The sequence below is a fragment of the Ottowia oryzae genome, from assembly GCF_003008535.1.
GTDB lineage: Bacteria > Pseudomonadota > Gammaproteobacteria > Burkholderiales > Burkholderiaceae_C > Ottowia > Ottowia oryzae.
This window is the reverse complement of record NZ_CP027666.1, coordinates 1,696,536-1,782,500: the sequence shown is the minus strand read 5'-3', so window position 1 is coordinate 1,782,500 and position 85,965 is coordinate 1,696,536. Positions and strand designations below refer to the sequence as shown.

71 protein-coding genes, 1 tRNA gene and 1 other RNA gene (2 of these 73 running past the window's edge) are annotated in these 85,965 nt (G+C 67.2%); 31 read left to right on the top strand and 42 right to left on the bottom strand.

Annotation, left to right across the window (positions count from 1 at the left end):
* Both C6570_RS08280 and C6570_RS08275 read left to right on the top strand, forming a co-directional pair.
* Window positions 1-816, top strand: partial view of a glycerate kinase type-2 family protein gene (locus C6570_RS08280; RefSeq protein WP_425437912.1) — the 3' portion only. It extends 504 nt beyond the left edge of the window; 816 of the gene's 1,320 nt are visible here — the last part of the coding sequence; its start codon lies off the left edge, out of view; it ends in the stop codon at window positions 814-816.
* 121 nt (window positions 817-937) lie between these two features.
* Entirely contained in the window at window positions 938-1,522 is a 585-nt protein-coding gene (locus C6570_RS08275) for a Crp/Fnr family transcriptional regulator (protein WP_245896367.1), read from the top strand.
* A 33-nt stretch (window positions 1,523-1,555) separates the two neighbouring features.
* Here the strand turns inward: C6570_RS08275 and C6570_RS08270 are convergent, their stop codons facing one another.
* The gene (locus C6570_RS08270) at window positions 1,556-2,890 is read right to left on the bottom strand and encodes an aspartate aminotransferase family protein (protein ID WP_245896365.1); all 1,335 of its coding nucleotides are present in this window, start codon (window positions 2,888-2,890) and stop codon (window positions 1,556-1,558) included.
* Window positions 2,891-3,276: 386 nt separating this feature from the next.
* Between C6570_RS08270 and C6570_RS08265 the strand changes: the two genes are divergently transcribed.
* Both C6570_RS08265 and sugE read left to right on the top strand, forming a co-directional pair.
* On the top strand, window positions 3,277-4,494 hold the full coding sequence (locus C6570_RS08265) for a multidrug effflux MFS transporter (RefSeq protein ID WP_106702782.1): 1,218 nt from the start codon (window positions 3,277-3,279) through the stop codon (window positions 4,492-4,494).
* A gap of 239 nt (window positions 4,495-4,733) precedes the next feature.
* Window positions 4,734-5,048, top strand: a complete 315-nt coding sequence (gene sugE / locus C6570_RS08260) for a quaternary ammonium compound efflux SMR transporter SugE (RefSeq protein ID WP_106702781.1) — start codon at window positions 4,734-4,736, stop codon at window positions 5,046-5,048.
* Window positions 5,049-5,252: 204 nt separating this feature from the next.
* On the opposite strand, the gene coaD is transcribed toward sugE, so the two are convergent.
* The 4 genes from coaD to C6570_RS08240 all read right to left on the bottom strand — a co-directional run bounded on the left by coaD (window position 5,253) and on the right by C6570_RS08240 (window position 10,000).
* On the bottom strand, window positions 5,253-5,753 hold the full coding sequence (coaD, locus tag C6570_RS08255; protein WP_106702780.1) for a pantetheine-phosphate adenylyltransferase: 501 nt from the start codon (window positions 5,751-5,753) through the stop codon (window positions 5,253-5,255).
* Window positions 5,754-6,033: 280 nt separating this feature from the next.
* Window positions 6,034-6,717, bottom strand: coding sequence for a 16S rRNA (guanine(966)-N(2))-methyltransferase RsmD (gene rsmD, locus C6570_RS08250; RefSeq protein WP_106702779.1), 684 nt, complete (start codon window positions 6,715-6,717; stop codon window positions 6,034-6,036).
* 329 nt (window positions 6,718-7,046) lie between these two features.
* Window positions 7,047-8,408, bottom strand: a complete 1,362-nt coding sequence (locus C6570_RS08245) for a M16 family metallopeptidase (RefSeq protein WP_106702778.1) — start codon at window positions 8,406-8,408, stop codon at window positions 7,047-7,049.
* 86 nt (window positions 8,409-8,494) lie between these two features.
* Window positions 8,495-10,000, bottom strand: coding sequence for a M16 family metallopeptidase (locus C6570_RS08240; RefSeq protein WP_106702777.1), 1,506 nt, complete (start codon window positions 9,998-10,000; stop codon window positions 8,495-8,497).
* Between the two features lie 284 nt (window positions 10,001-10,284).
* On the opposite strand from C6570_RS08240, the gene selD reads away from it, so the two are divergent.
* Window positions 10,285-11,394, top strand: a complete 1,110-nt coding sequence (selD, locus tag C6570_RS08235; RefSeq protein WP_106704594.1) for a selenide, water dikinase SelD — start codon at window positions 10,285-10,287, stop codon at window positions 11,392-11,394.
* A 28-nt stretch (window positions 11,395-11,422) separates the two neighbouring features.
* Here the strand turns inward: selD and C6570_RS18280 are convergent, their stop codons facing one another.
* The 3 genes from C6570_RS18280 to hsdR all read right to left on the bottom strand — a co-directional run bounded on the left by C6570_RS18280 (window position 11,423) and on the right by hsdR (window position 17,103).
* Window positions 11,423-13,060 (bottom strand): restriction endonuclease subunit S, encoded by a 1,638-nt coding sequence (locus C6570_RS18280; protein WP_211297664.1) that lies wholly within the window; start codon window positions 13,058-13,060, stop codon window positions 11,423-11,425.
* Window positions 13,061-13,071: 11 nt separating this feature from the next.
* Window positions 13,072-14,550 carry a type I restriction-modification system subunit M gene (locus C6570_RS08225; RefSeq protein ID WP_106702776.1) on the bottom strand — a complete coding sequence of 493 codons (1,479 nt, stop codon included), beginning with the start codon at window positions 14,548-14,550 and terminating at the stop codon, window positions 13,072-13,074.
* A 99-nt stretch (window positions 14,551-14,649) separates the two neighbouring features.
* Window positions 14,650-17,103 (bottom strand): EcoAI/FtnUII family type I restriction enzme subunit R, encoded by a 2,454-nt coding sequence (gene hsdR / locus C6570_RS08220; RefSeq protein ID WP_106702775.1) that lies wholly within the window; start codon window positions 17,101-17,103, stop codon window positions 14,650-14,652.
* A gap of 452 nt (window positions 17,104-17,555) precedes the next feature.
* Here hsdR and ftsY point away from each other — a divergent pair, with 452 nt between their 5' ends.
* Complete coding sequence (gene ftsY, locus C6570_RS08215) at window positions 17,556-18,629, top strand: signal recognition particle-docking protein FtsY (protein WP_245896363.1); 1,074 nt, start codon at window positions 17,556-17,558, stop codon at window positions 18,627-18,629.
* Window positions 18,630-18,882: 253 nt separating this feature from the next.
* Window positions 18,883-19,974, top strand: a complete 1,092-nt coding sequence (locus C6570_RS08210) for an NAD(P)/FAD-dependent oxidoreductase (protein ID WP_106702774.1) — start codon at window positions 18,883-18,885, stop codon at window positions 19,972-19,974.
* A 168-nt stretch (window positions 19,975-20,142) separates the two neighbouring features.
* On the opposite strand, the gene C6570_RS08205 is transcribed toward C6570_RS08210, so the two are convergent.
* Together C6570_RS08205 and C6570_RS08200 are read right to left on the bottom strand one after the other, a co-directional pair.
* Window positions 20,143-20,904, bottom strand: coding sequence for a M48 family metallopeptidase (locus tag C6570_RS08205; protein ID WP_245896362.1), 762 nt, complete (start codon window positions 20,902-20,904; stop codon window positions 20,143-20,145).
* 214 nt (window positions 20,905-21,118) lie between these two features.
* Window positions 21,119-21,895 (bottom strand): IclR family transcriptional regulator domain-containing protein, encoded by a 777-nt coding sequence (locus C6570_RS08200; RefSeq protein ID WP_106702772.1) that lies wholly within the window; start codon window positions 21,893-21,895, stop codon window positions 21,119-21,121.
* Between the two features lie 148 nt (window positions 21,896-22,043).
* Here C6570_RS08200 and pobA point away from each other — a divergent pair, with 148 nt between their 5' ends.
* The 5 genes from pobA to C6570_RS08175 all read left to right on the top strand — a co-directional run bounded on the left by pobA (window position 22,044) and on the right by C6570_RS08175 (window position 27,637).
* Window positions 22,044-23,243: a 4-hydroxybenzoate 3-monooxygenase gene (gene pobA / locus C6570_RS08195; protein WP_106702771.1), complete on the top strand. Its 1,200-nt coding sequence runs from the start codon at window positions 22,044-22,046 to the stop codon at window positions 23,241-23,243.
* Window positions 23,244-23,516: 273 nt separating this feature from the next.
* Window positions 23,517-24,221 (top strand): SDR family oxidoreductase, encoded by a 705-nt coding sequence (locus tag C6570_RS08190; RefSeq protein WP_106702770.1) that lies wholly within the window; start codon window positions 23,517-23,519, stop codon window positions 24,219-24,221.
* Between the two features lie 134 nt (window positions 24,222-24,355).
* Entirely contained in the window at window positions 24,356-25,267 is a 912-nt protein-coding gene (locus tag C6570_RS08185; RefSeq protein WP_106704592.1) for a CoA transferase, read from the top strand.
* A 36-nt stretch (window positions 25,268-25,303) separates the two neighbouring features.
* On the top strand, window positions 25,304-26,116 hold the full coding sequence (locus C6570_RS08180) for a DUF1294 domain-containing protein (RefSeq protein WP_164675513.1): 813 nt from the start codon (window positions 25,304-25,306) through the stop codon (window positions 26,114-26,116).
* 45 nt (window positions 26,117-26,161) lie between these two features.
* Window positions 26,162-27,637: an RNB domain-containing ribonuclease gene (locus C6570_RS08175; protein WP_106702769.1), complete on the top strand. Its 1,476-nt coding sequence runs from the start codon at window positions 26,162-26,164 to the stop codon at window positions 27,635-27,637.
* 123 nt (window positions 27,638-27,760) lie between these two features.
* On the opposite strand, the gene C6570_RS08170 is transcribed toward C6570_RS08175, so the two are convergent.
* From C6570_RS08170 to C6570_RS08135, 8 genes are all read right to left on the bottom strand, one after another.
* Entirely contained in the window at window positions 27,761-28,390 is a 630-nt protein-coding gene (locus C6570_RS08170) for a DUF924 family protein (protein ID WP_106702768.1), read from the bottom strand.
* A gap of 159 nt (window positions 28,391-28,549) precedes the next feature.
* Complete coding sequence (locus C6570_RS08165; protein ID WP_106702767.1) at window positions 28,550-31,195, bottom strand: YgiQ family radical SAM protein; 2,646 nt, start codon at window positions 31,193-31,195, stop codon at window positions 28,550-28,552.
* A 190-nt stretch (window positions 31,196-31,385) separates the two neighbouring features.
* A complete protein-coding gene (locus tag C6570_RS08160) occupies window positions 31,386-31,946 on the bottom strand; it encodes a CHRD domain-containing protein (protein ID WP_164675512.1) in 561 nt (186 codons plus the stop codon).
* Between the two features lie 342 nt (window positions 31,947-32,288).
* Window positions 32,289-32,378 (bottom strand) — tRNA-Ser (locus C6570_RS08155).
* Window positions 32,379-32,504: 126 nt separating this feature from the next.
* Window positions 32,505-33,125 carry a nucleotidyltransferase family protein gene (locus C6570_RS08150; RefSeq protein WP_245896360.1) on the bottom strand — a complete coding sequence of 207 codons (621 nt, stop codon included), beginning with the start codon at window positions 33,123-33,125 and terminating at the stop codon, window positions 32,505-32,507.
* A complete protein-coding gene (gene serS / locus C6570_RS08145; RefSeq protein ID WP_106702765.1) occupies window positions 33,122-34,435 on the bottom strand; it encodes a serine--tRNA ligase in 1,314 nt (437 codons plus the stop codon). The genes C6570_RS08150 and serS overlap by 4 nt, the downstream gene beginning before the upstream one ends.
* A 220-nt stretch (window positions 34,436-34,655) precedes the next feature.
* On the bottom strand, window positions 34,656-35,627 hold the full coding sequence (gene ispH / locus C6570_RS08140; protein WP_106702764.1) for a 4-hydroxy-3-methylbut-2-enyl diphosphate reductase: 972 nt from the start codon (window positions 35,625-35,627) through the stop codon (window positions 34,656-34,658).
* Window positions 35,628-35,772: 145 nt separating this feature from the next.
* Complete coding sequence (locus tag C6570_RS08135; protein ID WP_106702763.1) at window positions 35,773-36,216, bottom strand: FKBP-type peptidyl-prolyl cis-trans isomerase; 444 nt, start codon at window positions 36,214-36,216, stop codon at window positions 35,773-35,775.
* Window positions 36,217-36,272: 56 nt separating this feature from the next.
* Here C6570_RS08135 and radC point away from each other — a divergent pair, with 56 nt between their 5' ends.
* Window positions 36,273-36,950: a RadC family protein gene (gene radC, locus C6570_RS08130; protein WP_106702762.1), complete on the top strand. Its 678-nt coding sequence runs from the start codon at window positions 36,273-36,275 to the stop codon at window positions 36,948-36,950.
* 41 nt (window positions 36,951-36,991) lie between these two features.
* A complete protein-coding gene (locus C6570_RS08125; protein ID WP_106704589.1) occupies window positions 36,992-37,579 on the top strand; it encodes a Smr/MutS family protein in 588 nt (195 codons plus the stop codon).
* A 104-nt stretch (window positions 37,580-37,683) separates the two neighbouring features.
* Here the strand turns inward: C6570_RS08125 and C6570_RS08120 are convergent, their stop codons facing one another.
* The 3 genes from C6570_RS08120 to C6570_RS08110 all read right to left on the bottom strand — a co-directional run bounded on the left by C6570_RS08120 (window position 37,684) and on the right by C6570_RS08110 (window position 43,497).
* On the bottom strand, window positions 37,684-39,810 hold the full coding sequence (locus C6570_RS08120) for a TonB-dependent receptor family protein (protein ID WP_164675511.1): 2,127 nt from the start codon (window positions 39,808-39,810) through the stop codon (window positions 37,684-37,686).
* Between the two features lie 52 nt (window positions 39,811-39,862).
* Window positions 39,863-41,311 carry an aldehyde dehydrogenase family protein gene (locus C6570_RS08115; RefSeq protein WP_106704588.1) on the bottom strand — a complete coding sequence of 483 codons (1,449 nt, stop codon included), beginning with the start codon at window positions 41,309-41,311 and terminating at the stop codon, window positions 39,863-39,865.
* Window positions 41,312-41,394: 83 nt separating this feature from the next.
* Window positions 41,395-43,497, bottom strand: coding sequence for a PQQ-dependent dehydrogenase, methanol/ethanol family (locus C6570_RS08110; RefSeq protein ID WP_106702760.1), 2,103 nt, complete (start codon window positions 43,495-43,497; stop codon window positions 41,395-41,397).
* Window positions 43,498-43,666: 169 nt separating this feature from the next.
* Here C6570_RS08110 and C6570_RS08105 point away from each other — a divergent pair, with 169 nt between their 5' ends.
* Window positions 43,667-45,055 (top strand): helix-turn-helix domain-containing protein, encoded by a 1,389-nt coding sequence (locus C6570_RS08105; RefSeq protein WP_106704587.1) that lies wholly within the window; start codon window positions 43,667-43,669, stop codon window positions 45,053-45,055.
* Window positions 45,056-45,537: 482 nt separating this feature from the next.
* Window positions 45,538-47,361, top strand: a complete 1,824-nt coding sequence (locus C6570_RS08100; protein ID WP_106702759.1) for a C13 family peptidase — start codon at window positions 45,538-45,540, stop codon at window positions 47,359-47,361.
* A 176-nt stretch (window positions 47,362-47,537) separates the two neighbouring features.
* Here the strand turns inward: C6570_RS08100 and C6570_RS08095 are convergent, their stop codons facing one another.
* From C6570_RS08095 to C6570_RS08070, 6 genes are all read right to left on the bottom strand, one after another.
* The gene (locus tag C6570_RS08095; protein ID WP_106702758.1) at window positions 47,538-48,332 is read right to left on the bottom strand and encodes an SIR2 family protein; all 795 of its coding nucleotides are present in this window, start codon (window positions 48,330-48,332) and stop codon (window positions 47,538-47,540) included.
* Window positions 48,329-48,889, bottom strand: coding sequence for a non-canonical purine NTP pyrophosphatase (locus C6570_RS08090; RefSeq protein WP_106702757.1), 561 nt, complete (start codon window positions 48,887-48,889; stop codon window positions 48,329-48,331). Before C6570_RS08090 ends, C6570_RS08095 begins: the two co-directional genes overlap by 4 nt.
* A gap of 320 nt (window positions 48,890-49,209) precedes the next feature.
* The gene (locus C6570_RS08085; protein ID WP_245896358.1) at window positions 49,210-49,626 is read right to left on the bottom strand and encodes a group II truncated hemoglobin; all 417 of its coding nucleotides are present in this window, start codon (window positions 49,624-49,626) and stop codon (window positions 49,210-49,212) included.
* A 72-nt stretch (window positions 49,627-49,698) separates the two neighbouring features.
* Window positions 49,699-50,946, bottom strand: a complete 1,248-nt coding sequence (locus tag C6570_RS08080) for a patatin-like phospholipase family protein (protein WP_211297662.1) — start codon at window positions 50,944-50,946, stop codon at window positions 49,699-49,701.
* Window positions 50,947-51,190: 244 nt separating this feature from the next.
* On the bottom strand, window positions 51,191-53,290 hold the full coding sequence (locus C6570_RS08075; protein WP_483870162.1) for a bifunctional 2',3'-cyclic-nucleotide 2'-phosphodiesterase/3'-nucleotidase: 2,100 nt from the start codon (window positions 53,288-53,290) through the stop codon (window positions 51,191-51,193).
* Between the two features lie 416 nt (window positions 53,291-53,706).
* Window positions 53,707-56,313 carry an ABC transporter permease gene (locus tag C6570_RS08070; RefSeq protein WP_106702755.1) on the bottom strand — a complete coding sequence of 869 codons (2,607 nt, stop codon included), beginning with the start codon at window positions 56,311-56,313 and terminating at the stop codon, window positions 53,707-53,709.
* Between the two features lie 83 nt (window positions 56,314-56,396).
* Here C6570_RS08070 and C6570_RS08065 point away from each other — a divergent pair, with 83 nt between their 5' ends.
* A complete protein-coding gene (locus C6570_RS08065) occupies window positions 56,397-57,299 on the top strand; it encodes a crotonase/enoyl-CoA hydratase family protein (RefSeq protein WP_106704585.1) in 903 nt (300 codons plus the stop codon).
* Between the two features lie 195 nt (window positions 57,300-57,494).
* On the top strand, window positions 57,495-58,706 hold the full coding sequence (gene ubiM / locus C6570_RS08060) for a 5-demethoxyubiquinol-8 5-hydroxylase UbiM (protein WP_106702754.1): 1,212 nt from the start codon (window positions 57,495-57,497) through the stop codon (window positions 58,704-58,706).
* A 76-nt stretch (window positions 58,707-58,782) separates the two neighbouring features.
* Here the strand turns inward: ubiM and C6570_RS08055 are convergent, their stop codons facing one another.
* Window positions 58,783-59,640 carry a hypothetical protein gene (locus tag C6570_RS08055; RefSeq protein ID WP_106702753.1) on the bottom strand — a complete coding sequence of 286 codons (858 nt, stop codon included), beginning with the start codon at window positions 59,638-59,640 and terminating at the stop codon, window positions 58,783-58,785.
* Between the two features lie 178 nt (window positions 59,641-59,818).
* Between C6570_RS08055 and C6570_RS08050 the strand changes: the two genes are divergently transcribed.
* The 3 genes from C6570_RS08050 to C6570_RS08040 all read left to right on the top strand — a co-directional run bounded on the left by C6570_RS08050 (window position 59,819) and on the right by C6570_RS08040 (window position 61,868).
* Complete coding sequence (locus C6570_RS08050) at window positions 59,819-60,247, top strand: MerR family transcriptional regulator (RefSeq protein ID WP_164675510.1); 429 nt, start codon at window positions 59,819-59,821, stop codon at window positions 60,245-60,247.
* Window positions 60,244-60,696: a PaaI family thioesterase gene (locus C6570_RS08045; protein WP_106702751.1), complete on the top strand. Its 453-nt coding sequence runs from the start codon at window positions 60,244-60,246 to the stop codon at window positions 60,694-60,696. The genes C6570_RS08050 and C6570_RS08045 overlap by 4 nt, the downstream gene beginning before the upstream one ends.
* A 251-nt stretch (window positions 60,697-60,947) precedes the next feature.
* Window positions 60,948-61,868 (top strand): amino acid ABC transporter substrate-binding protein, encoded by a 921-nt coding sequence (locus C6570_RS08040; protein ID WP_106702750.1) that lies wholly within the window; start codon window positions 60,948-60,950, stop codon window positions 61,866-61,868.
* Between the two features lie 34 nt (window positions 61,869-61,902).
* Here C6570_RS08040 and ureG read toward each other — a convergent pair whose 3' ends face one another.
* From ureG to C6570_RS08000, 8 genes are all read right to left on the bottom strand, one after another.
* On the bottom strand, window positions 61,903-62,565 hold the full coding sequence (gene ureG, locus C6570_RS08035) for an urease accessory protein UreG (RefSeq protein ID WP_106702749.1): 663 nt from the start codon (window positions 62,563-62,565) through the stop codon (window positions 61,903-61,905).
* A gap of 44 nt (window positions 62,566-62,609) precedes the next feature.
* Entirely contained in the window at window positions 62,610-63,278 is a 669-nt protein-coding gene (locus C6570_RS08030) for an urease accessory protein UreF (RefSeq protein ID WP_106704584.1), read from the bottom strand.
* Window positions 63,279-63,318: 40 nt separating this feature from the next.
* Window positions 63,319-63,903 carry an urease accessory protein UreE gene (gene ureE / locus C6570_RS08025; RefSeq protein WP_106702748.1) on the bottom strand — a complete coding sequence of 195 codons (585 nt, stop codon included), beginning with the start codon at window positions 63,901-63,903 and terminating at the stop codon, window positions 63,319-63,321.
* Between the two features lie 54 nt (window positions 63,904-63,957).
* Window positions 63,958-64,464 (bottom strand): GNAT family N-acetyltransferase, encoded by a 507-nt coding sequence (locus C6570_RS08020; RefSeq protein WP_106702747.1) that lies wholly within the window; start codon window positions 64,462-64,464, stop codon window positions 63,958-63,960.
* Window positions 64,465-66,210: an urease subunit alpha gene (gene ureC / locus C6570_RS08015; RefSeq protein ID WP_106702746.1), complete on the bottom strand. Its 1,746-nt coding sequence runs from the start codon at window positions 66,208-66,210 to the stop codon at window positions 64,465-64,467.
* A 100-nt stretch (window positions 66,211-66,310) separates the two neighbouring features.
* A complete protein-coding gene (locus C6570_RS08010; protein WP_106702745.1) occupies window positions 66,311-66,616 on the bottom strand; it encodes an urease subunit beta in 306 nt (101 codons plus the stop codon).
* Window positions 66,617-66,632: 16 nt separating this feature from the next.
* A complete protein-coding gene (locus tag C6570_RS08005; RefSeq protein ID WP_106702744.1) occupies window positions 66,633-67,223 on the bottom strand; it encodes a HupE/UreJ family protein in 591 nt (196 codons plus the stop codon).
* A 56-nt stretch (window positions 67,224-67,279) separates the two neighbouring features.
* Window positions 67,280-67,582, bottom strand: a complete 303-nt coding sequence (locus C6570_RS08000; protein WP_106702743.1) for an urease subunit gamma — start codon at window positions 67,580-67,582, stop codon at window positions 67,280-67,282.
* A gap of 747 nt (window positions 67,583-68,329) precedes the next feature.
* Between C6570_RS08000 and urtA the strand changes: the two genes are divergently transcribed.
* The 9 genes from urtA to C6570_RS07955 all read left to right on the top strand — a co-directional run bounded on the left by urtA (window position 68,330) and on the right by C6570_RS07955 (window position 79,357).
* Entirely contained in the window at window positions 68,330-69,598 is a 1,269-nt protein-coding gene (gene urtA / locus C6570_RS07995) for an urea ABC transporter substrate-binding protein (protein ID WP_106702742.1), read from the top strand.
* Window positions 69,599-69,919: 321 nt separating this feature from the next.
* Entirely contained in the window at window positions 69,920-71,410 is a 1,491-nt protein-coding gene (gene urtB, locus C6570_RS07990) for an urea ABC transporter permease subunit UrtB (RefSeq protein ID WP_245896445.1), read from the top strand.
* Window positions 71,407-72,543 (top strand): urea ABC transporter permease subunit UrtC, encoded by a 1,137-nt coding sequence (gene urtC / locus C6570_RS07985; protein ID WP_211297661.1) that lies wholly within the window; start codon window positions 71,407-71,409, stop codon window positions 72,541-72,543. Before urtB ends, urtC begins: the two co-directional genes overlap by 4 nt.
* Window positions 72,540-73,424, top strand: coding sequence for an urea ABC transporter ATP-binding protein UrtD (urtD, locus tag C6570_RS07980; protein WP_106702740.1), 885 nt, complete (start codon window positions 72,540-72,542; stop codon window positions 73,422-73,424). Before urtC ends, urtD begins: the two co-directional genes overlap by 4 nt.
* 60 nt (window positions 73,425-73,484) lie before the next feature.
* A complete protein-coding gene (urtE, locus tag C6570_RS07975) occupies window positions 73,485-74,177 on the top strand; it encodes an urea ABC transporter ATP-binding subunit UrtE (protein ID WP_106702739.1) in 693 nt (230 codons plus the stop codon).
* Between the two features lie 130 nt (window positions 74,178-74,307).
* Window positions 74,308-74,787: a bacterioferritin gene (bfr, locus tag C6570_RS07970; RefSeq protein ID WP_106702738.1), complete on the top strand. Its 480-nt coding sequence runs from the start codon at window positions 74,308-74,310 to the stop codon at window positions 74,785-74,787.
* A gap of 280 nt (window positions 74,788-75,067) precedes the next feature.
* On the top strand, window positions 75,068-77,392 hold the full coding sequence (locus tag C6570_RS07965; protein WP_164675509.1) for a TonB-dependent receptor: 2,325 nt from the start codon (window positions 75,068-75,070) through the stop codon (window positions 77,390-77,392).
* 86 nt (window positions 77,393-77,478) lie between these two features.
* Window positions 77,479-78,168: a Fe2+-dependent dioxygenase gene (locus tag C6570_RS07960; protein WP_106702736.1), complete on the top strand. Its 690-nt coding sequence runs from the start codon at window positions 77,479-77,481 to the stop codon at window positions 78,166-78,168.
* Between the two features lie 91 nt (window positions 78,169-78,259).
* On the top strand, window positions 78,260-79,357 hold the full coding sequence (locus C6570_RS07955; RefSeq protein WP_106702735.1) for an alpha-hydroxy acid oxidase: 1,098 nt from the start codon (window positions 78,260-78,262) through the stop codon (window positions 79,355-79,357).
* 472 nt (window positions 79,358-79,829) lie between these two features.
* Here C6570_RS07955 and ssrA read toward each other — a convergent pair.
* From ssrA to ompA, 6 genes are all read right to left on the bottom strand, one after another.
* Window positions 79,830-80,205, bottom strand: a transfer-messenger RNA (tmRNA) gene (gene ssrA, locus C6570_RS07950).
* 14 nt (window positions 80,206-80,219) lie between these two features.
* Window positions 80,220-80,900 carry an HAD family hydrolase gene (locus C6570_RS07945; protein WP_106702734.1) on the bottom strand — a complete coding sequence of 227 codons (681 nt, stop codon included), beginning with the start codon at window positions 80,898-80,900 and terminating at the stop codon, window positions 80,220-80,222.
* 1 nt (window position 80,901) lies between these two features.
* The gene (ubiG, locus tag C6570_RS07940) at window positions 80,902-81,609 is read right to left on the bottom strand and encodes a bifunctional 2-polyprenyl-6-hydroxyphenol methylase/3-demethylubiquinol 3-O-methyltransferase UbiG (protein WP_106702733.1); all 708 of its coding nucleotides are present in this window, start codon (window positions 81,607-81,609) and stop codon (window positions 80,902-80,904) included.
* Between the two features lie 61 nt (window positions 81,610-81,670).
* The gene (locus C6570_RS07935) at window positions 81,671-82,882 is read right to left on the bottom strand and encodes a hypothetical protein (protein ID WP_106702732.1); all 1,212 of its coding nucleotides are present in this window, start codon (window positions 82,880-82,882) and stop codon (window positions 81,671-81,673) included.
* Complete coding sequence (locus tag C6570_RS07930) at window positions 82,879-83,349, bottom strand: hypothetical protein (protein WP_106702731.1); 471 nt, start codon at window positions 83,347-83,349, stop codon at window positions 82,879-82,881. The genes C6570_RS07935 and C6570_RS07930 overlap by 4 nt, the downstream gene beginning before the upstream one ends.
* Window positions 83,350-83,476: 127 nt before the next feature.
* A complete protein-coding gene (ompA, locus tag C6570_RS07925) occupies window positions 83,477-84,112 on the bottom strand; it encodes an outer membrane protein OmpA (protein WP_106702730.1) in 636 nt (211 codons plus the stop codon).
* A gap of 235 nt (window positions 84,113-84,347) precedes the next feature.
* Between ompA and gyrA the strand changes: the two genes are divergently transcribed.
* Window positions 84,348-85,965, top strand: the 5' portion of a protein-coding gene (gene gyrA, locus C6570_RS07920; protein WP_106702729.1) for a DNA gyrase subunit A. The gene runs 1,037 nt beyond the window's last position; 1,618 of the gene's 2,655 nt are visible here — the first part of the coding sequence; it begins with the start codon at window positions 84,348-84,350; its stop codon lies off the right edge, out of view.

Sequence of the window (85,965 nt, the reverse complement as noted above, 5' to 3'; positions counted from 1 at the left end):
ACGCTGCGCAAGCACCTTTCGCGCATCAAGGGCGGCAGGCTGGCTGCGGCGTGCCATCCCGCGCGGGTGGTCACGTTGGCCATCAGCGACGTACCGGGCGACGACTTGGCCGTGATTGCCAGCGGCCCTACCGTGCCCGATGCGTCCACCTGCGCCGATGCCCTTGAGGTGATCCACCGGTATCGCATTGACGTTCCAAGCTCCGTGATGAGAGACCTCGAGCGCGGCACCCTCGAAACGCCCAAGCCTGGAAGCGCGCTGTTCGCGGGTCACAGCACGCACATGATCGCCACGCCGCGCCAGTCCTTGGAAGCCGCCGCAGATGCAGCGCGTGCGGCGGGTTTGAACGCGTGTGTCTTGAGTGACGAGATCGAAGGCGAGTCGCGCGACATCGGCCGAATGCACGCCGCACTGGCGCGCGCCGTGGCCAACGATCAAGGCGCTTTCCAGCGGCCATGCGTGTTACTCAGTGGCGGAGAGACAGCCGTCACGCTGACCAGATTGCCCGAAGGCGCGAAGCCGGGGCGGGGCGGCAGGGCTGGCGAGTTCTGCCTGGGCCTGGCCGAAGGGCTTCAAGCGCAAGCCGGGGTCTGGGGCCTGGCCGCAGATACCGACGGTATTGACGGGGTCGAGGACAACGCGGGCGCCCTGGTCACCCCCGACACCGTGGCGCGCGGCAAGGCGGCAGGCTTGTCGCTGGCAGATCACATTGCGCGGCACGATGCCTACGCGTATTTCCAGGCCATCGGCGATCTGGTCGTTACAGGCCCAACGCACACAAACGTGAACGATTTTCGCGCCGTGCTCATTCTTTGACGCGGGGCGAAGCCGCTGGCGACAACGGTTGACTTGTATCAATGCCGCCTGCGCGCGGTACCGGCACAGTCCGGCCATGATGCCGCTCGAGTCGAATCACTGGCGAGGTGAACCCTGCGTCATGCCGCGCGGCGCTACGCTGATGCGCCGCGCCATCCCTTTGGACTACGTCTATCACGTGGACGTCGGTCGCGTGTCCCTGCAGTTGAACGACGGCGGGCTGGGGCCGCGGCAGGTGGGCACATTGATGGGGCCGTGCTGGCTGAACGCCACCTGCGCGGTGCTGGGCGAAAACCCGCTGGTCGACGCCGTGGCAGACACCGACCTGCGCGTTCAGCGCGTGACGCTGCCCGTCTTCATGGCCGAGATGGAATCCCTGCCCGGCACGGCACGCTCCGTGTTGGCGGGCGTCGCGCTGGCGCACCGCCAGCAGACCGAGTTGGCCGTCAGCCGCCTGACCAAGGACGCCGAGGCGCGCTGCGCCGAATGGCTGCTTCGCCACGCCGAGACACCCCCTGACCGTCCGGGCACGCTGCAAGTGGCTCTGCGCGAGCGCAAACGCATGGTCGCGGCGCAACTGGGCATTGCGCCCGAGACCTTTTCGCGCGTGCTTCGGCAGCTGCGTGAACGCGAGTTGATCAGCGGCACCGGCCGCGTGCTGGGCCTGATCGACCCGAACGGCCTGCGGCAGCTGGCCCGCACCTGAGGCGCTGGCGCCTCACACGCGGCACTTTCGCGCCTAGGCTCCCGCCGGTCTTTGCAGCGCCGGGGCCGGCGCGGCGGGTGGCCACAGGCCGCGCCGGGCGTTGACCGCCTCACCCATCGCGTGCTCCAGGCGCATGCACTCAGCGTCGCCAAACGGCAACGACAGGGCGATGAAGCCCCGGCGCGCCATATAAACGCTGCGGCCGAGCAGCTCAAAGAACATTAACGCCTTGACGCGGTCGTCCGCCGCAACCAGGTCGTCGGCGCTGCGCAACGGGCCGGCCAGCGGGTGCAACTGCATCAGCGAGCCCAAGCCTGTCAGCTGCAGCGGCACGCCTTGCGCCTCCAGCATCTTGTTCAGCTTGGTCCGCAAGGCATCGCCGCGGCGGTTCAGCGCGTCCAGCCGCTCTGCCGTCAGCAAGTGCTTGAGGCCCGCCAAGCCCGCCGCCATCGTCAGCACGTTGTTGTTGAAGGTGCCAGCGTGCTGCCAGGCTTGAGGGCGGCGCGGGTCGTAGCGCGCCATCAGGTCTGCCCGGCCACCGAAGGCGCCAAAAGACAGGCCGCCGCCAAAGTACTTGCCCAGCGTGGTCAGGTCGGGGCGGATGCCCAACTGGCTTTGGCGGCCGCCGAACGACAGGCGCGAGGTCATCACCTCATCCAGAATCAGCAGCGCGCCCTTCTCGTCGGCCAGCGCTCGCAAGCCTTGCAGAAAGTGCGGCTCACCGGGAATGCAGCCGCCAGAGCCCAGCATTGGCTCCACCAGGATCGCCGCCAGATCCTTGCCGTGCGCTGCCACCTGGGCGCGCACGTCTTCCAGATCGTTGTAGCGCGCCACGACCCATTCGTAGGGCACGTTGACGGGGCTGCCGCCCTGCCCAAAGGCCAGCACCCCACCGTGGTAAGCGCCCTTGAAGACCAGCACCTTGCGCCGCTCGGTCACCGCCGTGGCGGTGGCCAGGGCCATCAGGTTGGCTTCGGTGCCCGAATTGGTGAAGCGCAGCAACTCCATCGACGGAAAGCGGCGCTGAAGCTCGCGCGCCAGCAGGCCTTCGCGCTCGGTGTGGGACGACAGGCTCAGCCCGCTGTGCAGCGCCTCGCTGACGGCCGCGCGGATCGCCGGGTCTGAATGGCCGTACAGCCCGGCCGTGTACTCGCCCAGCGCGTCCAGGTAGCGGTGTCCGTCCGCATCCCACAAATGGCAGCCCTCGCCACGCACCATGTAGGGCGGAAACGGGTCGAAAAACAACACACTGCGTGTATTGCCGCCGGGCAGCACGCCCAGCGCCTGCTGATGAAGGCGTTCGCTGGCGGGGTGCGAACGGCGGTATTGCTCGATGGCCTGGTTCAGTGCCTGGTCAAGGTCGCTCATGCGCGCCATTGTGCGGGGAACGCTGGCGCGCCGGCACAACGCGCGGCGCATTCCCCTCAAACCGAGGCTGGGGCGCCACGTTGGCAGCCTGGCAGCCAACCCCGACCGACCGCCCCAGCGGCCCAAACGCCCGCGCATTGCCCGCGGATCACCGGCGGAACGCCTGCGCATCGCCCATGCGGCGCCCCAACGACACCCAAACGACGCGTGCGGCGGCGCACAGCCCGTATAGTGGGCGGCCGCGCGCCAAGGCGCGCCGTGGGCGGGCGCCCTGCCCGCGCCGGGCCATCGCTCCAGCTGCTTGGGGCGACCAGTGCCCCGCCCTTCCCCATCGCTTCCCGTCGTTTTCCCTGCCCGTCCCCTCAACCGCCACGCGCCTTCACCCGATGAACCCCAACGCCGATCAGCTCTGGAAAGCCCCCCGCTGGGCCATGGCCATACTGCTGGCCGTGCTGGGCATGCTGGGGCCGTTTTCGATCGACACCTACATCCCCGCCTTCAGCGCGATCGCCCATTCGCTGAACGCCACGCCGGTGCAGATGCAGCAGACGCTGTCGGCCTACCTGTTCGGCTTTGCCTTCATGAACCTGTTTCATGGCGCACTGTCCGACAGCCTGGGCCGCCGCCCGGTCATTCTGGGCGGGCTGGTGCTGTTCACGCTGGCTTCGCTGGGCTGCGCGCTGTCTCAAACCGTGGGGCAGCTGATCTTCTTTCGGGCGCTGCAAGGCTTGTCTACCGGCGCGGGCGTGGTGGTGTCGCGCGCCGTGGTGCGCGACATGTTTCCGCCGTCCGAGGCCCAGCGGGTGATGAGCCAGATCACCATCTTCTTCGGCATTGCGCCGGCGCTGGCGCCCGTCATCGGCGGGCTGCTGTCCGAGGCGCTGGGCTGGCACGCCGTGTTCTGGTTTCTGGTGGCCGTGGGCGTGGTGCTGACGCTGGTCAACCTGCGTTTTCTGCCGGAAACGCTGCACGTGCAGGCGCGTCAGCCCTTCCAGGTGGGCAACCTGATGCGCGGCTACGGGCAACTGCTTTCAGACCCGCGCTTTTTGCTGCTGGCGCTGGCCTCGGGCGTGCCGTTCAACGGCATGTTCCTGTACGTGCTGTCGGCGCCGGCGTTTCTGGGCGGCATCCTGACGCTGCGGCCCACGCAGTTCTTCTGGTTCTTCGTGCTGACCATCAGCGGGATCATGCTGGGCTCGTGGCAATCGGGCCGCATGGCGGGCAAGGTGCGGCCCAAGAACCAGATCATGCGCGGCTTTCGCATCATGCTGGCCGTGTCGTTGCTGAACGTGGTGGCCAACCTGCTGTTCACGCCCAGCGTGTGGTGGTCTTTGTGGCCCATCGCCATCTTCTCGTACGGCTGGGCGCTGATGGTGCCCGTGGTCACGCTGATGGTGCTGGACTTGCACCCCGCGCGGCGCGGCATGGCCTCGTCGCTGCAGGCGGTGGTGGCCAGCACCGCCAACGGCATCGTCGCCGGCGTGGTGGCGCCGCTGGTGATGCATTCGGCCATCGGCATGGCGCTGACCTCGCTGGCCTTGATGGCCATCGGCCTGGTGGCCTGGGGCTGGCTGCGCATGCGCTGGCGGGACATGGGCTACTGACGCCCCTACGCGGCTTGGGTGGTTGGCACGCCACAGTCGACGCCCGCCCCGTTCAACCATAAAATCAGGCCCCAGCGCACTACACACCAGCGCCAGCAGCTATATTTTGAATAGCTAACCCTTGCCTGTCGGGACGACCCGGCAGCGCCTCTACCCCCCGGGGACGACCCCACCACCGCGCCGCCCTTGCGCAGCTGCCCAGCTTGCAGCTTGCGGCGCCCTGTTACGAGGTTTTCACCATGCCCTGGATCATTCTGGTCATCGCCGGTCTGTTTGAAATCGGCTGGGCCATCGGCCTGAAATACACCGAAGGCTTCACCCGCCTGTGGCCCACCGTGGGCACGGTCGCGTCGATGGTCATCAGCGTCGGCCTGCTCGGCGTGGCGATGCGCGATCTGCCCGTGGGCACGGCCTACGCGGTGTGGACCGGCATCGGCGCGGTGGGCACCGTCATCCTCGGCATCGTGCTGATGGGCGACCCAGCCAACGCGCCACGCCTGGCCTGCGTGGGCCTGATCCTGGCCGGCATCATCGGGTTGAAGCTGACGAGCTGACGAGCTGACGAGCTGACGAGCTGACGAGCTGACGAGCTGACGAGGGCGCGTGCGCGCCGCGCGCGCCAGTTCACTCTCAAATAGATAGCTGCCCGCGCAGGCTGCACCTGCGCCAGGGGGCAAAACCCTCATGCTGGTCGATCAGCCGGTGCTCTGTGGTGCGTGCGTCCGACGCGCGCCAGCCAGCACCCGGTCGGCAGCGCCTCAGGGCTTGGTGCCCGCGTCCTTGCGCGCCATCAGCCGCTGCCACACGTGGGGCGACACGAACTGCTTCACGTCGCCGCCCAGCAGCGCGATTTCACGCACGAAGGTGCTGCTGACAAACTGGTACTGCCCGCTGGGGGTGAGGAAGACCGATTCCACCTCCGGCGCCAGCTTGCTGTTCATGCCCGCCAGTTGAAATTCGTAGTCGAAATCGGTCACCGCGCGCAGCCCGCGCACCATGGCGCGGCCGCCCTTGTCGCGCACGAAATGGCTGACCAGCCCGTCGAACGGCTCCACGCGCACGCCCGGCCACTGTTTGGCCGATTCGGTGACCATCGCCAGCCGCTCATCCAGCGTGAACAGCGTCTTCTTGTGGTGCGCGATGGCCACCGCGATGATGACCTCGTCGAACAGCTCGCGCGCACGGCGCACGATGTCTTCGTGCCCAAGGGTGATGGGGTCGAACGTGCCGGGATAGACGGCGATCACGTGGCGGCTCATGGGTTCGGTCTCCTGGGTGGCGGTCGCCGCGCGGGTGGGTGCGCTGGCTTTGCGGGATTATGCCGAGGGGGTGCCGGGGGTGCGTTGTGGGTGAGGTGGTTGTAGAGCGTTTGGGGCTGTGGCGCTGGTGCTGTGTGCCTTGGCAGCTATCTTTTTTTGCTTTTTAGGGGTTCGCTAGGGCCGAGCTCGGGTCTCGGCCTCCGCCCTCAGCAGCGCCAACGAAACATCAAAAAATATAGCTGCCAGCGCAGGCAGGACCAGCGCCAAAGCCCAATTTCAATCACCCCGCCGCCGAAGGCCGCAACCAATGCGCATGCACTGCCCCGGCCTTCAAATGCCGCTTCACCACCAGGCCGAGCGCCGCCAATTCCGCATCCGCCCAAGCGCGCGGCGCCTCCAGGTACACGTGCCCGTTCGCGCCCACCGCACGCGCGGCCGCTTGCAGCGCGCGCTCAAACACGTCGCTGTCGAAAGGCGGGTCGAGCAGGACCAGGTCAACGCTGCCCGCAGGCAAAGCGGCCAGCGCAGCCACGCCGTCGCCGCGCTGCACATGCACGGCTTCGGCGCCGAGCTGGGTGCGCACGGCTTTCAAAGCGGTGACCAGGGCCGGGTCGCGCTCGACCATCTGCACATCCACCGCGCCGCGCGAGGCGGCCTCGAACCCCAGCGCGCCGCTGCCGGCGAAGGCGTCCACGCAACGCCAGCCGCCCAGGTCCTGGCCCAGCCAGTTGAACAGCGTCTCGCGCACGCGGTCGGGCGTAGGCCGCAGGCCGGGCGCGTCGGCCACCGGCAACAGCCGGCTGCGCCACTGGCCGCCGACGATGCGCACCTGGTGACGCCCCGTGCTCTGCGCGCCTGACGCTTTGGCGCCAAGCGACTTGCCCGCCGCCGCCCCGCCGCGCTGGGGCGTGTTGCGGGCTGCGGTGCCGGGTTTGGAGGGGCTGGATTTCGGGGGTCTGGGCATGGGCGCTATTGTGGCGGGGCGCTGATGACCAGCGCCCTCGGGCGGCAGGCGCCGTCACACCCGCGCAAGCAACCGGGCGGGCATGCGGCCCGCCTTTATGCGGAAGATCCGCATGGTCTGCGCCGCGGGCGCGAAGCAACGATGGAGCGACAAAAAAGGCCGCGTGGCGGCCATTTTTTGCGGGGCGACTGACCGACAAGCGGCCAGAACTTGGGGGACGACTCGCTGGTCGTCCGTTACCGAATCACTACGGTTTCGATAGCTGCCAGCGCCGGTGGCAAGCGCGCCAGCGGCCGATCTATATCCAACCTCGGCGCACCAAGCCCTCATCACTTGGCGGGAGCCGCCGGCTTGCCGCCCAGCACCACCGTCACCATGCGCTCGGGCTGCAGCACGCGCGCAAACGCCTTGCGCACGTCGTCGGCGGTCACGGCCTGGACCTTTTCTGTCCAGTGCTCCAGGTAGTCCAGCGGCAGGCCGTTCCAGGCGATGTTGGCCACGTTGTCCAGCAGCTTGCCGTTGCTGTCCAGGCGCAGGGGAAAGCCGCCGATCAGGTTGTCTTTGGCGGCTTTCAGTTCGGCCTCGGTCGGGCCCTTGGCCACGAAGTCGGCCACGATCTGGCGCGTGAGGCCCAGCGCCGCGTCGGCCTGGTCGGGCCGCGTTTGCAGGCCCACGGTGAAGGCGCCGGCGTGCAGGCCGGGCGAGAACGAGCTGCCCACGCCGTAGGTCAGCCCACGCTGCTCGCGCACCTGGTGCATGAGGCGCGAGGTGAAGCCCCCGCCGCCCAGGATGTGGTTGCCCACCAGCAGCGCGAAGAAGTCGGGGTCGGTGCGCTTGTAGCCCGGCTGGCCCACCAGCACCTGCGCCTGCGCGGCATCAAACGGGATGCGCTCTTCCTTGGCCGCCGTGAGCGGCGCCACCTCGGGCACGGGCGGCAGCGGCGCGCAGCTGGCGCCTTGCGGCAGGCGCGCCAGCAACTGGGCGACCAGCTGGTCGGCTTGCGCGCGGTTGACGGCGCCCACCAGGCTGACCTTGGCGCGGCAGGGCAGGATGAAGTCGCGGTAGCGCGCGCGCATGTCGGCCACGCCTATGTGCTGCAGCGACGCGGGCGTGGTGTCGTACCCGTAAGGGTGGTTGCCGTACACCGCCTGGCTGAAGGCACGGCCGGCGATGGTGCCGGGGCGCGTGTCGGCTTCGCGCAGGGCGGCGGACAGGCGCTCGCGTTCGCGCCGCCACACGGCTTCAGGGAAGGACGGATCGCCCAGCTGGCGCGAGGCCAGCGCGACGGACTTGGCCAGCAGATCGGGCTCGGTCAGCGTGCGCAGGCGAAAGCTCATGCGGTCGGCACCCGCGCTGGCGCCAAACGAGGCGCCCAGGTCGGCCCAGGCCTGGCCCAGCTGGTTTTCGTCCAGCGCGGGCTGGCCGCCCTTGGCCGCCACGCCCAGCCCGGCCATCAGCGCGGTGGCGTCGGCCAGGCCGGCCTGCTTGGCGGGGTCGCGCCGGCTGCCGGCGTCAAAGTCCAGCTCGACATCCAGCATGGGAATGGAGGGGCTTTCCACCAGGTACACCTGCGCGCCGCTGGGCTGCGTCCAGTGCTGGATGGGGATGGCGGCCAGGGCCGATGACAAGCCAAACACGGCGCCAGCGCAGTACAGACCAGCGCTGGCAGCTATGGTTTTAAGAGTATTCATGGCAAAACTGGAACTGGATGAACGAAGGCGGCAGGCGGCAGCACGCGCTGCCCCGGCGGCTGCAACCACACGGGTGGCGGCGGGCATCAGCGCATGTCCCCTGCGGCGGCAGCGGGCGCGGGGCGCGGCTTGGCGGCCGGGTCGCGCGGCTGCGGCACCAGGGTGGCCACGGTGAGCTGGTCGTCACCAAAATACTTCTTGGCCGCAGCCTGCACCTGGGCAGCGGTGATGCCGCGCAGGCGCTGCACCAGGCGCACGTCAGCGTCCAGCGGCATGCCTTGCACCCACAGCGCGCCGATTTCCTGCGCCTGGCCCATGACGGAGTCGCGCTTGTACACCTGTGAGGCGACCCACTGCGTCTTGACGCGGGCCAGCTCTGCCTCGCTCACGCCGTCTTTGGCAACGCGGGCGACTTCGGCGCGCAACGCGGCTTCGACCTGCTGGGGCGTTTTGCCCGCGGCGGGCACGCCGGTCAGCATGAACAGCTGCGGGCCGCGGCCAAACAGGCCGTTGCCGGCGCTGGCCGAATCGGCCACGCGGTGCGGGCCCTGCGTCAGCGCGCGGTCCAGCCGGGCGCCGCTGTAGCCGTCGAGCACGGCGGCCAGCACGGTGAGGGCCAGCGCATCGTCGTTGCTGGGCGATGCGTCCAGCGAATCCATCTGCGGCACCTTGAAGGCAAGCGACACCACGGCCTGCTCGGCCGGGGCTTTCACGGCGATGCGGCGCACGCCTTTTTGCAGCGGCTCGGGCTGCGGCTTGCGCACGGGCAGCGCGCGCGCAGGAATGCCGCCGTAGGCTTTTTGCGCCATGGCCAGCACCTGCTGCGGATCGACGTCGCCCACCACCACCACGGCGGCGTTGGCGGGCGTGTACCAGCGCTTGTAGAAATCGCGTGCGTCTTGCGGCTGGATGGCATCCAGGTCGCCCATCCAGCCGATCACCGGCACGCGGTAGGGCGAGGCGACGAAGGTGGCGGCCATCTGCTGCTCATACATCAGCGCGCGCGGGTTGTCGTCGGTGCGCATGCGCCGCTCTTCCTTGATGACGGCCAGCTCTTTGCCGAATTCCTCGTCGCTCCAGCGGTTGTGGGCAAAGCGGTCGGCCTCCAGCGCCATGACGTCGGCCAGGCGGTTGGCGGGCACCTGCTGGTAGTAGCCGGTGTAGTCGCGGTTGGTGAAGGCGTTTTCACGCCCGCCCAGCTCGGCCACGCGGCGCGAAAACTCGCCCGGCGGCAGGGTGTCGGTGCCCTTGAACATCATGTGTTCCAGCACGTGGGCCACGCCGGTGGTGCCGCTGACTTCGTCGACCGACCCCACGCGCACCCACAGCATGTGCACGGCGGTGGGGGCGCGCCGGTCGGGCTTGACGATCAGCGTCATGCCGTTGGCCAGGGTGAATTGCTGCGCAGCATCGGCGCTGGCGGGGCGTTGCGCGGTGGTGGCAGTGGCGGCTGGGCTGCTGGCGGCGGGGGCCTGCGCAGCCGGGGGTGGGGCGGCGCAGGCGGTCAGCGCCAGGGCCAGCGCGGCCAGGGCGAAGGGGGCCGCCGCACGGCGACAGGCGGCAAGGGTGAAGGGGGTGGAATCGCGTTGCATGGGCGAATGGAGTCGGCGGGCGGGAGTTTCGTTCCCACACCAGGATGGGCGGTGGGGCCGGGGCGGCGTGCGGACAAGGCAGACCGCCACCGGCCCGCGGCGATTGTGCGCCCGCCAGCGGCGCTGCCCGTGTCGGCCAACAGCGCGTTGCTTGCTTGATGCGCATCAATATGATTTTGATAGCTGCCAGCGCTGGTGGTGCCTGCGCTGGCGCCCGATTCGCCTTGAATACCAGCAAAACCCGCGCGCTGCGCCGCCCACCCCGCTTGCACGACAATGTGCGGATGAGCAACGCACCCGTCACCGCCAACCCCGCCGCCAACCTCACCAAACACGCCGCCGCCCCAGCGGCCGAACCCCGCCTGACCAGCCTGTCGCACGGCGGCGGCTGCGGCTGCAAGATCGCGCCGGGCGTGCTGTCCAGCATCCTGCGCGGCACCCAAGGCATGCCCATCCCGCCCGAGCTGCTGGTGGGCATAGAAACGTCGGACGACGCGGCTGTCTACAAGTTGAACGACAGCCAGGCGCTGGTGGCCACCACCGATTTCTTCATGCCCATCGTCGACAACCCGTTCGACTTTGGCCGCATCGCCGCCACCAACGCGCTGAGCGACGTATACGCCATGGGCGGCACGCCCATCATGGCGCTGGCGCTGGTGGGCATGCCGATCAGCGTGCTGTCGGTGGACACCATCGGCCAGATCCTGGAAGGCGGCGCCAGCGTGTGCCGCGCCGCGGGCATTCCGATTGCGGGCGGGCACACCATCGATTCGGTCGAACCCATCTACGGCCTGGTGGCCCTGGGCCTGGTGCACCCCGACCGCGTCAGCAAGAACAGCGGCGCCCAGGTGGGCGACGTGCTGGTGCTGGGCAAGCCCATCGGCGTGGGCGTGCTGTCGGCCGCGCTGAAAAAGAACGAACTGCCCGCCGACGGCTACGCGCAGATGATCGCCACCACCACGCAGCTGAACACCGCCGGGCCGGCGCTGGCCGCCCTGCCCGGCGTGCACGCCATCACCGACGTGACCGGCTTCGCCCTGGCCGGCCACGCGCTGGAGCTGGCGCGCGGCGCCGGCGTCACGGTGCAGATCGACTGGCCCAGCGTGCCCCTGCTGCCCGGCGTGCGCGACTTGGCGGCGCGCGGCATCGTCACCGGCGCCAGCGGCCGCAACTGGACAGCCTACGGCGCCGAAGTGGCCCTGCCCGAAGGCTTTGCCGACACCGAACGCGCCCTGCTGACCGACCCGCAAACCAGCGGCGGGCTGCTGGTGTCTTGCGCGCCGGGCGCGGTGGATGAGGTGCTGGCCACGTTCCAGAAAAACGGCTTTGCGCAGGCAACGGTGATCGGGCAGGTGCTACCGCGCGGCGAGCGCGCGCTGACCATCAGCGCCTGACGCGGCGGCCGCCGCACACCGCGCCGATTCAGGCGCCGGCCGCTTCGTCCACCAGCGCCTGGGCCAGCCGGGCCTGCAAGGACTGGCGATCGGCCAGGCGCTGGCGCAGGTCGGCGCACAGGCGGCGCAGTGCGGTGACGCGGGTGACGATGCGGGATTGTTCTGTCTTGCTACAGATTGGAATCCAGAAGCCTCGAAGATCAGACTGCGAGATATTGACTTGGCTTGCTGCCATCCCTGATTTTGCGGCTTCGATTTGGTCCTTCGTGTAGCCGGCATTCAATGCGAGCACGATAAAGGCAGGCAACATTTCGTCAGCCGCGGGATGAAATCGGACTATTTTGTCGGAAAGCATCAATCGCGGCGGCGCCAGGTCTACCCAGCAGGAAATGCCAACGCGATTCATAGGTCCCGCGCGTGTAATGAGGATGTCTCCATCCTGCACCTCAATTTCAGGCCGTGGGCTCAACTTACTTGGCAGGACTTTGTGCTCGCGTGGTCGAAATTCATTAATCTGAACTGCCGTCGTTCGCAAAACCCCCCAACGCGTTGGATCGGATCGCTCGCCCTCATCGCAAGCAGGACTCCACCCTGAACCCATATTTTCTACGAGGTCCCCTAGCTGCGCCCAGGTCCATCGGTCTGGCAACTCATAGGGAAAAAAAGGCACCTTGTCGTCGGCTGATTTGCGGCTTTTCCCAGCGTTTACAGCCTTTCGCTGCGTCACCCGGTCGAGCAGTTCGCTGGCGGGTTCGTCGGTGGGGTCTTGGGGCACGAGCAGGCCGCGCACGGCCAGTTGCAGCAGGGTTTGCTCCAGGGCGTCGATGGCTTCGGGGCGGTCCAGCAGCAGGTCGAAGTGTTGGGCCACGCGCTGCCAGTGGGCGGCCAGTTCCTCGGGCGTGGTGCTGGCGGTGAGCGTGCCCAGCAGGGTGCTGACCACTTGCGCGTGATGCGCGGCCTCCAACTGGCCCTTGGCCTCCAGCGCATCGCACAGGCGCATGAGGGCCTCGACGCGGGTGACGATGCGGGATTGTTCGGCGAGGGGTGGGAGCGCAAACAACTGCGCGTTTAGCACCTTGAAGTGACGTGCATATCCCCGATCCTCCAAATCGAAACCCCTGAGCTGGAAAGCAAAGAACTTCTCGTCTTGCAAAACTGGCCGCAATATCTTGGTCCCGTCCGCCCCGGCTACGAAATCAAAGTCAATGTGCTTGATTGCCTTTGTGTGATCGCCGAAAACAATTACAGGTCCAGGAATCTCAATCAACAGAGCCCGATCATTGGTATATCCGGCAATCGGCCTCTGCCCCTGGTCAACAACTGGAAAACGCCCCTCAATCTCTACGGCAGAAGATAGCAATTTGTTGCTGCTCGGAGATATCGAGTAGTAAATCTCAGGCAGCCGCACCCACTCCCACCCCACCGGCAACTCAAACGGCTTTTCCTCCTCCGCAATCTCCGCCAGCGGCTTGTCCCGCTTGATCTTGCCCTCGGCCATCAGCCGATCTTTCTCCGCCCGAATCTTCTGCAGCAGCACGCTCGCCGGTTCATCGGCCGGGTCTTGTGGCACCAGCTTGCCTTGCACGGCCAGGGTGAGGATGAGTTCGCGCAGCTTGGCGACGCCACCGGGGGCGGTGGCGAGTAGCTCTATATTTGATAGCAGCATGCGCTTATTCCTCAAGCGCTAGCGGCTGTTTTGGCCAAAGACTGGGCGAGGATGCCCTTGAGCTCGTCGCGCAGGGCCTGGGCTTCGGACTGCAGGCGGGCGTAGTCGGCCAGCAGCACCTCGGGGTCGTGGCTGGTTTGCTCGCCCACATGCGGGTTCTTTTGGTCGAGGTTCCAGTTGGCGGCCTTGATCTGCTCGATGCTGACCTTCCAAGCGCGTTCGTTTTCCACGCGGGCGGCAAAGCCATCGGCCTCGGTGCCCCACCAGGCTTTCTCGGCGTCGAATTCTTCGATACGGATTGGCTTGGTTTTGTTGTAGTTTTTGACGCCCTGGGGGTAGGGGTGCTCGTAGTACCAGATGTGCTGGGTGGGCTGGCCTTTGGTGAAGAACAGCAGGTTGGTTTTGATGCCGGTGTAGGGCGCAAACACGCCATTGGGCAGGCGCACGATGGTGTGCAGGTTGCAGTGCTGCAGCAGTTGTTCTTTGATGCGGGCCTTGACGCCTTCGCCAAACAAAAAGCCATCGGGCAGCACCACGGCGGCGCGGCCACCGGGTTTGAGCAGGTGCTGGATGAGCACGAGGAAGAGGTCGGCGGTTTCCTTGGTGCGCACGTCGGCCGGAAAGCCCGCCTCGATGCCCGGCTCTTCAATGCCGCCAAAGGGCGGGTTGGTGAGGATGACGTTGACGCGGTCTGCAGCGGCGTAGTCGCGCAGCGGGCGGGCCAGGGTGTTGTCATGCACGATCTGGCTGGGCACTTCGATGCCGTGCAGCAGCAGGTTGGTGACGCACAGCATGTGCGGCATCTGCTTTTTCTCGAAGCCGCGGATGCTGTTTTGCAGCACGGCCTCTTGTTCTGCGTTGTGCACTTGTTTGCGCAGGTGTTCGATGGCGCAGACGAGGAAGCCGCCGGTGCCGGTGGCCGGGTCCATGACGCTTTCACCCAGCTGGGGATTGGTCATGTCCACCATAAACTGGGTGACGGCGCGGGGGGTGTAGAACTCGCCCGCGTTGCCTGCGCTTTGCAGGTCGCGCAGGATTTTTTCGTACAGGTCGTTGAACTGGTGGCGCTCGGCTTGGCGGTTGAAGTCGATGGCGTTCAGCTTGTTGACCACCTGGCGCAGCAGGTGGCCGCTTTTCATGTAGTTGTAGGCGTCTTCAAACACGCCGCGCACCACGTAGCCGCGCGGGTTGCGGGCGGGGTCGGCACTGAGGCTTTTGAGGGTGGCAAAGAGCTGGTTGTCCACAAAGTCGAGCAGCGCCTCGCCAGTCATGCCCTCGGGGTTGGCCGCCCAGTTGCGCCAGCGCATGGCTTCGGGGATGGGGCTTTGGTAGTGGTCGCGCGTGAGCTCAAGCTCTTCTTCGAGCGCATCAAACACCTTGAGGAACAGCAGCCAGGTGAGCTGGCTGATGCGCTGCGCGTCGCCATCCACGCCAGAGTCTTGGCGCATGATGTCTTGGATGGATTTGATCACGGGGGTGAGGTTGGACATGGAACGCGGGCTCTAAGCAAAAACAGGCTCTAGCGCTTATCTATCAAGCGCCAGCAGCTATCAAATCAGGAGTATTTGGCGGTACTCAGCGGCACACCGCTAGTGGGCCGGGTGCGTAGCGTACAGCGCTTGCTCCAGCGCCTGCAGTGCGCTGAGGTATTGGGGGCGGCCACCAAAGCTGCGCACCAGCTCCACCGGGCTGCCCAGGTCGGTGAAGGGCTGGAGCTTGAAGACTTCGTTGCTCTCAATGGTGGCGATGCCTTCGTCGGCGTATTTGTCGAGCAGGGCGTCGAGCACCTTGCGGGCCACGGGGCCGTACTGGGTGAACGCATTGCGCTTTTTGACGCGCTGGGCGCGCTCGCGGCGGGTGAGCGGGGGCTGGTCGTAGGCGACGTGCAGCAGCAGGTCGAACGGATCGAGGTCCTTGCCCACTTCATCGGCCAGAGCTTCGAGCAGCACGCCCTGCCCTTCGAGTTCTTGCAGCAAGGCGGCCTTGCGGTCGGCCTGCTGCCAGGTTTGCAGGAACCGGTCGAGCGAGTCGTATTTTTTCAGCAGGTTGATGCGGGTGTAGTCGCGCAGGCTCTCCGTCACCAGCTTGCCCTGGGCGTTGAGGTACTGCACACGCTCGCGGGCCACGGCCACGGTGACCTGGCCGCCGACGATGTATTTCTTGGGCTCGTCACCGCCAGGCCCTGTAACGAGGGGGCCCAGCGGATCGGTGGGCGCCAGTGCGGAGGGGTCGTCGGCAGGGTGCAGTGGCGCAGCGGGCGGCTCCGGCGGCTGGACCGGATCGCCGGGCTGGGGTTCATAGACCTGCACCGGCTCGCCATCGAAGTCCTTGTCGGCGAACAGCTCCGTGGCGCGCTTGAAGTCCAGGATGGTGAACCAGGTCTTGCCCAGGTCTTCGCGCAGCCGCGTGCCCCGGCCGATGATCTGCTTGAACAGCGTCATGGACTTGATGGTCTGATCCAGCACGATGAGCTTGCAGGTCTGTGCATCCACCCCGGTGCTCATGAGCTTGGAGGTGGTGGCAATCACCGGGTAGGCTTTCTCGGGGTCGATGAAGTTGTCCAGCTCGCGCTTGCCCTCGGCGTTGTCGCCGGTGATCTGCACCACGTACTTGGGCTGGGTCGCGCAAATGTCGGCATTGGCGTTGCTGAGCGCCTGGCGCATGCGGGCCGCATGGTCGATGTCCTCGCAAAACACAATCGTCTTGGCGTAGCGGTCGTTGGCCCGGAGGTACTCGGTGATCCTGGCCGCCACGACCTCATCGCGCCGCTCCAGCACCAGCTTGCGGTTCATGTCGGCGCCCGTGTAGATGCGGTCTTCGATGAGGTTGCGATGCTTGTCGCGCATGCCCTCGGTAGGGCGCCAGCCGAAGGTGTCCTTGTCCAGATCGATGCGGATCACCTTGTAGGGCGCCAGGTAGCCGTCCTCGATGCCCTGCTTGAGGCTGTAGGTGTAGAGCGGCTCACCGAAATAGTCGATGTTGGAAACGTCTTCGGTTTCCTTGGGGGTGGCGGTCAGCCCGATCTGCTTGGCGCTGCCGAAGTAGGTCAGGATGTCGCGCCAGGCGGAGTCTTCTGCCGCGCTGCCGCGGTGGCATTCGTCCACGATGACCAGGTCGAAGAAGTCCGGGCTGAACTGCTTGTAGATGTTGTCGGCCTCGTCCGATCCCGTGACGGCCTGGTAGAGCGAGAGGTAGATCTCGTAGCTCTTGTCCACCTGCTTGGTGGTCTTGTTGACGGCCAATTCCACGTCATCCACCGCCACCTGGCCCTGGGCATCGACCCGCTCCACCCCCTTGGCATGGGGGCTGAGTTTGGCCATGGCGCCCTTGAAGGGGCGAAAGTCGTTGACCATGGTCTGGTCGATCAGGATGTTGCGGTCGGCCAGGAACAGGATGCGCTTCTTGGCGCCGCTCTTCCACAGGCGCCAGATGATCTGGAAGGCGGTGTAGGTCTTTCCGGTACCCGTGGCCATGACCAGAAGCGCGCGATGCCGGCCCTGCGCGACGGCTTCTACGGTGCGGTTGATGGCGGCAAGTTGGTAGTAGCGCGGCGTTTTGCTGGGCGCGTAGTCGGACGCGACCACTTGTTGCACATCCGGCGTCCACCCCTTCCAGGCGCAGTACTTGGCCCACAGATCGGCAGGCGACGGAAATTCGTCCAACGAGAGATTGCGCTCAAGCACGCCATCGGACAGCGTGGCATCGCGGAAGACGAAGCCCTCGCCGTTGCTGGAGAAGCTGAAGGGCACGTCCAGCAAGTCTGCGTACTGAATGGCCTGCGCAATGCCTGCGCCCACGGAGTGCCGTTTGTCTTTGGCTTCGATGACGGCCAGCGGAAGATTTGCCTTGTGAAATAGCACGTAGTCCGCGCGCAAGATACTGACCACGTCACGCGCACTGGACTTGCCCCGAACCACCACGCGCCCCGCTCGCAATGTGTATTCCCGCAAAACCTGGTTCTGCAGGCTCCACCCCGCCTGCGCAATGGCGGGGCTGATGAACTTTTCGCAGATGTCGGTTTCGCTCAGGGTTCGGGGCTGCATGAGCGTGGATTCTGCCGCGCCACGCTGACATCCTAGAATTCCCGGAAATGTTCAGTTTCTTTCGCCGCAAAAAGGCCGATCCGGCCGCCGACACACCTGCAGCGCCGCCGCCCGCACCCTCCACGCCTGCCGAGTCCGACCTTTCCCACATTCCGCAGGACGACCTGGAGCGCCAAGCGCTGGCCAGCACACAGGCGTCTGAGAGGCCCGCAGCCCCGCCGCCGCCCGCACCCAGCGGCGGACTGTTTGCGCGCCTCTGGGGCGGCGCCAGCACGCCAGCGCCAGCGCCAGCCACAGCCACAGCCACAGCACCTGCGCCCATTTCCGTACCCGCACCAGCGCCCGTTACAGCGCCAGCCGTGCTACCGGATGTACCTTTGTCGGCACCCGCGTCGGTCCAAGTGCCAGCCTCGTCGCCTCAGGCTACGGAAGCGGCCGCCCCCTTCGCGCCAATGACCACTGCCCCGGCTGAGGCAGCTGCACTCGCCGCGCCCAAGCCCGAATCGGCGCCAGTGCAGGCACCAACCGCACCTGCTACCGAAAGCGTAGCTGTTCCCGCCGATCTGGCGCCGGCCATCGCTGAAAAAGACCTGGAACTGGCACCGCCCTCGGCCACCGCCGCGGCGGCGCGCGTGGGCTGGATGGACCGGCTGAAGTCCGGCCTCAAGCGCACGGGCGGCAGCATCACCACCGTTTTTACCGGCACGCAGATCGACGAAGCGCTGTACGAAGACCTGGAGGCGGCGCTGCTGATGGCCGATTCCGGCGTGGCCGCCACCGACTACCTGCTGCAGGACCTGAAGCGCCGCGTGAAGGAAACGCGCGCCACGCAGCCGGCGCAGGTCAAGGCGCTGCTGCAAGACGCCATCGCCGACCTGCTGGCGCCGCTGGAGCGCCCGCTGGTGGTGGGCGTCTACCACCCCACCGTGATCATGGTGGCGGGCGTCAACGGCGCGGGCAAGACCACCAGCATCGGCAAGCTGACCAAGCACCTGGCCGACGCCGGGGCCACCGTGCTGCTGGCCGCGGCCGACACCTTCCGCGCCGCCGCGCGCGAGCAGCTGGCTGTGTGGGCCAACCGCAACCAGGTGGAAATCATCAGCCAGCAGGGGGCCGACCCGTCCGCCGTCAGCTTTGACGCCGTGGCCGCAGGCCGCGCGCGCGACATGGACGTGGTGCTGGTCGACACGGCCGGGCGCCTGCCCACGCAAAAGCACCTGATGGAAGAGCTGACCAAGATCCGCCGCGTGGTGACCAAGGCCGACGTGACGGCCCCGCACGAGGTGATTCTGGTGATCGACGGCAACACCGGCCAGAACGGGCTGGCGCAAGTCAAGGCGTTTGACGATTCCGCCAAGCTCACGGGCCTGGTCGTCACCAAGCTGGACGGCACCGCCAAGGGCGGCGTGCTGTGCGCCATCGCCCGCGAAAAGCCGGTGCCGGTGTATTTCATCGGCGTGGGCGAGCAGCTGGAAGACCTGCAGACCTTCAACGCGCGCGAATTCGCGCAGGCGCTGGTCGGCTGAAGGGCCGACGGGCAGCCGCTCCGGCACCCGCGCCGGGGCGACGCGGCGCCATCCGCTGATCGCCGGGCCTGCGCAGGGGCGTGCACTGGTCAATACGCGCGAATTGCGGTGCTGATCCGCCGCGTGGCGCGCCACTCCAGGCCGTTGGCAGCAGCTTGCGGCGCCGCCAGCCCTGCCACCGATTCCGCGGCGGTGCGCTGCAACCGATTGCAACGCGCTGGCCGCTTCACTCTCACTCGATACACTCGCAGCCATGACCGTGAATTCTTCCCGCAAGCATCTGGTGCTGGTTGGCGCAGGCCGTGCCAACCTGCATGTGCTCAAGGGCCTGGCCCGACAAGGCTCGGCGGACATGAATGTCACCTTGGTCGCGCCGCAGCCCTATTACATCGACCCGGCCATGCTGCCCGGCTACGTGGCGGGCGACTACGCTCTGGACGAAGTGCGCATCGCGCTGGACCCGCTGGTCGAGGCCAGCGGCGTCACCTACGTCGCCGCGCACGTGCATTCGCTGGACGCCACCGGCCGGCGCATCCAGCTGACCAGTGGTGATGCGCTGCCGTACGACGTGCTCTCGGTCGACGCCGAGCCCACGCTGGAGCGCGAGGCGGTCGAGCACGCCATGCCCGGCGCGCGCCGCAATGCGCTGTTCGTGCACCCTTACGAAGCCTTCGTGCAGCTTTGGCCGCAGCTGCAGGCGCTGGCGCAAGAGCGCGCGCTGCAAGTAGCCGTGATCGGCGGCGATCTGGCCGCGGTCGAGCTGGCCATGGCCGTCGCCCAGGCGCTGAACAGCCCGCACGGCAGCCGCGTTTCGCTGATCTCCGGCGACGCGCCCCTGCTGGCCGACCAGCCTGCCGGGCTGCAGCGGCGCGTGCTGTCGCGCCTGAAGGCGATGCACATCACCGTGCTGCAAGACCGCTGCGTGGGGCTGGACGGGCAAGCCGTTGAGCTGGCCAGCGGCGCCACGCTGCTGTGCGACGCGCCCCTGCTGGCGCTGATCGCCGGCACGCCCGCCTGGCTGACTCAAGCCGGGCTGCAGGCGGACGAGGTGGGCGAGCTGGTCGTGAACGAACGCCTGCAAAGCGAAAGCCACCGGCAGGTGTTCGTGGTGCCGCCGCACGCCCCGCCCGAAACCGGCCCGGTGCTGGAAGCCAACCTGCGCACCGCCATGGGCGGCGGCAACTTCAAGAAGGCGCCCGTGGGCCCCGTGCGGCTGCGCACCGTGTCTTGTGGCGACGGCCATGCCATCGCCGCCTGGGGCTTTCTGGCGATCGAAGGGCGCGAAGTGTGGAACTGGAAGGACCGGCGCGACCGGCGCCAGCTGGCGGCGCTGTTCACGCCTTGAGCAGCGGGGCGGGCTTGATCCCCCGGGCACGATAGTGCATCAAAAATCATAGCTGCCAGCGCAGGCTACCAGGGCCCCAGCAGGCCATTTTCCCCTTCAACTGCTCAGTGCAAAAAGCAAAGAAAAAGCGCCCCTCGGGGCGCTTTTTTCATGCCGTGAAGCGGTGGCTTACTTGCTGGCCATGTCCCGCATGCGGTCTGCACGCGCGCCCGGATCGGGGTGCGTGGACAGCATGTTGTCCATGGTGCTGCCTTTCTTGCCGCCGCGCTGGGCTGCCAGCTTGCGGAAGGCCGTTTCCAGCGCCTTGGTGTTGTAGCCGTACTTCTTCATGAAGGCCAGGCCGTAGTCGTCCGAAGCGGTTTCCTGGCTTTGCGAGAACTGGCTGTTGATCAGCGCCTCGCCCAGATCGCCCAGCTGCGAAGCGGCCAGCACGCCGCCCGCGCTGCTGGAGGCGGCCGCTGCCTTGCGACCGGCCGACGCCATGTAGGCGGTGCGCATCTGGCTCATGCTGTGGCCCAGCTTCACGTGGCCGATTTCATGGCCGATGATGCCCAGCATTTCCTGGTCGTTCATCAGATCCATCAGGCCGCTGTACACGCGGATCGAACCGTCGGGCGTGGCGTTGGCGTTGACTTGCGGGCTCAGGTACACCTTGTAGTTCAGCACCAGGCCGTCTTCGTTGACGTGGTTCTTCGTCAGCCGGGCCAGGCGCTTGGCGTAACGGTTGTTGGGCGGCGCCACGCGCGCTTGCTTGTCCTCGGCGGCGCGCAGTTGCAGCGCGGCGCTCTTCAGGTCGTCTTCCGAAACGGTGGCGGCCTTGACCACGTCCATCGCGGCACCCACCTTGCCGTCGGCCGACACACCGCTGCCCCCGGTCGCGCTGCAACCCACCAGCCACAGGGCGGCCACGCCGGTGGCCAAAATGCTCATTCTCAGTTTCATTTCTGACGGTTCTCCCGCAATTTCTTGCTGTTTTTTTCACCCCGAGGCCATGCGCCCCGGTGCCAAGGATGATAGCGGCGCGCCCCCACCGCACCATGACAGTGCAAAGTCAGCCCGGCGCGCGCCGCGTGGCCGCGCGCAGCATTCCCCCTGTGTTTTTGGCCGCTGGCGCAGGTCCCTTCTGCGCTGGCAGCTACGAATTTCAGAGCATTTCGCGCAGATCGCGGGCGGCGGCGCGCAGGCGCGGTAGCTGCTCGGCCAGCAGAAACTGCGGCGTGGCGCGATCGGGCGCTGCCATCACGTTCAGCGCCGCCACGGTGTGGCCCTGCGCGTTGCGCAGCGGGACCGCCACGGCCACCACGCCCAGCTCATGCTCTTCGCTGGCGATGCAATGGTCGTCGCGCGCCACGGTGTCGAGCATGGCCAAAAACGCCGCCGGCTCCGTCAGGGTGTGCGGCGTCAGGCGCGGCAGCGCCTTGCCGTGCAGCCATTCGGCGCGCGCGGCGGGCGTCAGCGCAGCCAGCAGCACCCGCCCGGTGGATGTGGCGTGCGCCGGCAAGCGCGCGCCCAGGTGCATGCCGTAGGCCAGCAGCCGCGTGGCGGGCGCGCCCATGCCGGCGCTGCGGGCGATGATGATCACTTCGTCCCCGTCCAGCACCACGGCGGAATACACGTCCGGCGTTTGCGCCGCCAGCCGGTTCAGCGTGGGCTGGATCAGGCGCGGCAGCCGCGACGAGGCCAGGTAGGCGCCGGCCAGGCGCAGCGCGCGCGGCGCCAGCCAGTAGTAGCTGCCATCCGTTTCCAGATAGCCGCAGTGCGTCAGCGTGAGCAGGTGGCGCCGCGCCGCCGCGCGCGTCAGGCCCGCGCGCTCGGCCGCCTGCGTGGCGTTCAGCCGCTGGCGCTCGGTGTCAAAACTCTCCAGCACGGCCAGCCCCTTGACGAGGCCCGCGATGGTGTCGGCATGGGCAATAGGCGGCATTGCGCGATGATCGCACATCATCACCCATCACCGCGCAAGTGCGTGCCCGCGCGCTGGAGTGCGGCGGGGCGGGCTTCTAAGCTCGAAAAAAACACGGCGGTCGCCCCGCGCACCGCCCATTCCAACCCGCACCCGTGGAGACAAACCCGTGCAAACCACCCGAACTCAAGTCGCCATCATCGGCGCAGGCCCTTCCGGCCTGCTGCTGGGCCAACTGCTGCACAAGAACGGCATCGACGCCGTGATCGTCGAGCGCGTGTCTGGCGACTACGTGCTGGGCCGCATCCGCGCCGGCATCCTCGAGCAGGTCACGATCGACCTGATGGACGAAGCCGGCGTGGGCCAGCGCATGCACGCCGAAGGCCTGGTGCATGACGGCATCGAGATGCTCTACAACGGCGCGCGCCACCGCGTCGACCTGAAGAAATACAGCGGCGGCAAGCACGTGATGGTGTACGGCCAGACCGAGCTGACGCGCGATCTGATGCAGGCGCGCGCCGCGGCCGGCCTGCCCACCATCTACGAAGCCAAGAACACCGCGGTGCACGACTTCGACACCGCCAAGCCCTACGTCACCTACGAAAAAGATGGCCAGCAGCACCGCATCGACTGCGACTTCATTGCCGGCTGCGACGGCTTTCACGGCGTGTGCCGCGCCAGCGCACCGCGCTCGGCCATCCACGAATTTGAAAAGGTGTACCCCTTTGGCTGGCTGGGCCTGCTGTCTGACACGCCACCGGTGAGCGACGAGCTCATCTACGTCAACAGCCCGCGCGGCTTTGCCCTGTGCAGCCAGCGCAGCGCCACGCGCAGCCGCTATTACCTGCAGGTGCCGCTGACCGACAAGGTCGAGGAATGGAGCGACGACGCCTTCTGGCAAGAGCTGAAGCTGCGCCTGGACGACGAAGCGCGCGAGCGCCTGGTGACCGGCCCCAGCATCGAGAAAAGCATTGCCCCGCTGCGCAGCTTCGTGACCGAGCCGCTGCGCTTTGGCCGCATGTTCCTGGCCGGCGATGCGGGCCACATCGTGCCGCCCACCGGTGCCAAGGGCCTGAACCTGGCCGCCACCGACGTGAAATACCTGCTGGACGCGTTGGTCGACTTCTACAAAGACCACAGCGAGGCCGGCATTGACGACTATTCGCGCAAATGCCTGGCCCGCATCTGGCGCGCTGAGCGCTTTTCGTGGTGGTTCACGCAGCTGATGCACCGCTTTCCGCACGACGACCAGATCACCGCCAAGTTCCAGACCGCCGAGCTGGATTACCTGCTGAATTCCGAGGCGGGGCTGACGACGATTGCGGAGAACTATGTGGGGTTGCCTCTAGCCTTCGGCTCTCCCCCCTGAGTCGCCTCCGGCGCCTTCCCCCCTCTCTCTGCGCGCTGCGCGCTACGGGATGGGGGACAACGCGCGTGGCCGCCGCAGGTGCGGCCACCGCGTTCGCTGGCGTAGCCTGCTCCGCGGCCATCGGTGCCGTGGTGTGCGGGCGGGGGCTGGGCTTGTGCCTGCGGGTTTGGACGAGCTTTGCGTGGCGCCGCTGGGCTTCTTCCATATCGGGGCGCGTGCCTGCTCGCGCTACCCCTTAGCATCCGTGGTTTCCATCACCACACGGAGCTGCGCATGAGCACACAGAAAGTCGCCCTGATCACCGCCGGGGGCAGCGGCATGGGTGCGGCGGCGGCGCGGCGACTGGCGCGCGACGGGTTTCGCGTGGGCGTGCTGTCGTCGTCCGGCAAGGGCGAGGCGCTGGGGGTGGAGCTGGGCGGCTTTGGCGTGACGGGCAGCAATTTGAGTGACGAGGCGCTGGGCCAGCTGGTGGATGGCGCGCTGCAGCGCTGGGGCCGCATCGACGCGCTGGTCAATTCCGCCGGGCATGGGCCCAAGGGCGACCTGCTGGCGCTGACCGACGCGCAGTGGGCCACCGGCATGGAAATGTATTTCATGAACGTGGTGCGCGCCACGCGCCTGGTCACGCCGCACCTGCTGCAGGCCGGCGGCGGCGCCATCGTCAACATCTCCAGCTTTGCGGCAGTGGAGCCTGACCCGGTCTTCCCCACCTCGGCCGTGTTCCGCGCGGGGCTGGCGGCCTACACCAAGCTGTACGCCGACCAGTACGCCAAAGACGGCATCCGCATGAACAACGTGCTGCCCGGCTACATCGACAGCCTGCCCGAAAAGGCCGAGCGCCGCGCCGCCATACCCGCCGGGCGCTACGGCCATGCGGACGAGGTGGCTTCGCTGATCGCGTGGCTGGCGTCCGCCGAAGGCGCCTACATGACGGGCCAGAACCTGCGGGTGGATGGCGGGCTGACGCGCAGCCTGTAAGCGGGGCAGCAGCGCCCCAATCCACGGCCGAATGCCCGATGCGGGGCCCAACGGCGCCGCAGAAATTCATCAAGAAAAACACCGCCATCGCAGGCTGCACCAGCGCCGGCAGCTACTCTAAACATAGCAAAACCATGTCTTCATCCAGCACCTTCAAGCCCTTGCGCGGGCGCCGCGTCGTCAGCCTGGCGCTCAACCTGCCCGGCCCCGCCGCACTGATGCGCCTGGGCGAGCTGGGCGCGCGCTGCCTGAAGGTAGAGCCGCCCGGCCCCGGCCAAACGCCAGCGGGCCGGCCCATCTCGGGCGACCCGATGGGCCAGTACAACATCGGCGCCTACAACACCATGCACGAAGGCGTGCGCGTGGTGCAGGTCGATCTGAAAACCGAGCGCGGCCACGCCCAGCTGGCGCGCGAGCTGGCCAAGTCCGACCTGCTGCTGACCTCGTTTCGCCCCTCGGCCCTGCAAAAACTGGGGCTGAACTGGAAGGCCGTGCACCGCGCGCACCCAGCGCTGTCGATGGTGGAAATCGTCGGCGCGCCGGGCGATCGTGCCGACGAGCCCGGCCACGATTTGACCTACCTGGCCGAGGCCGGCCTGGTGCCCGGCACCGATCTGCCGCCCAGCCTGCTGGCCGACATGGCCGGCGCCCTGCTCGCGGTCGAAGCAGCCCTGGGCGTGCTGATGCAAGCGGCCGCCAGCGGCAAAGGCGCGCACCGCCAGGTCGCCTTGTCGGACGCGGCGGCGTGGCTGGCCCTGCCCCGCCACTGGGGCCTGACGCTGCCCAGCGGCGCCGTGGGTGGCGCGCACGCAGGCTACCGCGTGTACCCCTGCAAGGACGGGCGCGTGGCCATCGCCGCACTTGAGCCGCACTTTGCCGCATCGCTGTTTGCCGCCGCCGGCCTGCCGCCGCCCGATGCGCGCGCGCCCTTCGCCCCGCAAACGCGCGACGCCATCGCCGCCTGGGCGCTGACCAAGACGCGCCGCCAGCTGGATGCATTGGCCGTGGCGCGCGACATTCCGCTGTGCACGCTCTCAAATAAATAGCTGGCAGCGCTTGCCACACCAGCGCTGGAGGCCTGAATGACTCAAGACGGCGAAGTCCTTCGCTTTGACGCCGAGCGCGGCTTCGGCTTCATCGGCACCGCCGACGGGCGGCGCGACATCTTCTTTCACGTGCGCGACGTGCGCGGCGGCGAAGCGCCCAACCTGGGCGAGCGCGTGCGCTTTGAACGCATCGACGTGGGCGGCAAAGGCCCGCGCGCGATGGCGGTGCAGCGCCTGGGCGGTGGCCGCGCGGTGCCCAGCGCGGGGGCGACCGCGCCCGGCGCCGCCCGCACCGGATCGCCCGGGCGCAGCGCGGCCAAAGCAGACGGCGGCACGGCGCGAGCCATCCCCGGCGGGGCCAGCCGCACGGCCGACCGCGCACCAAATCGCACCACCGGCCCCACACCCAACAACCGCCGCGCCAGCCCAACCGACTCTGATCGCCGCCCCGGCGCCCCACGGCGCGGCAACGGCCATCCGCGCGGGCTGGACGGCCAGCCGTGGCTGTTCGCCCTGGCCGTGCTGGCGTGGCTGGTGTTGCTGGTGTTGGTGCTCCGCCAGGGCGCCCTGCCCGTTTCCGCCCCCGCGCTGCTGGGCGGGCTGGCCCTGCTGAACGTGGCCACCTTCATCGCCTACGCCAGCGACAAGAACGCCGCGCAGCAAGGCCGCTGGCGCACGCCCGAAAACACCTTGCACGCGCTGGCGCTGGCTGGCGGGTGGCCCGCCGCCTGGCTGGCGCAGCGGGCGCTGCGCCACAAGTCGCGCAAGGCCGAATTCCTGGCCGTGTACGTGGTGACGGTGCTGCTCAACCTGGGCGCGCTGGCTTGGCTGGCCTGGCACGGCCGTTGAATACGGCGTGGCTATGATGCGGCGCACACCCCCACGCCCCGCACCATGAGCCCACTGCACCCGCACCAACGACAAGAGCTGGCCGAGCTGGCCGGGATCGCCATGCGCGAGCGGGGCCTGCAGCCCGAGTTCGGGCGCGCCACGCTGGACCAGCTCAGCGCCATCGACACACCCAGCGACGAGCAAGGCCCCGGCATTGCCGACATGACCGCGCTGCGCTGGTGCTCGATCGACAACGACGATTCGCGCGACCTGGACCAGCTCACCGCCAGCCAGGTGCTGCCCAGTGGCGACGTGCGCATCCTGGTGTCCGTGGCCGATGTGGATGCGCTGGTCCAGGCGCACACGCCGATCGACCAGCACGCCGAGGCCAACACCACCAGCGTCTACACCTCGGCCATCGTTTTTCCGATGCTGCCCGAAAAGCTCAGCACCGACTTCACCTCGCTCAACCCGCACCGCGTGCGCGTGGCGTTGGTGGTCGAGATGGATTTCGCGCCCGACGGCGCACTGCGGCGCTCGCACATCACCCGCGCGCGGGTGCGCAACCAGGCCAAGCTGGCCTACGACAGCGTGGCCGCGTGGCTGGACGGCGACGGCCGCCTGCCCGAAGCCGCCGCCCAGGTGGGCGGGCTGGCGGACGACCTGCGCACGCAGGATTCGGTGGCGCAGCAGCTGCGCGCGCGCCGGCGCGAGCAGGGTTCGCTGGAATTCCAGACGCTGCAGCCGCGCGCCGAGTTCGACGGTGACCGCGTGGTGGCCATCCGCCAGCAGGTGCAGAACCGCGCGCGCCAGTTGATCGAGGAATTCATGGTGGCCACCAACGGCGTGGTGGCGCGCTTTCTGGCCGAGCGGCACCGCGCCTCGCTGCGGCGCGTGGTGCGCTCGCCCGAGCGCTGGGCGCGCATTGCCGAAGTGGCCGCCGAGCGCGGCTGGGAATTGCCCGCCGAAGCCGATTCCGCCGCGCTGGAGCAGTTCCTGGTGGCCGAACGCCGCCGCGACCCCGAGCGCTTTCCCGATCTGTCGCTGACCATCGTCAAGCTGCTGGGCCGCGGCGAATACGTGGTGGAAGTGCCGGGTGGCCCGCGCATCGGCCACTTTGGGCTGGCGGTGCGCGACTATTCGCATTCCACCGCGCCCAACCGGCGCTTTCCCGACCTGATCACCGGCCGCCTGCTGAAAGCCGCGCTGGCCGACGCCCGGCCGCCCTACTCCCACGCCGAGCTGGAACGCCTGGCCGTGCACTGCACGCGCCAGGAAGACGCGGCCAACAAGGTGGAGCGCCAACTGCGCAAGTCCGAAGCCGCGCTGCTGCTGGAGCAGCGCATTGGCGACGTCTTCGACGGCGTGGTGACCGGCGTGTCCAAGGGCAACAACTGGGTGCGCGTGTTTTCGCCACCGGCCGAAGGCAAGCTGGCCGTGGGGCGCGGCGGCGCGGTGAAGGTGGGCGACAAGGTGCGCGTGAAGCTGCTTTCGACCAACGTCGAGCGGGGCTTCATCGACTTTGGTTTGCTGGCTTGAGGGGCACTGAAAGCGCCCTGCGCTAAGGCTGGCCGAATACCTACTGAGGCGTGGCGGCGGAGATCTGCTAGCTTTTGAATAGCTGTCAGCGCCCAGTATGCCTGCGCTGGCAGCCCATTTCAATCAGAATCCTGAGCCCGGCTGCGCCAGGTAGTCCAGCTCTTGCGCGGTGCTGGTGCGCCCCAGGATGGCATTGCGGTGTGGAAAGCGGCCAAAGCGCTCGATCACCTCCTGGTGGCGGCGAGCGTAGTCGGCGGTGTTCGCAAAGAACGCCCTGGGCTCGGCCTGCGGCGCGGTGGCCAGCACGTCGAACAGCGCCACGCTGCGCGCCTGCATCAGCGGGTCTTCGGCGTGCTCCAGCGGCAGATACGCAAAGATGCGCGCCATGGGCGGCAGGCTTTGGTCTTGCCCGGCCTGAATGCCTTCCATCGCCGTTTGCAGCGCCAGCGGGTCGCCCGCGAAGCTCTTGGCCTGGCCGCGAAAGGCGTTGCGGGTAAATTGGTCGAGCACGATCAGCTTGGCCAGCCAGCCTTCGTCGGTGGCAGGCCAGTCGGCCAGCCCGCCCGCCAGCGCCGCATCAATGGTGGCGGTGAAGCGCTGGCGCAATTCGGCGTCGAAAGCGTCGTTTTTCTGAAACCATTGCTGCTGCACGCGCGCCATGGCGTCCGCATTCAGCGGATAAGCGCCCAGCCAGAAGGCGAGCACGTCTTGCGGGGTGGCGATGGGGCTTCGAGCGGGGTTTTCAGCTTGCATCCAATCATTGTGGCAGTTGGCCGCTCGCCCACAACTTGCACCTGACACCTGACACCTGACACCTAGGATCTGGCACGCCAAGCGCAGATCAGTACCGATCAGGCCCAGGCCGCGCAAGGCACGTCAGCGCTGGCCGTGCCCGGGGTTTGCACGGCGCAGTCAGCGCGCGGGTCGAGCGCCGGGTTTGCGCGGCGCACCTTGTTGAGCCCCACGCCCAGCGGGGCCACGCCCTTGGCCGCCCGTAGCTGCCCCAGCCGCGCGCTTGCCCGCGCCCGTGCCAGCGCGTGGCGGCAGGCCGGTGTGCTGCGTGAGCAGCTTGCCCTGCGCGGGCTGGGCAGTGCGAAAACGCACGTCTTCGGTGGGCTCTACCCCGCCGCGGGTGGCCTTGCCTGCGGGCTTGCCGCCGGATTTGCTCAGCGCGTGCGCCTTGCCTTGTTGCGACAGCACCTGGCGCCCTGCGGTGCCGGTGCCTTGCGTGCTGTTCTTGCGCCGGGCGCTTTGGTAGTCGCCATCGACCAGCGGCTGGTAGCTGGGAATCAGGTGCTGCTTGCCGTTGCCAATCAGATCGGCGCGGCCCATGTCTTTCAGCGCCTGGCGCAGCAGCGGCCAGTTGTTGGGGTCGTGGTAGCGCAGGAAAGCCTTGTGCAGGCGGCGCAGGCGGTCGCCCTTGGGCGTGTCCACCTTTTCAGCGCGCTCGTCGCGGTGAATGCCCTTGAGGGTGTTCAGCCCCGTGTGGTACATCGTCGTGGCCGTGGCCATGGGGCTGGGGTAGAACGCCTGCACTTGGTCGGCGCGAAAGCCGTTGGTCTTCAGCCAGATGGCCAGCTGCATCATGTCTTCGACCGTGGTGCCCGGGTGCGCGGCGATGAAGTAGGGAATCAAAAACTGCTTCTTGCCCGCCTCGGCGCTGAACTTTTCAAACAGCTGTTTGAAGCGCTCGTAGCTGCCGATGCCCGGCTTCATCATCTTGGACAGCGGGCCTTCTTCGGTGTGCTCGGGTGCAATCTTCAGGTAGCCGCCCACGTGGTGCTGCACCAGCTCTTTCACGTACGCAGGGCTTTGCACCGCCAGGTCGTAGCGCAGGCCTGAGCCGATCAGCACCTTTTTCACGCCGGGCAGCGTGCGGGTGCGGCGGTAGATGTCGATCAGCGGCTTGTGGTCGGTCGTCAGGTTCTGGCATATGCCGGGGTACACGCAGCTGGGCTTGCGGCAGGCCGCCTCGATCTGCGGGCTTTTGCAGCCCAGGCGGTACATGTTGGCGGTGGGGCCGCCCAGGTCGCTGACGACGCCGGTGAAGCCCTGCACCTTGTCGCGCATCTCTTCCACCTCGCGAATGATGGAATCTTCGCTGCGACTTTGGATGATGCGGCCTTCGTGCTCGGTGATGCTGCAGAAGGTGCAGCCGCCAAAGCAGCCGCGCATGATGTTGACCGAAAAGCGAATCATCTCCCACGCGGGGATCTTGGTGGCGCCGTCGTGGCGGCCGCGCTCGTCGGCGTAGCTGGGGTGCGGGCTGCGCGCGTAGGGCAGGCCGAAGACCTGGTCCATCTCGGCGGTGGTCAGCGGGATGGGCGGCGGGTTGATCCACACGTCGCGCGCGGTGGCGCCCTCGCCGTGCGCCTGCACCAGCGCGCGGGCGTTGCCGGGGTTGGTCTCCAGGTGCAGCACGCGGTTGGCGTGCGCGTAGAGCACCGGGTCGCTCTTGACCTGCTCGTAGCTGGGCAGGCGGATCACGGTGCGGGCGCGCGCGGGCGGCTTGGCGCTGGGGGTTGCGGTGGCGGTGGCGGTGGCCGCAGGTGCGTTGGCCGACGTGCCCGCGGCCTTGGCCGAAGCTGCGCCGCGCTGCAGCGCCGGGTTGGGCACGAAGCGCAGGGGTTGCGCTTCATCTTTCAATCCTTTTTGGCCGCCAGCGCCCGCAACACCTGCGCCAGCAGCTATCAAATCAGAAGCGGCCGCCGTATTGCTTTCACGTTCGCAAGACGCGCCCTGCGCCGCCGCCTGTTCGCCGGTGGTCTGGTACGGATTGATGTGCGCGTCGACACGGCCGGGCTGGTCAACCTCGGTGGAATCGATCTCGAACCAGCCGGGCTCGGACGCGCGGCGCACGAAGGCCGTGCCGCGCACGTCGGTGATCTGCTCCACCGGCTCGCGCCGCGCCAGGCGGTGCGCCACCTCGACCAGCGCGCGTTCAGCGTTGCCGTACAGCAGCAGATCGCACTTGCTGTCCACCACGATGGAGCGGCGCACCTTGTCGCTCCAGTAGTCGTAGTGGGCAATGCGGCGCAGGCTGCCCTCGATGCCGCCCAGCACGATGGGCACGTCGTTGAAAGCCTCGCGGCAGCGCTGGCTGTAGACGATGGCCGCGCGGTCGGGCCGCTTGCCACCCACATCGCCGGGGGTGTAGGCGTCGTCGCTGCGGATCTTCCGGTCGGCGGTGTACCGGTTGATCATCGAATCCATGTTGCCCGCCGTCACGCCCCAGAACAGGTTGGGCTTGCCCAGCGCCTTGAAGGGCTCGGCGCTTTGCCAGTCGGGCTGGGCGATGATGCCCACGCGAAAGCCCTGGGCTTCGAGCACGCGGCCGATCACGGCCATGCCGAAGCTCGGGTGGTCGACGTAGGCATCGCCCGTCACAATGACGATGTCGCACGAATCCCAGCCGAGCGCATCCATCTCGGCCCGCGTGGTGGGCAGAAACGGCGCAGTGCCAAAACGCTTGGCCCAGTACGGCTTGTAGCTGGTCAGCGGCTTGGCCGCGCGCGGAAAGAAGGAAACGTCTTGAAAACGTTCGGCGACGGCGTTCATGGGCGGGGGCCTGCGGCAGCGAGGGGCTGCGGATGCGCCGGAAAGCGGCCGACGCTTATGAAGGGCAGGAAATCGCCGCCATTTTAGGCAAACAGCGCGTTTTGCGCGCGATTGGGCGCCAATTCACCGGCTTGCGCGCCTGCCATTCGTGCACCCGTGCACGCCGCCGGGCACAGCCTGCGGTGCGCCGTCAGTGCTGCTCGATCAACTGGCCGCGAATCTCGCCATCGGGGTAGCGCGCCGTGATGAGGTTCACATACCACTGGCCATTCAGCAAATCGGCGCGCTGCTTGGGCGTCAGCGTCGCCCGCCCTTCCGAAGGGCTGAGCACCGCGCGGCCGAGCGACACCACGGGCGCCGCCACCTCGCCGCTCATGCCGGGGCTGTGAAAACTGGCGCGGCGCACGGGGCCGCTCAGCTGCGTGAAATTGAGCTTCCACTGCAGCAGCCCCGTCTTGCGGTTAAGCACCGCCACCAATTCGCCCTGCCCCGCACTGTCGGTGCGCGGCACCGCGTCTTGCGCCCGCAACACCGCGCGGAAAGCCGCCAGCTCTGGCTGACGCGCAGGCGCTTGCGGCGTGGTGGCCACGGGCGGCGCAGGGCGCACCGAAGGGCTGGAACACGCAGCCGTGAGCGCCGCCAAGGCCAGCGACAAGCCGACCTGGCCCAGCCGACTCAGCGAATCCCTGCGCGAACCTAGTTCGGCAATTGGGCGACAGAAGGTGGAAGGCGAAGAAACGGTGGCAGGCATGGGCGCAACCATAGCATTGGCAGCGGGCCGCAGAATACCGATCCGTTACAAGTCGGCATGAGCCGCCCCGGGGCCTACGTGGGCTGTTTGATTTAAGCCGGGGCATCCCATCGGTGGCCGCACTTGCGAGTGGCAGGTAGGCGGCTTCCTCAGCCGGCGCGGGCGCCGGTACACGGCAGGCAAGGCCTTGGGGCACGGTGAGAGACGCAACACTGCCCGGCACAGCCACTTGAGCGCTGCTGCGCTATCGGTTGCCGTAGGCAGGATTAGGCAAAAAGCTACCCGACGCGCACAAAGAAAAGGGCCTGAACTACATTTTCTGTAGCATCAGGCCCTTGTGATTGGCGGAGAAGGAGGGATTCGAACCCTCGATACGGTGAACCGTATACCGGATTTCGAGTCCGGCGCATTCGACCACTCTGCCACCTCTCCTGTGTCTGTGTCGAATGGCGGATTCTAGCAGCACAGACGAGCTAGTGGGGCCGCCTGGGCCTCGGAATCCGCAAGCGTGTGGGCAGCGGCCGGTCTGGGTTCGCTGGCGGGCCGCTGGCCTGGGGATCAAACCACCTGCAGCCAGGGCCAGCGCTGGCGGTAGCTGGCTGCCTTGGCGGCGAACATGGCGGGTTGGCCAAACTTGCGGTTGATGCGCAAGCGGCCTGCCTGCAGGTCGCCCAAGCCATGGGGTGCGTACAGCTGGCCGGTGTCGACCTGGATGCCGACGCAGGTGCATTCGACCAGGTAGCGGTCGATGCCGTCTTGGGCGCTTTGCAATGGCGGGTACGGTGCGCCAAAGCGTTGGGGGTACCAGAGGTGGACTCTGGCCTGGTTGCGGATTTCGACGGTGGCGTTCAGGTCTGCGAACAGGGCCTGCGCGCGGCGGATGACGGTGTCTTCGGCTTGCCAGGACAGATCGCTGCCGTCGAAGTAGAAGACATCGTAGTCGCTGACGCCCGCGTCGGGCGGCTGGCCACTGCGCTGGTTCCAGAGCGCCTGGAACAAGCACCCGGCCGTCAGGCGGCATTGGGGCAGGCCCAGCGCCGGCAGGCGGCGCAGCAGCTCGGCGTTGACGGGGTTGCTGCGGGCGATGGCGATGAACTGGGCATCGGTCAAGGGCGCCATCGGCACCACAGCCAATTCATCCGCCGAGGGCGCGCCCGCGTCCTGCGCGCCTGCGTTCACGCGGCGGACAGTTTCTCCAGCCCGCCGAGGTAGGGCCGCAGTGCTGCGGGCACGTTGATGGAGCCATCGGCGTTCTGGTGGTTTTCCAGCACGGCGACCAGGGCGCGGCCCACGGCCAAGCCTGAGCCGTTGAGGGTGTGCACCAGCTCGTTCTTGCCTTGCGCGTTCTTGAAGCGCGCCTGCATGCGGCGGGCCTGGAAGGTTTCGCAGTTGCTGACCGAGCTGATTTCGCGGTAGGTGTCTTGCGCGGGCACCCACACTTCCAGGTCGTAGGTCTTGGTGCTGCCAAAACCCATGTCACCGGTGCACAGCAGCACCACGCGGTAGGGTAGCTCCAGCTTTTGCAGCACAGCCTCGGCGTGGCCGACCATCTGCTCCAGCGTGTCGTAGCTTTGGTCGGGGTGGGTGATTTGCACCATCTCCACCTTGTCGAACTGGTGCTGGCGGATCAGCCCGCGCGTGTCGCGACCGGCGCTGCCCGCCTCAGAGCGGAAGCACGGCGTGTGGGCCGTCAGGCGGATGGGCAGATCGGCCTCAGGCACGATCTCGCCAGCCACCACGCTGGTCAGCGTGACTTCGGACGTGGGGATCAGGTACAGCGCTTCGCCCTCGCCGTCCTGGCCGCCCTTTTTCGCGGCGAACAGGTCGGCCGCGAACTTGGGCAGCTGCCCGGTGCCTTTCAAGGTGTCGGCGTTGACGATGTAGGGCGTGTAGCACTCGGTGTAGCCGTGCTCGCCCGTCTGCAAGTCCAGCATGAACTGCGCCAGCGCGCGGTGCAGGCGCGCGACGGGCCCGCGCATGAACGAGAAGCGCGCGCCGGCCAGCTTGGTGCCTGTTTCAAAGTCCAGGCCCAGCGGTTCGCCCAGCTCGACATGGTCGCGCACGGGAAAGTCGAACGCGCGCGGCGCCAGGCCATGCGGCGCCCAGCGGCGCACTTCCTGATTGCCGGTTTCGTCGGCGCCCACGGGCACGCTGGGGTGCGGCAGGTTGGGCACGCCCAACAACAGGTCGTTCAACTCGGCCTGCAGCGCGTCCAGGCGGGCGGCAGAGCTGTCCAGCTCGTCCTTGATGGCGGCCACCTGGGCCATCAGGTCGTCGGCGCTTTCGCCCTTGGCCTTGCGCTGGCCGATCTGCTTGCTGGCCGTGTTGCGCTGCGACTGCAGCTCTTCGGTGCGGGTTTGAAGCGTTTTGCGCTCGGTTTCCAGCGCCTGGAAAGCGGCCACGTCCAGAAAGGGCTGGGGGTTCTTGCGCGACTGCAGACCGGCGACCACGCGGTCCAGGTCTTTGCGGAGAAGAAGGGGATCAAGCATGGCCGAGATTGTAGGGCGCGCGGGTCGGCCAGCGCGGCGGCGGGGCCGCGGGGCGGCCCTCAGCTGCGCCCGCCCGGTAGCACCCCCGCGAGCGGAGCGGCTGGCACGCTGCCCTAGGGCATTGTTACAAGACAAACAGGACTCTAGCGCCCATGCAGCAAGCGCTGGCAGCTATGCTTTTGATATCAAAGCGCCAGGTGCCCTACCCGCGCCACGTCGCTCAGCGCAGGTGTTCCAGATTCACCTCGGCGGCGCCTTCCAGCCGCAGGCCCTTGGGCAGGGGGAACTTCACCGTCTCTTCGATGCCCGCCAGCTTGCTGACCGACACGGCGCCCAGCGCGCGCAGCCGCTCGATCACCTGGCGCACCAGGATGTCGGGCGCCGACGCACCCGCCGTCAGGCCGATGCGCTGCTTGCCCTCCACCCAGGCGGGCTGCAGTTCGTCAGCGCTGTCGACCATGTACGCCTCGGTGCCCAGCTTGGCCGCCAACTCACGCAGGCGGTTGCTGTTGCTGCTGGTGGGGCTGCCCACGACGATGACCACGTCCACCTTCGGCGCCAGCAGCTTCACTGCGTCCTGCCGGTTCTGCGTGGCGTAGCAAATGTCTTGCTGCTTGGGCTCGCGCACCTGCGGAAAGCGCGCCTTCACGGCGGCGGAGATGCCGGCCGCGTCGTCCACGCTCAGCGTGGTCTGGGTGACCACGGCCAGCTTGGCCTCTTGGGCGGGTTGGATGCGCGCCACGTCTTGCACGTCTTCCACCAGGTGGATGCCGCCGTCCAGCTGGCCCATCGTGCCTTCCACTTCGGGGTGACCCTTGTGGCCGATCATGATGAATTCGTAGCCTTCCTTGCGCAGCTTGGCCACTTCCACGTGCACCTTGCTGACCAGCGGGCAGGTGGCGTCGAACACCTGGAAACCGCGCTCCTCGGCCTCGCGCTCTACCGACTTGGGCACGCCGTGCGCGCTGAACACCAGCGTGGCGCCGGGCGGCACGTCGGACAGCGCTTCGATGAAGATCGCGCCCTTGGCCTTCAGATCGTTGACCACGTAGGTGTTGTGCACGATCTCGTGGCGCACGTAGATCGGCGCGCCAAACTTGGCCAGCGCGCGTTCGACGATCTCGATGGCGCGGTCCACCCCCGCGCAAAAGCCGCGCGGCTCGGCCAGGACGATGTCTTGGGCAGTGTTCATCTTCAATACCAATCCATGCATGCTGGCGGCACAAACATCGCGCCCGGCCCACCAGCGAACGCCGTGGCCGAACCTGCGTCGGCCACAGACGTTGTCCCCCTCCCGCCGGGGAGGGGGAAGGTGTGCAGCGCCTCAGGGGGTGCTTTCACAGTACCCCGATCAGCTGCACTTCAAACGTCACCGGCTGGCCTGCCAGCGGGTGGTTGAAGTCCAGCCGCAGCGCGCCATCGTCGCGCACATCCAGCACCACGCCGGCGAACTGGCCCAGGCCGTCGGGCGTGGGCAGCTGCACCACGTCGCCCACGTCGTAACGCTCGTTCGGGTCGCCCATGCTGTCCAGCTCGCGGCGGGCCAGCCACTGGATCATGTCGGGGTTGCGGTCGCCAAAGGCGGCGCCTGCGGGCAGCTCAAAAGTGGCGTGGGCGCCCTCTTGCAGGCCGATCAGGCGTTCTTCGACGGCGGGCGACAGTTCTCCCGTGCCCAGCGTCAGCGTGGCGGGTTTGCTGCCAAAGGTGCTGATGACGTCGCCCTGCGGGCCAGCCAGGCGGTAGTGCAGCGTGAGGAAAGAGCCCGGATCAACGGTGGTCATGAATGTCCCAGATAAACTGACCCGGATTGTAGGAAACCCCCGTTGTTGCCCCGGTCATGACGTTAAAAGACCTTCCGCCCGACGCCCGCCCGCGCGAAAAGCTGCTGGCGCGCGGCGCAGGTGCGCTGTCCGATGCCGAGCTGCTGGCCCTGCTGCTGCGCACGGGCACGGCCGGGCGCGGCGTGCTGCAAATGGCTCAGGAAGTGCTGGACAGCTTTGGCGGCCTGGCCGGGCTGCTGCACGCCAGCGCCGACGACTTGAAGCGCATCAAGGGGCTGGGCGGTAGCGCCAAGCGGGCCGAGCTGGTGGCCGTGCTGGAACTGGCGCGCCGCGCGCTGGCCGAGCAGCTGCGCACCCAGCCGGTGTTTGAAACGCCAGGCGCCGTCAAGGACTACGTGCAGCTGCAGCTGGGCCAACGCCCGCACGAGGTGTTTGCCGTGCTTTTTCTGGACAGCCAGCACCGGCTGATCGCGCTGGAAGAGCTGTTTCGCGGCACGCTCAGCCAGACCAGCGTGTACCCGCGCGAAGTGGCCTTGCGCGCCCTGCACCACCACGCGGCGGCCGTGGTGCTGGCGCACAACCACCCCAGCGGCAGCGTGCGGTCCAGCCGCGCCGACGAGGTGCTGACGCAAACGCTGAAAACCGCGCTGAGCCTGCTGGACGTGCGCGTGCTGGACCACGTCATCGTCGGCCCCGGCCAGGCGCTGTCGATGGCCGAACAGGGGCTGCTGTGAAAGCCCATTCGCTGCAAGACCTGAAGGCCATCAAGGCCGAGATGGCACAGGCGCGCCAACGCGAGCTTGAGCTGGCCGCGCAGCGCGCCGCCGCCCAGCGCCAGGCCCGCGCCGACCAGACCTTGTTTGCGCGCGCCGTGGGCCCTGCGCAGCCGCTGCGCGCGCACGGCCGCGTGGTGCACGCACCGGCTGGCGCCCCGCCCGAGCCGCGCCAGCGCCAGTTGGACGACCAGGCCGTGCTGCGCGAATCGCTGTCTGACGAATTCGACGCCAGCACGCTGCTGCACGTGGACGGCGACCTGAGCTTCAGCCGCCCCGGCGTGGGCACGGACGTGACGGCCAAGCTGCGGCGCGGCCACTGGGCGGTGCAGCGCGAGATCGACCTGCACGGGCTGCGCACCGACGAGGCGCGCGAGGCGCTGGGCCAATTCATTCGCGGCGCGTACCGCGCGGGCGTGCGCTGCGTGCGCGTGGTGCATGGCAAGGGCTTGGGCTCGCCAGGGCGCACGCCGGTGCTCAAGGGCAAGGTGCACGGCTGGTTGATTCAAAAGAAGGAAGTGCTGGCCTTTGTGCAGGCCCGCCCGCTGGAAGGTGGGGCGGGCGCCGTGGTGGTTTTATTGGACAAATAGGCCGCCATCGCAGGCAGCACCAGCGCTGGCAGCTATCTTTTTTTATAGCCAACCGCAGGGCTTGCATACGCTGCACGGGCCGCACAGGCCACCTTGGCCCCGCTTCAGAATGCGTAGCTCGCGCTGACGCCCACCGCCCACTGCCGCCCCGGCGCGGGCTCAAAAAACCGGCCGTTGCCGTCGTTGACGATGACCGAGCCCACATAGCGCTTGTCGCCCAGGTTGTCCACCCGCAGGTATTCGCGCAGCGTCCAGCCGCCCGCGCGCTGTTGCCAGCCCAGGCGCAGGTTGAACACGGTGGCGGGCGAGGTGCGGTCGGAATTGCTGTCGTCCACCGCCATGCGGCCCAGGTGCATGGCCTCCAGCGCGGCGTTGAAACCCGGCCAAGCCTTGGGTTGCCAGGCCACTTCGGCAAACAGCGTACGTTCCATGGTGCCAGGGATGCGGTTGCCCTTGGGCACCGTGGCGCCGCCGCTGCTGAAGGCGTCGGCAAAGCGCGCGTTCAGGGTTGACAACGCCAGGTGGGCGCGCCATTCGGGGGTGAACTGCGCGGTGTACGCCACCTCGACGCCCGAGCGCGTGGTGCGCCCCGCATTGGCGTAAATGCTGCGCCCGCCGCTGCTGGCGGCCACCACCAGTTCGCCCTGCGTGCGGATGTGAAACAGCGCCACGTCCAGCCGCTGCGTGTCAGACAGGCGCGTCTTCAGCCCCACTTCGGCGTGGGTGCTGCGCGCGGCGCGCAGGTCCAGGTTGGGGCCGCTGCCGCCGGCACGGTAGCCCATCTCGGCCAGCGTGGGCGTGTCAAAGCCGCGCCCCACGTTGGCGTACACGTTGGTGTTTTCACCCAGGTGGCGTGTGATGCCCAGCATGGGCTGCATCGCGTTGAACCGCGTGCGGCCGCTGTCGTCGGGGTTGCCGGGGCGGATGAAATGGTCGCGCACGCGCAGGTCGATGCGGCTGGCGCGCAGGCCGGCAACGGCGCTCCATTGCTCGTTGATGGCCCAGTCGCCCTGCGCGTACAGGCCGGTGCTTTGGGCGGTGTCGTCCTCGTCGCGCTTGAGGTCGCCGCGCGCGCCCAGGTTGTTGATGTAGCCGCGCCGGTGCTCGCGCATCTGCTCCAGCTCCAGCCCCGCCGTCAGGCGCAGCCGCCCCTGGCCCATCGCCATGCCGTGGCTGAACGCCAGGCCCAGGCCGCTGTAGCTGCGGTCCAGATCGACGATGCCGCCCGCCGCCGTGGGCGCGGTCTGCGCCGACAAGGGGATGGACAGGCGGTTGTCCAGATCGCGCTGGCCGTAGTAGGCGCGCGCGGTGATTTCGGTGTCGGCATCGGGGCGGTGGCTCAGCACCGCGCCCAGCTGCGCCTGCGATACGCTTTTGCCCGCCTGATATTCGGTCGATCGTGCATCGGCCTGGCGCGGGTTGGCCTGCATCTGCGCACGCGTCAGGCCCAGCGCGTCGCCAGACTGCGGCTGGTCGAACACGTTGGCCACCAGCGTGAGGCGCGTGCGCTCGTCCAGGTCGATGCGCAGTTTGGCGTTCAGGTGGCGGCGCCGGGCGGCGCTGTTGTCGCGCCAGCCGTCGGTGCGAAAGTCGCTGACATCCAGCACGTAGTTCAGCCGGCCCTGCTGGCCCGCCGCCTGCGCGCCCAGGCGCAGCAGGCCGTTGGGGGCCACGTCCACCGTGCCGGTGACGGTGGGGCGCGCGGGCCCATCGGCGGTGAACACCTGCACCACGCCGGCCGACGAATTGCCGTAGAGCAGCGCCATGGGGCCGCGCAGCACCTCGAGGCGCGCGGCCGAAGGCAGGCTGATGGTGGACGCCTGGCCCTGCCCGTCGGGCATGGTGGCGGGGATGCCGTCCACGATCACGCGCGCGCCGCGAATGCCGAAGGCCGACCGCGCGCCCGATCCGCGGATCGACAGCTGCAGATCCTGCGCGTAGTTCTGCCGGTTCAGCACCGTGATGCCGGGCACGCGGTTGAGCGATTCGGACAGGTTCACGCGCGGGCCGGCCTGGTCGATGGTGGCCTGGTCCACCGACTGCACGGCGGCGGGCACGTCAAAGCTCTTTTGCGCCTGCCGCCCGGCGCTGATGACCACCTCATCCAGCGAAGTGTTTGGCTCGGCGGGCGTGGGCGTGGGTGTGGGCGCGGTCTGCGCATGGCCCGGCGCGGCCAGCAGCGTGCCCAGGCACGCCGCAGCGCAGGATCGGCCCAGGCTCTTCAAGCCCAACAGGCCTCCAGCGCCCGTGCAGCAAGCGCCGGCAGCTATCTTTTTGATATATTCATGCGGCAACGAGCTTGGCCTCGAAGCCCATCACCGCCTTGACTTCAAGGAACTCACGAAAGCCGTAGTCGCCCCATTCCCGGCCATTGCCCGACTGTTTGTACCCGCCAAAGGGGGCGGCAAAGTCGGGCCCCGCGCCGTTCAGGTGCACCATGCCCGTGCGCAGGCGCGCGGCCACGCGGCGGGCGCGGTCCAGGTCGGCCGATTGCACGTAGCCCGACAGGCCGTAGGGCGTGTCGTTGGCCATGCGGATGGCGTCTTCCTCGGTGTCGTACGGGATGACGACCAGCACCGGCCCAAAGATTTCTTCGCGGGCGATGGTCATGTCGTTGCGCACGTCGCCAAACACGGTGGGTTTGACGAAAAAGCCCTTGGCCATGCCATCGGGGCGGCCGGGCCCGCCGGTGGCCAGCGTGGCGCCTTCGTCCAGGCCCTTTTGAATCAAGCCCTGGATCTTGCTGAACTGCGCCTGGCTGGCCACGGGGCCCATGTGCATGCCTTCGGCCATGGCGTCGGCGATGCGGGTGGCGTCGGCCACGGCCTTGGCAATGGCCAGCGCCTGGGCCTGTTGGGCGCGGGGCACGAACATGCGGGTGGGCGCGTTGCAGCTTTGGCCCGAATTCATCAGCACCGCCTGCACGCCCTGCGTCACGGCGGTTTCCAGGTTGGCGTCGTCCAGCACGATGTTGGCCGACTTGCCCCCCAGCTCTTGCGCCACGCGCTTGACGGTATCGGCGGCGGCCTTGGCCACGGCGATGCCCGCGCGGGTGGAGCCGGTGAAGGTCATCATGTCGATGCCAGGGTGCGCGGCCATGGCTTCGCCCACGCCGGGGCCGTCGCCGTTGACCAGGTTGAACACGCCCGGCGGCACGCCCGCCTCGTCCAGGATCTCCGCCACCAGCAGCGCGTTCAGCGGCGCCACCTCTGAGGGCTTCAGCACCATCGTGCAACCGGCCGCCAGCGCGGGCGCCACCTTGCACATGATCTGGTTGATGGGCCAGTTCCACGGCGTGATCATGCCGACCACGCCCACCGGCTCATGCAACACGGCGGTGGTGCCGCGCACCTCTTCAAACGGAAACGCCTTGAGCACCTCGATGGCCACGCCCAGGTGCGCCAGCCCCAGCGCGGCCTGCGCCGATTGGGACAGCCACAGCGGCGCGCCCATTTCTTGCGACACGGTGCTCACCACATCGTTGAAGCGCTTCTGATAGACCGCCAGCACGCGGGCGAGCAGCGCCAGCCGCTCTTCGCGCGTGGTTTTGGAATAGCTTTCAAAGGCGCGCCTTGCTGCGGCCACGGCCTTGTCCACGTCGGCGGCGGTGCCCAGGCTGATGCGGCCCACCGGCTCTTCGGTGGATGGGTTGACCACATCGTGCGTGCGCGCCTGCGGCTCGGCGGGGGCGACCCATTGCCCGTCGATGTAGAACTTGGTCGAATCTTTCATGCTGATTTGCTCCGTGATGCCAAACAGGTTCCAGGGCCTGTTGCCCCGCGGCGCCAGCACAGTGGCGCGGCGGGGCGCGGCCCTTACTTCTTGGGCCGGATGGAATCGGCCGTGCCCTGGATGAAGGCCTTGATCGCCTCCACCTCGTCGTTCGTCAGCTTGCCGGTGAAGTCCGGCATGCCCCGGTCGGTGGCCGGGCCTTTGAAGATGAACTTGCTCAGGTCGCGGATGATGGCCGCGTCCATGTAGCCCAGGTTGGGAATGGCGCCGCCGCGCGACACGCCGGGCACGCCGTGGCAGGCCAGGCAGTTGGCCAGGTACAGCCCGGCGCCCAGCTGCGCCTTGGCCGGGTCGTAGGGCACGCCCTGAACGAGCTTGCCCATGCGGTACTCGACGAATGCAGGCATCTTGGCGGTGGCCCCCACCGCAAACGCGTACACGGTGCCGGGGCTGTTGCGTTCGGTGGCGCGGTCGGCCAGGCCGCCCACACCGCCCCAGCCCACGGCCACGGCGACGTACTGCTGCCCATCCACCGTGTAGGTGCTGGGCGCAGCCACCACGCCGGTGCCTACGGGCGATTCCCACAGCTTTTCGCCGTTGGTGGCGTTGTAGGCCACCATGCGCCCGTCGGCCGTGCCCTGGAACACCAGGTTGCCCGCCGTGGTGAGCGTGCCGCCGTTCCATGGCGCAACGTGCTCCACCCGCCAGGCTTCTTTTTGCGCCACCGGGTCCCACGCCACCAGGCGGCCCATCGGCTTGCTGGTGGGCGGCTCGGCCGGGATGACCTTGGCGGTGTTCCAACCCGTGCCGGACTGCAGCTGCCCCGGCGCGCTCTGGTTGAAGCGCCAGTTCTTGTCGTCCTTCAGCTCAATCGGGATGTGCTGCGCGGGCAGGTACACCAGCCCCGTTTTGGGGTTGAACGACATGGGGTGCCAGTTGTGCGCGCCGTTGGGGCCGGGGATGGCGTCGTTAGGCTTGTCCACGTCGCGGGCCGAGGCGATGCCGATCGGCCGGCCGTTCTTGTCGTAGCCGGTGGCCCAGTTCACGTCCACGAAGTTCTTGGCCGATATGAAGCGGCCCGTGACGCGGTCGATCACGAAGAAAAAGCCGTTCTTGGGCGCGTGCAGGATCACCTTGCGCGGCTTGCCGGCGATGGTCAGGTCGGCCAGGATCATCGGCTGGGTGGAGGTGTAGTCCCAGTTGTCACCCGGCGTTTCCTGGTAGTGCCATTTGTAGTGGCCGGTGTCCGGGTCCAGCGCGACGATGGAGGCCAGGTACAGGTTGTCGCCGCCCTTGGGGCTGCGCGCGCGGTGCGACCAGGGCGACCCGTTGCCGGTGCCCACGTACATCAGGTTGAGCTGCGGGTCGAACACCATCGAATCCCACATGGTGCCGCCGCCACCGGCTTGCCACCACTTGCCGCTCGGGTCCCACGTCTTGGCGGCGCGGCGCATGGATTCGTCTTCAAACGGCTTGCTGGGGTCGCCCGGCACGCTGTACCAGCGCCAGATCTGCTTGCCGGTTTCGGTGTCGTACGCGGTGATGTAGCCGCGCACGCCGTATTCGGCGCCGCCGTTGCCGATGATCACCTTGCCCTTGAACACGCGCGGCGCGCCGGTGCTGGTGTAGGCGCCCTTTTGGCCTTCGATGGTGTTCTTTTCCCAGACCACCTTGCCGGTGACTGCGTCCAGCGCGATCAGCCGCCCATCGAACGCGCCCACGTAGACCTTGCCCTTCCACAATGCCACGCCGCGGTTGACCACGTCGCAGCAGCCCTTCGATCCCATCGTGCGGTCCACCTTCGGCTCGTACGTCCACAGCTTCTGGCCGGTGCGCGCGTCAATGGCGTGCACCACGCTCCAGGACGCGGTGACGTACATCACGCCGTTGACCACCACGGGCGTGGCCTCCACGCCGCGCGTGGATTCCAAGTTGTACGACCAGGCCAGGCCCAGCTTGTTCACGTTGCCGGTGTCGATCTGGCTCAGGCGGCTGTAGCGCGTCTCGGCGTAGTCCACGCCGATGGTCGGCCAGTCGGGCGTCTTGGCGGCATTGGCGCGGATGAAGGCCTGGTCCACCTGTTGGACGGCCGCAGCGCGGGCCGCGGCCGGCTGCTGGGCGGGCACGGTGGCGGCGCCCAGGCACAGCGCTGCGCCCAGTGCCCAGCCGATGGGGCGATTGATCATGCTGTCTCCTTCGTTCTTCGCGGGATCGTTACGCGCAGAGCATCGCGATGCGGGCCGTTACACGCACCTCAGGGAATACCCCGGGGGCAATGTGTTCCATTCCGGAACACAGTCGGTGCCGCTTCAACGCTGCCGCCCCTTTGTTTCACGCCGCCTCATGAACCCGCGCATGCCTTTAGCCACGCGTCCCCTGCCCAACGCACCGCGCCAGCTGTTCCTGAACACCCCGACCGAGCGCGCCGCCACTGCGCGGCGCCAGTTCTTCGAGGAAGGCGTGCGCCCGTCGGGCCTGGTGAGCGAGGCGGTCATCCAGTCGTGGATGCGCTGCCACCGCATGCGGCTGGACACGCACCGGCTGGTCGCCTTCGACCCCGTCACGCCCAGCCGCCTGCACGCCACGCAAGAGCGCAGCCGCGGCCTGCTGCACGCCGCGCAGCGCGAGCTGGGCGCGCTGGAGCAAGCGCTGGCCAGCGCCAGCGTGCGCGTGCTGCTGACCGATGGCGACGGCGTGGCGCTGTACCTCAGCCCCGTGCCGCCCAGCGCGCCGCCGCTGCTGTCGCGCCACCTGGCGCAGGCCGGCTCGAACATTGGCGAACAGGCCTCGGGCACCACCGCGCCCGGCATCGTCGCCGCCACGGGGCAGGCCTGCACCGTCTCGGGCGCAGAACATTACTTTGACGACCTGCACATCCTCCAATGCGCGGCCGCGCCCATCCGCGACGTGGCCGGGCAGCTGGTGGGCGTGCTCAACCTCACGGCGCTGGCGCGGCCCTTTGACTTCGACGCGGGCGGCATGGTGGCGGTGCACGCCACCACCATTGAAAACGCCCTGCTGCAAGCGCAGTCGCACGAACACCTGGTGCTGTGCTTTCAGACCAGCCCCGAGCTGCTGCACACCCCGCTGCAAGGGCTGGCGGGCATTGCCGCCGACGGCACCGTGGCCTGGCTGAACGACGCCGGGGCGCGCCTGGTGGGCCGGCGCCCACTGGCAGACGGCCCGCGCGACGTGCAAACCCTGTTCGGGCACGACTTGGGCACGCTGCTGCACCTCAGCCGCCACGCCGCCCCGCAGTGCCTGCCCCTGGCCAACGGCCTGCGCGCCTGGGTGCAGGCCCGCCTGCGCGCGCCAGACGGCCTGGGCCCGCGCAGCGCCGCCAGCCACCATGCCGCGCCGCGCGCCCCGGCCGCGCCAACCGGGCTGGCCATCGCGACCCCACACGCCGCACCCGCCCCACCCACGGCGCCCACTGCACCCACGCCGCTGACCACCGCCAGCGCCCCCACCGCCCCCACGGCCGAACCACCGCCCAGCAACGCCACCGCGCCAGATCCGGCCAGCCCGCAACCTGGCGCGCCCCTGGCCGTGGCCGATGCAGCGCCTGCCCCCGGCGTCACGACGCTGCGCGAGCACAACCGCAAGCTGATCGAAGACACCCTGGCCGCCCACGGCGGCAACGTGTCGAAAGCCGCGCGCGCCCTGAACATCTCCCGCGGCACCCTGTACCGCCGCATGCGCGACTGGAACCTGCTCGCCGACGGCGCTGCTCCGCCAGCTTGACGCGCCTGTGCTGCGCAATGCCGCCCCATTCAGCAGGGCGTTCCAATCTGAATGAAAACAGGCGCCAGCGCCCGCTGGACAAGCGGTGGCAGCTTCGCTTTTCATAGCGAATTAAATGCCAACCCTTGGCGCGGGCGATTTCAAGGCAAATGGGCCTCTGGCGCAAGCCCCACCAGCGCTGGCAGCTTGTGTTTTCATAGCAAATCGGTCTGACCAACCAACCGGTTCGTGCACCGCCGCATCGCCGTACCGCACGGCTCGGACCTTGCAAGCCCCGGCCCAGCGCTGCGCTCCCCTGGCCTGCCCTCGCCTGCTCAACCGCACGTCCGCCGTGCTGCGCCCCGGCGCGCGCGCCACCCACCCTGCGGGCCTGTCGCCGGCCGCCAACGCGCCACCGCACTTCCCCCAGGCACCTCAGCTTCGCGCCCCGGCCAAGCCCTAAACTGCCTCGCCAACCCGCGCAATCAACAAGCAGCTTCGCCATGGTTTTCACGTCTCAGCCTCGCACCGCCCGCACCCCCAGCACCGACGGCCGCCGCCCGTACCGCCTCGCGCCGCTGGCCGCGCTATGGCTGCTGGCCCACGGCGCAGCGGGCGCAGCCGAGCCGCCCGTCGCCGTGAGCAGCACCGGCCCCGCCCCCACGGCGACTCAGCGCGCCGACTGCCCGCCGCCCCAGCATGCGCTGACGCTGGTCGACGGCGGCCGCTACTGCGGGCCGCTGCTGCGCGGCAAGCTGCACGGCCAGGGCCGCGTGCAGTGGGCGTCGGGCGACCGCTATGTAGGCCACTTTGCGGACGGCGCGATGAGTGGCCAGGGCGTACTGACCGGCCACGGCTTTGAGTACCACGGCCAGTTCAGTCAGGGCTACATGGATGGCCGGGGCCGCCTGACGCGCGGCGACGACTGGGTGTACGAAGGCCAACTGCGCCACGGCCTGATGCAAGGCCAGGGCAAGCTGACCTTGAGCGACTACGTGTACGAAGGCACCTTCCAAAAAGACGAGCTGACGGGCCCCGGCCGCATGACCGACCAGAACGGCAGCGTCATTGAAGGCACGTTCAAGGCCTTTCAACCCGTGGGCAGCGTCAAGATCAGCTGGCCCACGGGCGACCGGTTTGAAGGCCCGGTGGTGGCCAACACGCCCCATGGCCGCGGCGTGTGGACGCGCGCCGACAAGGCCGTGGTGCGCGGCCAATTTGACATGGGCGACACCACCGGCCCCGCCACCATCGAATACGCCAACGGCAGCCGCTACACCGGCCCCTTGCACTACCGCCAGGCGCAGGGCCAGGGCGAATTGAAAAACGCCGACGGCAGCACCTACTTGGGCAGCTTCAGCGCTGACCAGCCCGACGGCCCCGGCCAGCTGACCCGCCCCGACGGCAGCGTGCAAACCGGCTACTGGCGCGCGGGCCAATACCTGGGCACCACGGGCGACGGCACCCTGGCCGACACGCCCCAGCTGGCCGCCCACAACAACGAAGCCGCCCTTTACAACCAGACCGCCCTGCTGCAAGCGCAGTTCGACCAGCTGCTGCCCAGCAGCGGCCCCGCGCCGCAGATCTACGCCCTGTACGTGGCTGGCGACGGCCAGCAGGAAGTGTTTCGCCGCGAAGTGGCGTACGTGGACGAGCTGATGGCCAAGCGCTTTGGCACCCGCGGCCGTTCGGTCAGCCTGGTCAACAGCCGCAGCAGCGCCGAACGCCTGCCGCTGGCCACCACCCACAGCATCGAACAAGCCCTGCAAGCCCTGGCGCAGAAGATGAACCGCGAGCGCGACCTGCTCTTTGTCTTCCTGACCAGCCACGGATCGCGCACGCACGAGCTGTCACTCGACATGCCGCGCATGGCCCTGCCCGACCTGCCCGCCGCGCGGCTGGGCCAGCTGCTGAAAGCCACCGGCATCCGCAACCAGGTCGTCGTCGTCTCGGCCTGCTATGCCGGCGGCTTTGTGCCCGCGCTGCAGGGCGAGCGCACCTGGGTCATCACCGCCGCGCGGGCCGACCGCACCTCCTTCGGCTGCGCCGACGACAACGAATTCACCTACTTCGGCCGCGCCCTGTTCAAAGACGCCATGCCCCAGGCCGCCACCCTGAGCGACGCTTTCGAGCAAGCGCGCAAGCTGGTGGACGAATGGGAAACGCGCGATGAGGCCAAGGCGCGAGCTGAGGCGAAGGCTGCACCAACCGGCCCGCGCGGCGCAGGCGAAGAGGTGGCGCCGTTTCAGCGGTCGGAGCCAATGTCGGTGGTGGCGCCGGCCTTCAGGGCGGAGGTGGATGGGATTTTTGGCGGAGGAATGCGATAAGTACTGAAGCGAATAGTCGACAGTGAAGTTGCCTTCCGCCGAGCAGACGAACCCAATGCATAGCATCGGGCCTCAAGGTTACCGTCGATGCACGCAGTTGGTTGACCCATGTCATTTGCGGTCTGCGCCTTGGCGCCCCCTCTTGTCGTCGCCATTCCTGGCCCGGCGAGGCTTTCTCACCCCACTAGCTCTTGGAGGAAATCTGTCAACGCCTTCTTGGGATCATCCTCATCTGAAACGATCATCTCGATCCCCCAATGACTCAAGAGTTCCTCGGCAACGGGATTCGGTCGATTGGTAAAGACATACGATTTCGGTCTTGCAGATGCCAAGTTGGAGCGTCCCCACATTTCAGTCAGACGATAGAACATCAACCGAATATTGAGATCGTTGAGGCTATAGCCGACAAAGAGAACCGAGCTACCCAAGACATCATTGCGAAGCTTAATATCCAGCGGGGTATCGAAGCCTAGCCGTTCAAAATAACTCGTCTCATCTAGGACGATCGACGCGTCTGAGTCGAAGTCACCATGAAACTTAACAATTTGCCGACGTCCATCACTAGTGGAAACAAGATCGACAACGCTAGAAATTTTATCGTACTTGACACCAAAATGATCGTGAGCGTACTCCAGCCAACGATCGTAATTGGTTGTGTATATTTTTGAAAAATTCCCCCGGGTAATCAGCCGATGAATATCAGACGTTGAGATATCCGTAGATGACTTGTGCCATTCACGATCCATCCAACTCCGCAGCGAACCAAGACCACCTTTCTTTGTTCTGTAGAATGCCGCAAGAGCCAGATGAGTACCATACGTGGAAAAAATCTTCGGGTCGTAGCCAAGCTGTTCCGCAATATGCGCGATCAACTCCTCCCAACTGGGCAGGCCAAGATTGGCAGACACTCCTGCGCCCGCAAACAGAATCAACCTCCCGGTGCGATGCGCATCGAACAGATCTTCCTTCATTGCATGCCTTTCAAATTTTTAAGATGCGCCGCAAACAAATCCAATGCTTTGCGACGCATAGAGATACTGTCCTTAGCTGATCCCATCTCCGCAAACGTTTGATTGCCGCCATCTGGGACAAAAACGCAGTCCCACTGGAAGCCAGTAGGGCCCGCGGGGTCGCGTGGCACAGTCCCCTCGATTGCGCCTTCGAACAAGTGGATTTCGCGTCCGTCGCAGTACCCAAGGACCGTCTTTGCGGTGACCTTGTTGTCGCCAAGGCCGGCGACGAGGTCGACAAAGCGGTCTGCCTGGAGCTTGTCCCAGAAGATCTGTGTCAAGCCTGCTGGAAGTCCATTAAGGCCATTCAGATACAAACCCGTATGTTCAACGAACAACGGACGGCCGATCGCATCGAACGCTTTCGTGAGCTTGTCCCGAACCAACCTCTCGACGTCTTCGGTCTGCAATTCCTCGATTTTCTTCGACACTGGCACAACATTTACCCCAGCTGGGGTAAGAATCCGCTGCACTTCAGCGATCTTGTGCTCATTCCCCGACATAAATCGGATTTTCAATTTTTGATCTCCATGGGTGGACAACAGGTATTCAAACAGGAGTATTTAGAGTGCACTGCTATGTCCAGCGCATAGGAACTTTCCATCTCGGTTGACCTTGACGCGAGGGTAGCTTTTGGCTCCCCGCTGAGCATCTAAGATATTGATCGCTTATCGGTCATTCGCGTAAGCACACACTTTGTAAGCGTATTCGGCATCGCCGGAAACGCACGGGTCAAGCCCGAAAGACAGATCGCACACCATGTCAGGACTCAACGGTGAGCACCCCAGTGTTGGTGGCCGATCGTCCTATCGGTGCGTGGCAATGAAGCACCGCCCCCTCACACCCCCCGATTCCGCATCCAATCCGCCGTCTGGAAAAAGCTTTGCTCCAGGCGCTGGCGCAGCGCTTCGGGTACGGCGGTTTCTCGCATGGCCTGGGCCATGCAGGCGACCCATTGGTCGCGCTCGAGCACGCCGATGGAAAACGGCAGGTGGCGGGCGCGCAGGCGGGGGTGGCCGAAGCGCTCGATGTAGTGGTCGGGGCCGCCCAGCCAGCCGCACAGGAACCAGAAGAGTTTTTGCCGCGCGCTGTCCAGCGTGTTGCCGTGGGCGGCGCGCAGTTCGGCATAGCCGGGCTCCAGGTCCATCAGGTCGTAAAACCGTTCGACCAGGGCGTGCACGGCGGGCTCGCCGCCCAGCAGTTCAAAGGGCGTGACAGCGGTGGCCGTTTCTTCGCCCAGTTCTTTATCAGTCAAATCGCCCTCCAGCGCCAGAAGAATAAGCGCGAGCAGCTATCGGTTTGATAGCTCGGCGCCACCCGGCTGATTTTAGGCGGCGGGGCCTGTGGGCTTGTCAGCGGCGGGGGCACTGGCGTCTTGGGCGCTGGCGGCGGCGCTGGCGGATTGGTCGGCTGCGTCGGTTGGGTCGGCCTTCTCGGCGCTGCGGGCGGGCGCGGGCGCGGTTTCTGCGGTGGCCTTGGCGGCTGGGGCGGCTGAGGGAGCGGGTGTGTCTGGCGCGTCGGCCGCGTCGTCGTCTGGCGCGTCTTCGGGCTGCTCAAAGTCCAGCTTGAGCGGGTCGCCGTAGTCGCGGTGCAGGTCGATGGAGGTGCGCTGGCCCACGGCTTCAAAGCTTTTGCGCAACCAGCGCGTGGCGCTTTCCTGGCCCAGGGCGAACAGCTGCTCCAGCGTGGCGGGCTTGGGCTCGAGCTTGCTGGCGGCGGGCATGGCGGCCAGGGCTTTGCCGCCGTCGATGCGGTGCATGTGAATGGGCTTGAGGCCGGGGCGCACTATGCCGCTGGCCACCATGTCGTTGACCAGCGCGATGGTGCGCATCTGGGCGATCAGGCTGGCGTTGAAGGTCAGGTCGTTCACGCGGTCGGTGATTTCGGCGGTGGTGGTGGGCCGCGCGGTGCGGCGCAGGGGGTTGATCTGCACCAGCAGGATGTCCTGGCTGCCGTCGGATTCGACCAGCGGACCCAGCGGTGGGTTGCTGGCGTAGCCGCCGTCCCAATACAGCTTGCCGTTGATTTCTGGCGCCTGGAACAGCTGCGGCAGGCAGGCCGACGCCATGACGGCCTGCGCGGTGACGCGCTTGCCGCTGAAGATGGCGGCGCGGCCGGTTTCGACGTCGGTAGCGGCGATGAAAAGGCGCGGGGCCTTTAGGCGGGCGATGCGGTCGAAGTCGATGGAATCGGTGATCAGCTCGCGCAGGGGGTTGTAGTCGAGCGGGTTGGTCTGGTAGGGCGACATGCGGCTGAAGGCGTTGGGCAAGGCGCCCATCACCAGCCGCGCCATGCGCGAGGCGCTGCCGCTCAACGCGCCCATGTCCATCACTTTGCGCCACACGTGGGCCAGCGCCACGCGGGCGCCTTCGGCGGGGTCGGTGCCTTCGTCCAGCGCCTTGGCCCAGCCGTGCGCCAGCGCCACGGCGTTGACGGCGCCTGCGCTGGTGCCGCTGATGGCGTCAAAGTGCAGGCGGCCGTCGGCCAGCAGCGTGTCCAGCACGCCCCAGGTGAAGGCGCCGTGGGCGCCGCCCCCTTGCAGGGCGAGATGAAGGGTTTTGACGGTATCGGTCATGCCTGCCAGTTAAGCACATCCGCGCCAAAGCACTAAGTACAAACCCGGCATTTGGCGCGCGATCTGCAGAGTGCAGACTCTAATTTGCACCGCAGAAGTGCAGGCTGTGACGGCATGTTTACAGCCGCAACCCGGCGCGGCGGCTGTACATCGTTTCAGCTGGGCTGGGCCGCTTCCCCCGGCGGGCGCCAAGCAGCAGGTGCTGCTTACCCCGCGCGCTACCCCGGCACGCGGGCGGCTGGGCTTACTTGCCCAGGTCGACGCGGTAGATGGCGTAGGTGCCAGTGCCGCCGTTCACGCCGGTGTCGTCGGCGCGGTCCACGCTGATGTTGGTCAGCCCTGCGTCTTGCGCCACGTTCAGCGCGTCCTTGGCGGACTTGAACAGCACCTTGCCCGCCGTGGGGGTTTTGGCGAAGCGCCAGCTGCTGGTGCTGCCGTTGCTGGCGCGGGTGACGGTCTTTTGCGCCTTGACGTAGTTCAGCACCACTTCGCGGTTGGCGTCGGGCGACGCCCAGACGATGTCAAAAGCCTTGCCCGTGCCCAGGATGTAGGGCGCGCTGCTGTTGGCGCGGTAGTTGTTGGTGGCCACGATGAACTGCTGGGCCGCGTCGATCGGCTGGCCTTTGTAGGTCAGGTTCTGGATGCGCTCTTCGCCCGCCACGGGCTTGTTGACGTTGGACTTCGGCTTGGTCACGTCGATTTCGTAGCGGATGTCGGGCGAGGTGAACACGTCGAAGTTGTAGCCAGGGAAGGCCGCGCCCGGCTGCACGCCGGTCTTGCTGTCGTTCAGCAGCCATTGGTCGGTGGTCTTGGCCGGGTCGATCTGATTGAAGCGGTTGGCCGCGTTTTCCAGCCACAGCTTGATCTGCGCACCGCTCACTTTCACCGCGTTGATGGTGTTGTTGTCGTACAGGTACAGGTCGGCCGCGGCGGCCACCGTCAGCGTGCCCTGGGCAACGTCGGTGAAGTCGGTCGGGCCCGAAAAGCCGGCCTTGAAGGGCGCGGTGACCGACAGCACCGGCAAATCGGCGTACTGCGGCAGGTTGGCCTGCACGTACTTGGCCACGTGCGCCTGCTGCGCCTGATTGACCAGCTGCAGCGCGCCCACGTTGCCGACTTCGGCAAACATCGAATTCATGCGGAAGTCGCTGGTGCCGATGGGCGAAGCAACGTACGTGCGGGTCTTGTCGTGCAGGGTTTGCACGGCGGCGATGACGGTCTGGTCGCTGCCCACGTACTGCGCGGGGTTGGTGCCCGTTTGCGTGGTGCGCACCTGCACGTCGGTCTTGGTGGTGTCCACCGACCATTTCTTGGTGCCCGCGTCCCACTTCAGCGCGTAGTTGATGACGCCCAGCGCCTTGCCCCAGGAGCTGGCCATCACCGCAGGCACGCCGTTGACGGTGCCCTTGGCGTTGTCGGCACCGGCGAACTTGTAGGACGGGTTGGCGCCGCGGTCGGGGAAGGTGTTGTGCTCGTGCCCCATCACGATGCCGTCGATGCCCGGCACATCCTTGGTGATGTAGTAGCCCGGGTTCTCCATGTTGGCGTTGTAGCCCGCAGCGGTCATGCCGCCGTGCAGCAGCACGAAGACCAGGTCGGCCCCCTTGGCGCGCACTTCGGGCACGTACTTGGCCACGGTGTCGCGGCCGTCTTGCGTGCTGATCTTGCCGTCCAGCTTGTCCTTGTCCCAGTTCAGGATGCCCGGCGTGGTCACGCCGATCACGCCGATCTTGATGGGCAGGGTGACGGCCTTGCCATCGGCCTGCGTGGCCGTCAGCTGGCGATCGAGGATGACGTACGGGTCGATCAGCGGCTTGCCTGTCTTCAGGCTGGTGACATTGGCGGTGACGATGGGAAAGCCCGGCCCCGTGGCCTTGCTGCCGATCGTGGGGTCGACCCCGGCCACGTCCAGCCCGCCGCCCAGCACCTGGCTGAGGTACGGCAGGCCAAAGTTGAATTCGTGGTTGCCCAACACGCCCGCGTCGTACTTCAGCGAGGCCATGGCCTTGTACATCGTCAGCTGCTGCGTGGGCGGGATGGGGGCCACCTGGGCCTCGTACGTGCCCAGCACCGTGCCCTGGATGGTGTCACCGTTGTCCACCAACAGCGTGTTGGCAAAGTCCTTGCGCGCCTGGTGGATCAGCGTAGCGGTGCGCTCCAGCCCAACGGTGGGGTCTTCCTTGTCCGAGTAGTAGTTGTAGCTGCGCACGTAGTAGTGCAGATCGGTGGTCTCCAGCAAGGCCAGCTGTGCGGTGGCGCTTTGCGCGGTGGGCGCGGTGTCGTCGTCGCTGCCGCCGCACGCGGCCAGGCTGGCGGAGCAGGCTGGCCAGAACAAGGCGGGCAGGAAAGGTGGCTTGCAGGGTGGTCGGCTGGGACATGAAGAGATCGCCTGTCGGTGGTGTCAACCGGGCGATGCTGGGGCGGGTTTGTGACAGGGCGTTGAATGCCGCTGTAACAGGCGGGTGCCGTGGGGTTTCTGGGCGGTGGGGCGCCACATCGGCCGATGGGGCCGGACCCGGCGCATCGGCGCGGCCGGTGCGCCGCCGCGGCCGCCCCGCCAACTCTTTTCGCGAAGCCGCTAGGCCGCTCTGCGCCAAGCGCGCAGCTCACTCGCAGGCGCGCGGGCCGAACCCCCGCGTGCGGCCGTCGTATCGCGACCTGCGCCGCTGCAGTGAGGGCTGCCGCTGGGCTATTTCAAACCAAAAAGCCCTCCAGCGCCCTACCCACCATCGCCAGCAGCTAGTCTATTGATAGCAACTGCTATTCCGCCGCTTGCCGCAGGGTTTCGACCACGGGGCGGCGCAGCACCTCCCGCAGGCCCCACCAGCCCGCCAGCAGCGCCAGCAAAGCGCCCACCAAACTGCCCGCCAGCGGCACCCACGGCGAGGCACGCCATTCAAAGTCGAACGCATAGCGCGCCATGGCCCAACCCACGGCCACAGCCACCACGCTGGCCAGAAACCCCGCCAGCAGCCCCACCCCGGCCAATTCCGCCCGCTGCACCTTGCGCAGCAAATCGCTGCTGGCACCCACGGCGCGCATGATGGCGAATTCGCGCGCGCGCTCTTCCCGCGTGGCGCTGACGGCGGCAAACAGCACGATCAACCCCGCCGCCAGGGTGAAGCCAAACAGGAATTCCACCGCACGGATCACCTGGTCCAGCACGCGCTGCACCTGCGCGATCGTGGCGCTCATGTCCACGTTGGTGATATTAGGAAAGTCGCGCACCAGCGCGTTGTCGAAACCAGCGCTGCCGGTGCCGGGCCGTCCCAAACCGGCAGCAGCCCCCTCGGGGGGCAGCGCACCTTGCGAAGCAGGGGAGCGTGGGGGCCATACCTCTGGTGCACGGTAGGCCGCGATGTAGGTGACCGGCAAATCCGGCATCTCAGCCTGCGGAAACATGACGAAGAAGTTGACGTGCATCGACGCCCAGTCCACCTTGCGCAGCGAGGTGATGCGCCCTTCCTGCGGGATGCCGCCCACGTCAAAGTGCAGCGTGTCGCCCAGCTTCAGCCCCAGCGTGTTGGCCAGGCCCTCTTCTACGCTGACGGCGTTGGCTTCGCCGGGCGTCCAGCGGCCTGCCACGATCTCGTTGTGCGCGGGCGCCTCGGCCGCGTTGGAAAGGTTGAATTCGCGGTCCACCAGGCGCTTGGCGCGGTCTTCGGCGTAGTCGTCCGGGTTCACGTTGCGGCCGTTCACCGCGGTCAGGCGGCCACGGAACATGGGGTACCAGTCCAGCCGGGCGACGCCCGCGTCCTTCAGCGCCTGGCGGAAGGCCTCGCCCTGGTCGGGCATGACGTTGATGACGAAGCGGTTGGGCGCGTCGGCCGGGGTGGCGGCGCGCCAGCTGCTGATCAGGTCGGTGCGCAGCAGCACCAGCAGCACCAGCGCCAGCAGCCCCACGGCCAGGCTGGTGACCTGCACCACCGCGTACGCCGGGCGCGCCGAGATCTGCCGCGTGGCCAGTACCAGCCAGCGCGGCGCGCTGGTTTCGTTCACCACGCGGCGCAGCAGCTTCACGCCCACCCACGCCAACACGGCGAACACGGCCACCGCGCCCGCAAAGCCGCCCACGGCGATCAGCCCCAGTTTCAGATCAGAACTGACGGCCAGCAGCAGCCCGGCAAAGCCCGCCACGCCCAGGCCCAGCACCAGCAGCGATGCGGCCTTCAGCCCGCCCACGTCGCGGCGGATGACCCGCAGCGGCGGCACCTGCGCCAGCTGCAGCACGGGCGGCAGTCCAAAGGCGACCAGCAGCGTCAGGCCAATGCCCAGGCCGAACAGCACCGGCCACCCGGTGGCAGCGGGCAAGGTCGATTCCACCAAGCCGGCCAGCAGCCAGACGAAAAGGTAGTGCACGGCGAAGCCGATGGCCACGCCCAGCAGGCTGGCCGCCAGGCCAATCAACAAAAACTCCACCGTGTACGCGCCTGCAATGCGCCGCTGCGGCAGGCCCAGCACGCGCAGCATGGCGCAGTCGTCCAGGTGCCGGGCGGCAAAGCCGCGCGCGGCCAGCGCCACCGCCACGGCAGACAGCAGCGCAGCCAGCAAGGCGACCAGGTTGAGGAATTTCTCGGCCCGGTCCAGTGTCTGGCGCATCTCGGGGCGGCCGCTTTCCAGCGATTCCAGGCGCACGCCGTGCACGTCCGGCTTTTTCAGCTCGGCATCGGCCCAGGTTTGAAACTGGCGCACACGGTCTGGCGCACCCGCCACGGCCAGGCGCCAGGTGATGCGGCTGGCCGGTTGCACCAGGCCGGTGGCGGGCAGATCGGCCTCGCCAATCATCACGCGCGGCGCAAAGTTCAGAAAGCCCGAGCCTCTGTCGGGCTCTTGCGCGATCCACTGCGTGAGCTGAAAGCTGGCGTCGCCCAGCAGCAGCGTGTCGCCCAGCTTCAGGCCCAGCGCTTCTGAAATTGCAGCATCCGCCCAAGCCTGGCCGCGCGCTGGCAGGCCTTGCACGGGTGCGCCAGTCAAATCGGCCGGGTCTTGCGTCAGCCGCACCTGCCCGCGCAGCGGGTAGCCCTCGCCCACGGCTTTCAGCGCCACCAGGCGCGTGGCCCCGCCTTGCGCATCGGGGGCGCGGCCCATGGTCGGGAAGCTCAGCGTCAACGCGGTCTGCAGGCCCAGTGTCCGGGCGCGCTCGGCCCAGATGGGGGCAGGCGCGTTGTCGCTGACGATGACCGCGTCGCCGCCCAGCAGCTGGCCTGCGTCGCGCTTCAGGCCGCCTTGCAGCCGGTCAGAGAAAAACCCCACCGCCGTCAGCGCGGCCACGGCCAGGGTGACGGCCACCATCAGCAGGCGCAGCTCGCCCGACCGCATGTCCCGCCACAGGTTGCGCCAGCCCAGCGCCCATACAGATTGGTTCATGCCCGCACTGTACGCAATGCGACACCCCCTCGCGCGGCGCCAGGCCTAGGATGGCCCGCGCGCCCACCGCGAAGGAGACCACCGTGCCCAGCTTCAGCACCCTGCGGATCGACAAAGACCCCGCCCAGCCGCGCGTGGCGCGCCTGCTGCTCAACCGGCCCGAGCGGCTGAACGCCATCACCGACGAGATGCCCGGCGAGATCCGCGCAGCGGTCGACTGGGCCGTGGCCGACGATGAGGTGCACGTGATCGTGGTGGAAGGCGCGGGCAAGGGCTTTTGCGGCGGCTACGACCTGGCCGCCACCGCCGAGCAGCACATCGAGCACCCTTGCCAGCAAGAAGCCACACCTTGGGACCCGATGCTGGACTACCGCACCATGAAGGGCTTCACCGAAGATTTCATGAGCCTGTGGCGCTGCCCCAAGCCCACCATTGCCAAAGTGCATGGCGCGGCCGTGGCCGGCGGCAGCGACATCGCCCTGTGCTGCGACCTGCTGGTGATGGCCGAGGACGCGCGCATCGGCTACATGCCCACGCGCGTGTGGGGCTGTCCCACCACCGCGATGTGGACCTACCGCCTGGGCCCGCTGCGCGCCAAGCAGCTGATGTTCACCGGCGACCTGATCAGCGGCCGCACCGCCGCCGACTGGGGCCTGGCCAACCAGGCCGTGCCCGCCGCCGAGCTGGAAGCCGCCACGATGGCGCTGGCCCAGCGCATCGCCGGCGTGCCGCGCGGCCACTTGCAGATGCACAAGATGGTGGTCAACCAGGTGATGCTGACGATGGGGCTGGAGCAATCGCAAACGCTGGCCACGCTGTTCGACGGCATCACGCGCCACAACCCCGAAGGCCTGTGGTTTCGCCGGTATGCGCAAGAAAACGGCTTCAAGGCCGCCGTGCAGTGGCGCGACAGCGGCCAGCCCATCCCCGAGGGCGCCGAGACGCAGGCCTGGCTGCGCGCGCACGATGCCTGGCGCACCGAATAGCGCCTGACGCAGCGCCCAACCGGCGCCCACATTGGGCACCTAACGAGGCCCTGGCGCCCGACCACACTGCGCCAGCAGCTATTATTTTGCAAGCAGATTGCGGCGCGTTGCGCACGGCCAGCACGGCGCACGCCGCAGGCCCCTCGTTGATTGGGGTCAACGCCCGCCGCCCCGCGCCGCGCTACCCTGCGGCCCATGCCCTACGACGTCTTGATCAGCGGTGCAGGCCCGGCCGGCCTGTGCCTGGCCAGCGCCTTGTCTGGCCGCGGCCTTTCCATCGCCCTGGTGGAGCAGCAGCCGCTGCCCGCCTTGGCCGAGCCCGCTTTCGACGGGCGCGAGATCGCCCTCACCCAGGCTTCGGCGGCCACGCTGCAGCGCCTGGGCCTGTGGGACCGCATCCGCGCCGCAGAACCGAACGCGCTGGCGCCGCTGCGCGACGCGAAGGTGCTGAACGGCGCGTCGCCCTTTGCGCTGGTCATCGGCCACGGGCTGACGCAGCGCAGCGAGCTGGGCTGGCTGGTGTCCAACCACCTGATCCGCCGCGCTGCGTGGGAAGGCGTGCAGGACTGCATCGCGCGCCACCACGACATCGAGGTGCTGGCCGGCGACGGCGTGGCGCACCTGCAGCCGCAGGCCGAGCAGATGCACGTCACCCTGGCCAGCGGCGCCCGCCACGGCGCGCGCCTGCTGGTGGCTGCCGACAGCCGGTTTTCGGCCACGCGCCGCGCAATGGGCATTGGCGCCACCCAGCACGACTTTGGCCGCAGCATGCTGGTCTGCCAGATGACGCACGCGCAGCCGCACGAGCATGTGGCGTGGGAATGGTTTGGCCACGGCCAAACGCTGGCGCTGCTGCCGATGAACGACGACCCCGCCACCGGCATGCCGCGCGCGTCGGTCGTGCTGACGCTGCCGCACCAGCAGATCGAGCCGCTGCTGGCCATGCCAGACGATGCCTTCGGCGCCGAGATCACGCACCGCTTCGACGGGCGCCTGGGCGCGATGCTGCCCGCCAGCACCCGCCACGCCTACCCGCTGGTCGGCGTGTACCCGCGCCGCCTCGTCGCTCAGCGCTTCGCTTGCGTGGGCGACGCGGCCGTAGGCATGCACCCGGTGACGGCGCACGGCTTCAACTTCGGGCTGCTGGGCATTGAAACGCTGAGCGCCGAGCTGCTGGCCGCGCACGCCGCCCGCCGCGACGTGGGCGCGCCGGGGCCGCTGGCGCGCTACGAACGGCGCCACCGCCTGGCCACGCGCCCGCTGTACGAAGCCACGCGGCTGATCGCCACGCTGTACACCGCCGAGGCGCCGCCGCTGCGGCTGTTGCGCGGCGCGCTGCTGCGCGTGGCAGACCGCGCCACGCCGTTCAAGCGGGCGATTGCCGCATCGCTGGCGGGCCAGCACTGACGCGGCTCACCTAAGGGGCATTTGCTATTTATATTGCAGCTGTCAGCGCAGGTACAGCGGGCGCTGGCGCCTGTTTTTAGTCCACATCGCGCAAGGCGCCCTGCGCGTCCTCGTCTTCCAGCGGGGGCAGCGGCGTGGCGCGCGCCAGGGCCATCCACGTGGCGAATGGCAGCCGCTCCAGCGCGCGGCGCGGCGCCGGGCGCTGGATGGTGCAGCCGTCGGCGCTCACCAGCATCACGCCGCATTCGGGCGGCACGTCGTCCGCGCTGCCGATGGCGCGGCCCCGCGCGTCGGTGCCCAGCACGTACCAGCAGGCGCCACCCATGGCCAGGTAGGCGGCGCGCTTTTGCGGGCGCTTCAGGTCGGCCAGCAGGTCGGCGCGGCTGACCTTGATCTCATGCACCACGGGATCCAGGTACGCCTCGACGCTGGTGTGGCGCACCGAAAACACATCCGGGCAGGCCACGTGCCAGCGTGATGGCGCCGCGCTGGTGGCGGTACCGGGTGCGTCGCTTGCTAGCCATTCCATAGCTGCCTGCGCTGGTTGAGCCTGCGCCAGGGCATGATTGGGGTCTGAACCTGGCAGACCCGAGATCGGCACGCGCAAGCTCAGCCCGCGCCACGCGATGCGGCCTGCGCGCTGCAAATCCTGCGCCACACGGCGCACCAGCGCTTCGTGCGCCGACAGCGCGGCGCGGTTTCGCGCGGCGGCCGCGCTGAGGGCGGCCAGGCCCGCGTCGGTCACGCGCAGGGTTTCGCCACCGTGGGCGGCGGGCACGCGCTGCAGCAGCGCGGCGGCCAGCAGATCAGCCTCCAGCACGTCCTGGCAGGGCCAACCGGCAGATCGGTACATCTGGCGCAGGCGCTGAAGGTGGCGGCGCGTCAGCGAGGGGGCGCCCACGTGAAGGGGCGACAAAGCCGGGGACTCAGGCATGGGCGAATTGTGCGGCGGGTGTGGTCAAAGCGTGCGGGTAAGACGTGCGGCTAAGGCGTGTTTAGGGCGCACTGGCGGATCACCTCGCCCTCCGCCGGAGCAACCACCGGCGTGTGCCCGCCCGCACGGGTCGCCTGGTTGACCTTCGTGCAGCACGAACTTGGGCAACATGCGGGGCATGCTGATCTCTGAATTGGCCGAACGCTGCGGCACCACGGTGCACGCGCTGCGCCACTACGAAAAGTGCGGCCTGCTGCAGCCCGCGCGGCGCGCCAACGGCTGGCGCGACTACCCCGCTTCGCTGCAGCGCGAGGTGGTGTTCATCACCATGTCGCGCGCCATCGGCTTTTCGCTGCGCGAGATTGGCGAGTGGCTGCCCGCCTACCGCAGCCGCCGCCTGACGCTGGCGCAGCTGGACGAGATCATGGTGCAGCGCATCGCCGACATCGACGCGCGACTGGCCGAGCTGGCGCGCCAGCGCCAGGCGGTGGTGGACCACCGCGCCTGGATACGCCAGCAACAGCAGCGCCTGGCCCGCCCCGCCAAGCCGGGCGGCAGCAAGCCCTGGCCGCGCACCCCTCACCAACGCAAGAAAGGCACACCATGACACCCCAGCCCGACCCTGCCCCTGCCGCCGCCGACCAGCTGCAGGCCATCCAACGCGGGGTGCTGGCCATGCCGGTCGCGCGCACCTTGCAGCTGGCGTTTCGCCACATGGCCGAGGGCGAGGTGGAGGTGGAAATTCCCATCGCGCCCGAGCTGACCTTCCGCCCCGGTCAATTGCAGGCCACCGCCATCTTCGCGGTGGCCGACTTCGCCGCCGTATCGGCCGCCGCCACGCTGCTGCCGCTGGGCGCCAGCAACGCCACGATCGACACCACACTGAAAATCGTCGCCCCGGCCGTCGGCACGCACCTGCGCGGCAAAGGCCGCGTGATCAGCCACGCCAAGCTGCTCAGCGTGTGCGCCGCCGACGTGATGGCGGTGGACGAACACGGCGCGGAAACGCTGTGCGCCACGCTGCTGGCCACGGCGCGCAACATCTTGCCGCGCTAAGGATTGGCCGCCGGTTCGCCGGCTGGGGGCGGCACCCTGGCAACGCAGCGCCTTGCCGCACGTCGCTCTTCCATGCTGGCACCGAGGCGTGCCCAACGGCGCACTGCTTGGCTCGTCCAAGCCAAGGCCCATGGCAGGCACACGGGACTATTTCGCGGCTATTCGCGTCGCACCCGTGATGGCCACACCGCCACCCGGTACGCGCATCCGCTGCGGCATACTGGCCTGGGGCATTCCCAAGGAGACAAAACATGACAAGCCATTCACGCCCATCCCGCTGGCGCCTTGCGGCCATCGCACTGGCCTTCGGCGCAGCCGCCGTCGCGCCCACCGCGCACGCGCAGGCCACCGGCGGCACGCTGGAGAAGATCCGCAGCAGCGGCAAAGCCGTGATCGGCGTGCGCGAAGCCTCGCCGCCCATGGCCTATGCGCTGGGCGCGCACGAGAAATTCACCGGCTACCACGTCGAGCTGTGCGAACGCATCCTTCGCAAGCTGGCGCCGCAGGCCAAGCTGGAGTACTTCGCCATGACGCCGCAAAACACCATGCCGCTGGTGCAGAACGGCACGGTGGACATTGGCTGCGGCCCCGCCACCAACACGCTGGTGCGCCAGCAGCAGGTGGCCTTTGCCGTCACCACCTACATCAGCCAGGTGCGCATGGCGGTGCGGGCCGATTCGGGCATCACCGACTGGAAGCAGCTGGACGGCAAAAGCGTGGCCGCCACCACCGGCACCACCGCCGTGCAGCTGCTGCGCAAGCTGGAGCGCGAGCAGAACGTCAAGATCAACGTGGCGCAGCAGAAGGACAACCTGGAAAGCCTGCTCGCCGTGGAAACCGGGCGCGCATCTGCCTTTGTTTTGGACGACAACCTGCTGGCGGGCATCGTCGCCAACTCACGCGACCCGAAGCTGTACAAGCTGGTGGGCACGTCGCTGCAATCCGAGCCGATTGCCATCCTGTTTCGCAAGGACGACCCGGCTTTCAAGCAGGCGGTGGACGGCGAGCTGAAGGCGATGATGGCCTCGGGCGAGATGGCCAGGCACTACGACAAATGGTTCATGCAGCCCATCCCGCCGCGCAACACCAGCCTGAACCTGCCGATGAGCGACGCGCTCAAGGCGCTGTTTGCCAACCCGAACGACGAGCCGCTGGAAAGCTACAACAAATAGAGCAGCCAGCGCAGGCTGGACGGGCGCTGGCGGCCTAAACGGCGGTCAGCATGCCTTTCTGCTCGATGAAGCGCACCACCTCGTCCAGGCCCGCCTGCGTCTTGAGGTTGGTCATCACGAAGGGCTTCACGCCCTGCGCGCCGGCGCGCATGCGTTCGGTGTCGCTTTTCATCACGTCCAGGTTGGCGCCCACATGCGGCGCCAGGTCGGTCTTGTTGATGACGAACAGGTCGCTCTTGGTGATGCCGGGGCCGCCTTTGCGGGGGATCTTCTCGCCCGCCGCCACGTCGATCACGTAGATCGTCAGGTCGGACAGCTCGGGGCTGAAGGTGGCGGCCAGGTTGTCGCCACCGCTTTCCACGAACACGATGTCGGCGTTGGGAAAGTCGCCCAGCATGCGGTCGATGGCCTCCAGGTTGATCGAGGCGTCTTCGCGGATCGCCGTGTGCGGGCAGCCGCCCGTTTCCACGCCCATGATGCGCTCGGCCGGCAGGGCGCCGCTCACGGTCAGCAGGCGCTGGTCTTCCTTGGTGTAGATGTCGTTGGTGATGGCGATCAGGTCCCACTTGTCGCGCATGGCCTTGCACAGCATTTCCAGCAAGGTGGTCTTGCCCGAGCCGACAGGCCCGCCAATGCCCACGCGCAAAGGGGGCAGTTTCTTGGTGCGGTTGGGAACGTGGTGCAGTGCGGTGGTCATGGCGGTGTCCTGAAAAATGGTGGGGCGGTGGCCGGCGTGCGCGGCTAGCTGCGAAACAGGCGCGAATACTGCGTTTCGTGCCGCGCCGAAAGAATGGCCAGCAGCGGTGAAAAGGCCTGGCGGGTGTCGTCGGTGCGGGCCAGCGCGTCTTGCACGGCCGCCGGAATGTCTTGCGCCAGCCTGGCCAGCATGCGCTGCCCGGCGCTTTGGCCCAGCGGCACGGCTTTGACGGCGGCGGCGGTCATGTTTTCGGCCCAGCCGAAGGCGAAAGCCAGGCAGCCATCGGCCACGCTGGCGCCGCTGCGCGCGGCGGCAAAGGCGAACGCCACCGGGTAGGTGGCGGGCACACCGTCAAAGCAGGTGGCGGCGTCGGCGTGGTGCAGCTTGAGCCATTCGACGAAGGACCGGCCCATCTGCTCGGTCTGCAGCAAAAATTCGGCCGATTCGCGCGTGGTGAACACCCAGGCGTTCAGGGCGCGCACGCGGGGCATGTCCATCGCGCGCCAGGCGCGGGTGGCCTCGGCCACCACGGCCAGATCGCCCGGCGCCAGGCTCAGGTGCAGCTGGCCGATCAGCCAGTCGCTGGCGGTGGCTTCGTCCTGCACGCCCGCCCATTCGATGGCCGCCTCCAGCCCTTCGGAATACGAGAAGCCCCCCACCGGCAAGGCGGGCGAGGCCAGCCAGATCAGCTGCAGCAGGCTGTGCGGCGGCATGGCGGCCTCGGGGGTGGGCGCATCGGGCCGCAGCCGGGCCTCAGTGCTCGTGCCCATGGTCGTGGTGGGCGTGGCCGTGATCATGGTCGTGGGCGTGTTCGTGATGGCCGCCATGGTCATGGTGGTGGCCGTGCCCATGGTGATGGTGGCTGTGCCCGTCGTTGGTGACGTGCCCGCCGTAGGCCCCGCCCTCGGGTTCGAAAGGCGCCTGCAGCTCGGTCACCGTGAGGTGCATGGCGCGCAGCATGTCGGCCAGCACGTGGTCGGGTTCGATCTGCAGGTATTCGGGCGTCAGCTCGATGGGCACGTGGCGGTTGCCCAGGTGGTAGGCGGCGCGCGTCAGGTCGAAAGGCGAGCCGTGCTGGCCACAAGGCGTGATGCGCAGCACCGTTTGCGGCGCCGCCAGCACGCGCACCAGCGAACCGTCTTCGGCCACCAGCACGTCGCCGCCGCGCACGGCGGTGCCGCGCGGCAGAAACACGGCCAGCGCGCGGCCCTGGCTGTCGGTGGCGGAAAAGCGGCTTTTCTGGCGGGCATCCCAATCCAGCTCGATGGTGGGCGCGCGCTGCGTGAGCACGCGGGCCAGGCCGCGGCCCTGGGGCATGACTTTGTTGGCGATCAGCATGGGTGGAAGTATTGCGGAACTTGCGCGGGGCACGCGCACGGATGCTGCATGCGCCTACAAGGCGCGGGTCATGAAGCAGCTGTGGGGATCGGGCTGGTAACTGCCGAAGTGCGCGCAAGGCATGAAGCCGTGCCGGGCGTACAGCGCACGGGCGGAGGCAAAGAATTCCTCGCTGCCGGTCTCCAGGCTCAAGCGCGTGTGGCCCGCCGCACGCGCCTGGTCCATCACGTAGACCAGCATCTGCGCCGCCACGCCCTGGCCTCGCCAGACGGCGGCGGTGCGCATGGATTTGAGTTCGGCGTGCGCTGCGTCCAGGCGCTTGAGCGCTGCGGTGCCGACCAGCGCTGGGCCATCGGCGCCTTGGGCCGAATCAGCGGGTTCCGCCGCCCCCGCCCAGGCCGTCCAGAAGCGGATGTCTGGCGCGCGCAGGGCCGCTAAGTCCAGCGCGTGCACACTTTCGGGCGGAGACACGCGCCGCATGTCGGCCAGGTGCTCCTCTAAAAACGTGGCGATGCACGGGTCGCTCAGGTCGTCCAGGCGGATGTACAGGGCAGCGGCCATTCAGAACAGGAAGTAGCGCTGCGCCAGCGGCAGGCTGCGCGCGGGCTCGCAGGTCAGCAGCTGGCCGTCGGCGCGCACGGCGTAGGTCTGGTGGTCGATCTCCATGCGCGGCGTCAGCCCGTTGAGCACCATGTGCTGCTTGCGCACGCCACGGATGTGGCGCGCCGCGCTCACCGTCTTGGCCAGGCCATAGCGCTGGGGCAGGCCCGCGTCGACCGCCGCCTGCGACATGAACGTCAGCGAGCTTTTGGCCAGCGAGCCACCGAAGGCGCCGAACATCGGCCGGTAGTGCACCGGCTGCGGCGTGGGGATGCTGGCGTTCGGGTCGCCCATGGCGGCCATGGCGATGCTGCCGCCCTTGAGGATGCAGAAGGGCTTCACACCGAAGAAAGCCGGCTTCCAGATCACGATGTCGGCCCACTTGCCGACTTCCAGGCTGCCCACGTCGTGGCTGATGCCGTGGGCGATGGCCGGGTTGATCGTGTACTTGGCCACGTAGCGCTTGGCGCGGAAGTTGTCATTGCGCTGCTGCGATTCGGCGCCCGCACTGCGCCCTGCGTCGGGCGCCAGCCAGCCGCGCTGCGCCTTCATCTTGCTGGCCGTCTGCCAGGTGCGGATGACCACCTCGCCCACGCGGCCCATGGCCTGCGAATCGCTGCTCATCATGCTGATGGTGCCCAGGTCGTGCAGCACGTCTTCGGCGGCAATGGTTTCCTTGCGGATGCGGCTTTCGGCAAAGGCCAGGTCTTCGGCGATGGCGGCATCGAGGTGGTGGCACACCATCAGCATGTCGACGTGCTCGTCCAGCGTGTTGACGGTGTAGGGCATGGTGGGGTTGGTGGAGCTGGGCAAAAAATTCGCCTCGCCCACCACGCGCAGGATGTCGGGCGCGTGCCCGCCGCCCGCGCCTTCGGTGTGGAAAGCGCACAGGCTGCGGCCCTTGGTGGCCGCGATGGTGTCTTCCACAAAGCCCGATTCGTTCAGCGTGTCGGAATGGATGGCCACCTGCACGTCCAGCTCTTCGGCCACACTCAGGCACTGGTCGATGGCCGACGGCGTGGTGCCCCAGTCTTCGTGCAGCTTCAGCCCGATCACGCCCGCGTGCACCTGCTCGCGCAGCGCCTCGGGCCGGCTGGCGTTGCCCTTGCCCAGGAAACCCAGGTTCATCGGAAAGGCGTCGGCCGCCTGCAGCATGCGTTCGATGTGCCACGGCCCCGGCGTGCAGGTGGTGGCAAAGGTGCCGGTGGCCGGGCCGGTGCCGCCGCCCAGCATGGTGGTCACGCCGCTGGCCAGCGCCTCGTCGATCTGCTGCGGGCAGATGAAGTGGATGTGGCTGTCGATGCCGCCGGCGGTGACGATGTTGCCCTCGCAGCTGATGATCTCGGTGCCGGGGCCGATGACGATGTCCACGCCCGGCTGCGTGTCGGGATTGCCCGCCTTGCCGATGGCGGCGATGCGGCCGTCCTTCAGGCCGATGTCGGCCTTAACGATGCCCCAGTGGTCCAGGATCAGCGCGTTGGTCAGCACCGTATCGACGGCGCCGTCCGCCCGCGTGCGCTGGCTTTGCGCCATGCCGTCGCGGATGGTCTTGCCGCCGCCGAACTTCACTTCTTCACCGTAGCCGCCCGCGCGCAAGGTGTAGTCGTCTTCCACCTCGATCAGCAGGTCGGTGTCGGCTAGGCGCACGCGGTCGCCCACCGTGGGGCCAAAGATTTCAGCGTAGGCGCGCTTGTTGAGGGTTGCCATGGCGCGTTCGTTCTTTCAGACAGTTTGCTATTCAAGCAGTAGCTGCCAGCGCTGGTTGGGCAAGCGCTTCAGCCACTTTTCAATCAAATCGACCAGCCGGTCAGAGTGCGCCCTGCACCTGGCCGCGAAAGCCGTAGACCACGCGCTCGCCCGCGTAGGGCACCAGCTCTACGGTGCGCTGCTGGCCGGGCTCAAACCGCACGGCCAAGCCCGAGCCGATGTTCAAGCGCATGCCGCGCGCGGCCTCGCGGTCGAAAGCCAGCGCGGCGTTGGTCTCGGAAAAGTGATAGTGCGAGCCCACCTGGATGGGCCGGTCGCCCGTGTTGCGCACCACCAGCGTCAGCACCGGGCGGCCGGGGTTCAGGGTGTGTTCACCCTCGTCGATCAGGTATTCACCAGGTATCACTGCGTGCCCCTTTGCTTCACATCGCCATGCGCAGCAGCAGCATCGAGCCCAGCGCCGCCACCGCCGCACCGGCCACGGCGCTGATCCAGCGCGCGCGACGCAGGGCCGCCTCACCCAGGCCCATGCCCACCAAGTGCAGCACCGCCGTACCGATCACCATGCCCAGAAGGGCCGCAGCGGCGCCTGGGCCGGCCAACTCACTGCCGTGGGCCGCGCCGTGGAAGAAGGCGAAGGCGCCCACCAGCAGCGCGCCGCCCCACACCGGCAAGCGCGCGCGGGCGGCCGTCAGCAAGCCGATCACCAGCAGTGACGCAGCGATCATCGGCTCGACCCCCGGCACGGCCAGGCCCGCCTGGGCGGCCAGCGCGCCCGCCAGCAGCAGCGCGACGAAGGCCAGCGGCGCGGCCCAGCGCGGGCGCAGCACCAGCGCGCTCCACATGCCCACGGCCAACATGGCGGCCAGGTGGTCGGGGCCGGTCAACGGGTGAAGCAGGCCGCTGGCAAACCCGGTGTGCACATGGTCGGCCAACGCGCCGGGGTGCGCGAAGGCGGCCAGTGGCGCAGTGGCGGCTAAGCCGGCCAGAAGGAGTTTTGCTTTGTTTTTCATAGCTGTTGGCGCTGGTGGGATGGGCGCTGGAGGCCTATAAGTCTTGAAAAATAGATCTACACGATGGGCTGGTGCACGGTGACCAGCTTGGTGCCATCGGGGAAGGTGGCTTCCACCTGGATGTCGGGAATCATCTCGGGCACGCCGTCCATCACGTCGGCGCGTGTCAGCACTTCGCGCCCGGCGCTCATCAGCTCGGCCACCGTGCGGCCGTCGCGCGCACCTTCCATCACGGCGGCGCTGATCAGCGCTACGGCTTCCGGGTAGTTCAGGCGCAGCCCGCGTGCCTTGCGGCGCTCGGCCAGCAGCGCGGCGGTGAATAGAAGTAGCTTGTCTTTTTCGCGGGGAGTCAGTTCCATATCGCTTCGCTCTTTCAGCCCGCGCGGCCAGAGGGCCGAACGCGGGGAGTCAGTTCCATATCGCTTCGCTCTTTCAGCCCGCGCGGCCAGAGGGCCGAACGCGGGGAGTCAGTTCCATATCGCTTCGCTCTTTCAGCCCGCGCGGCCAGAGGGCCGAACGCGGGGAGTCAATTCCATATCGCTTTGCTCTTTCAGCCCGCGCGGCCAGAGGGCCGAACGCGGGGAGTCAGTTCCATATCGCTTCGCTCTTTCAGCCCGCGCGGCCAGAGGGCCGAAAGCAGGGGTAAGTTCCATGGTCGGATTGTGCGATGCAACTTGCGGGCCAGCCCTGTTCCGTGCGGCGCGGGGCGAGGCGCTGCGCGCCAATGCGGTGCAGGTCACCAAATCAGTGCGGCAGCACTGCCTTGGCGCCGGCTTGACAGCGCCGCGCCCCGTTGCAGTGCGCGATAGCCAGGCGTCACACGTCCCGCCCCGCGACGGTGCCCCGCGCGCCAAGTGGCTGACGCGGCCAGCGCGCGCATCGCGTTGGCACAGAGAACGCAGCACGGGCCATGCAACGCGCGACGCACCCAACTTCGGTGCGCGCCCCTGCCGGTGTGGGGCGCACCGTCTCGAAGCGCACTGAAACACCGCCCCCCGCTGCCCGGCGGGGCGCAGAGCCCCGGATGGGTGCTGGCACGCGCTTTGCGTAAGGGTGCTCACGGACCGTCTTCGCGGCCGCCCATCCCTTTCACCGGAGTGAACCCAATGAACCGTCGCCATCACATCAAGACTTTGACCGCCGCCATGGCGCTGGGCCTGGGCTTTGCCAGCGCCCACGCGGCCGACACCATCAAGGTCGGCATCCTGCATTCGCTGTCGGGCACCATGGCCATTTCCGAGACCGCCCTCAAGGACATGGCCTTGATGACGATCGACGAGATCAACAAAAAAGGCGGCGTAATGGGCAAGAAGCTGGAGCCGGTGGTGGTTGACCCGGCTTCCAACTGGCCGCTGTTCGCTGAAAAGACCAAGCAGCTGCTGGGCCAGGACAAAGTGGCGGTGATCTTCGGCTGCTGGACCAGCGTGTCGCGCAAGTCGGTGCTGCCCGTGGTTGAAGAGATGAACGGCCTGCTGTTCTACCCCGTGCAGTACGAGGGTGAAGAGCTGTCCAAAAACGTGTTCTACACCGGCGCCGCGCCCAACCAGCAGGCCATTCCCGCCGTGGAATACCTGATGAGCAAGGACGGCGGCAGTGCCAAGCGCTTCGTGCTGCTGGGCACCGACTACGTGTACCCGCGCACCACCAACAAGATCCTGCGCTCCTTCCTGCACAGCAAGGGCATCAAGGACGCGGACATCATGGAAACCTACACGCCGTTCGGCCACAGCGACTACCAGACCATCGTGGCGGACATCAAGAAGTTCAGCCAGGGTGGCAAGACGGCGGTGATCTCCACCATCAACGGCGATTCCAACGTGCCCTTCTATAAAGAGCTGGGCAACGCCGGCCTGAAAGCCAAGGACGTGCCGGTCATGGCCTTCAGCGTGGGCGAAGAAGAGCTGCGCGGCGTGGACACCAAGCCGCTGGTCGGCCACCTGGCCGCGTGGAACTACTTCATGAGCGTGAAGAACCCCACCAACGCCGCGTGGATCAAGGAGTGGAGCGCCTACGCCAAGGACAAGAAGCTGCCCGGCCAATCCACCAAGCCTTTGACCAACGACCCGATGGAAGCCACCTACATCGGCATCCACATGTGGAAGCAAGCGGTTGAAAAAGCCAAGAGCACCGACACCGACAAGGTGATCGCCGCCATGGCCGGCCAGACCTTCGCCGCACCGGACGGCTTCACCGTCAAGATGGACGAGAAGAACCACCACCTTCACAAACCGGTGCTGGTGGGCGAGATCCGCGCCGACGGCCAGTTCAACGTGGTGTGGAAGACCAAGGGCCCCGTCAAGGCCCAGCCCTGGAGCCCGTTCATCGAAGGCAACGACAAGAAGAAGGACGAGCCGAACGGCAAGTCCGCCCAGTAAGGGCGCAGGCCGCCCACCGCAACGCAGCGCCGCCGACTGCGTTGCGGCCCGGGGCGGACCGTGCGCGCAGCCGCACCGCGCCGCCCCACCAGTTTCTGACAGTTCCTGTTTTGATAGCTGCCAGCGCCCGTCCCACGTGCGCCAGCGGCCTGTTTGATGGTGAAACCCTTGACTTCAAGTCGCCCCCCTTCCCTCGCCCCAAGCCGGGCTGCCGCGCCCGCGCCAGGCTGGGTGCGGCGCATCGGCCTGCTGGTGCTGACCGTGGGCGCCCTGCTGGCCAGCCCCTTGGGCCATGCCTTGACGGCCGACCAGGCACGCGCCATGGCCATCGGCGATTCCGAAGCGCGTGTGCAGGCGCTGAACCAGGCCGTGCTGACGGCCGATGACCGCACCCGCGCCTACATCAACGCACTGGCGGACGACAGCGTCAAGGCCAATGAAAAAGACGTCTTCGTCATGCAGGGCGACCAAGCCACCGACCCGGTGACCGGCGCCAAGCTCAAGCTGCCCGAAGACGCCGACGACGTGGTCAACAACAACCTGGTGCGCTCGGCGCTGGAAGCCGCCAAGGCCGCCATGCAGCTCGGCAGCGCCGACGCGGCCGAGCGCCTGGACGCCGCCGCCGCGCTGATGAAAGAGCCGGACGAATCGCGCCTGCCGCTGATCGACAAGGCCCTGGCTGCCGAGCACGACGCCCGCGTGAAGGCCCAGCTGGAGAAAGCCCGCGCCACCGCCCTGTTGGCCAGCGAAGACCCAGCCAAGCGACTGGCCGCCGCGCAGGCGCTGGACCAGGCGCGCAGCCCCGACATCAAGCCGCTGCTGAACGAGCAGCTGGAGCGCGAGACCGACCCGCAGGTCAAGACCGCGCTGCAAACGGCCATCAGCCACATCGACGCGGGCCTGGCCTGGGGCGAACGGCTGGGCGTGCTGTTCTCGGGCATCAGCCTGGGCTCGATCCTGCTGCTGGCCGCGCTGGGCCTGGCCATCACCTACGGGCTGATGGGCGTGATCAACATGGCGCATGGCGAGCTGATCATGATCGGCGCTTACGCCACTTATGTGACGCAAGTGCTGTTTCGCCAATACCTGCCGGGCGCGTTCGACTGGTATTTGGTGGCGGCGGTGCCGGTGTCCTTCATGGCGTCGGCCCTGGTGGGCGCGGCGCTGGAGCGCGGCGTGATCCGCTACCTGTACGGCCGCCCGCTCGAAACGCTGCTGGCCACCTGGGGCATCAGCCTGATCCTGATGCAGGCCACGCGCTCGATCTTCGGCGCGCAAAACGTGGCGGTGGAAAACCCGGCCTGGATGAGCGGCGGCCTGCAAGTGCTGCCGAACCTGACGCTGCCGTGGAACCGCATCGTCATCATCGCCTTTGCCGTGGCGGCGCTGCTGGGCGTGGCGTGGCTGATCAGCCGCACGCGGCTGGGCCTGTTCGTACGCGGCGTGACGCAAAACCGCCCGATGGCCGCCTGCATGGGCGTGAACACGGCGCGCACGGACATGTACGCGTTCTCGCTGGGCTCGGGCATAGCCGGGCTGGCGGGCTGCGCGCTCAGCCAGGTGGGCAACGTGGGGCCTGACCTGGGGCAAAGCTACATCGTCGATTCGTTCATGGTGGTGGTGCTGGGCGGCGTGGGCCAGCTGGCGGGCACGGTGTACGCCGCGCTGGGGCTGGGCCTGGTCAATAAGCTGCTGGAAGGCTGGACCGGCGCCGTGCTGGCCAAGATCGCCGTGCTGATCTTCATCATCGTTTTCATCCAGAAGCGGCCGCAGGGCATCTTCGCGATGAAGGGCCGGAGCGCCGAAGCATGAACACCCTGACCTCTTCGCCCGGCGCGGGCAGCACGCTGGCGGGCACCGCGCTGCCCACGCGCGCACCCCTGCTCAGCCGCCCCGGCTGGGCCGCCTTCATTCTCGCGCTGCTGGCCGTGTGCGCGCTGGCGCCCGTGCTCAATCTGCTGGTGCCCGAAGGCAGCCCGCTGCACCTGTCGGACTACATGGTCGGCCTGCTGGGCAAGATCATGTGCTACGCCATCTGCGCGCTGGCGATGGACCTGATCTGGGGCTACACCGGCATCCTCAGCCTGGGGCACGGCCTGTTCTTTGCGCTGGGCGGCTACGTGATGGGCATGTACCTGATGCGCCAGGCCGCCGGCCCAGATGCGCTGCCGCCCTTCATGGTGTTTCTGGACTGGAAGGCGCTGCCCTGGCAATGGGCGCTGTCGGGCAGCTTCATTGCTACGCTGATCCTCATCGTGCTGGTGCCGGGGCTGGTGGCCTTCGTGTTCGGCTACTTCGCCTTCCGCTCGCGCATCAAGGGCGTGTATTTCTCGATCATCACGCAGGCGCTCACGGTGGCCGCCATGCTGCTGTTCTTCCGCAATGAGACGGGCTTTGGCGGCAACAACGGCTTCACGGGCTTTACCACCATCCTGGGCTATCCGCTGGCCACACAGGGCATGCGCATGCTGCTGTTCGTGCTGTCTGGCCTGGCGCTGCTGGGCTTTTACCTGATGGCCCGCTGGCTGGTGCGCAGCAAGTACGGCCGCGTGCTGCAAGCGGTGCGCGACGCGGAAAGCCGCGTGATGTTCTCAGGCTATTCGCCCCTGCCCTACAAGCTGAGCATCTGGGTGATCAGCGCCGTGATGTGCGGCGTGGCCGGCGCGCTGTACGTGCCGCAGGTGGGCATCATCAACCCCGGCGAGATGAGCCCCGGCAACTCGATCGAAATCGCCATCTGGACCGCCGTGGGGGGCCGCGCCACGCTGATTGGCCCGATCGTCGGCGCCTTTCTGGTCAACGGTGCCAAGAGCTGGCTCACGGTGGCCGCGCCCGAATTCTGGCTGTACTTTTTGGGTGCGCTGTTCATCGCCGTGACCCTGTGGCTACCCAACGGCATCGTCGGGCTGGTGCGCCAGCTGATGCGCAAGGACAAGTCGTCATGACCCCCGATCTGATGGAAGAAGGCGCCCTGCGCGTCGAGACCTACACCCGCCAGCGCGCCGAGACAGGCACCGCGTCGGGCGACCGCGCCGCCAGCTACGCGCGCCCCGCCGTGGCGGGTGAAGTGGACGTGACGCACGGCCGCATCCTGTACCTGGAAGACGTGAGCGTGAGCTTCGACGGCTTCAAGGCGATCAAGGGATTGAACCTGGACATCGCCCCCGGCGAGCTGCGCTGCATCATCGGCCCCAACGGGGCGGGCAAGACGACGATGATGGACATCATCACCGGCAAGACCCGCCCCGACAGCGGCACCGTGTTCTTCGGCAGCACCATCGACCTGCTGCGCCACAACGAACCCGAGATCGCTGCGCTGGGCATTGGCCGCAAGTTCCAGAAGCCCACCGTTTTTGAAGACCTGACGGTGTTTGAAAACCTGGAGCTGGCACTGAAGACCGACAAGCGCGTGCGCCCGTCGATGTTCTTCCAGCTCGATTCGGCGCAGCGCGACCGGCTGGCCGAGGTGCTGCACACCATCCACCTGGCGCCCCACGTGCGGCGGCAGGCTGGGCTGCTCAGTCACGGGCAGAAGCAGTGGCTGGAGATCGGCATGCTGCTGATGCAAGAGCCCAAGCTGATGCTGCTGGACGAGCCCGTCGCCGGTATGACCGACGAAGAAACGGCGCGCACGGCCGAGCTGTTTCTCACCCTCAAAGGCAAGCACTCGCTGATGGTGGTGGAGCACGACATGCACTTCATCCGCGCCATCGCGGGCGACACGGGCACCGTCACCGTGCTGGCCGAAGGCAGCGTGCTGGCGCAAGGGCCGCTGGACAAGGTGCAGGCGGACGAACGCGTGATCGAGGTGTACCTGGGCAGGTAAGCCCATTGCTATCTATTAAATAGCTGTTGGCGCCCGTGTAGCGTGCGCTGGAGGCCTGAAATGCTAAAAGTCAGCAACATCAACCAGTACTACGGCGGCTCGCACATCCTGCGCGACGTCAGCCTGACCGCGTCGCTGGGCAAGATCACCGTGCTGCTGGGCCGCAACGGCGTGGGCAAGACCACGCTGCTCAAGTGCCTGATGGGCCTGGTGCCCATCAAGACCGGGCAGATCGAGCTGGCAGGCCTGCCGATGCAAGGCGCCACGTCGTACACCCGGGCGCGCGCGGGCATGGGCTACGTGCCGCAGGGGCGCGAGATTTTCCCGCGCCTGACGGTGCAGGAAAACCTGCGCATGGGCCTGGCCTATCGGCCGGCGGGCACGCCGATTCCGCCGGAGCTGTTCGAGCTGTTTCCCATCCTGGCGCAGATGCGCCACCGCCGCGGCGGCGACCTGTCGGGCGGGCAGCAGCAGCAGCTGGCGATCGCGCGCGCACTGGCGCCGGGGCCCAAGCTGCTCATCCTGGATGAGCCCACCGAAGGCATCCAGCCCAGCATCATCAAGGACATTGGCCGCGTGATCCGCATGCTGGCCGACCGGGGCGACATGGCGATTCTGCTGTGCGAGCAGTACTACGACTTTGCCGAAGAGCTGGCCGACGACTACCTGGTGATGGAGCGCGGCGAAGTCATTGCGCAAGGCCCCGGCAAAGAGATGGCGGCCAAGGGTATTCGCAAGCTGGTGGCCATCTGACGCGGGCTTGCCGCTATCACATCGCAAGCGTGGTGCGAAGCGTTCGTATTCCGAAAGGCCCCGGTTTGGAGGTGTGCGCCCTGCTCCCTAGAATCGCTGCATTGACGTACACATCCCAAGGAGCGAAGCCATGAAAGGCGACCCGAAAGCCATCGAGTTTCTGCAGGCGCAGCTGAAGAACGAACTCACCGCCATCAACCAGTACTTCCTGCACTACCGCATGCTCAAGCACTGGGGCCTGGACAAGCTGGCCAAGAAAGAATACGCCGAGTCGATCGGCGAGATGAAGCACGCTGACATGCTGATGGACCGCATCTTCATGCTGGACGGCCTGCCCAATCTGCAAGACCTGGGCAAGCTGATGATCGGCGAGGACGTGCCCGAGCTGCTCAATTGCGACCTGACGCTGGAGCGTGCCGCGCAAGCCACCGTGAAAGACGGCATCGAGCATTGCGAGAAAGTGCGCGACTACGTTTCGCGCGATCTGCTGCAGACCATCCTGGACGACACCGAAGAGCACATCGATTTTCTGGAAACCCAGATCGAGCTGATCGGCAAGGTGGGCATTCAGAACTACCTGCAAAGCCAGATGGGCGAGCTGGAAGCCTGACAAACCGTTCACAGCGCGCCCAGCGCGGCGCTGCATTGCATCAAGGGCCTACGGGCCCTTTTTTTGCGCCGATTTGGTGCGCTCTGCTGCGGTGTGTTGCGGATTAATGACAGCAGGCGAATTCGCTAATCACAACGATTCGCATTTATTTAGAATTTACAACTTCCCACATCCGCCCAAGCCCGCGCATGAAACCCAAGCCACCCACCAGGGTGGCTTTTGTATGACCGGGGGCGCAAGCGGCCAAAACTATTTCACCCACGTTCAGCCCTACCGGACTATGCCCGCTTCCCGTCGCAACCCTAAAAATCGGGCTCCAGCCCTCGTCGTACCTGCGCAAGTCGCTTCTGAATCTGTAGCATCCAGCCCCAAGGGCGCCAACGCGCTGCTGCCGCTGGGTGCGATGTTGCTGGCGGGCTCCCTGGGCAGCGCCGCGCTGGCACAGACGGCCCCCGCTGCGGCAGCCCCTGGCGCCGACACCGCTGGCACCCTGCCCACGGTCACGGTGCGCGACACCGCCGAGCCGGGCGCGCCCACCAACAGCAAGACTGAGCTGCGCACCACCCGCACCCAGATCGGCAAGGGCAACCAGGAACTGCGCGACATCCCGCAATCGGTCACCGTGTTCACCGAAAAGCAGTTGCAAGACCGCAATCTGGACGACCTGCGTGAAGTGCTGCGCTCCACCGCTGGCGTGACCTTCCTGTCGGGCGAGACGGGCGAGGAAGACGTGCGCCTGCGCGGCTTTTCGCTGGGTACGGCGGGCGACATCTACCGCGACGGCATGCGCGACGGCGCGCTGTACGAGCGCGACACGTTCAACGACGACCGCGTGGAAGTGATCAAGGGCTCGGCGTCGATGCTGTTCGGCAAGGGCTCCACCGGCGGCGTGGTCAACCAGGTCAGCAAGCAGCCATTCCTGATGAACCAGCATGAGGTGAACGCGACGGTGGGCACGGGCGGCATGAAACGCATCACCGGCGACTTCAACTTCCAGACGGGCCAGGATTCGGCCTTCCGCATCAACGCGCTGGCGCACGACGCCAGCAACTGGGGCAGCCAGCAGAAAAAGATCGGCGTGGCGCCCAGCTTCCGCTGGGGCATCGGCACGCGCAACGAATTCTCGGTGGGCCTGTACCACCTCGATTCGCGCGGCCGCTCCACCTACAACCACCCCTGGTTCATCCGCGACGGCGTGATCGTGCCGACGCTGCGCGCGCGCGACTATTACGGCTTCGACAACGACAAGCTCAACACCAAGGCCACGTACGCCACGCTGGCGCACACCTACCGCTTCGACAACGGCGGCGAGCTGAAGACGCAACTGCGCCACGGCCGCTACGAGCGCGACCTGTGGGCCAGCGTGATCCGCTTTGGCACCACCCACGGCGCCCCCACCACCATCGACAACTGGGGCCCAGACACCATCATCACCCGCTCGCCCAAGGGCCGGCTGGGCACCAGCGACCTGACGCAGCTGCAAAGCGACTACAGCAACAAGTTCAACTGGGGCGGCGGCCAGCACCACATCATGGCGGGCGTGGACCTGTACTACGACAAGTCCAAGCGCAACAACAACTTTGCCGGGCCGGCCAGCACCTTGACCACCACCGTGGGCCAGCCCAATCCGCACCAGTGGCACGACGATCTGCGCCCTGACCCCACCTACAACAAGTTCGACGCGAGCAACTTCGGCATCTACGCGCAAGACACCATGTCGCTGACCGAGCAGCTCAAGCTGGTGGCTGGCCTGCGCTTTGACCGCTTCAAGGGCAGCTACGACACGGTGGCCACCACCGCCGCGAACGGCGCCGTCACGCCCGGCTACAGCTTCAGCAAGTCGCAGTCGCTGTGGAGCCCGCGCGTGGGCCTGCTCTTCCAGCCGAGCGACACGCAGTCGTACTACCTGTCTTACGGTACCTCGTACAACACGTCGGGCGACGCCTACCAGTTCACGCCCAACAGCCCGAACAACGTGCTGGCCAACACGCCTGCCGAGAAGAGCCGCAACATCGAGATCGGCGGCAAGTGGGACGTGCTGGACCGGCGCCTGACGCTGGGCGCGGCCGTGTTCTATTCCGAGAAATACAACGAGCGCAACACCGACCCTGACAGCGCCGCAGCGCAATACCTGTTGTCGGGCAAGCGCCACGCTGCGGGCGTCGAATTCAACGCCGCGGGCCGCATCACGCCGGCGTGGGAACTGTTCTGGAACCACGCCTGGATTCCTGAGGCCAAGATCGACCGCAGCAACCAGGTGCTGGCCGCCAACGGCGGCGGTGCCCAGGTGCAGGGCGACCGCCCCGGCCTGACCCCGCGCAACAGCGGCAGCCTGTGGACCACCTACCGCCTCATGCCCAAGTTCCGCGTGGGCCTGGGCGCCAACTACCGCAGCAGCCAGCACCCGGACGGCAGCCGCGCCGTCAAGGCCAAGGGCTTCGTCACCTTCGACGCCATGGCCGAATACAACCTGACCGAAACCATGTCGCTGAAGCTGAACGTGACCAACCTCACCAACAAGCTGTACGCCGACGCGCTGTACCGGGGCTTTTACGCACCGGGTGCGCCGCGCCGCGTTGAGCTGACGTTCAAAGCGCTGTTCTAATAGCCGCAGCGCGCAAGGAACACCGCCACGCCGGACCACCACCAGCCGCCTTCGGGCGGCTGCCTTGCTTTTGAAAGGCGCCCTTCATGCTGATCCACCTCAAGAACGTGCTGACGGCCGACGAGCTGGCCCGGGGGCGCGCCCTGCTGCATTCGCCCGAAGCCCCCTGGATCGACGGGCGCCGCAGCGCGGGTGCCCAGGCAGCGCAGCAGAAATCCAACGAGCAGCTGGCCCAAGACAGCGCCATGGCGGCCGAGCTTCGGCAGCTGGTGCTGGGCGCACTGCGCCGCGACGCGCTGCTGTTCTCGGCGGCGCTGCCCCGCCGCTTCTTCAACCCGCTGTTCAACCGCTACAGCGGCCAGAGCAACCACTACGGCAACCACATCGACGGCGCGGTGCTGCACTCTCGTGCCGACGACGCATGGGTGCGCACGGATGTCTCCTGCACGCTGTTTTTCAGCGAACCCGATGAATACGACGGCGGCGAGCTGGTGGTGCAAGACACCTATGGTGAGCATGGCGTCAAGCTGCCCGCGGGCGACGCCGTGCTCTACCCCGGCACCAGCCTGCATCAGGTCACGCCCGTCACGCGCGGCGCGCGCATCGCCAGCTTCTTCTGGATCGAAAGCATGGTGCGCAGCGACGAACAGCGCCGCCTGCTGTTCGACATGGACATGGCCTTGCTCGCGCTGCGCCAGCGCAACGGCGAAAGCGACGAAGCCACGCGGCTGACCGGCACGTACCACAACCTGCTGCGGATGTGGGCCAGCCCCTAAGTGGTTGCAGCCGTCGCTTTCGCCGCAACCCGATTCAGACAAAATAGGCCTCCAGCGCCCGTCCCACCAGCGCAAGCAGCTATCAAAATCGATGCAAGAGCCGAGCTTTCCCGTGAACCTGAACGAGCTGGCGCTGGCCGCACGGGCCCGGCTGGATCCTGCCGTCGCGGCGTTCTTCGACGGAGGCGCTGCGGACGAACACACGCTGCGCACCAACGCGGACGCATGGCAGCAGTGGCCGTTGTGGCCGCGCGTGCTGCGCCCGCTGGCGGGCGGCCACACCCGCACCACGCTGGCGGGGCGCGAGTTGGCGCACCCCATCATGCTCGCGCCGGTGGCTTTCCAGCGTCTGGCGCACGACCAGGGCGAATGGGCCAGCGCCGTGGCCGCGGCTGCGCAAGGGGCAGGCTTTGTGCTGGCCACCTTGTCCAGCGTGCCGATGGAAGATGTTGCGCAGGCTTATCTGCCAGACAAAGGTCGCGGCCTGCTCTGGTTTCAGCTCTACTGGCAAGCCGACCGTGGCGTGAACCTGGCCTTGATCGAACGCGCTGAAGCCGCGGGCTTCGAGGGGATCGTGCTCACCGTCGATGCGCCCGTGCAAGGTGTTCGCGACGCCGAACGCCGCGCCGCCTTCAGTTTGCCGCCCGGCATACACGCCGTACACCTGCCCACCGCAAACAGCGGCGCGCCCCACAACGCGGCGGCCGATGGCACCTACTGCGCTGGCGTGCCCGCCACCGCACCCACGTGGGAAGACGTTGCCTGGTTGCAGGCCCGCACACGTCTGCCCGTCTGGTTGAAAGGCGTGCTGCACCCAGCCGACGCGCGGCAGGCGCAGGCACTGAACGTGGCCGGCCTGATCGTCAGCAACCACGGCGGCCGTACGCTGGACACCGCACCCGCCACCGCCCAGGCCTTGCCGGTGATCGCCAAGGCCGTGGGCGGCGCACTGCCCCTGATCGTCGACGGCGGCATTCGCCGGGGCACCGACGTGTTGAAAGCCATCGCGCTGGGCGCAAGCGCCGTCATGGTTGGACGGCCGACGGTTCACGCGCTGGCGGTTGCCGGCCCCATGGGCGTGGCCCGAATGATCCGCACCCTGCGCGACGAACTGGAAATGGCCATGGCCCTGAGCGGCTGCCAAAGCCTGGCCGAAGCCACGCCCGCGCTGGTGGCTGAGCCGGCCTGAGCGCGTCAGGCCCTGCGCGCCAGCGCGCAAGACCGATCCTTCGCCAGCGTCACGCCAGCCATGGCCCGGCGCCCATTCAAAGCAGATTCGCCAGCGCAGGCTGGGATTGGCGGGGGTTGAACAGCACGATGCGGTAGCTCGCCGAGCCGAGCCACGTTGCTGAAACGGTCCCTGTGCCGCGCAGTGCGGCCGCCAGAACGGGCGGCGGCAACGAAATGCGCAGATCAGCGAATGCGGCGGCTCGATCATGTCTGCAGACACCGCTAGCGCCCGCCTTACGGCGCGAGCAGCTTTTATTTTGATAGCAATTGTTTGCTCCGTCACCACCGACACGACGGCAACCCACCGCTGCCCGCGCCTGTTGAGCGCGCCCTGACAAAAGCGGCGCCGGCCGTACTTTCACAAGATTGCGCAAGTCACACAAAGAAAAAGGCGTTCACCGATGCTCGGTGAACGCCTTTACCCATGGATATGGTGGAGCTGGCGGGATTTGAACCCGCGTCCGCAAATCTTCCACGCCCAGTTCTACATGCTTAGCGGTCTGATTTAGATCTTACCGACCGAGTCGCGCAGTCGCACGCTATCCAGCCAGCCAGTACCCTTGAATCTTGCCTGCGCCCAAGGTACCCGGACACAAGCCAGCCGATGTGAATTCCCCCGCAGCCGGGACGGCTTGCGCCGCCCTTGCCCAGCCCATCGGCCTGCTGTTGCGAGGCTCACCGGTTATTAAGCGGCGAGTGCGAAACGTTCGTCGTTTGCAGTTAGTTTTTTTCAGCGGTTTAGCGAGGTGACTGAACCTCGGCATGCCCTGAGGCGATTCCAACCCACGTCGAAACCAATGCAGCCCCGGATGGCTCGTATTTTAAGCCGGATCGAGCAAATTCAAGAGTTGCAGGGGCGAATGAATGACGGCATCGGCGCCCCAGGCCAGCGGATCTGCCGCCGGGCCCAGGTAGCCGTACGTGGCAGCAACCGTGCGCACACCGGCCGCGCGGCCCGCCTGGATGTCGCGCTCGTCATCGCCCACATACAAGGTGCTCTCGGCAGAGAAGCCGGCAGACTGCAGCGCGGCCAAGACGGGCCCGGGATGCGGCTTGGTGTACGGCGTGGAATCGCCGCTGATTACCGTGGCCGCCGCCTGCAAGTCGGTGAATGCTTCTACCGTGGGTTGGGTAAACCGGCGGGCCTTGTTGGTGACAATGCCCCACGCCATGCCCAGGTCGGTCAGGCCGACCAGCAGTTGCGGCACATCCGTCAAGTACGTCGTCTGCGAAAGCAGGTGGTGCTGGTAGGCGACAAGAAACTCGTCACGCAAGGCGTCATAGCCAGGGTGTTCAGGCGTGGCTTCAAGCGCCACACGCAAAATGCCGCGCGCACCCGATCCTGCGTGCGGCCGGTATACGAGCAAGTCGATGGGGCCCAACCCGCGCGCGTGGCGCAAAGCGTTGCCCGCCAGGGCCAAGTCGGGCGCGCTGTCGATCAGCGTGCCGTCCAGATCAAACAAGACCGCCCGGACACCGTGCAGCCGCGCACTGCTTGCCATGTCAGGCTGAACGTCTGGCGGCGACCATGTAGTTGACGCTGGTGTCATCGCTCAGACTGAAGCGACGCGTCAACGGGTGAAATTCAAGCCCACTGCTGCGCACGAAGTCGAGCCCGGAGGAGCGGCAGAAGCCCGCCAGTTCATGGGGACGAATCAGCCGCGCGTACTCATGCGTTCCGCGGGGAACCATGTTCGCCACGTACTCGGCGCCCACAATCGCCAACAAAAAAGACTTGGCATTGCGGTTGATGGTCGAGAAGAAAACCCAACCACCCGGCCGAACCAGCCGGGCGCAGGCGGCAACGACGGATGCGGGGTCTGGTACGTGCTCCAGCATTTCCATGCAGGTGACGACGTCGAACGCACCCGGCATTTCCTCACTCAGCGCCTCGGCCGACACGCAGCGGTAGGCCACGTGCGGTGTTTGCGTCTCCAGCGCGTGCAGTTGGGCGACCTTGAGCGATTTTTCTGCAAGGTCTATACCCAGCACGTCGGCACCGCGGCGCGCCATGGCGTCCGCCAGAATGCCGCCGCCGCAGCCCACGTCCAGAACACGCTGCCCGTTCAGTGGGCAAGCACCGTCGATCCAGTCGAGTCGCAATGGATTGATTTGATGCAGCGCGGCAAACTCGCCCTGAAGGTCCCACCACTGGTGTGCCAAGGCGGAAAACTTCGCCAGTTCAGCCTGATCTGCGTTCACTTCGGTCATGCTTCATTGTCCCACGGCACGCCTATTCGTCGCGGCGCGTGCTCAGCATGCGTGCGCGGCTTCACTCTGCTAGGCCATGCTTCTGCGCAAACGCCTTGCGTTGGTCCGAAACCTGTTCTTGGGTAATACACGCCTTCGGCGCGGGCTGCCCTCGTGCTTGCCAAAAGGCACGGTAGCTTGCGCTTTGGTAGGGATCTGCGATCACATAGCCCGCTCGGTTCGCGCACGCGCCGGAGGGCGCGCAATCGCGCCAAGTCGCGCCATAGACAACTCGCCCGTCTCGCGTGAGGCCTGGGAAGGCGCTGACCAGCGTGCGCTCGCGTGCGCTGTCCATACGGAAGGACTGCTTCAGCGCGCGGTCGAACACGTAAACCGAGCCCAGGTCGCTGTAAGTCAACCAGGCGGCCGGCGGCGCGTAACCAAAAACGGCCTTGCTTGGGGACATTCCCAGATCGGCGTGCAGGTCGCAAGGGTGTGCGGTGGCCATCGGGTCTGCGCTCAGGCCATAGACCCGCATCGAAGGCTGACCTTGGTTGGGCGACTGGGGGATTGCGGAAAACTCCAGCCCGTCGATCGAAATCATCGGCAGCGCAAACACCCCGCCATCTTCCGACCGTCGATTGCTGCAAATGAAGCGAGCGCCCGTCGTGCGCTTGACGCGCGCGCTGCGGCCATCGTCTTGCACTTCGATGGTCTCGGCCTGCAGGGGGCCAACGCCTTGGCTGTCGGCATCAGCGTTCTGCGGCCAGCTGAGGGATCGGATGTATATCGCCTGCTCGTCCTCCAAGCCGCCAGGATTGGTCTGGGGGCGTGGCAGCTCGGAGGCCGCAGCGTAAAACCCCGTCATCCCCGCGCGGAACAATGGTTTGGCCTCGCCTTGCCGGCGCAGCACATCCGTGAACCGGTAGTGATCACCGTTGACGTCAACCAGATAGCGCCATGTTCCCTGCACAGGAAAGACTTCGTTGGAAAACGGCGTCGAGTAAACGCGAATGGACCCGTCACCACTGGCCGGCAATTCCATAAGGCTGACCGTACCTACCTTGGCGCCGGAATAGGACCTCAGGATGAAACGCCCATCCGGACTGATGCGCTCGTAGGTGCCCAGTGCTGGCACGCCTTGCGCGTCGAAACCCACAGCGTTACCGTCCAGCGGCAAGTAGGTGAGGGGCGCGATGCATTGCGTACCGCCCTCCCCCGCCATGGCAGCGGAAGCTGAAAACGTGAGCGCCGTGGCAGTGCACACGGCCGTGAGGAGGATGCGATCAGTCATTCACAAGCGCCTGGCTGAAAAAGCGACAGTCGAGAGCGAAGCACGGCAAGCCAACCTTCCTTGGGCATGACACCCAAAATGGGCCAAGGATGGACTTGGTGGCAGCGGGAAACCAAGGCTGCCGGTGTGTGGTTGAGCAAGCCGCACGACGCGGCGGTCGGCTCATCCATCACCGGCGCCTCTAAAAGATCGTGGGCGTCGGCTCGGACAGCCGCCTCGCGCCATTCCCGCTCCGGAACCCGGGGGTCGCGGTACACCGCCGTCCGAAAACCTTCGCGCTCAGCGTCAACCGCCATTCGCTTCCACTCGGGAATGGCGTAGGGCATGCGAGGGGAAAGAAGCACGCTGACCACCGGCTGGCCCGAAGCCACCAGATTCGCATTGGGCTTGAACAAGCACGCCTCGGCGTTTTCCGCCTTTGGCGTCGAGGCATCGTCAGCCTGCGCGGCCGTGACCGAAAGAGCCATCACGCTAGAAACAAATGCCAGCCGCAGCGTTAGGGCCTGTCGCTCGGCACACCTTCTGCGCACCCAAAACAAAAAAGCCCTGGGGGCTGGCGCCCCCAAGGCTTTATCGAGAAGTATCCGAATCGGATTACTGGCTGGCGCGCGTGCCAACCACTTCCACTTCCACGCGACGGTTTTTCGCGCGGCCTTCGGCAGTAGCGTTGGAAGCGATCGGTTGCTTCTTGCCTTTGCCTTCGGTGTAGATACGGTTGCGCTCGATGCCTTTGGTCACCAGGTAAGCCTTCACAGCTTCAGCGCGGCGAACCGACAGACGTTGGTTGTAAGCGTCAGAGCCCACGGAGTCGGTATGACCCACGGCGATGATCACTTCCAGGTTGATACCTTGGATCTTGCCGACCAGATCGTCCAGCTTGGCGCGGCCTTCAGGCTTCAGCACCGACTTGTCGAAGTCGAAGAATGCGTCAGCAGCATAGGTGACCTTCTGAGCAGCCACCGGAGCGGGCGGTGCGGGAGGCACAGGCGTAACAGCGGGAGGAGTAGGCGTAGCAGCAGGGGCCTGCAGGGCGCCGTCACAGCCAGGAGCAGCCGTAGCGGGGGTCCAGTAGGCATCGCGCCAGCACAGTTCGTTCGTGCCGTTTTTCCAGATCAGGTTGCCGTGGCCATTGCGCCAGTTGTCGGAATTGATCGTCGAGCCAGCTGCGAAGGCGGAACCAGCCACGGTTGCAACAGCGAACAGGGTCGCCACTTTGTTCAGTTTCTTCATGGTTCTCCTCATGGGAAAAAAGCCGCAGCCGGGCTGCGATAAATCGGACGCTTCAAGTGACCACCACCGAAAACGCTGCGTCGATTGTGCCACACGTCCTTCCGCATTCTTAGCAGAACCCGCGCCCGCGCCGTCAGACGAAGCCTGAATTCTGGGCATATGTTGCTGCAATACGACAAGCGATTCGGCCTAAAATTGACCGCTTGCCGACTGGTTGCCTCGCATCTTTATCTATATGACTTCGTTCGCCAAAGAAACACTTCCCATTAGCCTGGAAGAGGAGATGCGGCGGAGCTATCTGGATTACGCCATGAGCGTGATCGTTGGTCGCGCCTTGCCCGACGCCCGCGATGGCCTGAAGCCTGTGCACCGCCGCGTGTTGTACGCCATGTATGAAATGGGCAACACGTACAACAGCAAATACCGCAAGAGCGCTCAGGCGGTGGGCGAGACGATGGGTAAGTTCCACCCCCACGGTGACTCGGCCATCTACGACACCATCGTGCGCATGACGCAGCCGTTCAGCCTGCGCCACCCCCTGATCGACGGGCAAGGCAACTTCGGCTCGGTGGACGGCGACGCGGCCGCGGCCATGCGCTACACCGAAATCCGGCTGCACAAGATCGCCCACGAAATGCTGGCGGACATCGACAAGGGCACCGTCGATTTCGGCCCCAACTACGACGGCAGCGTGACCGAACCGCTGGTGCTGCCGGCGCGCCTGCCCAACCTGCTGGTGAACGGCTCTGGCGGCATTGCGGTGGGCATGGCCACCAACATCCCGCCGCACAACCTCAACGAGGTGGTGGACGCGTGCCTCCACTTGCTGAACCAGCCCGACGCGACCATCGACGAGCTGATGGAGATCATCCCCGCCCCCGACTTCCCCACCGGCGGCATCATCTACGGTGTGCAAGGCGTGAAGGACGGCTACCGCACCGGGCGCGGGCGCGTGGTCATGCGCGCGAAGGTGCACTTTGAAGATATCGACAAGGGCCAGCGCCAGGCCATCATCGTCGACGAGCTGCCCTACCAGGTCAACAAGAAGACCTTGCAAGAGCGCATGGCCGAGCTGGTGCACGAGAAAAAGCTCGAAGGCATCAGCCACATTCAGGACGAGTCGGACAAGTCCGGCATGCGCCTAGTGATCGAGCTCAAGCGCGGTGAAGTGCCCGAAGTGGTGCTGAACAACCTGTACAAGCAGACGCAGCTGCAGGACACGTTCGGCATCAACACCGTGGCGCTGGTCGACGGCCAGCCCAAGCTGTGCAACCTGAAGGAGCTGATCCAGGTCTTTCTGCAGCACCGCCGCGAAGTCGTTACCCGGCGCACGGTGTTTGAACTGCGCAAAGCGCGCGAGCGCGGCCACGTGCTGGAAGGCCTGGCGGTTGCGCTGGCCAACATCGACGAATTCATTCGCATCATCCGCGAATCGCCCACGCCGCCGGTCGCCAAGACCGAATTGATGGCCCGCACGTGGGACAGCGCACTGGTGCGCGAGATGCTGACGCGTGCACGCGAAGGCGATGGCGCCGTGATCAGCGCCGACGACTATCGCCCCGAGTCGCTGGGCCGCGAATTCGGCCTGCAGAAAGACGGCCTGTACCGGCTGTCCGAGACGCAGGCGCAGGAAATTCTGCAAATGCGCCTGCAACGCCTGACGGGCCTGGAGCAGGACAAGATCATTGCCGAATACAAAGAAGTAATGGCCGAGATCGAGGACCTGCTCGACATCCTGGCCAAGCCTTCGCGCGTGTCCACCATCATTGGCGACGAGCTGACGGCGCTGAAAACCGAGTTCGGCCAGACCAAGGATGGCGCCCGCCGCTCGGTGGTCGAGCACAACGCGCAAG

Coding starts and splice junctions, on each gene's coding strand:
- C6570_RS07960 (WP_106702736.1), top strand. CDS start 77,479: ATGCTGATCCACCTCAAGAACGTGCTGACGGCCGACGAGCTGGCCCGG.
- C6570_RS08100 (WP_106702759.1), top strand. CDS start 45,538: ATGGTTTTCACGTCTCAGCCTCGCACCGCCCGCACCCCCAGCACCGAC.
- C6570_RS18280 (WP_211297664.1), bottom strand. CDS start 13,060: ATGCTGCTATCAAATATAGAGCTACTCGCCACCGCCCCCGGTGGCGTC.
- C6570_RS08265 (WP_106702782.1), top strand. CDS start 3,277: ATGAACCCCAACGCCGATCAGCTCTGGAAAGCCCCCCGCTGGGCCATG.
- selD (WP_106704594.1), top strand. CDS start 10,285: ATGAGCAACGCACCCGTCACCGCCAACCCCGCCGCCAACCTCACCAAA.
- C6570_RS08020 (WP_106702747.1), bottom strand. CDS start 64,464: ATGGCCGCTGCCCTGTACATCCGCCTGGACGACCTGAGCGACCCGTGC.
- ureG (WP_106702749.1), bottom strand. CDS start 62,565: ATGACCACCGCACTGCACCACGTTCCCAACCGCACCAAGAAACTGCCC.
- C6570_RS08225 (WP_106702776.1), bottom strand. CDS start 14,550: ATGTCCAACCTCACCCCCGTGATCAAATCCATCCAAGACATCATGCGC.
- C6570_RS08245 (WP_106702778.1), bottom strand. CDS start 8,408: ATGAATACTCTTAAAACCATAGCTGCCAGCGCTGGTCTGTACTGCGCT.
- C6570_RS08040 (WP_106702750.1), top strand. CDS start 60,948: ATGACAAGCCATTCACGCCCATCCCGCTGGCGCCTTGCGGCCATCGCA.
- C6570_RS08200 (WP_106702772.1), bottom strand. CDS start 21,895: ATGCCGCCTATTGCCCATGCCGACACCATCGCGGGCCTCGTCAAGGGG.
- urtC (WP_211297661.1), top strand. CDS start 71,407: ATGAACACCCTGACCTCTTCGCCCGGCGCGGGCAGCACGCTGGCGGGC.
- C6570_RS08000 (WP_106702743.1), bottom strand. CDS start 67,582: ATGGAACTGACTCCCCGCGAAAAAGACAAGCTACTTCTATTCACCGCC.
- C6570_RS08170 (WP_106702768.1), bottom strand. CDS start 28,390: ATGCAAGCTGAAAACCCCGCTCGAAGCCCCATCGCCACCCCGCAAGAC.
- ureC (WP_106702746.1), bottom strand. CDS start 66,210: ATGGCAACCCTCAACAAGCGCGCCTACGCTGAAATCTTTGGCCCCACG.
- ompA (WP_106702730.1), bottom strand. CDS start 84,112: ATGAAGAAACTGAACAAAGTGGCGACCCTGTTCGCTGTTGCAACCGTG.
- C6570_RS08005 (WP_106702744.1), bottom strand. CDS start 67,223: ATGAAAAACAAAGCAAAACTCCTTCTGGCCGGCTTAGCCGCCACTGCG.
- C6570_RS08185 (WP_106704592.1), top strand. CDS start 24,356: ATGTCTTCATCCAGCACCTTCAAGCCCTTGCGCGGGCGCCGCGTCGTC.
- C6570_RS08070 (WP_106702755.1), bottom strand. CDS start 56,313: ATGAACCAATCTGTATGGGCGCTGGGCTGGCGCAACCTGTGGCGGGAC.
- rsmD (WP_106702779.1), bottom strand. CDS start 6,717: ATGCCCAGACCCCCGAAATCCAGCCCCTCCAAACCCGGCACCGCAGCC.
- C6570_RS08240 (WP_106702777.1), bottom strand. CDS start 10,000: ATGCAACGCGATTCCACCCCCTTCACCCTTGCCGCCTGTCGCCGTGCG.
- C6570_RS08275 (WP_245896367.1), top strand. CDS start 938: ATGCCGCGCGGCGCTACGCTGATGCGCCGCGCCATCCCTTTGGACTAC.
- C6570_RS08205 (WP_245896362.1), bottom strand. CDS start 20,904: ATGAGCATTTTGGCCACCGGCGTGGCCGCCCTGTGGCTGGTGGGTTGC.
- urtE (WP_106702739.1), top strand. CDS start 73,485: ATGCTAAAAGTCAGCAACATCAACCAGTACTACGGCGGCTCGCACATC.
- C6570_RS08210 (WP_106702774.1), top strand. CDS start 18,883: ATGACCGTGAATTCTTCCCGCAAGCATCTGGTGCTGGTTGGCGCAGGC.
- urtA (WP_106702742.1), top strand. CDS start 68,330: ATGAACCGTCGCCATCACATCAAGACTTTGACCGCCGCCATGGCGCTG.
- ubiG (WP_106702733.1), bottom strand. CDS start 81,609: ATGACCGAAGTGAACGCAGATCAGGCTGAACTGGCGAAGTTTTCCGCC.
- ispH (WP_106702764.1), bottom strand. CDS start 35,627: ATGAACACTGCCCAAGACATCGTCCTGGCCGAGCCGCGCGGCTTTTGC.
- C6570_RS08050 (WP_164675510.1), top strand. CDS start 59,819: ATGCTGATCTCTGAATTGGCCGAACGCTGCGGCACCACGGTGCACGCG.
- C6570_RS08125 (WP_106704589.1), top strand. CDS start 36,992: ATGGCACAGGCGCGCCAACGCGAGCTTGAGCTGGCCGCGCAGCGCGCC.
- C6570_RS08180 (WP_164675513.1), top strand. CDS start 25,304: ATGACTCAAGACGGCGAAGTCCTTCGCTTTGACGCCGAGCGCGGCTTC.
- C6570_RS08135 (WP_106702763.1), bottom strand. CDS start 36,216: ATGACCACCGTTGATCCGGGCTCTTTCCTCACGCTGCACTACCGCCTG.
- C6570_RS08115 (WP_106704588.1), bottom strand. CDS start 41,311: ATGAAAGATTCGACCAAGTTCTACATCGACGGGCAATGGGTCGCCCCC.
- C6570_RS08165 (WP_106702767.1), bottom strand. CDS start 31,195: ATGAACGCCGTCGCCGAACGTTTTCAAGACGTTTCCTTCTTTCCGCGC.
- urtB (WP_245896445.1), top strand. CDS start 69,920: ATGGCCATCGGCGATTCCGAAGCGCGTGTGCAGGCGCTGAACCAGGCC.
- coaD (WP_106702780.1), bottom strand. CDS start 5,753: ATGAGCCGCCACGTGATCGCCGTCTATCCCGGCACGTTCGACCCCATC.
- sugE (WP_106702781.1), top strand. CDS start 4,734: ATGCCCTGGATCATTCTGGTCATCGCCGGTCTGTTTGAAATCGGCTGG.
- bfr (WP_106702738.1), top strand. CDS start 74,308: ATGAAAGGCGACCCGAAAGCCATCGAGTTTCTGCAGGCGCAGCTGAAG.
- C6570_RS08105 (WP_106704587.1), top strand. CDS start 43,667: ATGCCTTTAGCCACGCGTCCCCTGCCCAACGCACCGCGCCAGCTGTTC.
- C6570_RS07930 (WP_106702731.1), bottom strand. CDS start 83,349: ATGGCTCTTTCGGTCACGGCCGCGCAGGCTGACGATGCCTCGACGCCA.
- C6570_RS07965 (WP_164675509.1), top strand. CDS start 75,068: ATGCCCGCTTCCCGTCGCAACCCTAAAAATCGGGCTCCAGCCCTCGTC.
- C6570_RS07955 (WP_106702735.1), top strand. CDS start 78,260: ATGCAAGAGCCGAGCTTTCCCGTGAACCTGAACGAGCTGGCGCTGGCC.
- C6570_RS08190 (WP_106702770.1), top strand. CDS start 23,517: ATGAGCACACAGAAAGTCGCCCTGATCACCGCCGGGGGCAGCGGCATG.
- C6570_RS08095 (WP_106702758.1), bottom strand. CDS start 48,332: ATGAAGGAAGATCTGTTCGATGCGCATCGCACCGGGAGGTTGATTCTG.
- ftsY (WP_245896363.1), top strand. CDS start 17,556: ATGACCACTGCCCCGGCTGAGGCAGCTGCACTCGCCGCGCCCAAGCCC.
- ureE (WP_106702748.1), bottom strand. CDS start 63,903: ATGCTGATCGCCAACAAAGTCATGCCCCAGGGCCGCGGCCTGGCCCGC.
- hsdR (WP_106702775.1), bottom strand. CDS start 17,103: ATGCAGCCCCGAACCCTGAGCGAAACCGACATCTGCGAAAAGTTCATC.
- urtD (WP_106702740.1), top strand. CDS start 72,540: ATGACCCCCGATCTGATGGAAGAAGGCGCCCTGCGCGTCGAGACCTAC.
- C6570_RS08030 (WP_106704584.1), bottom strand. CDS start 63,278: ATGCCGCCGCACAGCCTGCTGCAGCTGATCTGGCTGGCCTCGCCCGCC.
- C6570_RS07945 (WP_106702734.1), bottom strand. CDS start 80,900: ATGGCAAGCAGTGCGCGGCTGCACGGTGTCCGGGCGGTCTTGTTTGAT.
- C6570_RS08080 (WP_211297662.1), bottom strand. CDS start 50,946: ATGACCGATACCGTCAAAACCCTTCATCTCGCCCTGCAAGGGGGCGGC.
- C6570_RS08160 (WP_164675512.1), bottom strand. CDS start 31,946: ATGCCTGCCACCGTTTCTTCGCCTTCCACCTTCTGTCGCCCAATTGCC.
- C6570_RS08110 (WP_106702760.1), bottom strand. CDS start 43,497: ATGATCAATCGCCCCATCGGCTGGGCACTGGGCGCAGCGCTGTGCCTG.
- C6570_RS08045 (WP_106702751.1), top strand. CDS start 60,244: ATGACACCCCAGCCCGACCCTGCCCCTGCCGCCGCCGACCAGCTGCAG.
- C6570_RS08055 (WP_106702753.1), bottom strand. CDS start 59,640: ATGCCTGAGTCCCCGGCTTTGTCGCCCCTTCACGTGGGCGCCCCCTCG.
- radC (WP_106702762.1), top strand. CDS start 36,273: ATGACGTTAAAAGACCTTCCGCCCGACGCCCGCCCGCGCGAAAAGCTG.
- C6570_RS08175 (WP_106702769.1), top strand. CDS start 26,162: ATGAGCCCACTGCACCCGCACCAACGACAAGAGCTGGCCGAGCTGGCC.
- C6570_RS08270 (WP_245896365.1), bottom strand. CDS start 2,890: ATGAGCGACCTTGACCAGGCACTGAACCAGGCCATCGAGCAATACCGC.
- C6570_RS07935 (WP_106702732.1), bottom strand. CDS start 82,882: ATGACTGATCGCATCCTCCTCACGGCCGTGTGCACTGCCACGGCGCTC.
- ubiM (WP_106702754.1), top strand. CDS start 57,495: ATGCCCTACGACGTCTTGATCAGCGGTGCAGGCCCGGCCGGCCTGTGC.
- serS (WP_106702765.1), bottom strand. CDS start 34,435: ATGCTTGATCCCCTTCTTCTCCGCAAAGACCTGGACCGCGTGGTCGCC.